Raw genomic sequence first — 81,023 nt, forward strand, 5'->3', positions numbered from 1 at the left:
GCAGTGCCGCGAGGTATTGCTCCGCCTCGAGGCGAAAAATCCGGGGCTATAGCTCAGCTGGGAGAGCGCTTGCATGGCATGCAAGAGGTCAACGGTTCGATCCCGTTTAGCTCCACCAAATTGTACAGTTCAAGGCTTGGCCACGCAGGCCTTGAATCGATCAGACTCAGTCTGATCACGTTGTATAGAAGGTTTTGCGTCCCCTTCGTCTAGTGGCCTAGGACACCGCCCTTTCACGGCGGTAACAGGGGTTCGAGTCCCCTAGGGGACGCCACGATTACCCGTTCTACGGGACCAGGGGTCATTCAATTATTGAATGGCCCTTTTGTTTTTGTGCTGCGTTTTATCCCTCCTGCCGTATGTTCCATCAATCCCTTCCTGCGCTGTAGCGCATTCATCCTGCCGACCGGCGGCATGACAATCTGCTTGCCAATAATTATTATGAGAATAATATTATTTCCATAATATTTGGAGGCGAGCATGAACGATAAAAAGGCGCAAACCCGCGAGCGTATTCTTCAGGCCGCCAGCTCTGCGCTGATCCAGCAGGGACCGGTTGAGCCGAGTGTCAGCGACGTAATGGGCGCCGCAGGCCTGACGGTGGGTGGTTTCTACGCGCACTTTGAAAGCAAGGACGCCTTGATGCTGGAGGCCTTCAGTCAATTGCTCAGCCAGCGCAGGGCGCTGATGGCGCAAATTGACGAGCACTTGGCTGGCGATGAGCGCCGAGCGCTGGTCGCCGCCTTCTATTTGTCGCGTAAGCATCGGGACGCTACTGAGCATGCCTGTCCGTTGCCATCAACCGTGGGTGAGCTGTCGCGTCTGCCTGACGGTTTTCGTGCGGTGTTGGCCGAGCATGTGGAATTGATGGTGGCGCAATTGGCGGACAGCCCTGAGGACGCCGACAAGGTCCTGGCGGACGTGGCATTGATGACCGGTGGTCTGGCCCTGGCGCGCGCTTTAGGCCCGTGCGAACTGTCTGATCGGGTGCTCCGGGCCGCAAAGTCGGCGGTACTGTGATGAACGCTGTTTGCAGTGCCAGGATTTAAAACACACAACGCAACGCAGTGAGTTTGCAGGAGAGAAGCGATGAGCAGTTTAGGCTGGGTTCGCGGAGTCAATGGCACCTTGGGTCGGCTGGCACCCAGGCTGGTGGCAGCAAAAATGCATCTGGCGTTCACTACCCCGCAGCATCGATTGCCGTCTGACTGGGAATTGCCAGTCCTGGCCCGTGCCGAGCGCGTGACCTTGCGCTTCGGTCTTTCCGCCTTGCGTTGGGGGGCGGGACCTACGGTGTTGCTCATGCATGGCTGGGAAGGGCGCCCAACTCAATTCGCCAGCCTGATAGAGGCCTTGGTCACTGCGGGTTATACCGTTGTGGCGCTTGACGGTCCGGGCCATGGGCAGTCCCCGGGTCGTGAGGCTCATGTGGTGTTGTTTGCCAGGGCGCTGCTGGAAGCCTCCGCAGAGCTTCCTCCGCTCAAAGCCGTGATTGGCCATTCCATGGGCGGCGCCAGCGTGCTATTGGCGACTCAGATGGGCCTGCGCAGCGAAACCCTGGTGAGCATTGCCGCGCCAAGCCGCCTATTGGGTGTGCTGCGTGGTTTTGCGCATCGGGTTGGATTGCCGCCTGTGGCGCGCTCTTCGTTCATCAGGCAGTTCGAACGCGAGGTGGGCATGGCGGCGTCTGCGCTGGATGTCAGCCGCTATGAGTTGAATGTGCCGGGCTTGATTGTGCATGCAGAGGATGACCTCATGGTGCCGGTGGACGAAGCGCAACGGATCCACGATGCCTGGTTTGACAGCCGCTTGTTGCGCCTCAAACAGGGCGGACACCAGCGGGTGCTGGCCGATCCAAAGGTGATCGAGGGCGTACTGGCGTTGCTGGCCGGCAGAGCACACCCGCAGCGCCAATCTGCCTGAGCTTCCGTTACACTGCTCGCGAGTTGCTCTCCACGTTGGGGCACGCATCAAGGAGCGAGCATGAGCTGGGATCTGGCAACGCCATTCGTCATTGACCTGAGTGTGGCGGCAGAAGACATCGATGGGCTGGGGCATGCCAATAATGCGGTGTACGTGACCTGGCTGGAGCGTTGCGCTTGGCGACATTCACAACGGCTTGGCCTGGATTTGAGCGAATACCGTCGAATCGATCGGGCCATGGCCGTGGTCCGGCATGAAATCGATTACCTGGCCAGCGCCTACGAAGACGACGAGCTGCAATTGGCAACCTGGATCGTCGATTGGGATCAACGCCTGAAGATGACCCGCCGTTTTCAGCTGAAGCGGCCCAGTGACGGTCTGACATTGCTGCGCGCGCAAACCACCTTCGTCTGCATCGAGCTGTCCAGCGGCAAACCCAAACGTATGCCCGCCGAGTTCATCGAAGGCTATGGTCCGGCGTTGGTCAACCCGCAAGCCTGAAACCAAACGGCGCATAAGCGTTTCCAATCTGGCGGACGCCCCGTAAACTGCCGGACTTTTTTTCGAGTGTGACCCATGCAAATTGCCTTGGCGCCCATGGAGGGGTTGGTCGACGACATCCTGCGCGATGTGCTGACTCAGGTTGGCGGCATCGATTGGTGCGTGACCGAATTCATTCGTGTGTCCGAGCGCCTGATGCCGGCCCACTACTTCTACAAATACGCCTCGGAGTTGCACCAGGGGGCGAAGACCGCCGCAGGCGTGCCTTTGCGCCTGCAATTGCTGGGTTCCGATCCGGTGTGCCTGGCCGAAAACGCAGCTTATGCCTGTGAACTGGGCGCCCCCGTGCTGGACCTGAACTTCGGTTGCCCGGCCAAGACCGTCAATCGTTCCCGTGGCGGTGCGATCCTGCTCAAAGAGCCGGAGTTGCTGCACAGCATCGTCAACCATGTGCGGCGCGCTGTGCCTGCACATATCCCGGTGACGGCGAAAATGCGTCTGGGTTATGAAAGCCCGGAGGGTGCTCTCGATTGCGCCCGTGCACTGGCCGACGGTGGCGCAGGGCAGATCGTGGTCCATGCCCGGACCAAGGTTGATGGCTACAAGCCGCCAGCGCACTGGGAATGGATCGCACGTATCCAGGAAGTGGTCAAGGTCCCGGTCGTGGCCAACGGCGAAATCTGGACCGTTGACGACTGGCGACGCTGCCGGGAAATATGTGGCGCCCGAGACATCATGATCGGTCGCGGGTTGGTCGCGCGCCCTGATCTGGCCCGGCAAATTGCGGCTGCCGAGGCGGGCGAAGACGTGGTCGAGATGACCTGGACGCAACTGCAGCCCTTCCTGCAAGACTTCTGGCAGCAGGCGTTGAACAAAATGACCCCGATTCAGGCACCCGGCCGTTTGAAGCAATGGCTGGCACTGCTGACCAAAAGCTATCCCGAGGCGACAACGCTGTTTAACACCCTGCGGCGTGAGACCGATTGCGAGCGCATCGGACAGTTGATTGGGTTTGTCCGCAGCGAGGCGGCTTGAAATCATTCTTGCTCAAGAAAAGGCGCCCTGATCGGCGCCTTCTTTGTTTATGGCCTCATGGGGCCAAACTCACAGCTCTTGTTCCTGACTCAGCATCTTTATAAAGGCCTCCAGCGGCAGCGCCTCGCTGAACAGGTAGCCTTGATACAGATGGCAGCCCAGTTGCTCTAGAAACCTCAGTTGTTCCGGTTTTTCCACGCCTTCGGCGATCACTGCCAGGTTCAGGCTTTGGGCCATGGCCACGATGGCGCGGATGATTTCGGCGTCGTTGGGGTCAGTGGTTGCGTCGCGTACGAACGATTGATCGATCTTGAGCGCGTCCACCGGCAAGCGCTTGAGATAGGTCAGCGACGAGTAACCCGTGCCGAAGTCATCCATCGCGAAGCTGACGCCCATTTTCTTCAAACGGCGCATTTTGGCGATGGTGTCGTCCAGGTTCTGGATCACGATGCCTTCGGTGATTTCCAGCTTGAGAAGCCGGCTGGGCAGGCGATGAACGCGCAGGCTACGTTCGACGCGTTCGACGAAGTCAGTCTGGCGAAACTGCCGGGGGCTGATGTTGACGCACATGCTGAAATCATCCGCGTCGATCAATGCTTCCCTTAATAGCTGCCCGCCGGCCTTGCACGCTTCATCAAGAATCCAGCTGCCGACTTCCAGAATCATTCCGCTTTCTTCCAGCACCTGAATGAAGTGACTCGGTGCCATTGCGCCTAATTGCGGATGATGCCAGCGCAGCAATGCTTCGGCACCGACGATGCGGTTGTCTCGTGCGTCCACCTGAGGCTGGTAGTGCAAGCTGAACTCGCCGCGCGGCAGAGCCAGGCGTAAATCGTTTTCCAGGCTCAGGCGCTCACTGGCGGCTTTCTGCATGGTGCTGTGGAACAGTTGTGTGGTGTTGCGCCCGGAATCCTTGGCCCGGTACAGGGCAATGTCCGCACGCTTGAGCAGGTCAGCCGGGGTTGAGCCGTGATCGGGGATCAAGGCCACGCCAATGCTCGGTGTCACCTGCAGACGTTGACCGTCGAGGAACATCGGCTCTGCCAGTAGCTCACGCAGGGTGTCAGCCAGGCCGCGCACCTGCTGGGTGACTTCGGCCCGCGTGCCTTCCAGTCCGGTGATCAGGACCACGAATTCATCGCCGCCCAGACGCGCCACGGTGTCTTCCGTGCGCACGCTGGCCTCCAGGCGTGCGGTGATGACCTTCAATACGCTGTCGCCGACCGGGTGACCGAGAGAGTCGTTGATGTGCTTGAAGTGGTCGAGGTCGAGAAACAATAGCGCGCCACGCAGGTTGTGGCGCTTGAGCAGGGCAATCTGCTGGCTTAGGCGATCCATCAGCAACGCGCGATTGGGCAGGTCGGTCAGCGGGTCGTGGTAGGCCAGGTGCTGGATCTGCGCCTGAGCGTTCTTCAGTTGGCTGACGTCGCGGGCAGTCATTAGCAGGCACGGCGTTTCATTCAGGGTGATGGGTTCCACCGACACGTCAACCGTCAGCATGTCTCCATTTTTATTGCGTGCCAGCATTTCCCGGTGATGGACACGGCCTTGCTCCTGTAAGTCACTGATTATCAGGCTGCGCTGCGTCGGTTCAGCCCAGATGCCCACCTCGTAGGCCGTGCGTCCTATCACCTCTTCGCAGGTGTAGCCGGTCAACCGGCAGAAACCGTCGTTGACCTCAAGGTAACGACCCGAATCGCGCTCGGTGATGGTGATGGCGTCGGGGCTGGAGTGGAACGCTTTGGCAAACTTCTCTTCGCTGGCCTTGAGCGCCGCTTCGGCACGTTGCTGCTGGGTGATGTCGCGCAGGGTGGTAACGATGCACGGTTGTTCGTCGACCACGATCAGGCGGCTGGAGATGATGCAGGTCAGCAGTTCGCTTTCCTTGTTCTTCAGCAGCACCTCGAGATTGTCCAGGCCCTTGTCGCGGATGATTTGCTGGTTGCGTTGCTGGCGTTTTAACGGGTCAGCCCAAAAACTGATGTCTGTAACGTTCAAGCCGATGATTTCATCGGCTTTCCAGCCAAATGTCTGGGTGAAGCTGGGGTTGATCTCGATGAATTGACCCGTCTCGAAATGGGTGACGCACACCGGGTCGGGGCTGGCTTGAAACAGGCTGGCGAATTTCTCCTCGGAGCTGGTCAGGCGTTGCTCGCGCTCGACCTGATCGGTGATGTCCAGCAACGTACCGGCCATGCGCAGCGGGTCGCCGTTTGCGTCACGGTAGAGGCGGGCGCGGCTTTCGAGAAAGCGCGAAGTGCCGTTCTCCAGCTGAATGCGGTAGGTGATCTGATAATTGCCCGCAGGGCCTTCGCGCAGGCTGCGATAGGCCTGACGCATGTGGTCTCGATCTTCGCCGGGCACACCCTCGAAAAAGGCATCGAATGATTCGTGGAAAGGCTCCGGCGCCAGGCCATGCAACTGCGCCGCGCGGGCTGACCCGTACAACATGCCGGTGGGGATGTGCCAGTCCCACGTACCCAATTGCGCCGAATCCAGTGCCAGGTCCAGGCGCTCCTGACTTTCTTTGAGGGCCAGTTCGGCACGCTTATGTTCGGTATTATCCAGAAAAGTGCTGAGAAGATAGGCGCAGTTGTCCAGTACGATCTTCTGTGCGCACAGCGTGCCATCGTGAACCCGGCCATTGCTGGCGTGCAACTGCACCTCAAGGGTGATCGGTTTGGGTTCGCCCTTGACCATGTCGTGAATCTGTTGACGTTGTGCCGGAACAGCCCACAGCCCGATTTCCACGCTGGTACGGCCCAGAATATCTTTGATTGGCCAGCCCAGCAGGCTTTCAAAATGTCGATTGGCCTCACAGATCATGCCGTCTTCCAGCCGGGTCAGAAGGACGACATTGGGACTGAGGTTATACAAAGTCTCAAAGCGTTTTTCCGACTCGCTAGAGTCAGTGACCGGGTCAAATGCCGGGATTAGGAGGCTGTCTGCTGTTTTTGGCATCGGTCAACAAGCCTTGAGGAAGTGGGCGAAGACGTTGATTTTTTTTAGCATTTTTAAGCTCGGAAACTACGCTATTTGCGCATCCAGTAATGCCATGAACGCTCGTGCGGCATTGGATAGCGTCCGTTCAGTGTGCACGATGTAGCCTAGCTGGCGAGTAAGCTGAATGCCCGGCAAAGGGATGCGCGCCACTTGATCATCAAGCATGGTGCGTGGCAAGACGCTCCAGGCCAGGCCAATGGATACCATCATTTTGATGGTCTCCATATAGTTGGTGCTCATGGCAATATTGGGTTTCAGGCCTTGAGCTTCGCACAGGCGGCTGACGATGTGATGGGTGAATGTATTTTCGCCGGGAAACACCGCTGGGTAGCGCGCTATATCCATCAGGCTTACAGCGCCGCTGTTGGCCAAAGGATGTTCGGGGGCTGCGACGAAATCCAGGGGGTCGTCCCAGACCACTACCGCCTTGACCAGCGTATGCGGTTGCGGAGCGAGGGTGATCACCGCCAGTTCGGCGCGCCCATGGAGGATTTCATCGTAGGCCACTTCCGAGTCGAGAAACTGGATGTCCAGCGCGACCTCGGGGTATCGCCGCGTGAATTCGCGCAATAAGGGCGGCAGGCGATGCAGGCCGATGTGGTGGCTGGTCGCCAGGGTCAGCCGTCCGCTGATCTCGCCGCTGAGATTAGTCAATGCCCGGCGAGTGTCGTCCAGCACGCTCAGAATTTGATAGGCCCTGGGCAGCAGTGCCCGACCCGCCTCGGTCAGGCTGACTTCACGGCCCAGTCGGTCGAACAGCCGAACCTTGAGTTGCTGCTCCAGACCGGCAATTCGTTTACTGATCGCTGGCTGGGTCAGATGCAAACGTTCCCCTGCCGCTGAGAAGCCTCCCGTCTCGGCAATGGCAATAAACGCGTTGAGATTGGCTAGATCCATTTTAGGATTCCAATTGGTTATCCAAAGCATAAAAAATATGAATTTGAGTTATTTAATCATACCCCATAGGATCGGCCTCACAAGCCAAAGGGTTATTGAGCCACGTCATCAATAACCGGCATAGAAACAAGCTGATGAGGAAACGTCTGATGGCCGGCAAAACGCTCTACGACAAGCTCTGGGATTCGCATTTGGTCAAACAGCGCGACGACGGTTCGGCGCTGATTTATATCGACCGTCACATCATTCACGAAGTGACCTCGCCGCAAGCCTTCGAAGGCCTGCGTCTGGCCGGGCGCAAGCCATGGCGGATCGATGCCAACATTGCCACCCCAGACCATAACGTGCCGACCACACCGGAGCGTAAAGGCGGGATCGAGGCCATCGTCGATCAAGTGTCTCGCCTGCAAGTGCAGACCCTTGACGACAACTGCGATGAATATGGCATTACCGAATTCAAGATGAATGACCCGCGTCAGGGCATCGTTCACGTCATTGGCCCGGAGCAAGGCGCTACTCTGCCGGGCATGACCGTGGTCTGCGGCGATTCGCACACCTCGACTCACGGCGCGTTTGGCGCGTTGGCCCATGGCATCGGTACGTCCGAGGTCGAGCATGTGCTCGCGACGCAGTGCCTGGTCGCCCAGAAAATGAAAAACATGTTGGTGTCGGTCGAAGGCACATTGCCGTTCGGCGTCACGGCCAAAGACATCGTTCTTGCTGTTATCGGCAAGATCGGCACGGCTGGCGGCAATGGTCATGCTATCGAGTTCGCAGGCAGCGCGATTCGCGACCTGTCCGTCGAAGGGCGCATGACCATCTGCAACATGTCCATCGAAGCCGGCGCTCGCGTGGGCCTGGTGGCGACCGATGAAAAAACGGTCGCTTACGTGAAGGGTCGTCCGTTTGCCCCTAAAGGTGCGGAGTGGGACTTGGCTGTTGAAGCCTGGAAAGACCTGGTGTCCGATGCCGACGCCACCTTCGATACCGTGATCAAGCTCGATGCCGCGCAGATCAAGCCGCAAGTCAGTTGGGGTACTTCACCGGAAATGGTGTTGGCCGTTGATCAAAACGTGCCGGACCCGGCCAAAGAAACCGACCTGGTCAAGCGTGGTTCTATCGAGCGCGCGTTGAAGTACATGGGCTTGCACGCCAATCAGGCGATTACTGACATTCAGCTGGATCGTGTGTTTATCGGCTCCTGCACCAACTCGCGGATCGAAGACTTGCGTGCCGCGGCGGAGATCGCCAAAGGCCGCAAAGTCGCTTCCACCATCAAGCAGGCTATCGTGGTGCCGGGCTCGGGTCTGGTGAAAGCGCAGGCGGAAAAAGAAGGGCTGGACAAGATTTTCATCGAGGCCGGTTTCGAATGGCGTGAACCGGGCTGCTCGATGTGCCTGGCGATGAACCCGGACCGTTTGGAGTCCGGCGAGCATTGCGCGTCCACGTCCAACCGTAACTTCGAAGGCCGTCAAGGCGCCGGTGGCCGTACTCACCTGGTCAGCCCTGCCATGGCGGCAGCGGCGGCGGTCAACGGTCGATTCGTCGATGTTCGTGACTTGATCCAACACTAAGGAGCCCAGCATGAAAGCATTTACTCAGCACACCGGCCTCGTCGCTCCTTTGGATCGTGCCAACGTCGACACCGACCAGATCATTCCAAAGCAGTTTCTCAAGTCGATCAAACGCACGGGCTTTGGTCCTAATCTGTTTGACGAGTGGCGCTATCTGGATGTGGGGCAGCCGTATCAGGACAACTCCAAGCGTCCGTTGAACAAGGATTTCGTGCTCAATAACGCGCGTTATCAAGGCGCCAGCGTTTTACTGGCTCGCGAGAACTTCGGCTGCGGTTCCAGCCGTGAACACGCACCTTGGGCGCTGGAAGAATATGGCTTTCGCAGCATCATCGCGCCGAGCTATGCCGACATCTTCTTCAACAACAGCTTCAAGAACGGTTTGCTGCCGATCATCCTCAGCGATGCGGAGGTCGATGAGCTGTTCGAACAGGTCGAGGCCACGCCGGGTTATCAATTGAATGTTGATCTAGTGGCGCAGACCGTGACCCGTCCTGACGGTAAAGTCTTGAGCTTTGAGATCGATGCGTTCCGCAAGCATTGCCTGCTCAATGGCCTGGACGACATTGGTCTGACGCTGATGGATGGCGAGGCGATTGCCCGCTTCGAAAGCATGCATCGCACCAGCCAGCCGTGGTTGTTTCGCGACTGATTAATAGACCGCGTCAAGCTGATCGCGGGCAAGCCCGCTCCTGCAGAATGCGTACCGTCCTTGTAGGAGCGGGCTTGCCCGCGATAGCGTCCTGACAGTCGAAACCGATTAAGGAACTCCATGATGACCCACACCGCGCACACCCAAGTCGTCCAGCGTCAATTCGGTGAACAGGCTGCGGCCTATCTGAGCAGTGCTGTGCATGCTCAAGGCACCGAGTTCGCGTTGCTACAGGCCGAAGTGGCCGGGCGTAGCGATGCGCGCGTGCTGGATCTGGGCTGTGGCGCCGGTCATGTGAGTTTTAACGTGGCGTCGTCGGTGGGCGAGGTGGTGGCTTACGACCTGTCGCAGCAGATGCTCGACGTGGTCGCCAGCGCAGCGGTTGAGCGTGGTCTGAGCAACGTGCAAACGGTATGCGGGGCCGCCGAGCGCCTGCCGTTCGAGGACGGCGAGTTCGATTTTGTGTTCAGCCGTTACTCGGCGCATCACTGGAGCGATCTGGGCCTGGCCCTGCGTGAAGTGCGACGTGTGCTGAAACCGGGCGGCGTTGCGGCGTTTATTGACGTCATGTCGCCGGGCAGCCCGCTGTTTGATACGTATCTGCAAAGTGTTGAAGTGCTGCGCGACACCAGCCACGTACGCGACTATTCTGCGGGTGAGTGGTTGCGCCACGTCAGCGAGGCCGGGTTATTCACCCGCAGTCACAGCCGCCAGCGCTTGCACCTGGAATACAGTTCATGGGTCGAGCGTATGCGTACGCCGCAGACGTTGCGGGTTGCGATTCGTGATTTGCAGCAGGCAATGGGCGCAGAAGTGCGCGATTATTTTGAAATCACTGATGACGGCTCCTTCAGCACCGATGTGCTGGTGTTGTGGGCGGAGCGTTAGTCTTGTTGCTTCTATAAAACAATTATAAAAGCGGCGATGGTTCTTTTGCAGGCGCACGATCACGCGCCGTTTAAATGGATTGAGGAAAGCATGAGCAAGCAGATTCTGATTCTCCCAGGTGATGGTATCGGTCCGGAAATCATGGCCGAAGCGGTCAAGGTGCTGGAATTGGCCAATGACAAGTTTCAGTTGGGCTTCGTGCTCAGCCATGACTTGATTGGTGGCGCGGCCATCGACAAGCATGGCGTGCCTTTGGCCGATGAAACCCTGGCCCGCGCCCGCGCTGCCGATGCTGTGCTGCTCGGTGCGGTTGGTGGCCCGAAATGGGACACGCTGGACCGTGCTATTCGTCCGGAAAAAGGCCTGCTGAAGATTCGCTCCGAGCTGAAACTGTTCGGCAACCTGCGGCCAGCCATTTTGTATCCGCAATTGGCCGAAGCGTCCACCTTGAAACCGGAAGTGGTGTCGGGCCTGGACATCCTGATCGTTCGTGAGCTGACCGGTGGTATCTACTTCGGTACGCCACGGGGCATTCGCACCCTCGACAATGGCGAGCGCGAGGGTTACAACACGCTCCCGTACAGCGAGAGCGAAATCCGCCGTATCGCCCGCGTGGGCTTTGACATGGCCCGGCTGCGCGGCAAGAAACTGTGCTCGGTGGACAAAGCCAACGTCATGGAATCCAGCCAGCTCTGGCGTGAAGTGGTCGAACAGGTCGCCAAGGATTATCCTGACGTCGAGCTGAGCCACATGTACGTCGACAACGCGGCGATGCAGCTGGTGCGTGCACCCAAGCAGTTCGATGTGATCGTCACCGATAACCTGTTCGGCGATATTCTGTCCGACGAGGCTTCGATGCTCACCGGTTCTATCGGCATGCTGCCTTCGGCGTCGCTGGATGCCAACAGTAAGGGCATGTACGAACCCTGCCACGGCTCGGCTCCAGACATCGCAGGGCAGGGCATTGCCAACCCGCTGGCAACGATTCTGTCGGTCGCGATGATGCTGCGTTACAGCTTCAATCAGCTGGCTGCTGCTGAGGCGATCGAACGGGCTGTGAGCCTGGTACTGGATCAAGGTTTGCGTACCGGCGACATCTGGTCGATCGGTAACGCCAAGGTAGGTACGCAGGAAATGGGCGAGGCCGTAGTCGCCGCGCTGCTCAATCTGTAATATCTCGGGCCCGCTCTTATTGGAGCGGCCCACTTTTTCGTTAAAGGTGCAGTTGCGATGAAACGTGTAGGTCTGATCGGTTGGCGCGGTATGGTCGGTTCCGTGCTCATGCAGCGGATGCTGGAAGAGCAGGATTTTGATCTGATCGAGCCGGTGTTCTTCACCACGTCCAACGTCGGTGGCCAAGGCCCGGCCGTGGGCAAGGATATTGCGCCCCTGAAGGACGCTTACAGCATCGAAGAACTCAAAACCCTCGACGTGGTTCTGACCTGTCAGGGTGGCGACTACACCAATGAGGTCTTCCCGAAACTGCGCGAAGCCGGCTGGCAGGGTTACTGGATCGATGCCGCTTCCAGCCTGCGTATGCAGGATGACGCGGTGATCGTGCTGGACCCGGTAAACCGCAAGGTTATCGACCAGCAGCTCGATGCGGGGACCAAGAACTTCATTGGCGGCAACTGCACGGTCAGCCTGATGCTGATGGGCCTGGGCGGTTTGTTCGAAGCCGGTCTGGTGGAGTGGATGAACGTCATGACGTATCAGGCGGCCTCCGGTGCCGGTGCGCAGAACATGCGTGAACTGATCAAGCAGATGGGCGCTACTCACGCTGCCGTGGCCGACGACCTGGCCAACCCGGCCAGCGCGATCCTCGACATCGACCGCAAGGTTGCCGAAGCCATGCGCAGCGAAGCTTTCCCGACTGAAAACTTCGGCGTGCCATTGGCCGGCAGTTTGATTCCGTGGATCGACAAAGAGTTGCCGAACGGTCAAAGCCGTGAAGAGTGGAAAGGCCAGGCCGAGACCAACAAGATCCTGGGTCGTTTCAAGAACCCGATCCCGGTCGATGGTATCTGCGTGCGCATAGGTTCCATGCGTTGCCACAGCCAGGCGCTGACCATCAAGCTGAACAAGGATGTGCCAATCGCCGACATCGAAGGCATGATCAGCCAGCACAACCCTTGGGTGAAGCTGGTACCGAACCACCGTGAAGCAAGCATTCAAGAGCTGAGCCCAACGGCGGTGACCGGGACAATGAGCATCCCGGTGGGTCGTCTGCGCAAGCTGAACATGGGCTCGCAATACCTGGGCGCGTTCACTGTTGGCGACCAGTTGCTCTGGGGCGCCGCCGAACCGCTGCGTCGCATGTTGCGGATTCTGCTGGAACGTTAATGCGTTAGCCGCTTCAAAAAAAACCGCTTCTCGTTTAGAGAAGCGGTTTTTTATTGCGCGCAGTGTGACAGCGTAGCGAGCTAATTCATTCGGGAAGGCGTGGTGCCAGGCTTGCCGAGGTCAAGCGGTCCTTGCTCCATCGCTTGCCAAGCGCGATGCCGCGCAATTCGATGTGACGATAGCTCAGCACCGAAACAGCCAGCACCGCCGCCACCTCAATGATTATCAGCAGGTTGTCGAGGGCCATGCTACCGGTATCGATGTAGCGGATAACCACGCCAACGATTTCGCTGGGGAGGTCTATGAGCAGCGGCAGGTGGGTAAGCTTGGCGACAATCATCACCCCGATCGACATCGCGAAAATCACCGCTGCGTGGGTCATGTAGATAGAAAACGACAGCATGCCGAGCCAGGTGAACAGGGATGTGCGCAGCAGCGTCGAGACCCAACCGGCTTCGAACGCAAACACCCAGATCGCTACGCAGAACAGCAGGCTCAGGAGAATATCCTGGGGCGTGTCGCTGTAAATCATGATCAGGTAAATCACACCCAGAACCAGCACCTCAAGCGCGCTGCCAAGCAGTGGGCTCAGGTGCAGGCTTTGCAGTTTTGCGTAAACCCGATAAGTGACGCCCCCCGCAAAAAAACAGCCCAGGCCTTTCAGCGCATTGTCCGTTACCAGCGTGCTTTTGAAGTAGAGCGCGAGGAAAGCGAGTACCGCGATGGCTGCGAAGACCTTGCGCGCCTGTGTCGGCAAGGCCAGGGCGATCAGGCCGAAGATCAGGTACAGGTAGTACTCGACGCTGATGCTCCACGACGGGTAGTTGAACGACAGCGCGTTGAAACTCGGCCACCAGGACTGAATCAACAGTAGGTTCGGCACAATCTCGTCGGGCGCCCGGGCGCCGGTGAAACTCGGGGCGTTGAAGGACATTCCGTAGCGCTCGACCACGACTTTCAATACTTCGAAGCCGATGAATACCGCCAGCATCACCACGTGCAGCGGGTACAAACGGCAGGTGCGAGTGATCACGAAGCGGCGCAACTGCTCGACCGAGCCCAACCGGTTCGCATAGGTGTGATAAAGCACAAAACCGCTGAGGACGAAGAAGAACTCGACGAGGTAGTTAGCGTTCTTGAAAAACGCCAGTTCAGTAAAGCTGCGCAGCGCGTGGGAGTGATGCATCACCACCGCCAAGGCACACAGCCCCCGAAAACTATCGAGCACCAAAAATCGCTTCATGGCAGTTGTCCTTGCAGATGAGGAGTGGGTCTGACGACTTTTTTGGCAACGCGACAATGGCCGCACAAACGCAGTGCGCACGGCACGACCACAACCCTGGAAACCTGTGCGCGACAAAGCGTCAACAGGCCAGAGAACACGCGGGGAGGGAGCGGACGAAGAATTTCAGGATAGTTACCACCCTCGGCGCAGGGGCCGATTGGCGGATGGATCAACGCGGGAAATGCCTAGGCAGTATGCCGTATTTGGCAGAAATGATGCCAGTGCTGACGTGCTGCGTACAGGCGCGTTTGTCGGCACTTTATTTGTGGTTTTCTTGTCCCTATATATGGGATGTGAATTTACATATTGAGATAGTCCAAACTTTGGGTCTATAGTCGTCGGGCACTCACTTATCTCGCAAAAAAATAAAACAGGTGAAGCGATGCACGCGCAATTAATCGCGCTCGATTGGGGGACAACCTCTCTGCGTGCCTATCGGCTCGGGGAACAGGGCCAGGTTCTGGAACAGCGCTCACTGAGCGCTGGCATCATGCAGTTGCCGACGGCCCCTCGGCTGATTGCTGGCGTGATGTGTGCCAACGGATTCGAACTTGCGTTTGATCAGGCGTGTGGTGATTGGCTCGACGCCCAGCCCGGGACGCCTGTCATCGCCTGCGGCATGGTTGGCAGCGCCCAGGGATGGAGTGAAGCGGTGTACCGGGAAACCCCTGCGGATGTCGCGGGTCTGAGTGCCGCCCTGCAAACCGTACGCAGTGTTCGCGGGACTGACATACACATTGTCCCCGGCGTGCTACAGCGCTCGGCCTTACCCAACGTGATGCGCGGTGAAGAAACCCAGGTCGTGGGTATTCTCGCCAGCTTGCCCGCCGAAAAAAATCACGACCCACTGTTGATCGGCCTGCCTGGCAGTCACTCGAAATGGGTGCAGGTCGCCGATGGCTGCATCGTGCATTTCGATACGTTCATGACGGGCGAGGTCTATGCCGCCCTGAGTGCACACACCATCCTCGGTCGAACCCTGCAGCACAGCGAGGCGTTCGACGCCGAGGCATTTGATCGCGGCGTCGCTGTCGCAGGGTCTGCCGACGGTGCAGCCGGGCTGCTGTCGACGATATTCAGCTGTCGGACCCTTGGCCTGACCGGCGAACTCAGCGCCACCGCTCAGTCCGACTATCTGTCTGGCCAGTTGATCGGTCACGAATTGGTCGCGCTTGTCGCCTTGCAGCGGCGGGCCCGCGAACACCTCCCTCCCATCATCCTGATCGGCAATAGCCAGCTGTGCGCGCGTTATTCACGTGCGCTGGCCGCCTGCGGTTTCGCTCAGGTGACCGTGGCCGAACAGGCCACCGAACGCGGTTTATGGCAATTGGCGGTACAGGCCAACTTGCTCAAGCCCACTCTTGCAGAGGTCTGACATGCTTAAACAAACACTGGCTAAAAACGGTTTGATCGCGATTCTTCGTGGTCTGCGTCCTGAAGAGGCGGCGTCCATCGGTGAGGTGTTGTATCAAGCTGGTTTTCGCGTCATCGAAGTGCCGCTTAACTCACCTGAGCCTTACGACAGCATCCGTATTCTGCGCGCGACGTTGCCCGCCGATTGCCTGATCGGCGCCGGCACGGTGTTGACGTCTGAGCAAGTGGGGCTGGTCAAAGAGGCGGGCGGTCAAGTGATCGTCATGCCGCACAGCGATCCCAAGGTGTTGCGTGCCGCCAAAGCAGCAGGCTTGTACTTGTCGCCGGGTGTTGCCACGCCGACCGAGGCCTTCGCCGCACTGGCTGAGGGCGCGGATGTACTCAAACTGTTCCCTGCCGAGCAAATGGGCCCGGCAGTGGTCAAGGCCTTCCTCGCTGTATTGCCGGCCGGTACCGCACTGATCCCGGTGGGCGGTATTACCCCGGACAACATGCAGGTCTTTATCGACGCCGGTGTGTCCGGTTTCGGTCTTGGCTCCGGGCTGTTCAAACCGGGGATGAGCGCCGCTGAGGTTGCCGAGCGCGCCGATGCCTACATGTCTGCATGGAATCAATTGAGCTGAGCTGATCGGCGCCCTGAGCGTCGCCTCCAATAAGAGAGCGCACACATGAAAATCACCAAACTCACGACGTTTATTGTTCCTCCACGCTGGTTGTTCCTGAAAATCGAGACCGACCAAGGCGTGACCGGTTGGGGCGAGCCAGTGGTCGAAGGCCGTGCGCACACGGTCGCTGCGGCGGTGGATGAATTGTCCGATTACCTGATTGGCAAGGACCCGCGCAACATCGAGGACATCTGGACCGTGCTCTATCGCGGCGGTTTTTATCGGGGTGGAGCGGTGCACATGAGCGCCTTGGCCGGGATTGATCAGGCGTTGTGGGACATCAAGGGCAAGGCCCTGGGGGTGTCGGTCAGCGATTTGCTTGGCGGTCAGGTGCGCGACAAGATCCGCGTATATTCCTGGATCGGCGGTGATCGCCCAGCCGACACCGCTCGCGCTGCCAAAGAGGCCGTGGACCGTGGTTTTACCGCCATCAAGATGAACGGCACCGAGGAGTTGCAGTTCCTCGACTCCTTCGAAAAAGTCGACCTGGCACTGGCCAACGTCGCCGCCGTGCGGGATGCCGTCGGGCCTAACGTCGGCATTGGCGTCGACTTCCATGGCCGGGTGCACAAACCCATGGCCAAAGTGCTGATGAAGGAACTCGATCCGTACAAGTTGATGTTCATCGAAGAGCCGGTGCTCAGCGAGAACTATGAAGCGCTCAAGGAGTTGGCGCCCCTGACCAGCACCCCGATTGCCTTGGGTGAGCGTTTGTTTTCGCGCTGGGACTTCAAGCGCGTCCTGAGCGAAGGCTACGTCGACATCATTCAGCCCGATGCCTCGCACGCAGGCGGGATTACCGAAACCCGCAAAATCGCCAACATGGCTGAAGCCTACGATGTCGCCCTCGCGCTGCATTGTCCGCTGGGGCCGATTGCCCTGGCTGCCTGTTTGCAACTGGATGCGGTTTGCTACAACGCGTTTATCCAGGAGCAGAGCCTGGGTATCCATTACAACGAAAGTAACGACCTGCTCGATTACATCAAAAACCCGGAAGTATTCGACTACGACAAAGGCTTCGTGAAGATCCCCAACGGCCCGGGTCTGGGCATCGAAATCAACGAAGAATACGTCAAGGAACGCGCCGCCATCGGTCATCGCTGGCGCAACCCGATCTGGCGCCATGCCGACGGCAGTTTTGCCGAGTGGTGATTCAGTAGCCCCCCCGTTCCGTGTTGTCCTCAAATAACCATAATAAGAGGCACCCCATGCAACCTCAGACCTTCGCAGGAAAGGCGTCGTTAGTGACGCCGACCCGTAAGCGTTTTTTCATCATGGTGCTGTTGTTCATTACGGTAGTGATCAACTACCTGGATCGCGCCAACCTGTCGATTGCCGCACCGGCCCTGACCACGGAGCTGGGGATCGATCCGATTCATGTCGGTTTGATCTTCTCTGCTTTCGGCTGGACCTACGCCGCCATGCAGATCCCCGGCGGCTGGCTGGTGGACCGCGTACCGCCGCGGATTCTCTATGCCGTCGCGCTGTTGCTGTGGTCACTGGCGACCATCATGCTCGGCTTCGCGGCCAGCTTTATCGCACTGTTTGTTCTGCGTATGGCGGTAGGCGCCCTGGAAGCGCCGGCTTATCCGATCAATAGCCGCGTGGTAACTACTTGGTTCCCGGAGCGTGAGCGGGCGACGGCGATTGGGTTTTATACGTCCGGGCAATTTGTCGGGTTGGCATTTCTAACGCCGGTTCTGGCCTGGTTGCAGGCGCAGTATGGCTGGCACATGGTTTTCGTCAGCACCGGTGCCGTGGGTGTCATCTGGGCACTGGTGTGGTTTCTGGTCTATCGCGAGCCGCGTGATTTCAAAGGCGTCAATCAGGCGGAAATCGAGTTGATTCGCGACGGGGGCGGGCTGGTGGATATCCAGACCAATGCCGAGAAAAACAAACGCGGCTTCAGTTGGCCAGATCTGGGGATCGTCCTGAGCAAGCGCAAGCTCTGGGGCATCTATCTGGGCCAGTTCTGTCTGAACTCGACGCTGTGGTTCTTCCTGACCTGGTTCCCGACGTACCTGGTGAAGTACCGTGGGATGGACTTCATCAAATCCGGTTTACTGGCCTCACTGCCTTTTCTTGCCGCGTTCATTGGTGTGCTTTGTTCGGGTTTCTTCTCCGATTGGTTGATCCGTCGCGGCAACAGTGTCGGTTTTGCCCGCAAGTTGCCGATTATTGGCGGGCTGTTGATTTCAACCTCAATCATTGGCGCCAACTACGTCGAGTCGACACCGCTGGTGATCGCCTTCCTCGCGCTGGCGTTCTTCGGTAACGGGCTGGCGTCGATCACTTGGTCGCTGGTGTCGACTCTGGCGCCCGCCCGATTGCTGGGATTGACCGGCGGCACCTTCAATTTCATCGGCAACCTGGCGGCGATCACCACGCCCATCGTGATCGGTTTTCTGGCAACAGGGGATTCCTTTGCCCCCGCGATCACCTACGTAGCCGTGTTGGCGCTGGTGGGCGCGCTGTCGTACATCCTGTTGGTGGGGAAGGTCGAGCGCATCGAGTTGTAACCGAGGCAAGCTGGCGACAATAATGCCGTCAGCTTTCTGACTGGATAAGGCGTGATATGCAGCACGATTCACTCAACCCTGCGATAAGCAACGCCACCAAGGACGTCGCGCCAACCGGTACCCAAACCCTGCTGCGTGGGCTTGGCGTGGTTCAGGCCGTGGCCAGCGGTGCCCGTGACCTCAAGGAAATTGCCCGGGTTATCGGCACCACGCGCAGCACGACCCATCGTCTGGTCAGTTGTCTGGTGGAGGAACGTTATCTGCGGGTCTTGCCACAGGTGGGTTACCTGCTCGGGCCAAAGCTGATCGAGCTGGGTTTTCAGGCCCGTGAGGAAGTGCCGCTGGCAATGTTGGCGCGTCCGTATCTCGACGAGTTGTCAGCGCTGACCGGGGATACCGTGCACTTGGCGATTCGTGAGGGTGATGACGTGTTGTATCTGCACAAAAACCCGGGCCGCAATGGTCCCGAAATGCGCTCGCGGGTCGGTCACCGTATGCCGTTGGCGCGCACCGGGATTGGCAAGGCGTTGATGATTGATTGCACGCAGGACGAGTGGCAGCGTCTGTATCAGATCAGCTTGCCAGTCGGCGGAAAATCTATGGTGTGGCCGCAGCATCAGGAGCAGTCCTGGGAACAGTTCTGGCAGCGAATGCTGGACTATGTCGCGGGCGGCTATGCGTTTGATCTGGAGGACAACGAACCGTCGATTCGCTGTGTTGCCGCGCCGGTACGTGATGCCAGCAACCGAATCGTTGCCGGCATCAGTATTGCCAGTACCGTGCCTTACATGCCCCTGGAGAAAATGGCCGAGCTGATCCCGCTGATCAAACAGACTGCAGCGCGACTCTCGGCCGAGTTAGGGGCCAAAGCCTGATTCAGGCTTTCAAACTCGCCATATCGATGACGAAACGGTACTTCACGTCGCCCGCGACCACTCGGGTAAAGGCGTCGTTGATGTTGCGGATGTCGAGCATCTCGATGTCGCAGGTGATGCCATGCTCGGCGCAGAAGTCCAGGACTTCCTGGGTTTCCGCCATGCCGCCGATCATCGAGCCTGCCAGCACCCGACGTTTCGTGACCAGGTTGGCCGAATGCACTGGGGGTTCCACCGGCTCGACCAGCCCGACCAGAATATGCACACCGTCGAAACGCAGGGTCTGCAGGTAGGGGTTGAGGTCGTGTTGCACCGGAATGGTGTCCAGCAGGAAGTCGAAATGGCCGGCTGCTGCTGCCATCTGTTTGGCGTCGGTTGAAACAATTACATGGTCGGCGCCCTGACGACGGCCTTCCTCAGCCTTGGCCTCGGAGCGGGTGAACAGGGTCACTTCGGCGCCCATGGCTTTGGCGAATTTGATGCCCATGTGACCCAGGCCGCCCATGCCGAGAATGCCGACCTTGTCGCCCGGTTTCACGTTGTAGTGCTTGAGTGGCGAGTACGTGGTGATCCCGGCGCACAGAATTGGCGCCGCGCTGGCCAGGTCCAGTTTCTCTGGAATGCGCACGACGAATCGCTCGCTGACCACGATGCTGTCGGAGTAACCACCCATGGTGATGCTGCCGTCGACGCGGTCTTTCGATGCGTAAGTCTGAGTCGGCCCTTCCAGGCAATACTGCTCCAGGTCAGCCTTGCAGGCTTCGCACTGGCGGCAGGAATCGACCATGCAACCGACCCCGACCTTATCGCCGACTTTGTAGCGGCTGACGTCTGCACCGACAGCGGTCACCTTGCCAACGATCTCGTGGCCTGGCATCAAGGGATAGACGGCGATCCCCCATTCGTTGCGCGCCTGGTGGATATCGGAGTGGCAGACGCCGCAGTAGAGAATCTCGATGGCCACGTCATCGGCCCGAGGGCTGCGGCGTTCGAAGTTCATGGGGGCGAGGGGGGCGGTGGCCGACTGGGCGGCGTAACCGATGGCTTTATACATAGTGAACCTCGCAAAACAATGACTGGGTGATGCGAACCATTGTCCCCGTGCATGGCATGACCGGCCATGGTCATTCCTCCGGCTATCTTGCCTATTCCTCCGGCATCAGCGCTGATTGGCTGTTTTGTTGGGCGGATCTGCGATGATGGCGCTGTCTATTCCTCTTGCGAAGCTGGATTCCCATGTTGTTGACCCGCCACGTTGATGCCAACGCAACACTGGTCTCGTTGATTCGGCCGCTCGCCACTCGTCCGGGATTTCTGCCGACGCTATTGCCTGAGGTGCAGATTGTCTCGGCCCGAAGCAATGTGGCGCGTTGCCCACAGATCTACGAGCCGAGCCTGATGATCATTGCCCAAGGCAGCAAACTGGCCTACCTGGGGCCGCGCACTCTGGAATATGGCGCTGGACGATATCTGGTTCAGGCGTTGTCGATGCCCTTCGAGTGCGAAACCTTTGCCACGCCCGAAGTGCCGTTGCTCGGCGTCGCGATTGGCATTGACCGGAGCATGCTGGGGGAGTTGGTGCTGGCCATGGGGCTAATGCCGGGGCGTGACACTCAACCCCAGACCCTGGAGTCCATGAGCTCCGCCGAGCTTGACGCGGGCATGCGCGAAAGTGTCGAGCGCTTGTTGCGGTGCCTGCATGATCCGATGGAATGTCAGATCATGGGCCGCACGCGTTTGCGTGAGGTGCTGTATGCCGCGCTGCGTGGCCCTCAGGCCAGTGTGTTGCGGGCGTTGGTCGAGCAGCAAGGGCCGTTCGCCCGTGTTGCTGCATCGTTGAGCCATTTGCATACGCACTATGCCGAGCCGCTCAGCGTCGAGACCCTGGCTCGCTGCGCAAACATGAGTGCCTCGACCTTCCATGAACACTTCAAGCGCGGCACCCTATTGTCCCCGGTGCAGTACCTGAAGCGCCTACGGCTGCTCAAGGCGCAACGGATGTTGATCGCCGAAGGCATCGGCGTGGCGCAGGTTGCCCTGCGCGTGGGGTATCAAAGCACGTCGCAATTCAGTCGGGAATATAAGCGCTACTTTGAACACAGCCCTGGAGACGAAGTGATTGGCGCGCATCCATGATGCTGATCGTTCAGGTGCGGACCGGAGGTTTTTCAGACTCAACAAAAAGGCTCCGAACAGGCTGTGTGAAAACGTAGCGAGCGAAGGCAAGACAAGGCAAAAACAGGCGAGGAAGCGGAGTCTACGTGTTGTAAATGAGCATTCCGAGCCTGTTTTTAACGCAGTATTGTCGAGCGCAGTAGTTTTCACACAGTCTGCAAAGGAGCCTTGATGTGTGATCGCCAGCCTTACATGTTCGGGTAAGTCGGACCACCACTGCCTTCAGGCGCTACCCAGGTGATGTTCTGGGAAGGGTCCTTGATGTCGCAGGTTTTGCAATGCACGCAGTTCTGCGCGTTGATCTGGAAGCGTTTTTCGCCGTCTTCCTTGGTGATCACTTCATACACGCCGGCAGGGCAGTAGCGCTGGGCCGGTTCGTCGTACAGCGGCAAGTTGGTGCCAATCGGGATGCTCGGATCGGCCAGCTTCAGGTGGCAGGGTTGTTCCTCTTCATGGTTGGTGTTGGAGAGAAATACCGAGCTGAGCTTGTCGAAGCTGAGCTTGCCATCGGGGCGTGGGTAATCGATCTTTTTCGAGTCGGCCGCGAGCTTCATGCACGCATAATCCGGCTTGGTGTCGTGCAGGGTGAACGGGATCTTGCCGCCAAAGAAGTTCTGATCGATGAAGTTGAATGCACCGCCGAGGATCGGACCGAACTTGTGCAGCGCCGGGCCGAAGTTACGGCTGGCGAACAGTTCGTCATAGAGCCAGCTGGCTTTGAAGGCCTCAACGTAAGTGTTCAGTTCGTCGCCGCCTTCCTTACCGGCGAAGAGGGCATCAGCCACCGAATCAGCCGCGAGCATGCCGGATTTCATGGCGGTATGGCTGCCCTTGATCTTGGCGAAGTTCAAGGTGCCGAGGTCGCAGCCGATCAGCGCGCCGCCCGGGAAGACCATTTTCGGCAGCGAATTCAGGCCGCCCTTGCAGATGGCGCGTGCGCCGTAGCTGATGCGCTTGCCGCCTTCCAGGTACTGCTTGATTACCGGGTGGTGCTTGAGGCGCTGGAATTCATCGAACGGTGACAGGAACGCATTGGAGTAGGACAGATCGACGATCAGGCCGACCACCACCTGATTGTTTTCCAGGTGATAAAGGAACGAACCGCCAGTGTTCTCGGTGCCCATTACGTCCAATGGCCAGCCAGCGGTGTGTACCACCAGACCTTGCTCGTGTTTGGCCGGGTCGACTTCCCAGATTTCTTTGAGGCCGATACCGTAATGCTGCGCATCGGCGTCGGTATCGAGGTTGAAGCGCTTGAGCAGTTGTTTACCGATATGCCCACGGCAACCTTCGGCGAACAGCGTGTACTTGCCGCGCAGTTCCATGCCGGGGGTGAAGTAACCCTCTTTAGGATGGCCTTCACGGTCAACGCCCAGGTCGCCGGTAATGATCCCGCGGACCACACCGTTCTCGTCGAACAATGCTTCCTGGGCGGCGAAGCCCGGGTAGATTTCGACACCCAGGTTTTCAGCCTGCTGAGCCAGCCAGCGGCACAGATTGCCCAGGGAAATGATGTAGTTACCTTCGTTGTGCATGGTTTTAGGCACAAAGAGGTTGGGTACTTTAGTTGCGCTGTCGGCACTTTTGAGTACGAAGATATCGTCGCGCTTGACCGGGGTGTTCAGCGGCGCGCCGAGTTCTTTCCAGTTCGGAAACAATTCGTTCAGGGCGCGAGGTTCGAACACGGCACCGGATAAAATGTGCGCACCCACTTCAGAGCCTTTTTCCACCACGCAGACGCTGATTTCCTTTCCGGCTTCGGCGGCCTTCTGTTTCAGTCGGCAAGCGGCGGAAAGACCCGCGGGGCCTGCGCCGACGATGACGACGTCGAATTCCATGTATTCGCGTTCCACAGGCTATCTCCTACTCAGGGCTCAACAGTTTTTTTTATATGAAGCAACTAGCGCGGGTCGCGAGTAACATTGGCTGACCTGCGCGCCGCAAAGGCACGCATTATATCTGGACCATCGCTCAGGTCCAATACAAACGTTTGTTTGAATTTGCTGGAAGCCAGATAAATCAAAGACGCGCTGCTCATATCTGACCATTTTGGCGTATTGACCAGAAAAGACGTTCCGGTCAAGATACGGGCGGTTTTGCGCTCGCCGTAGGCTGACCGCTGGTTTCAAGGGCACCTCTAAAAAGCGTTGTGAACGCAGTACAGTTGTTTTTAGAGGTGTCCTTTTTGCCGACGTGTATCAATCGCCAGGTCCGCCCGGGCGATTTTCTTTTCACCGGAGAGTAACGAGGAATCCATGAAGGTTCTTGTAGCTGTCAAACGAGTGGTCGACTACAACGTCAAGGTTCGCGTCAAAGCGGACAACTCCGGCGTCGATCTCGCTAACGTCAAAATGTCGATGAACCCCTTCTGCGAAATCGCTGTGGAAGAAGCCGTCCGCCTGAAAGAAAAAGGCGTTGCGACCGAGATCGTCGTCGTTTCCATTGGTCCGACCACCGCTCAGGAGCAACTGCGTACCGCATTGGCTCTGGGTGCTGATCGCGCCATCCTCGTTGAGTGTGCCGACGAGCTGAATTCCCTGGCGGTGGCCAAGCTGCTCAAGGCGGTGGTCGACAAAGAACAACCGCAGTTGGTGATCCTGGGTAAACAGGCCATCGACAGCGACAACAACCAGACTGGCCAGATGCTGGCTGCACTGAGCGGCTACGCCCAGGGCACCTTCGCCTCTAAAGTCGAAGTGTCTGGCGACAAAGTCAGCGTCACGCGTGAAGTCGACGCCGGCCTGCAGACTGTGTCCCTGAGCCTGCCAGCGATCGTGACCACAGACCTGCGTCTGAACGAGCCACGCTACGCCTCCTTGCCAAACATCATGAAAGCCAAGAAGAAGCCTCTTGAAGTGCTGACTCCGGACGCTTTGGGCGTTTCTACCGCCTCCACGACCAAAACCCTGAAAGTTGAAGCGCCGGCTACTCGCAGCGCAGGCATCAAGGTCAAGTCGGTGGCTGAACTGGTCGAGAAACTGAAAAACGAAGCGAAGGTAATCTAAATGACTATCTTGGTTATTGCTGAACATGAAAATGGTGTCGTTGCCCCGGCAACCCTGAACACCGTGGCTGCCGCTGTAAAAATCGGTGGTGATATTCACGTACTGGTGGCCGGTGCCAACGTTGGCGCTATCGCTGAAGCTGCCGCGAAAATCGCCGGTGTTTCGAAGGTGTTGGTTGCTGATAATGCGGCTTACGCCCATCAGTTGCCGGAAAACGTCGCACCGCTGGTTGCCGAGCTGGGCAAGGCTTACAGCCACATCCTGGCTGCTGCTACGTCCAACGGTAAAAACATCCTGCCGCGTGTTGCTGCGCAACTGGACGTTGACCAGATCTCCGAGATCATAGCCGTTGAAAGCGCTGACACCTTCAAGCGTCCGATCTATGCCGGTAACGCCATTGCGACAGTGCAGTCTTCGGCTGCTGTCAAAGTGATCACCGTGCGTGCTACGGGTTTTGATCCGGTTGCTGCTGAAGGCGGTTCCGCTGCAGTTGAAGCAGTTTCGGCTGCTCACGATGCTGGCAAGTCCACCTTCGTTAGCGAAGAACTGGCCAAGTCCGATCGTCCAGAACTGACCGCTGCCAAAATCGTCGTTTCCGGCGGTCGTGGCATGCAGAATGGCGAGAACTTCAAGCACCTGTACGCCTTGGCCGACAAGCTGGGCGCTGCGGTGGGTGCTTCGCGCGCCGCAGTCGACGCAGGTTTCGTACCGAACGACATGCAGGTCGGTCAGACCGGCAAAATCGTTGCGCCACAGCTGTACATTGCGGTCGGTATTTCCGGCGCGATCCAGCATTTGGCCGGTATGAAAGACTCCAAAGTGATCGTTGCGATCAACAAGGACGAAGAAGCGCCGATCTTCCAGGTGGCTGATTACGGCCTGGTTGCTGATTTGTTCGAAGCCATACCTGAGTTTGAGAAGCTGGTTTAATCCAGGCTCTTCACTTATAAAGAGAACCCGTTCATTTCGGGCTATGTGAAATTGCGCTACGCCGCAGATTCCCATGGCCTTCGATGAGCGGGTTTTTTATTGGATTCGATTAAGGATTGACCTATGAGCAGGCCTCGGCTGCTATTGCCATCGCTTCTTTTAGGCGTGTTCATGCTGCCATCACTGAGTTTCGCCGCCGGCAAATGTGAGCGTCTGATCGTGACAGGCAGCCCCGATGCGCCGCCTTATCTATGGCGTGACCCCCAGGATCCGAAGCACCTGATGGGCGCCAATGCCGACCTGCTCAAGCAAGCTGCGCAGGAATTGGGCCTGAAAGTAGAGTTGCTGTATGCAGGTAAGCGCAGTCAGGCGCTGGAAGAAGTGCGCAGTGGGCGCATGGACCTGTTGGCCGACGCACCGTTGAAGTCGTCGGAGCTTGAATCGCTCGATTACATTCATCCTTCGATCACCCAGAACGAAATCGTTGTCTGGACTCGACATGATCATGCGCAGCCGTTCAATGTGCTCGCCGACCTGCGCGATCACCCGGGCGCGGTATCGAACAAAATTCGCCTCACGCAACCCTTTGAGGCGCTAGTCAGTGAGCATCTGAAACTGGAGCGCACCGAGAGTCTGACCCAGGCGTTTCAAAAATTGATCCTGGGGCAGGTTGAATATGTACTGGCGGGGCGTTACGCCGGGCTGGCGATGGTCCAGGCGTTGGGGGTGTCGGCGGACCTGATTGCGCAGCCTTTGCCACTGGATAAACCGGGGCTGTACCTGGCGTTGTCATTCAATTCAGCCTGCAATGATCCTTGGTTGCGCGGACAGCTGGCTAAAAAGATGACAGAATCGGCCGCCTCCGGCCTGTCAGGCGAGGCGGTGAAGCGCAATCTGGAACTCTGGAAAGCGCAGTTGCTGCTGCCGGCCAGCGCCCCAAACAAGTAGGAATGTTTTCGTGAGTATTCGAGCTTTATTCGCCGCCACAGCCTTTGCTGCTCTGGTCGGCTGTGCCAACGATCCGGCACCGATCGAACAGTTACGACTGACCGAGCAAGCAGTGGAGCAAGCCAAAGCGGTGGGTGCCACCGAAGAAATACCAGAGCTGACACTGGCCCAATCAAAACTGATTCAGGCTCGCGCCGACATGGCCGACCAGTCATTCAAAGAGGCGCGCATGCAGGCCGAGCAGTCGGAACTCGATGCGCGGCTCGCCGAAGCGCGCGTCCTGACCCAGAAGAGTCAGGAGCAAATAACGCAGATGAACACTCGCCTCAATCGTTTGCGTAAGCAAGTGGGAGGCGTTCAGTGAGTCGCTCAGTGAGTCGTATCCCTCGTATCATCGGCGTAGCCATGCTGCTGGGTTCGGCAGGCCTTTACGGTTGTGCAGGGCATCAGGACAGCGAGCGTGCAGTGCAGCAAGCCAGTGTCGACTTCCAGAAAGTCAGGGAAGATACCAACGTTCTGCGCGGCGCCCCCAAGGATGTTATCCGTGCCGGCGAATTGTTAGGGCGTGCCGAGCGTTTGTCCGGCTATTGGGGCAGTGGCGCAGACGTCAGCCATTACGCTTACCTTAGCCGCCGCTACAGCGAAATTGCTCGCGAACACACGAACCTGATGCTCAATCAGGAACAGTTGGCCAAGTCGGAGCTAGACCGTCAACGCCTGCAACTTGCGTTGCGTGAAGCCAAATTATCCAGTGTGCAGCAGCAAGGCAAATGGCTGGAGGAGCAGATGGTTGCCTTGGCCACCATCCAGACCGATCGCGGTCTGGTCATGACCTTGGGCGACGTTCTATTTGATACGGGAAACGCAGAGCTAAAAAGTTCGGCCAATCGCACGGTGCTCAAGTTGGTGCAATTTCTCCAGCTTAATCCCAAGCGTGTCGTGCGGATCGAGGGCTATACCGACAGCACGGGCGGCAAGCAGGAAAACCTTCAGCTTTCCAGGGATCGGGCGCAGTCGGTGGCTGATTTGCTGATGGATCTGGGCATTGACGAGAAGCGTCTTCAGGTCGAAGGCTATGGGGATGAGTTCCCTGTCGACGCGAACGCTTCGGAGCGCGGAAGGGCGCAGAATCGTCGGGTTGAAATCGTATTCTCCGACGACAAAGGCCATTTGGGGGCGGCGCGCTAAGCGTTCTCGTTAAAAAACCCGGTAACCGCAAGGTGCCGGGTTTTTTTGAGTAAAAATTGGGATGGATAGCGGGTTTTTCGATGGAATTGTTCTATCACTACCCAGGAGGGCTATCATTTCTTGAAACTGTCCCCGTACACTTCCTGACTGTTACGGTAGTCACCCGTCTTGAACACTTTATAAAAATAAGTTGTCAGCAGCATCGAGGGCCGCGTCATGACCAATCTTCTACTTTATCAACGCATTGCTCAGCAACTGGCTGAGGATATTCGCCGGGGTGTCTATCAACCCGGTGAGCGCGTGCCCTCTGTTCGCAAAATGAGTTCGCAGCTCAATGTCAGCCATGCAACGGTGTTGCAGGCCTATGCAAACCTTGAAGATCAAGGTTTGATCCGGGCGCGTCCGCAGTCGGGTTATTACGTGCACCAGACGCCGGCGCTGACTGCGCCCACCCCGGACATCGCTCGCGTAGAACGTCCTGGTCTGGTCACTCGCAGTAGCATTATCCAGCAGGTTTTAGTCGAATCACGCCGCGAAGGTGTGTTTCCGTTAGGGGCTGCGGTGCCTCACGTAGACTATCTGCCAGTTCGGGCGCTGCACCAGCAGTTGGCAAAAGTGACGCGCTTTCAGAGCCCGCGCGCTTTCAGCTATATGTTCAGTCCCGGTTTCGAGCCGTTGCGTCGTCAGGTTGCCATTCGTATGCGCGATGCCGGGGTGGTGGTCGATCCGTCCGAGGTAGTGATTACCCACGGTTGTGTCGATGCGTTGCAAATGTCCTTGCGGGTACTGACCCGGCCCGGTGATCTGATCGCGACTGAGTCGCCCACCTATTATGGTTTGCTGCAAATGGCCGACCTTCTGGGGCTCAAGGTCATCGAGATTCCGAGTGATCCTGCCACCGGCATCAGCCTTGAAGCGTTGCAACTGGCGGCCAACCAGTGGTCGATCAAGGCGTTGGTGATGACATCGCGTCTGAGCAATCCATTGGGTGGGACCGTGCCTGAAGAGCGGCAGAAGCATCTGCTGCGACTCGCCTCGGATTTTGATATTCAGATTGTGGAAGACGACATTTATGGCGAGCTGATGTTTGAGCTCGGGCGAACCAAGGCGTTGAAGGCCTTTGACCGGCTGGGCAGGGTGATTTATTGCTCGAGTTTTTCCAAGACCTTGGCGCCCGGTGTGCGTATCGGCTGGACGATTGCCGGAAAGTATCAAGCGGAAATCCAGCGATTACAGACATTCAGTACCCATTCAGCCTGCAGCGTCACCCAAATGGGCGTTGCTGCTTATCTGGAAAACGGCGGTTATGACCGGCATTTAAGGTTCATTCGCCTGGAATACCGCAAAAACTTGAGCGCGTTCCAGTTGGCGGTGCAGCAATATTTCCCGGAAGGAACTCAAATGAGTCGGCCAACGGGAGGATTTATTCTGTGGGTGAGCTTGCCGGGGCGGGTTAACACCCAGGAATTGCATGTGCGAGCCCTGGAGCAGGGAATCAGCATTGCGCCGGGGCTTATTTTTAGCAATACAGAGCAGTTCAATCACTGTATTCGGCTCAACTGTGGTATCCCGTGGAACCGCGAAGCGGAGCGCGCACTGATGACTTTGGGCATGCTCGCCAAGCAACTGTGTCAAGAAACGGCGCAAGCTTACTGAGGTGTTACCTCAGGGGTGAATCCTGTACTCAGCGCTTTGCACTCGTCCGGTTTGAATCTGCTGGCTTGTCATGAACCCTTCAACAGGCCAGCATATGGCCCTCTGCCTTGCTGCCATTTATGTCTATGAATTTTCTTCGTTGTATCGGGTTGCTGTTAATTGTACTGGTGAGTGCCTGTGGTCCTGAAAAACCTTCTGCGCCGGTGCCTAAGGTCGTACCAGAAGCAGCGTCGGGTGTACCGGTGGACGCGGGGGGCAAGCCGGTCGTCGTGCCACCTGCGCCAATCGCAGCGCAGGTGCATGTCCATGAGTTGAAACCTAACATTCCGGTGGTCCCGGTAGTGGTGACTCCAGGCCTGGCGGCCTCGATGAAGAAAGCCGCTGCCGCCAAAGCACCTGTCACCCCGTCGGCGGCGGTGACTCCCTCAGCCAAGGCGTCCGTACAAAAGACTGTCTCCGGCAAAGCCATGCCCGAGTCGACCCCGGCAAAGCCTCGCGCGCCGATGGCCAGCAAGACCAAGCCCGCCAGTGAAGTGGTGCGGCAAACCCGTCTCTCCCAGCCGAATCTGGACTTGAGTCTGCCGACAGATATGGTCAAGGAGATGGCGCCCGTTGGTACGGTGGCGCCTATCGCTAACAAGTCTTTATTGCCACCCATGTTTGGCGAGAAAAAAACGGCTCCGGAAGGTCCTTTCCAGCTCAACGGCCGCTTGCTGAATAACGCAATGAAGCTGCAAATGCGCGACGAAAATCGGCGGGAAGTCGAAGGTGCCGCCCTCGATTTCGAGTTCAAGCAGTAACGCTAAAAAGCGGTCTGCCGTCAGACTGATTTCAAACGGCCGTTTTAGCGGGTAATATCCCTCGATACTTTAACCATTGCCGGTCGCGAGGATATTCGTTATGGACTGTCGTCCAGATTGCGGGGCCTGCTGCATCGCACCTTCTATCAGTTCGCCAATTCCTGGCATGCCCAATGGCAAGGCCGCAGGAGAGCGCTGCCTGCATCTTTCTGTCGAATCGTTGTGTGGTTTGTTCGGCAGGTCCGAGCGACCTGCCGTGTGCAGTGCGTTTTCGCCGGATGAGGAGGTCTGTGGGTCGAGCCAGGCGGAGGCTATTCGTCTGATTGGCTGGTGGGAGCAAGCGACCGCAGTGGCGTGATGGCCTTTACTCAAGCAGAACTGATTTCCCGCAAACCGGTTTACCGGAACTTTGACAACAAGGAATAAAATAATGAGTTCGCTGCATCGGATAGCTGTTGTGTGTGGTTTGACTGTATTGATGGCTGCTGCCGCTCAGGCTGAAGACTGGAAAGTCGCGAAGGATGAGGGGGGTATCAACATCTCTTTGAGCGAAGTGGCGGGCTCCAAGTACAAGGCTTATCGCGGTGTCACTACGATCAAGGCGAGTGTGGCCAAGCTGCGCGGCCTGCAGGAAGACGTTGTGGGTGCTTGTACCTGGATTCATGAATGCAAGTCGCAGAAGTTGCTCAAGTATGACGGTGCCAAGACGTGGACCTACACCCAGTTCAATACCCCTTGGCCTGTGACTCCGCGCGACTCGGTGTTGCTGGTGACTTCCGAGCAGGGCGCTGATGGCACTCTGACGCGCACGCTAAAGGGCGAGCCAACGTATATTCCAGAGGAAAAAGGCTTTGTGCGGGTCGCGCAGGTAGAGGGTTTCTGGAAATTTGTTCCCAAAGGTGCCGATCAAACCGAAGTGACGTACCAGGTTCATACCGAGCCGGGTGGTAGCGTGCCGTCCTGGCTGGCCAACAAGTTTGTGGTGGACGCTCCTTTCAATACCTTGAAGGCGTTGAAAGAGAAGGCGGAGAAGTAATCGATCCTGATCGTCGGGGGCTGATGACAGCTTTCCTGGCGCTACAAAAAAGGGCTGCCAATGGCAGCCCTTTTTTAATTCTCGACGGTTTAGGTCGAGAATGGTTTGCAGTCTTACTTGCGATCTTCCAGTGGCACGATGTCGCGAGACACGTAGCCAGTGTACAGCTGGCGAGGACGGCCAATCTTGTACGGGCTGGAGAGCATTTCTTTCCAATGCGAGATCCAGCCGACGGTCCGCGCCAAGGCGAAGATCACGGTGAACATGCTGGTTGGAATACCGATAGCTTTCAGGATGATGCCCGAATAGAAGTCTACGTTCGGGTACAGCGAGCGTTCGATGAAGTACGGGTCGGTCAGGGCGATCTCTTCGAGACGCATGGCCAGTTCCAGCTGTGGATCGTTGGTGATGCCCAGCTCTCTTAGTACTTCGTCGCAGGTCTGCTTCATCACGGTGGCGCGCGGATCGCGGTTTTTGTAAACCCGGTGACCGAAGCCCATCAACTTGAACGGATCGTTCTTGTCTTTGGCCTTGGCAATGAATTTGTCGATGTTCGAGACATCGCCAATTTCATCGAGCATAGCCAATACTGCTTCGTTGGCGCCGCCGTGTGCCGGGCCCCAAAGAGCTGCGATGCCGGCAGCGATGCAGGCGAACGGGTTGGCGCCCGAGGAACCGGCCATGCGCACAGTAGAGGTCGACGCATTCTGCTCGTGATCGGCGTGCAGGATAAAGATCTTATCCATTGCCTTGGCCAACACCGGGCTGATCGGTTTGATCTCGCAGGGGGTGTTGAACATCATGTGCAGGAAGTTTTCTGCGTAGTTCAGGTCGTTGCGCGGGTACATCATGGGTTGCCCCATGGAATATTTGTACACCATCGCTGCCAGGGTAGGCATTTTTGCAACCAGACGGATCGCGGAGATTTCACGATGCTGCGGGTTATTAATGTCCAGAGAGTCGTGATAGAACGCCGACAGGGCACCCACCACGCCGCACATAACGGCCATTGGGTGAGCGTCGCGACGGAAACCGTTGAAGAATGTCTTCAACTGCTCGTGCACCATCGTGTGGTTCTTCACGGTGATCACGAACTGGGCTTTCTGTTCGGTCGTCGGCAGTTCGCCGTTGAGCAACAGGTAGCAGGTTTCCAGGTAATCCGATTCTGCAGCAAGCTGTTCGATCGGGTAGCCGCGGTGCAACAGGATGCCTTTGTCACCGTCGATATAGGTAATCTTCGACTCGCAAGAGGCGGTCGACATGAAACCAGGGTCGAATGTGAAGTGGCCGGTGGCGGTTAGACCGCGAACGTCGATTACATCGGGACCCACGGTGCCGGTCAGAATTGGCAGCTCGACGGGGGCTGCGCCCTCGATGATCAACTGCGCTTTTTTGTCAGCCATGTGGCCTCCTATATATGCTTCAAATCATCAGACAGACCCCCCACGCAGGGCCCGCACCACTATAGTGAGATAAATCTTAAAGTCAATTTGCCTAAAGTCTTGCTGCAGAGGGCTTCGGGCGAGGTTTTTCCGTGAAGATTCGAGCCGTTTACGCCTTTTATAAGTCGGGCGCAATTGCCTATTAGCGTGAGGTCTGCGCGTTGTCATTAGTGACCTAACTGTCTATACTCTGGCTCCGACCGCCGGGGGCTTTAGGGCCTGTTTCATGGGGGTCGTCACTCTCTGGGTGGTGGGTACCTGACCAGTGCACTTCCCAACAACTTTGCCCTGATTGTTAGGGGCTCTTCAAGTGTGAAAAAAAGCCGTGAATAGCCAACGACCTGTAAACCTCGACCTAAGGACCATCAAACTCCCAGTCACTGCTTACACGTCCATTCTTCACCGTATTTCCGGTGTCATCCTCTTTGTCGGCCTTGCCATCATGCTTTATGCATTGGGCAAATCGCTGGGCTCCGAGGAAGGTTTCGGGGAAGTGAAGGCGTGTTTGACCAGTGTGCTAGCCAAGCTAGTAATTTGGAGCCTGCTGTCCGCCTTGCTGTATCACTTGGTGGCAGGTATTCGCCACTTGATCATGGACATGGGCATCGGTGAAACGCTGGAAGGCGGCAAACTGGGCTCGAAAATCGTTCTCGCCGTCTCCGCGGTGCTGATCGTTCTGGCGGGAGTATGGATATGGTAACCAACGTCACTAACCTGTCGCGTTCGGGCCTCTATGACTGGATGGCACAGCGCGTATCTGCGGTCGTGCTCGCGGCTTATTTCATATTCCTGATCGGGTACCTCATCGCGAACCCTGGCCTGGGGTACGCCCAATGGCACGCGCTGTTCGCTAACAACGCGATGCGTATCTTCAGTCTGCTGGCCTTTGTTGCTCTGGGCGCTCACGCCTGGGTTGGCATGTGGACCATCGCGACCGATTACCTGACGCCGATGGCGCTGGGCAAGTCCGCGACTGCAGTACGTTTCCTCTTCCAGGCTGTCTGCGGCATCGCGATGTTCGCTTACTTCGTCTGGGGTGTGCAGATTCTTTGGGGTATCTGATTCATGGCTAACATTAATACGCTTTCTTTTGACGCCATCATCATCGGTGGCGGCGGCGCTGGCATGCGCGCAGCATTGCAGCTGGCCCAAGGCGGTCACAAGACCGCTGTAGTTACAAAGGTATTCCCGACTCGTTCCCATACCGTTTCCGCTCAGGGTGGCATCACCTGTGCCATCGCCTCCGCAGATCCAAACGATGACTGGCGCTGGCACATGTACGATACCGTCAAGGGCTCCGATTACATCGGTGACCAGGACGCTATCGAATACATGTGTTCCGTAGGCCCGGAAGCGGTCTTCGAACTCGAGCACATGGGTCTGCCGTTCTCCCGTACCGAGCAAGGCCGTATCTATCAGCGTCCGTTCGGCGGTCAGTCGAAAGACTTTGGCAAGGGCGGTCAGGCTGCACGTACTTGCGCAGCTGCCGACCGTACCGGTCACGCGTTGCTGCACACCCTTTACCAAGCCAACCTGAAAGCCGGCACTGTATTCCTCAACGAATACTATGCAGTGGATCTGGTGAAGAACCAGGACGGCGTGTTCGTCGGCATCATCGCGATCTGCATCGAAACCGGTGAGACTTCGTACATCCGCGCAAACGCGACTGTACTGGCCACTGGCGGCGCTGGCCGTATCTACTCGTCGACCACCAACGCACTGATCAATACCGGTGACGGTATCGGCATGGCGCTGCGTGCAGGCGTGCCGGTTCAGGATATCGAGATGTGGCAGTTCCACCCAACCGGCATCGCCGGCGCAGGTGTACTGGTTACTGAAGGTTGCCGTGGTGAAGGTGGTTACCTGATCAACAAGCATGGCGAGCGTTTCATGGAGCGTTATGCTCCGAACGCCAAAGACCTTGCTGGTCGTGACGTAGTAGCACGCTCCATGGTTAAAGAGATCATCGCCGGTAACGGTTGTGGTCCGGATGGCGATCACGTAATGCTCAAGCTCGATCACCTGGGCGAAGAAGTGTTGCACAGCCGTCTGCCAGGTATCTGCGAATTGTCCAAGACATTCGCTCACGTCGATCCAGTGACCGATCCGGTTCCTGTGGTTCCGACATGCCACTACATGATGGGCGGCGTTGCCACCAACATTCATGGTCAGGCAATCACTCAGAACGCTGCTGGCGTGGACACCATCATCCCGGGTCTGTTCGCTGTCGGCGAAGTGGCTTGCGTATCGGTGCACGGCGCCAACCGTCTGGGCGGTAACTCGTTGCTCGACCTGGTGGTCTTCGGCCGCGCTGCCGGTATCCACCTGGAACAAAGCCTGCGTGAAGGTGTTGAATACCGCCGCGCGACTGAAACCGATGTTGACTTCGCACTCGAGCGCCTTGCTGGCTTGAACGCGCGGACCACCGGTGAAGACGTCGCTTCGCTGCGTAAAGAACTGCAAAGCTGCATGCAGAACTACTTTGGTGTGTTCCGTACTGGCGAATACATGCAGAAGGGTATTGCTCAGTTGGCAGGCCTGCGCGAGCGCATCGCCAACGTCAAGATCAACGACAAGAGCCAGGCGTTCAACACGGCTCGGATCGAAGCTCTGGAACTGCAAAACCTGCTGGAAGTTGCTGAAGCTACCGCGATTGCCGCAGAAAATCGTAAAGAGTCCCGCGGCGCTCACGCCCGTGAAGACTTTGAAGATCGCGATGACGTGAACTGGCTGTGCCACACCCTGTACTTCCCGGGTGAAAAACGCGTAGCCAAGCGTGCCGTGAACTTCTCGCCGAAGACTGTTCCGACTTTCCAACCCATGATCCGCACTTATTAAGGGTGGCCGATATGTTGCAAGTCAGTGTTTATCGCTACAACCCGGATCAGGACGCTGCACCGTTCATGCAGGAATTCAAGGTCAATACCAACGGTAAAGACTTGATGGTTCTGGACGTGCTGGCCCTGATCAAAGAGCAGGACGAGGGTTTCTCCTATCGTCGCTCTTGCCGTGAAGGCGTGTGTGGCTCAGACGGCATGAACATCAACGGTAAAAACGGCCTGGCATGTATCACGCCGCTGTCCGCCGTGGTCAAGGGCAACAAGCTGGTGGTACGTCCACTGCCTGGTTTGCCGGTTATTCGTGACCTGGTCGTCGATATGAGCATCTTCTATAAGCAGTACGAGAAGGTGAAGCCTTACCTGCTGAACGACACGCCGGCTCCGGCCATCGAGCGTCTGCAGTCGCCAGAAGAACGCGAGAAGCTGGACGGTTTGTACGAGTGCATTCTGTGCGCTTGCTGCTCGACTTCCTGCCCGTCCTTCTGGTGGAACCCTGACAAGTTCCTCGGTCCAGCTGCACTGCTGCAAGCCTACCGTTTCCTGGCTGACAGCCGTGACACTCATACCCAGGAACGTCTGGCTTCGCTGGATGACCCGTTCAGCGTTTTCCGCTGCCGCGGGATCATGAACTGCGTGAACGTGTGTCCGAAGGGCCTGAACCCAACCAAGGCTATCGGTCACGTTCGCAGCATGCTGCTGCAAAGCGGCGTCTGATTTGACTGTTGTACTCGTAACACCGTAACACCCGTAACTGATGTACCTGTACTAGCTGCGGCGCAGGCTTCAACCGGCGCCGTAGTTTTAACCTGAGCAGTAGCTCATAAAGCTGCGGCTCTTACTTTGAAGAAATGAGACCAGCAGGGGCATCCGGGCTGGTACCCGGACTATCTGCGTGAACCTTGGTGGCTTGTCTGAGTCGTTTCACATGGACTTTGTCAGGTTTACTGCGGTGTCTTCGCCGGTGGTGTCCCCTTACCGAGGGTGACCAAGCATGCAAGAAAGCGTGATGCAGCGCATGTGGAACAGTGCCCACCTTTCCGGTGGTAACGCTGCCTATGTGGAAGAGCTCTACGAGCTCTACCTGCACGACCCTAACGCTGTGCCAGAAGAATGGCGCACCTACTTTCAGAAGTTGCCAGCTGACGGCAGCACTGCCACCGATGTTTCGCACTCGACAATCCGCGATCATTTTGTGTTGCTGGCCAAAAACCAGCGCCGCGCCCAACCGGTTTCCGCCGGTAGCGTGAGCAGCGAACACGAGAAGAAGCAGGTTGAAGTTCTGCGACTGATCCAGGCTTATCGGATGCGGGGCCATCAGGGCGCCCAACTCGATCCGCTGGGATTGTGGCAACGTCCTGCGCCAGCCGACTTGTCGATCAATCATTACGGTCTGACGAACGCTGATCTTGATACAACTTTCCGCGCCGGCGATTTGTTCATCGGCAAAGAGGAAACTAGCCTACGCGAAATTCTCGAAGCGTTGCAGCAGACATATTGCCGCACCATTGGCTCTGAATTTACCCATATTGTCGATTCCGAGCAGCGTAACTGGTTTATGCAGCGCCTCGAAAGCGTGCGCGGGCGTCCAGCGTTCTCCGCTGACATCCAAAGCCACTTGCTCGAGCGCGTGACTGCCGCTGAAGGCCTGGAAAAATACCTGGGTACCAAATACCCCGGCACCAAGCGTTTCGGTCTGGAAGGCGGCGAAAGCCTGATTCCGATGCTGGATGAGTTGATCCAGCGTTCGGGCTCTTACGGCACCAAAGAAATCGTGATCGGCATGGCCCACCGGGGACGTCTGAACGTCCTGGTCAACACCTTCGGCAAGAACCCGCGCGATCTGTTCGACGAGTTCGAAGGCAAGAAAAAGGTCGAGCTCGGTTCCGGTGACGTTAAATATCACCAGGGTTTCTCGTCCAACGTGATGACAGCCGGTGGCGAAGTCCACTTGGCGATGGCATTCAACCCGTCTCACCTGGAGATCGTTTCTCCTGTGGTGGAAGGGTCGGTGCGTGCACGCCAGGATCGTCGTAACGATCCGACCGGTGATAAGGTTCTGCCAATTTCCATCCACGGTGACGCTGCGTTCGCAGGTCAGGGCGTGGTCCTGGAAACCTTCCAGATGTCGCAGACTCGCGGCTTCAAGACGGGCGGCACGATCCATATCGTCATCAACAACCAGGTTGGCTTCACCATCAGCAACCCGGAAGACGCGCGCTCCACCGAGTACGCGACCGACGTTGCCAAGATGATTCAGGCGCCGATTCTCCATGTGAATGGTGATGACCCTGAAGCCGTCGTGTTCGTGACCCAGTTGGCCATCGACTACCGCATGCAGTTCAAGCGTGACGTGGTGATCGATCTGGTCTGCTACCGTCGTCGTGGCCACAACGAAGCTGACGAACCAAGCGGTACCCAGCCGTTGATGTACCAGCAGATTGCCAAACAGCGCACCACTCGTGAGCTGTATGCCGAGCGCCTGACCCTGGCTGGTATTCTCGACGACGCGCGCGTGCAGGCAAAAATCGACGACTATCGCAATGCGCTGGACAACGGTCTGCATGTAGTAAAAAGCCTGGTCAAAGAGCCGAACAAAGAACTGTTCGTCGATTGGCGTCCGTATCTGGGCCATGCCTGGACTGCTCGTCACGACACCCGTTTCGACTTGAAGACCTTGCAAGAACTGTCCGCCAAACTGATGGAGCTGCCAGAAGGCTTCGTGGTTCAGCGTCAGGTGTCGAAGATCTACGAAGATCGTCAGAAAATGCAAGTTGGCGGCCTGCCGATCAACTGGGGTTACGCCGAAACCATGGCGTACGCGACTCTGGCATTCGAAGGTCATCCGATTCGCATGACCGGCCAGGACATCGGCCGCGGTACGTTCTCGCACCGCCATGCTGCGCTGCATAACCAGAAAGATGGCGCTACCTACATTCCTCTGCAGAATCTGTACAAAGGTCAGCCGCGTTTTGACCTGTACGATTCCCTGTTGTCGGAAGAAGCGGTATTGGCGTTCGAGTACGGTTATTCGACCACTGAGCCTAATGCACTGGTTATCTGGGAAGCCCAGTTCGGCGACTTCGCCAACGGTGCCCAAGTGGTTATTGACCAGTTCATCACCAGTGGCGAGCACAAGTGGGGCCGTCTGTGCGGTCTGACCATGTTGCTGCCGCACGGTTATGAAGGTCAGGGACCAGAGCACTCGTCTGCGCGTCTGGAGCGTTACCTGCAATTGTGCGCTGAGCACAATATTCAGGTGTGCGTACCAACGACCCCTGCTCAGATCTACCACTTGTTGCGTCGTCAGGTCATTCGTCCGCTGCGTAAACCGCTGATTGTGCTGACGCCGAAGTCCTTGCTGCGTCACAAACTGGCGATTTCGACCCTGGAAGATCTGGCTGAAGGTTCGTTCCAGACCGTTATTCCAGAAGTCGACGCGCAGGATCCGGAAAAAGTGGGTCGCCTCGTGCTGTGTAGCGGCAAGGTCTACTACGACCTCCTGGAAAAACGCCGTGCCGAAGGTCGTGATGACATCGCCATCGTGCGTCTTGAGCAACTGTACCCGTTCCCGGAAGACGACTTGATCGAAGTCCTGGGCCCGTACAAAAACCTCAAGCACATCGTTTGGTGTCAGGAAGAGCCAATGAACCAGGGTGCCTGGTACTGCAGCCAGCATCACATGCGTCGGATCATCAGCGGTCACAACAAGGCATTGTTCCTTGAGTACGCTGGTCGTGACGCGTCTGCAGCGCCTGCGTGTGGCTATGCATCGATGCACGCTGAGCAGCAGGAAAAACTGCTGCAAGATGCCTTCACTGTTTAACGCCTTCGCGCATTAGAAACCGAATTTAAGGAATTACAGATAATGGCTATCGAGATCAAAGCCCCCTCTTTCCCGGAATCAGTTGCCGATGGCACCATTTCCAAATGGCATAAACAGCCGGGCGAAGCGGTAAAGCGTGACGAGCTGCTGGTTGACATCGAGACTGACAAAGTTGTTCTCGAAGTGTTGGCTGAAGCTGACGGCGTGTTGGCATCGATCGTGAAGGGCGAGGGCGAAACTGTCCTGTCCAATGAACTGATCGCGACCCTGGATGCAGGCGCTACTGCCTCTGCCGCTCCAGTGGCTGCTGCTCCTGCTGCATCGGCCCAAGTGGCTGCTGCTCCAGCTGCTGCTGGCGACGAAGATGCAATCGGTGCTCCAGCTGCGCGCAAGCTGGCTGAAGAAAACGGCATCAACCTGAATAACGTCAAAGGCACCGGTAAAGACGGTCGTGTGACCAAGGAAGACGTGGTTGCTGCGATTGAAGCGAAGAAATCCGCTCCAGCCGCTGCGCCCGCGCCTGCCAAAGTCGCTGCCGCGGCTGCTCCAGTGTTCGCTGCCGGTGATCGCGTCGAGAAGCGCGTTCCAATGACTCGCCTGCGTGCCAAGGTTGCAGAGCGTCTGGTTGATGCTCAGTCGAACATGGCGATGCTGACCACGTTCAACGAAGTCAACATGAAGCCGGTCATGGACCTGCGTTCGAAGTACAAGGACCTGTTCGAGAAGTCGCACAACGGCGTACGTCTGGGCTTCATGTCGTTCTTCGTGAAAGCGGCCACCGAAGCGCTGAAACGCTACCCTGCGGTCAATGCCTCGATCGACGGTACTGACATCGTTTACCACGGTTACTCCGACGTCGGTGTTGCCGTGTCCAGCGACCGTGGTCTGGTTGTGCCGGTTCTGCGTAACGCCGAACTGATGAGCCTGGCAGAAATCGAAGGCGGCATTGCCAACTTCGGTAAAAAAGCCAAAGACGGCAAGCTGACCATGGACGACATGACTGGCGGTACCTTCACCATCTCCAACGGTGGTACCTTCGGTTCGTTGCTGTCGACCCCGATCGTCAACCCGCCACAAGCCGCCATCCTGGGCATGCACAAAATCCAGGAGCGTCCAATGGCGGTCAAGGGTGAGGTCGTGATCCTGCCGATGATGTATCTGGCACTTTCGTATGACCACCGTTTGATCGACGGTAAAGAAGCAGTGACCTTCCTGGTTACCATCAAGGACTTGCTGGAAGACCCAGCCCGTCTGCTGCTGGATATCTGATTTCGTCTGTCGGGCAGGGTCGTGGTTGATCACGATGTCCTGCCTGATTGTTGAATGAACCAGCTTCGTCCCACGACGGTCCTCACAAGGGGCCGTCCGGTTTGATTTGAAAAAAGGAATGACTCATGACCCAGAAATTCGATTTGGTAGTGATTGGTGCGGGCCCTGGCGGTTATGTTGCCGCTATCAAGGCAGCGCAACTTGGCCTCAAGACTGCCTGCATCGAGAAATATCAGGACAAGGAGGGCAAACTTGCCCTTGGCGGTACTTGCCTGAACGTCGGTTGCATTCCATCCAAGGCGCTGCTGGACAGCTCCTGGAAATTCTACGAAGCTAAAAACGGCTTCAAAGTCCACGGCATCTCGACGTCCGACGTGACCATGGATGTGCCAGCCATGGTTGGCCGTAAATCGACCATCGTCAAAGGCCTGACTGGCGGCGTAGCCAGCCTGTTCAAAGCCAATGGCGTGATTTCCCTGCAAGGCCACGGCAAGTTGCTGGCCGGCAAGAAAGTCGAACTGACTCACCCTGATGGCACGGTCGAAGTGATCGAAGCCGAGAACGTGATCCTTGCTTCTGGCTCGCGTCCGATCGACATTCCTCCTGCTCCGGTCGATAACAACGTTATCGTTGATTCCACTGGTGCCCTTGAGTTCCAGCAAGTTCCGAAACGCCTGGGCGTGATCGGCGCTGGCGTGATCGGCCTTGAACTGGGTTCGGTCTGGGCTCGTCTGGGTGCACAGGTCACTGTCCTCGAAGCTCTGGAAAAATTCATTCCAGCGGCTGATGAGCAGGTTTCCAAAGAAGCCTTGAAGACCTTCACCAAGCAAGGTCTGGACATCAAGCTCGGCGCGCGCGTGACCGGCTCCAAGGTCAGCGGCGAAGAAGTCGTGGTGACCTACACTGACGCCACTGGCGAACAGACCATTACTTTCGACAAGCTGATTGTTGCTGTTGGCCGTCGCCCGGTGACCACAGAGCTGTTGGCTTCCGACAGCGGCGTAACCATTGACGAACGCGGCTTTATCTTCGTTGATGATCAGTGCGCTACCAGCGTTCCAGGTGTTTACGCCATTGGTGACGTGGTTCGTGGTCTGATGCTGGCGCACAAGGCCTCGGAAGAGGGCATCATGGTCGTTGAACGCATCAAGGGTCACAAAGCCCAGATCAACTACGACCTGATTCCTTCGGTTATCTACACCCATCCGGAAATCGCATGGGTCGGTAAAACCGAGCAAACCTTGAAGGCTGAAGGCGTTGAAGTTAATGTGGGCACCTTCCCGTTTGCTGCCAGTGGCCGTGCCATGGCTGCAAACGATACCGGCGGCTTTGTAAAAGTCATCGCCGACGCCAAGTCTGACCGCGTATTGGGCGTCCACGTGATTGGTCCAGGCGCTGCAGAGTTGGTACAGCAGGGCGCAATCGCTATGGAATTCGGCAGCAGCGCTGAAGATATCGGGATGATGGTCTTCTCTCACCCGACGTTGTCCGAAGCGTTGCACGAAGCAGCACTGGCAGTGAATGGCGGCGCCATCCACATCCAGAATAAAAAGAAACGCTAAGACAATAAGAAACCACGACGGACTGCCCGTCGTGAGCCTTGCTAGCAAGTCTCACCGCGGAACGTCCGCCGGACTCGAACTTATGGGCGCCTTCAGGAACGTACAGAGCATTGTTTCGGCACATTCCTGAGGTCATCCGAGGTAGCGGTCACAGGTGGTGCGGCACTTCTCGAAGTGCAGCACCGAATGCGCAGCACTAACGAAGACGGTAATAAGCATGAATCTTCACGAATATCAGGGTAAGCAGCTCTTCGCTGAATACGGCCTGCCAGTATCCAAAGGCTACGCAGTCGACACCCCGGAAGCAGCAGCAGAAGCTTGCGATAAAATTGGCGGAACCGAATGGGTCGTCAAAGCCCAGGTTCACGCGGGTGGTCGCGGTAAGGCGGGCGGCGTAAAGCTGGTTCGTAGCAAAGAAGAAGCCAAGGCTTTCGCTCAACAGTGGTTGGGCAAGCGTCTGGTGACTTACCAGACTGATGCCACTGGTCAGCCAGTGACCAAGATCCTGGTTGAAACCTGCACCGACATCGCCAAAGAGCTGTACCTGGGCGCTGTAGTGGATCGTTCGAGCCGTCGTATCGTGTTCATGGCTTCCACCGAAGGTGGCGTGGACATTGAGAAAATCGCTAACGATACCCCTGAGAAGATTCTTAAGGCCACTATCGATCCGCTGGTAGGCGCTCAGCCTTTCCAGGGTCGTGACCTGGCTTTCCAACTGGGCCTTAAAGGCGACCAGATCAAGCAGTTCACCAACATCTTCGTTGGCTTGGCCAAGCTGTTCCAGGACTACGACCTGGCGCTGCTGGAAGTGAACCCGCTCGTTATCAAGGCTGACGGCAACCTGCATTGCCTCGATGCCAAGATCAACATCGATCCTAACGCTGTTTACCGCCAGCCAAAGCTGAAAGCTTTCCACGATCCATCGCAAGATGATCCGCGCGAAGCTCACGCTGCCAAGTTCGAACTGAACTACGTGGCGCTGGAAGGTAACATCGGTTGCATGGTCAATGGCGCTGGCCTGGCCATGGGCACCATGGACATCGTCAATCTGCATGGCGGCAAACCAGCCAACTTCCTCGACGTTGGCGGCGGCGCGACCAAAGAACGCGTAACTGAAGCGTTCAAGATCATTCTGTCCGACAGCAATGTCGCGGCAGTACTGGTCAACATCTTCGGCGGCATCGTTCGTTGCGACATGATTGCCGAAGGCATCATCGGCGCAGTGAAAGAAGTTGGCGTAAAAATCCCGGTTGTTGTTCGCCTTGAAGGTAACAACGCTGAACTGGGCGCTAAAGTACTGGCAGAAAGCGGTTTGAACATCATCGCGGCTACCAGCCTGACCGACGCTGCTCAACAAGTTGTCAAAGCTGCGGAGGGCAAGTAATGAGCGTCCTGATCAATAAAGATACCAAAGTCATCTGCCAGGGTTTCACGGGCGCACAAGGTACTTTCCACTCCGAGCAAGCCATTGCCTACGGCACCAAAATGGTTGGCGGCGTGACACCGGGCAAGGGCGGGACCACTCACCTGGACCTGCCAGTGTTCAACACTGTGCGCGAAGCTGTAGAAGCCACGGGCGCTACTGCCAGCGTGATCTACGTTCCAGCTCCGTTCTGCAAGGACTCCATCCTTGAAGCAGCCCTCAGCGGTATCAAGCTGATCGTCTGCATCACTGAAGGCATCCCGACCCTCGACATGCTTGATGCCAAGGTCAAGTGCGACGAGCTGGGCGTGGTCCTGATCGGGCCTAACTGCCCAGGCGTGATCACGCCAGGCGAATGCAAAATCGGCATCATGCCAGGTCACATTCACTTGCCAGGTAAAGTCGGTATCGTGTCGCGTTCCGGCACCCTGACTTACGAAGCTGTGAAGCAGACCACTGATGCCGGTTTCGGTCAGTCCACTTGCGTGGGCATCGGCGGTGACCCGATTCCGGGCGCAAGCTTCATCGACATCCTGAAGCTGTTCCAGGAAGACCCGAAGACTGAAGCGATCGTCATGATCGGTGAAATCGGCGGTTCGGCTGAAGAAGAAGCGGCTGCCTACATCAAGGCACACGTGACCAAGCCAGTTGTTTCCTACATCGCTGGTGTGACTGCCCCTGCGGGCAAGCGCATGGGCCATGCTGGCGCAATCATCTCTGGCGGCAAAGGCACTGCAGACGAGAAATTTGCTGCGCTGCAAGACGCGGGTGTAAAAACCGTGCGTTCGCTGGCAGACATCGGCAAGGCCCTGGCCGAGCTGACCGGTTGGGCTGTCAAGTAAGCTTCTGCTGACCTGACAACGCAATCAACAAAGGCCACCTTCGGGTGGCCTTTGTGCTTTCCGGGGTTTAGTGGTCGGGATGCAGCCACAGCCCTCACTGTCACAAATACGACACCGGAAGTCGTTAATGAGACAGTCCGCCCTATAACAGTGCGTTTTATGCCCTGATTCGTTAGGCTACTTGCCATTTTGCGTACCCGGGTCCCATAAGGAGCCGTTTCGCTTTACGTGCCTGTCTTATAAGGACCGGCAGCATTTCCCTAACCCTGCGGGAAATCCCCTCTAAATTCCGATTCAGTAGTGTGGTATTTCCGTAATGAAAGTGTTGAAAGGCCAGGACATTCTGGCACTTGGTTTTATGACGTTTGCCCTGTTTGTCGGGGCTGGCAATATCATCTTCCCTCCCATCGTGGGTTTGCAGGCCGGGCCGCATGTCTGGATGGCGGCGCTGGGTTTCCTGGTCACCGCAGTGGGCCTTCCGGTAGTCACGGTCATTGCCCTTGCCAAAGTCGGCGGTGCGATGGATGCGCTGAGCAGTCCTATTGGTAAAGTCGCTGGCGGTATTCTCGCGGCGGTCTGCTACCTCGCGGTGGGGCCGCTGTTCGCGACCCCACGCACGGCCACCGTGTCGTTCGAAGTGGGGCTGGCTCCACTGACAGGTGACAGCCCGCTGGCGCTGTTTCTGTATAGCCTGGTGTACTTCCTCGTTGTGTTCTGGGTGTCGCTGTATCCAGGCCGCTTGCTCGACACCGTGGGTCGCTTCCTTGCCCCGCTAAAAATCTTCGCGCTGGCTGTACTGGGCATTGCTGCATTCGCCTTGCCTGCTGGCGATATTGGTGTTGCCGAGCCGGCGTATGTGGCTGCGCCGTTTTCCCAAGGCTTTATCAATGGGTACCTGACCATGGATACCCTGGGGGCGCTGGTGTTCGGCATTGTCATCGTCAACGCTATTCGCTCGCGGGGCGTCGATTCGCCACAGCTGATCACCCGATACGCAATCATTGCCGGGCTGATCGCCGGCCTGGGTCTGGCGCTGGTCTATATCTGCCTGTTTCGCTTGGGGTCAGGCAGCCATGCAATCGCGGCGGGGGCGGGCAACGGTGCCGTCGTGCTGCACGCCTACGTGCAACACACCTTCGGTTCGTTGGGCAGTGGTTTTCTTGCGGTGCTGATCTCGTTGGCCTGTCTAGTGACGGCTGTCGGTCTGACCTGCGCCTGTGCCGAATATTTCAGCAATATCTTGCCGCTGTCTTACAAAACGCTGGTGATCTTGCTGGCCGGTTTTTCGTTGCTGGTGTCCAACCTGGGGCTGACCAAGCTGATTTTATTCTCCATCCCGGTGCTGACAGCGATCTACCCGCCGTGCATCGTCCTGGTGGCGTTGAGCTTCTGCAAGGACTTCTGGCACTCACAAAGTCGCATCGTCGCGCCAGTGATGTTGGTGTCGCTATTGTTCGGCATCATCGACGCCTGCAAGGGTGCGGGCCTGGCTGATTGGTTGCCGACTCGGCTGGCGCATTTGCCTTTGAGTGAGCAAGGCCTGGCGTGGCTGGTGCCCGCGGTGATCACGCTGGTTGGCGCATTCATCTGCGACCGGCTGCTGGGTAAACGCCGCGAAGCGCTGGCCTGAAGTGACTGCCAACAGGTCGCGATGCTAAATCGCGACCTGTTGGCAGCATGCTGCAACAATCAAAAAACCTGCATTTGCTGATGCGGGTTTTTTTTGCACAAACGATCAGTGCCTTTTTCCATGGGGTATCGTCGAAGCAGAGGGAATGCTCTTTACTGTTCTCAATCCTGCCCACGTGCTTCGGAATAATGCATGCCGTTCATTCAAGCCAATCTGATTCATCTCATGGCAGCACTCTGGTTCATCATCTGCTGGGGAGGTTACACCCGCTATGCCAGCCTGAAGGCCGCCGACACTGCTTGCCTGGCCAGTGTGTTGCACCTTTATCGGGAGGACTGGATGCGCCGAATGCTGCTGCGCGACAACCGTATCGCCGATGCCAGCGTGATCGGTAATCTGGAGCGCAACGCCTCTTTTTTTGCGTCGAGCACCTTGATCATCCTTGCCGGTATTCTCACCGTATTGGGCGCTTCCGAGCGGGCGGTGTCGCTGTTGGCGGACATTCCCATGGTCCAGCAGGTTTCGCAGGGCATGTCAGAAATCAAACTGTTGTGCCTGGCAACCGTCTTCGTCTACGCCTTTTTTACATTCAGTTGGTGCATGCGTCAGTACAACTTCGCGGCGGTGCTGATCGGCTCTGCGCCCATGGTCGGTGAGCGCCATGTCAGCGAGTTGGAGCGCAAGTCATTTGCCTTACGCGCTGCCCGGGTTATCTCCATGGCTGCCAACCAGTTCAACTTCGGGTTGCGCGCTTACTATTTCGGCATGACGATGCTCGCCTGGTTCGTCAGTCCCTGGTTATTCATGTTGATGAGCACAGGGGTAGTGTTGGTGTTGTACCGGCGAGAGTTTCATTCCGACGTGTTGCAAGTGATGGTCTACACCCAAACGGAGGCTCCGACTGCGGAGCCCATCAAGGAGACGACAGCGTTATGAGTATCCCTTTCTGGTGTTTGTTTATCAGTGCTGTGTTGATTTATGTAGCGCGGATACCGGTCGCCAAGGCGATGAAAGAGCAGGGCGGATACAACAACCATTTGCCGCGTGCCCAGCAGGCGCAATTGACCGGTTATGGCGCCCGCGCGTTGGCGGCGCATCAGAACAGTTTCGAAGCGTTCGTGTTGTTTTCGGCGGGAGTGTTTGTCGCCCATACCACGCAGACGCAAGGCTTTTTAATCGACGGGATCGCGGTGACTTTCGTGATTGCGCGTTTGATTTTTCTGGGGGCGTATCTGGCGGATATTCCGACCGTGCGTAGCCTGGCCTGGTTTGTCGGGCTGTTATGTTCGTTGGTGTTAATGCTCAGCCCGTTGCTGCGCTGAAACTAATGAAGCCCGCTACGCGCGGGCTTCATGGTCTGAAAGCGCCTCAGCTTACTTGGTAGTGGTTGGCGCTGGGGCCTGACCGTTGGCTTCTTTTGCGCGCTCTTGAGCGGCTTCAGCATTCTTCTGGGCGGCTTCCTGACTTTCTTTGGCGGCGTCGTTGACTTTGTCTTGGGCCTTATTCATCGACTCTTGGGATTCTTGCGCCGCTTTGTTGGCATCTTGCTGTTTGTTCTCGCTGGCTTTATCGCACGCGGCGAGACCCAGAGTGGCAGAAAGCATCAGGGCACAGGCTAAAGATTTACGCATGGGGTGTTTCTCCTTATAAAGATATCTACGAGCCTTTCGAGCGCCGGCCCATAAATTTAGTTCCACTTTGCCTACAGATATATAAAGGTTGATGTTTCAGAGGCTTTACGCCGAGGCTATGCTGGCCTCCAATAAAAATAATCAGAGTCAGCGTTCAATGAGCGACAACCCCATTTTTGAGCGCGCGGTGCGCTTTATTTCGGTGCTCCGGCATTGCCAGGTTCTGGGCATGCGCGTGCACAGCGCGGATACCGACGGCATGACCCTGGTCCTCCCCTATAGCCCGCACATCGTTGGTAACCCGCAAACCGGCGTTATCCACGGCGGCGCGCTGACGTCGCTGATGGACACCGCCTGCGGGATTGCCACGCTTTGCGTGCTGCCGGAGTTCGAAGTGTGCCCGACCCTCGATCTGCGCATCGACTATATGCATCCCGCTGAACCACACAAAGACGTCTTTGGTTTTGCCCAGTGTTATCGGGTGACCACCGACGTTATGTTTATCCGGGGTTTTGCTTATCAAGCCGACCCGCAACAGCCGATTGCCCATGTGGTCGGGACGTTCATGCGCATGGGCAAGGGTGCTGCTACAGGCAGTAAAGGGTTGAGCGGCTCGATCAATGGCGGTGCGTCATGACGATTGATTTCAAGGACCAGGTTCGCCAGGCCCGTGAGCAGGACAGCTATGAAACGTTGTTCGAGTTGATTCCCTACGCGAGGCTGATTGGTATTGAGTGTTCGCGTCAGGATGATGAGTTGCTGTTTCGCCTGCCCGCCAACAAGGACAATATTGGTAACCCCCTGTTACCGGCCATTCACGGTGGCGTGATCGCAGGCTTCATGGAGCTGGCGGCAGCCATGCATTTGCTGGTTACCACCGGATCGGGCTCGGTTCCCAAGATCATCGACTTCTCGGTCGACTACCTGCGAGCCGGTTATTTTCGTGACACCTATGCACAGTGTCAGGTCTGGCGGCAGGGGCGACGGGTGGCCAATGTCGCTGTTACCGCCTGGCAGAGCACCTCGGCGGAGCCCATTGCCACGGCGCGGGCGCATTTTAAAATCGAAGAATCGTAGATCGGCACGTATAAGCCCTTGAAAAATCGGACCCAGCCCCCACTTTGATGACATCCCGCCGCTGTGTATGCGGCTTGTGCCATCTGATTGGAGTTTGATAACCATGAGTGTGGAAACTCAAAAGGAAACCCTGGGCTTCCAGACCGAGGTAAAGCAACTGCTGCACCTCATGATCCATTCGCTGTATTCCAACAAGGAAATTTTCCTTCGCGAATTGATCTCGAACGCCTCTGACGCTGTCGACAAATTACGTTTCGAAGCGTTGTCCAAACCGGACTTGCTCGAAGGTGGCGCTGAGCTGAAAATCCGTGTGAGTTTCGACAAGGACGCGAAAACCGTCACGCTCGAAGACAACGGTATCGGCATGAGCCGTGAAGATGCGATTACCCACTTGGGCACTATCGCCAAGTCGGGCACTGCTGACTTCATGAAGAACCTGTCCGGCGATCAGAAGAAAGATTCGCACCTGATCGGCCAATTCGGTGTGGGCTTCTATTCAGCATTCATCGTTGCCGATAAGGTTGAAGTGTTCAGCCGCCGTGCCGGCGTACCTGCCAGCGAAGGCGTGCACTGGGCGTCCAAGGGTGAAGGCGAGTTCGAAATCGCGACTCTTGAGAAAGCTGATCGTGGTACCCGTATTGTTCTGCACCTGAAAAGCGCTGAAGGTGAGTTCGCCGACGGTTATCGTCTGCGCAATATCATCAAGAAGTACTCCGATCACATCGCTTTGCCGATCCAGTTGCCGAAAGAACAGGCCGCTGTCGAAGGTGAAGCTGCGCCTGAGCAGGAATGGGAAACCGTCAACCGCGCCAGCGCACTCTGGACCCGTCCGCGCACCGAGGTGACGGACGAGGAATACCAGGAGTTCTACAAACACGTTGCTCACGATTTCGAAAACCCACTGAGCTGGAGCCACAACAAGGTCGAAGGCAAGCTGGAATACAGCTCGTTGCTGTACGTTCCGGGCCGTGCGCCTTTCGACCTGTATCAGCGTGAAGCGCCGCGTGGGCTGAAGCTGTATGTCCAGCGCGTATTCGTCATGGACCAGGCTGAGTCGTTCCTGCCGTTGTACATGCGGTTCATCAAGGGCGTGGTCGACTCCAATGACCTGTCTTTGAACGTATCCCGTGAAATCCTGCAGAAAGACCCGATCATCGATTCGATGAAATCGGCGCTGACCAAGCGCGTGCTGGACATGCTGGAAAAACTGGCGAAGAACGAGCCTGAGCAATACAAAGGCTTCTGGAAAAACTTCGGTCAGGTCATGAAAGAAGGCCCGGCAGAAGATTTCGCCAACAAAGAAAAAATTGCCGGCTTGCTGCGCTTTGCGTCGACCCACGAAGACGGCGGTGAGCAAGTTGTGGCGCTTGCTGAATATCTGGCGCGTGCCAAGGAAGGTCAGGACAAGATCTATTACCTGACTGGCGAAACCTACGCTCAGGTCAAGAACAGCCCGCACCTGGAAGTCTTCCGCAAGAAAGGCATCGAAGTGCTGCTGTTGACCGACCGTATCGATGAGTGGCTGATGAGCTACCTCAGCGACTTCGACGGCAAGGGTTTTGTCGACGTGGCCCGTGGTGACCTGGATCTGGGCAAGCTTGATTCCGAAGAGGACAAGAAAGCCCAGGAAGAAGTCGCCAAGGATAAAGAAGGCTTGATCGAACGGCTGAAAGTCGCTCTGGGCGACGCTGTCAGTGAAGTGCGGGTTTCCCACCGTCTGACCGACTCTCCTGCGATTCTGGCAATTGGCGAGCAGGACCTCGGTCTGCAGATGCGTCAGATTCTCGAGGCCAGTGGCCAGAAGGTTCCGGACTCCAAGCCAATCTTCGAATTCAACCCGGCCCACCCATTGATTGCCAAGCTTGATACTGAGCAGAGTGAAGAGCGATTCGGCGACCTGTCGCACATTCTCTTCGATCAGGCGGCCCTGGCCGCTGGTGATAGCTTGAAAGACCCAGCCGCTTATGTGCGCCGTCTGAACAAGCTCTTGGTAGAGTTGTCGGTTTAAACACCCGGTATGAAAATCCCGCTTCGGCGGGATTTTTTTATGTCATTTTCTTTGGAGGTCAGCAATGAGCAACGTGACTGTTCGTTCAGTGGTTTATCAGATTGATGGCCAGCCCTACGAGAGCCGTTTGGTGTTTGATTCCGGTGATGCGTCCTCGCGTCCGGGTCTGGTGATGGCGCCCAACTGGATGGGCGTTAGCCAAGGCGCGGAAAAAATCGCTCAGGCAGTGGCCGAGCAAGGTTATGTCGTGCTGGTGGCCGACCTGTATGGTCAGGGCACGCGCCCGAAAAATGGCGATGAGGCGGGCGCAGCGATGATGCCGCTTAAAAACGATCGGGCATTGTTGCGCAAGCGCATGCAGGCTGCGCTCGACGCATTGAAGTCTCAGGTCGACGCGCCTGTAGACACCCTCAAGCTGGCGACTTTCGGGTTCTGTTTCGGCGGTTGCTGCTCGCTTGAACTGGCCCGTACCGGCGCTGAATTGAAAGCGGCGGTGTCCTTCCACGGCACGCTGGACACATCCAACCCGGCGGACGCAAAAAATATCCAGGGGTCGGTGCTGGTCATGCACGGCGCTTCCGACCCATTGGTGCCTAAAGAGCAACTGCCTGCATTCGAAGCGGAAATGAATGCGGCGGGCGTGGATTGGCAATTGCTGAGCTACGGCGGTGCGGTGCACTCGTTCACCGATCCGGAAGCGAACACGCCGGGCATGATGATGTACGACGCAAAAACCGCCAAGCGCGCGTTTGCATCGATGCATAACTTGCTGGATGAAGTGTTCAAGGGCTGATAACTGAGGCCCTGAAGGGCCTGTCGCTCCTACATGGGGTCAGCATCAACGTGTAGGAGCGGGTTTGCCCGCGATGGCGGAGTATCAGGCACCCGGATTCAAGCTAAGGCAATTCAATCCTTTCCGTTTCACCCGGCACCGTCGGCCAATCACCGGCCGCCCAGCGGGCGCGCGCCTGTTCGATCAGCGCCGGGTCGCTGGCCACGAAATTCCAGTTGATCCGTCGTGGTCCGTCCAGCGCGGCGCCTCCAATCAGCACGGCATGACATGCGCTGTCAGCGCATAACGTCACGCGCTCTCCAGCCGGCAGCACGATCAAACTGCGTGCCTCTATCGGCTCGCCATCCAGTTGCGCCTCACCGCTCACCACATACAGCGCCCGCTCTTCGTGGTCAGCAGGGATCGTCAGCGCAGTGGCGGTTTGCAGGCTGACTTCGGCATATAGCGTCGGCGACAGCACCGGCACCGGGGATGTCAGGCAAAACCCGCTGCCGGCAATCATCCGAATACAGACGCCGAGGTCATCGCTAACCGGCAGTGTCTGTGCGGGATGATGGCTATAGTGCCCTAGGCCTTGTTCGTGTGGTTTAGGCAAGGCCAGCCAGACCTGCAGTCCATGCAGGCGTGAGCCGCTGCTGCGCAGCTTTTCCGGTGTGCGTTCGATGTGGGCAACGGCGCTACCGGCTGTCATCCAGCTTACGTCACCGGGCAGGACCAATTGGTCGCTGCCAAGGCTGTCCTTGTGCAAGAGCTGGCCCTCGAACAAGTAGGTGAGGGTAGACAAGCCGATATGCGGATGTTGACGGATATTCATGCCGCTGCCGGCCGGGTAATCGGTCTCCAGCATGTGATCAAAAAAAACGAAAGGGCCGATGCTGCGACATTTGGCTGACGGCAGCGGGCGCAGAATCGGTTGGCCTTCGACATCTTCTGTGCGGGGCTTGATTACGATCATGAGCGTCATCTCGGCAAGCAGTGCGGGTCGATGCACACAGCATACCCCGCCCTGACGTGTACGGCGCTATTGGTCGACGGCGGCTTCGGTCAGGTGAGTTTCGATGCTGACTTCAGTCGTGGTCATCAGCTTGTGTACCGGGCAGCGATCGGCGATGCGATGCAGCAGGGTACGCTGCTCATTGCTCAGCATGCCCTCAAGGGTCAGCTCAACATGCAGATGATACTTGCCTTCCCGTTCCTGGCTGCTGTCGTGTTTGACCTCGACAGTGACACCCGTCAGCGGGATGTCGTGTTTTTCGGCATACAGTTTGAGCGTCAACGCCTTGCACGCGCCCAGGGCTGCATCGAAATAATCATGCGGATCAGGCGCGGAGTCTTCGCCGCCGAGGCTTACTGGAAGATCGGTGAGCAGCTTATGTTTGTGATTGATTTCAATGCTGTGGCGATAGCCGTTGCCGGACAGCGTGTGGACAGTGATGGTCATGGAAAACCTCTCAGGGATGAAGCGGCGCTTTGCGGTATGGGATCGGCGTATTACAGCATGAGCAGCTGTTCTATCTCTTGTGCCGAGACAGGCTTGCTGAACAGATAGCCTTGCATTTCATCGCAGCCGTTTTCGCGCAGGAAAACTTTCTGTTGTTCGGTTTCTACGCCCTCGGCGATCACCTTGAGATTCAGTTTGTGCCCCAATGAAATCACGGCCGTGGCGATGGCTCTGTCATTCTCGTTATCGGGAAGGTCGCGCACGAAAGACTGGTCAATTTTCAGTCGGGCAATGGGGAAGCTTTTCAGTGCGGCGAGGCTTGAGTAGCCGGTGCCGAAGTCATCGATCGAGAGGCTTATTCCCATCGCCTGCAGTTCCTTCATCTTGGTAATGGCTTGCTTGAGGTCTTGCATGATCAAGCTTTCGGTCAGTTCCAGCTCAAGGTACATGGGGTCCAGCCCGCTTTCCTGCAACGCGTGTTGCACCCGGCTGACCAAGTCCCTTTCGATGAATTGGCGTGCTGAAATATTGACTGAGATGGTGATCGTGGGCATGCCTGCATCCTGCCAGGCTTTGTTCTGTTTGCAGGCAGTGTGGATCACCCAATCGCCAATGGGCACGATTAATCCGGTTTCTTCGGCTGGCGGAATAAACTTGATGGGGGAAACCATGCCGAGTGTGGGGTGCTGCCAGCGGATCAGCGCTTCCACGCCGATGACCTGACCTGAGTGTAAATCCACCTGGGGCTGATACAGCAACAGGAACTCCTCACGGTCAATTGCATTTCGAAGCCCGTCCTGCATGGCAAGCTTGCCCTTATGCTTGCTGTTCATCTCGCTGGTGTAAAACTGGTAACTGTTGCGGCCCAGCTCCTTGGCGCGATACATGGCGGCGTCCGCGTTTCTGAGCAGGGTCTCGGTGTCGGTTCCGTCGGCAGGGTAGGTGGCCAGTCCCATGCTGCAGGTGACGTGGAGTGTGTGCCCGCTGAGCAGGATGGGTTGCAGGATGGCTTCCTGGATTTTTTGCAGGACCGGGGTGATACCGTCGACGTCAGAAGGCTGATCGAACAGGATGATCACGAACTCGTCGCCGCCCAGCCGAACGACCGTGTCGGTGCGGCGCACGCACTGCACCATTCGGCTGGCGACGGTTTTCAGCAGCTCATCCCCGGCGCTATGGCCCAGACTGTCATTGACCAGTTTGAATTTATCCAGGTCGATGAACACCACCGTTACCCGGCGAGCGCAACGTTGAGCGTAAAGGATGGCTTGTTTGAGACGGTCTTCCAGCAGCGTGCGATTTGGCAGTCCGGTCAATGCATCATGGTCTCCCATATAGCGGATGCGGTTTTCCGTGTGTTTGCGCTCAATCGCGATTCCGGCGAGGTGCGTCGCTATGCCAATCAGCTGCATCTCGATCTCGACGGGGCTGCGCACCGTACGGGAATACAAGGCAAAGGTTCCCAGGACCTTTCGATCATGGGACAGGATGGGTGTCGACCAGCAGGCGCGAAGGCCGTAGGGCGCTGCGATTGATCGATAATCTTCCCACAGTGGGTCGTGCTCGATATCAGCAACAATCACGGGTTCTCGTCGATACACGGCAGTGCCACACGAGCCGACCTTCGGGCCGATTGCAACCCCGTCGATGGCCTGGGTGTAGGTCTTCGGCAGGCTGGGTGCGGCTCCATGCAGGAGGTGCGTTCCCTCTTCGTCCAGCAGGAGGATGGACACCATCATGTCGTTCATCTGCGACTCAACCAGATGGGCCAGACTGTCGAGGACCTCCTGGAGTTCGGTACTTTTCGCGATCAGTTCAAGGACGTTACCTTGGCCGGTGCGTACAACAGCCTCCTGTTGCAATTGAGAGTTTTGTAAAGCGAGCCGTTCTTTGACGGTGCTCAATTCGGCTGTTTTTCTTTCAAGCTGCTGGCGATCTTTCAGAAACTGATTCACGGCACGTGCCATGTCGCCGATCTCGTCCTTCTCCTGCACCTCCATCACCAGCGGCGTATCGTCGATACGCTCCTGCCGTAGCTGGCGGCTTATCTCATTCAGGCGCTCGAGCACATGACGACCCATGAATATGCGCGTCACAAACCATGCAAGTATCAGGCTGCCGCCCAGCATGATCAGTATCCATTGCTGGCTGCGATTGGAGGCTTCGACCAATTCCTGCACGGCTTCCCGGTAGTCTTGGGTGTACGCGTCGGATTGCTCGCGTGCCACCGTCACCAAGGACTCGGCCTGGCTTTCCAGAGCATCATGAAAGTGCTGCAGAGCGTCGTGCTGACTGATCAGTTTCAGGCGGAGGGAAAACGGATCGTGCGCGTCAGGATCAATAAGGTCGGACTGCTGTGATTGCAGGGTGGCGACATCGTTTCGCACTGCATCGGGTAACTCGCGTGTCGCATCGGCCTTGCGCATGAAGCGCGTACGCAGCAGTTCCACCGCATTGCGGTCATTCACGACAGGCAGGTTGTACAGCAGAACCGCCAGCTCCGGGCTGCCTTGAGTTTGAGCGCCGATCAAGCGACCGGTACGATCCTTCAGGGTGTGTTCGAAGTCGACTTCGGTTTGCAGTACGCCTTCACGCAGTTGAGCCACAATGTTGGCGGTATTGCGAAATAGTTGACTCGACTGATGCACGTCAAGTATCGCGACAGCATTGCTCGCGGTTGTCAGCTGAACCACCAGGCGATCAAGTGCCTCAAGCTGTTTGACCGTCTCGGCATAGCTTGAGCGCAGGGTGTCAAAAGAGGCGGTGGTCAGTAGTTGATCCGTTTGGCGCTCGATCAGCAGTGTGCTTTGCAGCATGTCCTGTCCAGCTTGCATGCGGACCAATCGCTCTTTGGTCAGCTCTCGGGTGGCGTTGTTTGACGTACGCAAGGCGTAGACCGCTGTCGTGCCGCCCGCCAGGATCAACAGGGCCAGCGCTAGAAAAGCAAGGATGAATTGAGCGCGTAACGATTGCGGGAGCAGTAGGCGATACACGGCGGTGAGTCTGGAAGTCACATCCACGGTCAGCGGTTCCATAGGCGGCGGTACACATTCCGGTAGCCATTGTCAGGGTCGTACTGGAACTTCTCCCCGCCATCGAGGGTGACGTTGTCGGCATTGACCAGATGAACTGGCGCTACGAATCCGCTGACAGGGAGTCCTGCAAGGAGTCGGTTCAATTCATCCATCACCTGCCATCCGTGCAGATTCAGCGGCTCGGCCACTGTGACGGTCTGATAAGTCTTTGCCTGAATGCGCAAAAAAGCGGAAGCACTGCCATCCCCGGCAGACAGTAGATTGAGTCCGTTGCTCGGTATTCCGGCGCTGGCCAACGCTGCAGTCGCGTAGTCGAAATAGATATCGTTGATGGCCAGCGTATGCGTCCAGCGTTTGCCATACCGCAGGAGCAGTTCTTTAGTAATCGCGGGCATACGCTCGCCACTCTCAGAGATCGCAATGTCGCGCACTTCCAGCAGGGTGCACCCTTTGCAGGACTGGATGATGTCTTCCATGGCCTTGGCCTTGGCTGTGGCGATGCTGTACCTGGAGTCCGTCAGGATGACCACGCCAGCGTGACCCATTGATTGCGCCACTGCCGCCAATGCAGTGAGGCGTGCGACCTCCACCGGGTCGGTGGTGACGTTCATGGCGACAGGTGTGCCCGCAATCGGCCCCGGCTGTGCATCCGCGTGCCAGGCAACGACAGGCACGCCATGGCTGGCAAAGGTTTCCAGTGCCGCACGGTTCTCGTGTGCATCCGACCCGCACAGGATAAGGCCGTCGGGGTTTGCTGCCAGCGCATCGGCAAAGGCTTTCGCGCGTCCGGCTGACGATCCGCCGCCATCGAATATCTTGAGCGACCAGCCCATCACCGCAGCCGCCTCGCGTGCGCCTTGCGCGACACCGACAATTCCGCCATTGCGTAAATCTTCTGCCACAAAGGCAATGTTTTTGCCCCGAGGGGCAGGAGGGCCGGACTCGGGGCCGCTCCAGTGCGCTTTGAGGGTTGCCTTGGCAACGATCTGCTGTGCCTGGCTGACGAAGACCATGGCGTTTTTGCCATCGTCTCTGGCTAGCGGAGCTGGTAAATTCTGGGCATGCCCGGGAACTGCGGCTAAAAGACAGAAGGCTGTAATCGAAGCAATACCGAGAAAGTAGGATCTCTTCATTCGCTTGGGGTCGTTACCGCGTGAGATGCCAGGCCTTGCGCCGACATTGCGATCATATTCTTCCATGGCATTTGGCTACGTAGGGAGGTGCCACAAGGTGCTGTGGGTACGAAAAAGCGACGAAAAAAACGGCACCCGAAGGTGCCGTTTTTTATGCAGGTGTTACTTACCCTGCCAGCGTTTCAGCACCAGGGTGGCATTGGTGCCACCGAAGCCAAAGCTGTTGCTCATGACCTGATCGACCTTTGCGTTCTCACGGGTCTTGAGCAGGATCGGCATATCGGCCACAACCGGGTCGAGCTCTTCGATGTTGGCAGAGCCAGCGATGAAGTTGCCTTCCATCATCAGCATGCAATAGATCGCTTCGTGAACGCCGGCAGCGCCCAGAGAGTGACCCGACAAGCTTTTGGTCGAACTGATGGCAGGAGCATCTGTGCCGAAGACTTCACGTACACCTTCCATCTCTTTCGCGTCGCCGACCGGAGTCGAAGTCCCGTGAGTGTTGATGTAGTCGATAGGGCCTTCAACAGTGGACAGCGCCATTTGCATGCAGCGAATAGCGCCTTCGCCGCTTGGGGCGACCATGTCGTAGCCATCTGACGTTGCGCCGTAGCCTACGATTTCTGCGTAGATTTTTGCGCCACGAGCCAGAGCATGCTCCAGCTCTTCAACCACGACCATGCCACCGCCACCGGCAATGACGAAACCGTCACGTTTGGCATCGTAAGCGCGGGAGGCTTTCTCCGGCGTTTCGTTGTACTGGCTGGACAGAGCGCCCATCGCGTCGAACAGGAACGACTGGCTCCAGTGCTCCTCTTCACCGCCACCGGCGAAGACTACGTCCTGTTTACCCATCTGGATCTGTTCCATTGCGTTACCGATGCAGTGAGCACTGGTGGCGCAGGCAGACGCGATGGAGTAGTTCAGACCCTTGATTTTGAACGGGGTGGCCAAACAGGCGGAGACGGTGCTGCTCATGGTCCGCGTGACGCGGTATGGGCCAACGCGCTTGACGCCTTTTTCGCGAAGGATGTCCAACGCTTCCATCTGGTTAAGCGTCGACGCGCCGCCGCTGCCAGCGATCAGGCCTGTGCGCGGGTTGGACACCTGGTCTTCGGACAGTCCGGAGTCGACGATAGCGTCCTTCATGGCCAGGTAAGCGTAAGCCGCTGCATGGCCGACGAAGCGATAGATCTTGCGATCGATCAGCTCTTCGAGGTTGAGGTCAATGGAGCCGGAAACCTGGCTACGCAGACCCATTTCGGCATATTCCGGATTGAAACGGATGCCAGGGCGGCTTGCACGCAGGTTAGCGGAAACGGTGTCTTTGTCATTGCCCAAGCAGGAAACAATGCCCAGACCAGTGATAACGACGCGGCGCATGCGGATACCCTTAGAAATTTTCAGTGGAAGTGAACAGGCCGACCCGAAGGCCTTCGGCGCTGTAGATTTCGCGACCATCAACGCTCACGGTGCCGTCGGCGATTGCCAGGACCAGTTTGCCTTTCATGGTGCGTTTGATATGGATGTTGTAGGTGATTTTTTTTGCGGTCGGAAGAACCTGACCGTAAAATTTCACTTCGCCCGACCCCAAAGCACGGCCACGGCCAGGATTCCCCTGCCAGCCGAGATAGAAGCCGACGAGTTGCCACATGGCATCAAGGCCCAGGCAGCCTGGCATCACCGGGTCACCTTCGAAGTGACAGGCGAAGAACCACAGGTCCGGATTGATATCCAGCTCGGCGACCAATTCACCTTTACCGTACTTGCCACCCTCGGCGCTGATATGGGTGATGCGATCCACCATCAGCATGTTCGGGGCGGGCAGTTGCGCGTTACCTGGGCCGAACAGCTCACCGCGACTGCAGCGCAGCAGGTCTTCCCGGGTATAGGCGTTTTGTTGGGTCATGCGAGCTCCTCAATAATCCTGTGCGGCAGGGTAAGGCAAATTTTCCTGTCCGGCTGACGCGCCAGGTCTCTGCCGTCAGCCTACTCATAGACTATTGCGTTGTAGTGAAAGTCACAGCACAAGGGAAATGAAAGTACACTTGTGCACTGGAATTATTATCCAAGCAGCGTTTGCGAGCTGATTTGGTCACTAAGACTGCCGTAATTTAGCATTTATCGCCAGTCGCAGATGCTTGAAAGGGCAGCCAACGCTGAAGAACTTGCTGTAAATCAGTACGTTTGAAGGGTTTTGCCAGGTAATCGCTCATTCCGGCCTGCAAGCAGGCCTCCCGATCACCGTGCAATGCGTTGGCAGTCAGGGCGATGATGGGTACCTGAATGCAGTTTGTCAGTTGACGAATCTGCCGCGTCGCTTCGTAGCCGTCGATCACTGGCAGGCGACAGTCCATGAGAATCGCCGCGAAATCTCCAGTCTGAGCCGCGCTCACAGCCTGTGCCCCATCGCTGACCACGCTGATCTGGAAGCCCAGACTGCGCAGCATCGCCTCGACCACGGTCTGATTGACCGGGTTGTCCTCAACCAGCAACACATGCTGATTTTTGCCGTTGCTGTTACCCGCGAGGAAGGTCGGTACCTGTTCAGGGGCTTTTTCCCTGTGCAGCGCCAGCGGAATTTCAAGGGTGAAGATTGATCCGATGCCTTCTTCGCTCCGGGCCCGAAGTGTTCCGCCCATGCGCTCGGCCAGGGTTCTGGCGATAGGCAAGCCTAGCCCGGTACCGCCATACCGCCGGGAAATCGAGCTGTCCGCCTGTTCAAAGGCATTGAACATCAGTTCCAGTCGCTCGGCAGAGATACCGATGCCGCTGTCGCACACCGTGCAGGTGAACCAGACCGATTCCTGATCCAGAGGCTGCCACCGGGTCTCGATCTGTACGCTGCCCAGGTCAGTAAATTTCAACGCGTTGCCGATCAGATTGACCAGAATTTGCCGAATACGGGTCGGATCACCTTCGACCTCGAGGGACTCCAGTCCCGGAGGGGTTTTCAGCTCCAGGGAGATGCCGCGTTGTTGGGCGTTATGGTGGAAAGCCTGGGCCGAGGTGCTGATCAATTCAGCCAGATTGAACGGTATATGCTCCAGCGCCAGTGCTTCGCGCTCAATACGCGAGAAGTCGAGGATATCGTTGATCACACGCAGCAAGTGCTCGGTTGATTCGGTCGCCAACGCAGCATATTCAGCCTGCTCATCGGTCATTTTGGTGGTTTCCATCAACTGCAGCATCCCCAATACACCGTTCATGGGGGTGCGCAGTTCGTGGCTCATCATGGCCAAGAAGTTGGATTTGGCACTGTTGGCCCGTTCGGCTTCTTCGCGGGTCTGAATCAGTTGGTCAATGGTCTGTTGCTGTTCGCGGCTGGCGTGTTCCAGTCCGTAGGCGAGGTTGTTGATGTGTCGCGCCAGGTCACCCAGTTCGCCGTCGTCGGTCACCGGTAATGGCCTGTTGTAGTCACCTTGCTGGATCGCCTTGACCGCTTCGCCCATGTCGCTGATCGGTTGCGACAGGCTTAGCGCCAGACGACGGGCGAGGACATAGGTAAAAAGCAGGGCGAACAGCGCGAGAACCCCGGCTTTGAGCAGGATTTCCTGTTGGCGCTGACTGAATGCATCGTTGGACATGCCGACGATCACCCGCCCCAGGTAATCCTCATTCGGCGAGCTGGCCTGGGGGGCAGGGGCTTGCAGGAGGTCATTCCCCAACGGGATGTTCTGTGACCGGATAGGTGCCTGGAAGATCTCCACCTGAGCGGATCGTGTGTCGTTTTCGTTCGGTTGCTCGACGTACATCAGCACGTTGTTGGCGTTGTCCTGCACCTCCAGAAAGCGCACGTGGGGCGTGGCCAGCGTGGCGCGCATCAGGCCTTCGAGAACGTCATCGTTGCCCACGATCACGCCATATTCCGACGCTGGAGCCAACTGATTGGCGATCAATTGACCGGTATGAGTCAACTCTTGACGCAAGTCCTGAATCCGCACGAAGGTGAAGAAACTGATCAGCAATAAGGTCAGTAGCAGCGCCGGCCCCAGACTGATGATTTGGGTGCGGGTGTTGATGCCCCAGTTCAGGCGGAAAGTCATCGGACGCTTTCTCCTGCCGCCCGCGGTGGATCGCTCCCCTGCAGGCACGTGAACTGCGCGCACAGTTTTATGATCCATTGGTCATAAACACTGCTTATCCTTGACTGACAGGTCATCGCGAAACGCCATCAAAAGGGGGAGTCGGGCATGGTAACCGACGCTGCGGTAATTTCCATTGAACTTGTGGGGTATTGGTCGGCCTGAATTGAATCTCTTCAAGGCTGGTCGCGCAGGCTCTGCCCCGTATAATGCTGCCATCGCCAGATGTGATGGCTCTAAGTGGATTGGTTATGACTCAACAGCAACCTATTGCGGTTCTTGGAGGCGGCAGCTTCGGTACTGCTGTGGCGAATCTGCTGGCAGAGAACGGTTATCCGGTCAGGCAGTGGATGCGCGACCCGGCTCAGGCCGAGGCGATCCGTGTCAACCGCGAGAACCCACGGTACCTCAAAGGCATCAAGGTTCACCCTGCGGTTGAACCGGTCACGGACTTGCTGACCACGCTGAACGGCAGCGAGTTGATTTTTGTTGCCTTGCCCTCTAGCGCCTTGCGTTCTGTGCTGGCGCCTCATGCGGACCTGTTGACCGGCAAGATGTTGGTGAGCCTGACCAAAGGCATTGAGGCGCACACCTTCAAGCTGATGAGCGAAATCCTCGAAGAAATCGCCCCGAATGCGCGCATCGGTGTGTTGTCCGGACCGAATCTGGCCCGAGAAATCGCCGAGCACGCGTTGACCGCCACAGTGGTGGCCAGCGCGGATGAAGACCTCTGCCAGCAGGTGCAGGCCGCGCTGCACGGTCGGACGTTTCGCGTGTATGCCAGTGCCGATCGGTTTGGTGTCGAACTGGGCGGCGCGTTGAAGAATGTGTACGCGATTATCGCGGGCATGGCGGTCGCGTTGGGCATGGGCGAAAACACCAAGAGCATGCTGATCACCCGTGCCCTGGCGGAGATGACCCGGTTTGCCGTGAGCCAGGGCGCTAATCCAATGACCTTTCTCGGCCTGGCCGGGGTTGGCGATTTGATTGTCACCTGCTCATCGCCCAAGAGCCGTAACTATCAAGTGGGTTTCGCCCTCGGTCAGGGTTTGAGTCTTGAAGAGGCTGTCACCCGCTTGGGCGAAGTGGCGGAAGGGGTTAACACCCTGAAGGTGCTCAAGGCCAAATCGGATGAGTTGCAGGTGTATATGCCGCTGGTTGCGGGCTTGCATGCGATTCTTTTCGAAGGACGTACGCTCAATCAAGTCATCGAAGTATTGATGCGTGCCGAGCCGAAAACCGATGTCGACTTTATTTCCACCAGTGGTTTTTAACGGAACCACTGTTTAACTGAAGCCCTTAGAGATAGGTGAAGGTCTTGAACGAATCGAAACTCAAACAGAATGAGTCGGTCCTGCTGCGCATTCTATGGATGCTGCTGTTTGTATTGATCTGGCAACTGGCAGAAGTCGTCCTCGGGTGTGTGGTACTGGTGCAGGTCGGCTACCGCCTGATCTACGGCGCTCCGAGTGGCAGCTTGATGAATTTTGGCGACAGCGTGAGTCAGTACTTGGCGCAGATCGGCCGTTTCGGCACGTTCCACAGCGACCAGAAGCCCTGGCCTTTCACCGATTGGCCTATGCCACGGGCGCCTGAAGGCGAGGCGCCGCATAGCGTTGCCCCTGCGCCGCATCCCGTTCGAGATGAGGAGCCAAAACTGTGAAGTTGTGGATTTTGCGCCATGGTGAAGCTCACTCTCAGGCGCGCAACGATGCCGAGCGCGAGCTGACCGCTCACGGTCGCGAAGAAGTGCTGAAAAGTGCAGCGCACCTGTTGGGCAAGCCGCTGAACCGGATCATCGCCAGCCCCTATGTACGTGCACAGCAGACGGCCGAACTGGTCCATCAAGTCCTCGGGTTCAACGAGCCGATCATGACCGTTCCCTGGTTGACTCCGGACAGCGACCCGCAAAAGGTCCTGAGCGAACTGGATCTGTACTCGACGGACGATGTGCTCCTGGTCAGCCATCAACCGCTGGTGGGAGCACTGGTGGGGTTGCTTGTCGACGGTCATTATCGGCAGGCCCAACCCATGGGCACTGCCAGCCTGGCTGAGCTCGAAGGGGATTTCCCGCTGGCGGGTCTTATGGAGCTGTGCAGCATTCGGCATCCTTGATCCGGCCGCACAGGCACCGATTGTTTGACCGGGCTGATCTCGACACGTGACAGCCCCGCACTTGATTTTGAAATTACTCCCAAGCAAGTGCTTGGTCAGCTACGCTTCCGGGAAATAAAAAACCCAGGAGCAAGTCGCATGTCTGGCGCTATTCGTTTGCCTCTCGACGTATTCTATGAACGCGAAGCCCGTCATCCGAACAAGCGCTATATGGTCCAGCCATTGGCAGGCGGCCACGTGCAGACGTTGAGCTGGTCTGATGTCGGTGACCAGGCCCGTCGCGCTGCACACTGGCTGCGCCGACGCGAATTGCCCCAAGGCAGCCATATTGCGATCATTTCCAAGAACTGCGCCCACTGGATCATTGCCGACCTGGCGATCTGGATGGCCGGCCATGTCTCGGTGCCGTTGTATCCCAATCTGACATCTGAATCCGTTGCTCAAGTGCTGGAGCATTCCGAAGCGGCGCTGGTGTTTATCGGCAAGCTCGATGATTGGTCGGGCATGGCTGGCGGCGTCAGGCCCGGCTTACCCACCGTCGCCTTGCCTATTTGCCCGACTGCCGACTTCGATTTCAACTGGTCCGAGTTGCAGGCCTGCGCGCCAATTCAGGACAACCCGTCGCCCTCGTCAGAGCAATTGGCGACCATCATCTACACGTCCGGCACCACCGGGCTGCCCAAAGGGGTGATGCACACCTTCGGTGGCCTGGCGTTCGCCGCCAGCCACGGGGTCGGCCTATTCCAGTTAGGGGAGCAGGATCGGCTGCTGTCCTACTTGCCGTTATGCCATGTGGCAGAGCGGATGTTCGTCGAGATGGCGTCAATCTATACGGGGCAAACGGTGTTTTTCGCTGAGAGCCTGGACACCTTTCTGGTCGATCTCAAACGCGCCCGGCCCACTGCAATGTTCGGTGTGCCGCGTATCTGGACCAAGTTCCAGATGGGGGTCTACAACAAGATGCCCGCCGCGCGCCTCGACGCGCTTCTGCGCTTGCCGATCATCGGTAAAATCGTTGGCCGCAAAGTGCTGGCCGGGTTGGGGCTGGATGCGTTGCGCATCGCATTGTCCGGCGCCGCACCTATCCCCGAGGCGTTGATGAACTGGTACCGGCGCTTGGGCCTGGAGGTGCTGGAGGTCTACGGCATGACTGAAAACTGCGGTTATTCGCACATCAGCCTGCCGGGTAAGCAGAAAATTGGCTGGATTGGCCAGCCCTGCCCGCAGGTCGAGGTCCGGATTGATCCGAGCGGCGAAGTACAGGTGCGCAGCGGTGCGACCATGCAGGGTTATTTCAAGGAGCCGCTCAAGACTGCCGAAACCATCACCGAGGACGGCTTTTTGCGCACCGGTGACAAAGGCGAGCAGGACGCCGACGGCTATTTGCGCCTGACGGGCCGTCTCAAAGAGATTTTCAAGACCAGTAAAGGCAAGTACGTCGCGCCGGCACCCATAGAAAACCGTCTGGCCGTGCACACTCGCATCGAACAAGTGTGTGTGGTCGGGGACGGTTTAAGTGCGCCGCTGGTGTTATGCGTGTTATCCGCAACAGGTCTGCAAGATGCGGCCAGCGGAGCCCGTAGCGCATTGCACGAGAGCCTGGAAGTGCTGCTTGAAGAGGTCAATGCTGCCCTCGACAAACATGAACGCTTGCACAGGCTGATCGTCGTGAAAGATAGTTGGGCGGTCGAGAATGGTTTTCTTACGCCGACCTTGAAAATAAAACGTGCGGTCATCGAGTCGACCTATGGCGCCAGCTTCCAGAAATGGAGCGATCGATCCGGGGTTGTGCAGTGGCAAGAGTGACCCATTTATGTCTGGCGTTCGTCATGCGAGCGCCACTTAAAAGGATTGAACATGAGTGTATGGCTTAAAACCCCCGATATAGACCAACTCAACGCGCTGCAGAAAAATACCATTGGTGAAGTGCTGGACATTCGTTTCGAGGCTTTCGACGAGAATTCCCTGACCGCGAGCATGGTCATCGACCACCGTACCCATCAACCCTACGGCCTGTTACACGGTGGGGCGTCGGTGGTACTGGCTGAAACCGTAGGCTCCATGGCCAGTTACTTGTGTATTGACCCAAGAAAGTTCTTTTGCGTGGGGCTGGAGGTCAACGCTAACCACCTGCGTGGTTTGCGCAGTGGTCGCGTCACCGCCGTTGCGCGCCCGGTGCATATCGGCCGCACCACTCACGTCTGGGACATCCGTCTGACCAGCGATGAAGGCAAGGCCAGCTGTATTTCCCGCCTGACCATGGCTGTTGTGCCGGTAGGTGAGCAGCCGCCGGCACGCTGATAGCGAGCGGATCGTCATTCTGGCTCAAGTGTCACCCTTCCTGGCAGTTACAGTCATTGCTGTGTCGACGGCGGATGCGCACAATCGCCGTTGGCTTTTGTTTTTGGACGTATTCGCATGTCGCAACAGGTGTTTTTCGCTCACGCCAACGGGTTTCCGTCGGCTACGTATGGCAAATTGTTCGACGCACTGGCGCCGGATTACGCCGTCGCGCATCTGGAGCAGCACGCGCACGATCCACGCTTCCCGGTGAACGACAACTGGCTGAGTCTGGTCGACGAGCTGATTCATCACCTGCGCCAGCAACCTGAACCTGTGTGGGGTGTCGGGCACTCGTTGGGAGGCGTGCTGCACTTTCATGCCGCGTTGCGCTGTCCCGAGTTGTATCGCGGGGTGGTGATGCTCGATTCACCGGTGCTGACATGGGTTGATCAATGGATGATTCGCGCCGCCAAACGCTTTGGTTTCATTGATCGCATCACCCCGGCCGGTCGCACCCTTGGACGCCGGGAGGCTTTCGCTGATCTGAGCGCTGCCCGCACGTATTTCGCTGGCAAGACCTTGTTTCGCGGCTTCGATCCCGAATGCTTAGAGGCCTACCTTGAGCATGGTTTGCAACAGGACGGCGATCAGCTGCGCCTGCGCTTCGATCCGGCGACTGAAATAAGTATTTACCGCAGTGTGCCCCACACGAGTCCCGGTCGGGCGCAGCAGTTGAAAGTGCCACTGGCGGTGGTGCGCGGGCTACGCAGTCGGGTGGTCATGCGTCACCACGCCCATTCGGTGAAACGGATGCCGCAAGGCGAATACCTGTCCATGCCCGGCGGACATATGTTCCCGCTCGAACGTCCACAAGACACCGCTGCGCTGCTCAAGACCTTGTTCGCTCGCTGGGATGCGCGTTGCGCCGAGCAGGCGTGCGCATGAGCGTGCCCGTCGAAGAAGTCCGCCTGAGCCTGCCGCATATTGAATTGGCCGCGCACCTGTTCGGGCCTGAAGACGGTCAGCCAGTGATCGCTTTGCATGGTTGGCTGGACAATGCCAACAGCTTTGCCCGCTTGGCACCGCAGCTCAAAGGCTTGCGCATCGTCGCCCTGGATCTGGCCGGGCATGGTCACTCCGATCATCGTCCGTTGGGGGCCGGTTATACCCTGTGGGACTATGTGCATGACGTGCTGCACGTCGCCGAGCAACTGGGCTGGCAGCGCTTTTCCCTGCTTGGGCATTCATTGGGTGCGATCATTTCGGTGGTGTTGGCGGGTGCGCTGCCTGAGCGTGTGACCCGTCTGGCACTGATCGACGGAGTTATCCCGCCGACCGGCGAAGCCAGTCATGCGGCCGAGCGGTTGGGCATGGCCTTGCAAGCGCAACTGAACCTGTCGAATAAGCGCAAACCGGTCTACAGCGACATGGAGCGAGCCGTCGAGGCGCGGATGAAAGGTCTGGTTGCCGTCAGTCGTGAAGCGGCCGAGCTGCTGGCTCAACGAGGGTTGATGCCGGTGCCGGGGGGGTACACCTGGCGCAGTGACAGCCGGCTGACGTTGGCCTCTCCGATGCGCTTGACCCGCGAGCAGGCCATGGCGTTCGTCCAGCGCGTCAGTTGCCCAACCCATCTGGTGGTGGCTGGGCAGGGCATGTTGGCCCAGCACAGCGAACTGCTGTCACAGCTGACGTTCGAGACCACGACCTTGCCCGGCGGCCATCATTTGCATTTGAATGACGAGGAGGGCGCACGCGCTGTTGCAGACTGTTTCAATCGCTTTTATGCCGTTCCTTGACTTGCAGCAGGCAACTGCCGAGGCTGGGCAGATTGAAATGGGAGACAACGTTGATGGACCTACCTATCGCTGGCACATGCAAGACGATTAACTCCGCCCCAATTTTGGCGATCCGATGAGAATACGTATGCGCTTATCCCGTGTTCTCGGCGTGTCGATCTGCGGCTCGCTGCTCAGCGCGATAGCCTGCGCCGCCGACGTGCCTGGCAGCCACGATCTGGAGGGGGTGCCGCGTTTGGCAGATGCTGAAATCGTCGACTATCGGCCCGTCACGGAGCTGGAGCGAATCTACCCGTTGGGTTCGATCCGCAAGATCAGCGGCCAGTTACGCTTTGACGGCCAGATCGGCGCACGGGGCAATGTCACCTCGGTGACCTACCAGCTGCCTGCTGAACACACGTCTGACGAAGCCTTCACCGCAGCCCGTGAAGCCCTGCAGAAGCAGGGCGCCGAGCTGTTGTTCTGGTGCCAGGCCCGTGATTGTGGTGAAAGCAGTCTGTGGGCCAATGAAGTATTTGGTAACTCCAAGTTGTATGGCGCCGATGAGCAGCAGGCTTATTTGCTGTTGCGTCTGGCTGCGCCGAAAAACGATACGTTGGTGGCCTTGTACAGCATCACTCGCGGCAACCGTCGAGCGTACCTGCATGTTGAACAGTTCAGCGCAGCAGCACCTTTGGGCGACGTGTTGCCGACCTCGGCAACCCTGTTGCGTCAACTCAAAAGCACAGGTGTGCTGAGTTTGCCCAAGCTGACAGGTGCACCTCAGGATGTCTGGGCGACCCTGCTCTCGCGTGGGCTCAATCTGGATGGCAACCTGCGCGTGACTGTGTCCGGGGCAGATGCCGAGGCCTGGCGTCAGGCGCTGATCACCAAGGGCGTACGTGCCGCGCGGATCGAGGCTGGCAGCGGCGACAAGCCGGGGCTGTTCGTCGAGCTTATTCGCTAAAGCCCTGCGTTCACCAGGCGAGCACTGGCGTTGCGGGTGTTCGCCGTTATGCTCTTATCATTCGCTTTTTCGAGATAACCCATGCCCAATAATGATCGCCTGTTGGTGCAGCTCCTGCTCCTGACACTGTTCGGTGCCAGTCTGTGGGTGATGGCGCCGTTCTGGTCGGCGCTGTTCTGGGGCGCGGTGCTGGCCTTCGCCAGTTGGCCGTTGATGCGCCTGGTAACACGCTGGCTCAATGGCCGTGAAGCGTTGGCGGCGGGGCTGCTGACCTTGATCTGGATGTTATTGGTGGCATTGCCGTTGGTGTGGCTGGGTTTCAATCTCGCGGACCACATCCGTGACGTGACGCTCTTCATCAAGGACGTGCAGGTCGACGGCCTGCCCGCGCCGCCGGTATGGCTATCAGGCGTACCGTTCGTGGGCGAGCGGTTAGTGGGGTTCTGGAACACGATCGATGAGCAGGGCGCTGCGGCAATGGCCGCGATCAAGCCCTACCTGGGTCAAGTCGGCAACTGGTTGCTGGCACGTAGCGCACAGATTGGCGGCGGGATCCTCGAACTGACCCTGAGTCTGGTTTTCGTGTTCTTTTTCTACCGTGATGGCCCACGGCTGGCGGCGTTTGTCCTGAGCTTGCTGGAAAGGCTGATCGGTGACCGTGCCGGTTATTACCAGGATCTGGTGGCGGGTACCGTGCAGCGGGTGGTCAATGGGGTGATCGGCACCGCAGCGGCGCAGGCCGTGCTGGCCCTGATCGGCTTTTTGATCGCGGGCGTCCCGGGCGCGTTGGTGTTGGGGGTCGTTACGTTCCTCCTCAGTCTGGTGCCCATGGGCCCGCCGCTGGTGTGGATTCCCGCCACTGCCTGGCTGGCCTGGAAGGGCGAGTACGGCATGGCGATTTTCCTCGGTATCTGGGGCACTTTCATCATCAGTGGCGTCGACAACGTGCTCAAACCCTACTTGATCAGTCGGGGCGGTAACCTGCCGCTGGTGATCGTTCTGCTTGGGGTGTTTGGCGGTCTGTTGGCATTTGGTTTCATCGGCCTGTTCATTGGCCCGACCTTGCTGGCGGTGGCCTACAGCCTACTGATCGACTGGGCCGGCTCGAAAGCCAAGAGCCCGGACGTTCCAGGCAGCCCCTGAAACCACGCATCCGGCTGCCCGTTGGCACTTCGAAAAGCGGTCTGACATACCCGGATTTTAAGGGGGGACCTGTCATTTCTGACAGTATCCGAATGTTGTTCCTTGGCGCTAAATACCTTCCTGGCTGACACAGGAAGGACATTACCCTCTTCCTGCTATCAATGTTTGTTCAGGGAGAACCTATGATGCCAACCACCCGCACCACCGGGCCTGATGCGAACCCTTCGTCTCCCATCGTCGCAAGCCTGCTGCCAGACGATGCCCGATGGGATGAAACGGGACTGTTGCCCGCCGCTAATGCATCCTCGCCTCTGCCGATTGAAATTCCAATGTGGACACATAACTGGTTCCCGGGTTCATCCTCCTCCATTAGGGTGTACTGGGATAACACGCCCATATACGAAAAAGAATGGACTGATGAACACATCCCGCCAGTTGACCTGTTTTTTAATATGCCCAGTAACAATCTCACTCCCGGTCTTCATAAACTCTGGTATGAATTGACGTTAAGCAACGGAGATATACAGGACTCGGATCAGTTGAGCGTCACCATTGATCTCACGCCTCCGGTGTTGGGCGCCAATCAGGGGCAACTGATTTTCGACACGGCGACGGTCACCGAGCAATATTTGGAGGAACACGGTGATGAGTTGGTGGGTCGGGTGCCGCCTTATGGGTTGGGCCGCGCGGGCGACGTCATCACCTGGTACTGGAATAGGGATCCATTTACAGTGGCGGCGGCAGATGTCGTCACGTCAAGAACCCTGTACAGGGAGGATATCGGTCAGCCGTTGTCCGTGCTGTTTTCGGGCGACATGATCCGTAGGCGAGGCGACGGTGATCGTTACGCGTTCTATCAATTATTCGACCGGGCGGGGAATACAACGGCGTACTCATTGCCGGTCAGGTTGGCGACTCAAGCTCAGCCGGTGTCGCGTTTTTTACCCAGTCCCACGGTTGCGGAGGCCTTCGGTTCGTCGACGCAAAGCGTCTTGCAAGCTTACGATGCAAGAGCGGGGGCGACGGTGGTCATTCCGGACGACGCAGTGTTCAAACCGGGCGATGTGATCACGGTACAGTGGGCGGTTCCTGGCACTGAGGGTGCGTACCTGGCGATAACCCCACAATCCGGCGGGCTCAGGTTCAGTATTCCCGATACCCATATCGCCCAGCACATGGGCAAGGCCATACCGGTGTACTACCAGGTTGCCGGAGGGGAACCGGCACAGTCCGAAAACCATACGCTGACAGTCATGGCCTTGGAGTCAGCGCGGTTCAGGACCATTCAATGTACTCAGCCTGTGGGGGTCGTGAACCTTTTGAGCCTGAGCAGTGTTGTGGGTCAGGCGACCTTCAGGCTGGGGCGCTGGACGTTCATGGGGCCGGGTCAACTGGTTACGGTCACGCTAACCGGGGTAGGACCGGATCAGGTGGTCCTGGATAACTATCGGGTGGTCGAGGCCGACGTCACTACAGGGTGGGTCGAGGCCAATGTGCCAAAAGCCGTCCTGGAGTTTTTTCGGGTCAATGAGTCACTAACCGTGCGGGTCAAGGTAAGTTTTGATGGTGGGACGAGTCGTTTTGACTTTCCATCACTGTACCTGACTCTGGTGGCTTGACATCGGAGTGAGGAGACCCTGCCCCTGATTGCAGGGGCTGAGTCCGATTTACTGAAAGCTAATGGTAAAACTCAAGGAGCCTTTAGCGTCACCGGCGACGACATCGCGAGTGTCGCCTGTCTGGAATAAGCGTGCGCTCAGGTCCAGCACGGTGTTGCCGGAAGAAAGAGGCACCAAGGGAATGTCGCGTCCCAAAGGGACAGGCGTTATACCGTCGCTGCGTAATATTTGAATGGCTATGCCTTCGGCAGTGGAGTCAGTCGTTAGCGTGAACCCGCCTTCGACCCCGGCGATGGGGGTTGAGCCATTAACGCCATCGAGGCGTATGTGGGCCCAGGCGACATTGATGTCACCGGGATCGACCTCACAGTTACCAAGGGCAATATTGAAGTCGACTTTAGGTGTGCTATAGCCAGGGCCGGTAAAGGCCGAGGTACTCCATTCCCCCAGCTTGACCGGGTCATCGCTGACGGTCGAGACGTCGCACTGAGCTTGAATGACTGTCCCGGTCAGTTGGAAGTCAAACGCCTTGGGAATCATCGAAAAGCGGCTGTCGAACAATGTACGGTCTACTGTCTGCGGACCGGGAGCAATGGTTCCGGTTTTAACCAGCGTTACATTGCCCTCAAGAACATTGATTTGCAGCGGTAGAGGTGTCGCATTGAATAACCGCGCGTTGAAGGGGACCGTGGGGGGTGTCAGGGGAACGAATGAATCGCCGGCGATTCCGTCGAACGGATGCCTGAGTTTGATTCGGGCACCAATGCCGGGAATGCCCGTTTCGAATATCTTCCCCGTGACATTTTCGCCGTCAATGGGTGGCAGTGAACCACCGAAAATCGGTGCCACCGCTCGCGCATTGAATGTCAGGATCGAACCGTCGACGTTGTTACAAAATACATGGCGGCCCTCGGAGGTGACCGTAGAAAAGGGTCGGTCGAGTTGGCCTATGACACTCCCGACCGCTGCATCTCTAGGGACATAGACGGCGCCAATGTTGAGGTGGAAAGTAATGGGCCCGTCAGTGGGTCTGATCCAGCATTCACTCACCGCCAGGGCAAGGTCGGTTTGAAAACTGGCAGCCAGTGCCAGGATTCCCGAGCACCGTTTTAATGAAAAATTCATGTGGTGTGTCCTGAATGACAAGGGCGTGCGGAAGGCTTCATCGTTCCCTGAAAGAGTGGCTGTCGAGCGATGCTCAGCGGCACGTCAATGTCTGCAGTCGGTAACCCTGTGCTTGTTCCATAGCGTCGGGATTGATGGATAGCTGGCAGTGATGCTCGGCCTGCTCGCCCCAACGTACGTCCAGCGTCTGAGGTTCCGCACGGGTAGAGAGCATGACGCGCCCGGCCTGGCCCATAACGCCGATAACAGTGCCTTCGGCATCGCTTACCTGAGCGCCGAACGGCAGTGGCTGTCCCTTGGTCGTGTGTGCGGTGATCACCAAACGATTGACCGAGCGGGCGGCGAAGGTGGTCTTGACCACGGCACCGCGCCTTGGCACCACCTGAACGGAGCCGTTGTCGATTTCCACTTCGGGACCCAGCTGATCGGTTTGCAGCACCACATGGTTCACGCGATAGGGACGCAGGTAGGGCACCAGTGCATACCCGCGGTCATTGGTGCGCACACCTGTGGCGTTCACCACGCCGACCCCGCTAATGCCCGGCACTTCCACCAGCGCGGTGGTGTCGCTCAGGTACGGCCCCAACTCGACGCCACCGGCATGGAGCAGCACCGCGCCACTGGCATTGAGCGAAAGGTTGCGATAGTCGCTGCCTTGGGTCAGCCCGGCGCCGACGCTGGCGAAGGGTGCCTGATAACCGAGCGATAGCGATGCGGACTGTTGCTGGCTGTCACTGTTGGCCAGTGCGGCGCTGTAGCTAAGCCGATTCTGATCGGTGCTGCCGGTCAGACGGGCAGTCTGACTATAGCGACCGCCGCTTTCCCTGAAGTCCAGAGTCGCGGAGTTCGAATGGCCGAAATCCAGCGGGAATGACACGCTAAGCCCCATCTGCCGATCACTGTCGAGCCTGTCGTCATTCAGGGATTGAGAGGCGTACAGGTTGTAGCCCACGCCTTTGTATTGAGTGTTGAAGTTGAGCTGGAATTGGCGTTGCTGGTAGTCACTGTTCCAGTAGTCTTCCTGTGACAGTGTCAGGTTGATCGAGCTTGCATTACCCAGGTTTTGATACACCGCTGCCTCCATTCGACTGCGTCGACTGCCGCGGTATTTCGAGTCACGGCTGCGCTCTCGCACCGCCTCATCAAAATCACGATAGCCTTCGGTCGAGTAGCGATAGCCTGCGAAACGCAAGCTCGTATTCGTCTGAAACGACTTGCCGTATTTAACGGCATAGCTCATCCCGTCGACGCTCCGGGTGTCGGTGTTATTGATCTCGGTGCTGGAGCGGGTGACATCGAAGGCGATTGCGCCGATCGCGCCCAGGTCCCGGGCGATACCCAGATTGCCTGCACGGTAGTAATCACTGACCATCAAACCGCCGTACAGGGTTGAGTCCCAGACGGTGCCCATGGCCAAAGTCCCTTGCCAGAGCATCGGGTCATCCAGATGACTGGCGGCGTTGTAACGTCCGAGGGAGGCGCTGTAACGCCATACCCCCTCACGCAGCAAATTGCTCAGCGTGGCGTAGGGCTGGGTAAAGCGCCGGACCTGGCCGTCGGCTTCGGTCAGGACGATTTCCAGCTCGCCGCTGCCGCCGGCGGTACTGAGGTCATCAATCTCGTAGGGTCCGGGGCTGACGTAAGTGGAATAAATCGGATAGCCGTTCTGTAGCACCTCAAGCTTGGCGCGGGTCTGTGCGACGCCGCGAATGATCGGCGCATAACCCTGCAGGGCGTCGGGCAACATGCTCAGGTCCGTGGCAATAACCAGGCCCTTGATCGGCAGACTCCGGAACACGTCTCCTGAGGTAAATGTTTCGCCCAGGGTCAGGTTTGCCCGGGTACCGGGCAGGTCGCGTTGAGCATAGGTATAAGCACGGGCCCACTCGCGTTTGCCTTCCGGGCTTTGGCGCAGGGACTGGTTGCTGCGCAAGCGCCAGGCGCCGAGATTGACGCCGCTGTTCAGGTACAGGTCATCACTGGTGTTGGCGCCGCTGTAGCGACTCGTGCCTTGTTGCGCCGACAGTTGGTAATTAATGAACGCTGCATTGATACCCGCATCCCAGCGCGCAGGGTCGACATAACCGACGACGTCGCGACGCATGGCAATCTGCGGAATCGACAGTGCGAGCGAAAGCCTGCCGGTATCGAAATCGATTTCAGCGCTAGGAATCAGTGTGGGCAGATCGATGCACTCGGCCTGCAGGCCCTCGGGGTTGGCAATACTGTCGAGGCGCACGCCGATGTTTTCCAGCAGTTCGCGTGACAGGCACGGTAACAATTGCTCGCCATTGGGGCTGAGGTTGAAGTCTATTTCTCTCTGATCGAAAAAGCTCAGGTTGACCAGAATGTCCACTCGGTAGCGGCCGGCTACAAGGTTAAGGTCCTTGGCCAGGGTACCGAGGGCGAGCGCGCCAGCGTTGGCGTCCTGGACACCGTCCTGACGCATGAATCCTGACTGGAACTCAACCGATGGCGTCGCCAGCACGGCGGGGGCCTTTAACAGGACCACACCGCTGCTGCCGATCACAAACAAATGAGCCAGGCGCAGGCGGCCAGGCAGACGCCATTGTCTGGGTGAAAAAATCATGGGCATATTCCGGACAGTGCAGCTACAGAAGGGTTAGAGGGCTAGCTGGACGGGTGCGATGAGGGGAGGGGTGATCGCGCCGTAGTCATTGATCGTCGAGAAAGTCACCTGCAGGCCGGGGCTGGGTTTAATGCCGGTCAGTTCATACACCTGGCTGGAAAGCGGCGAGGCCATGGCCAGGCTTTGGAGTTGCACGCTTTGGCCGTTGCCGGAGACCTCTATTCGGGTAAAGGACACGTGGAAGGGGGTCGGATTGTCCACGTGCAGATGCGCTTTGCCGTTGATGTTCTTGATCGACCACTGCAGGTCTTTCAGGCGCACAACCGGGTTGTCCTTGAGCTGGCTAGGGCGATAAAACAACTTGAGCCGTGTGCGCAGGGCGATGTTCAGGACGTTGCTTTCTCTGGTTTCAACCTGTGGGATTTCCTGGACATTGAAATAGAAAAGCGATTCACGATCCGTCGGTAAATCATTCGGTAGCCCATTGATCTGCACCTGCTGTTCCTTGCCCGGGTTAAGCCGGAACAGGGGCGGGGAAGGGATAAATGGCACGGCAGTCGTGGTGTCATCACTGGCGGTGTTAACCCAGGTTTGTACTGCGTAGGTTTTGCTGCCGGGGTTGGTGACAATCAGCGAGACACTGCGTTTGTCGCTGTCGAACACTACCCGAGTGCCGCTGATAGTCAGGGCGGCGTGGCTGACCGGTATCTGAAGGGTCAGCAGCAACGTGGTCACGCAGGCGAGAAGGGCGGGCCGGAGAATGGCCGAAGGTCTGTTTAATCCGAACATGTACAAATACCTTTTACCGGCGCGCGAGCGTTCGCGCACCGGCTGTATCGAGGGTGCCCGTTGGGTCTGGCGCGGATCGCGTCGTGACCCAACGGGCGGGCTGATATCAGTTGATGGCGACGACGAAGGCCACGTCGGCTTCGGCTGGGCCTGGCGTGACGATCGCGGCGATGGACCTGTAGTAGACATCGAAGCGCAAATCGGTCGGGTCGATATCGCTCAGTGCGTACTCGGCGGACTCCGAACCATTGACAACGTTGGCACCGGTTTTGTCTTTGATGACGGCAACAACGCCTTTGGCCGCATCGGTGGTGGGTTTGAAGGCGTAATAGTCGCCGCTTGTGTCGGCTGTGCCAGTGAACGTCACTTTGGCGGTGTCGCCGGGCGCGATGGTGCAGCCCCCGACACCAGGGGTAACGCGCAATGCGAAGCCCTTGCCGCCATATTCTTGACCTGTTTCAGTGAAACGGCTGGCCTCAATGCTGCCCATGTTCACCGCACCGGTACCCGGAGCCCCTGTTACCGGATCAACAATTTCAATACCGCAGGTCACAGCAGTGATCTTGCCCTGAAAGTTGATGGTCCCGGTGGTGGCAAAAGCCGATGTGGCGCCAAGACCCAGAAGCAGGCCAAGAGGAAGGGCAAGTAAAGAGTTCTTCATGTAAGCAGTCCTTTTAATAAGAGGTATCGACACGGCCTGGAAGCAAGCAGTACCGATATTCACAGGTGTATCTGTTAGGGATTGTTGCTGTGGTATTGCGCTCTCTTGCTATAAGAGATATGCGATCGAGGAGTAAGATTGTTTCATTATGTTTGTAAGTTGCGTCCTACTCGACGCGGCAAATGGTAGTGATGTGTGCGCGTCGGTAATATAGGAAAAGTCATCAGGGGTGTAGGAAAAAAGCCACGTACGTCGTAAGGAATCATCCCTGGGTGAGAAGGAGTTATGCATGTTTGTATTGGGGGAACTCTCTGATATGGGCTGTAAGGTTGTGCGTCAGTGACTAGACGTTGTGTGGGGGGTAACAACTTCGGGATTTTCGAGGGGTGGGGCGGTTGTATCGAAGTATTTTCTAAAAAAACCAGCCCCTATAAGTACCAAAACTTATTGGTACCTATAGAGGCTGGGGTCGGTGCAAAACTACAGCTGTTAAGCTCGCCGTATGCCTGTGGCTGTAGCTCCGTAGCTGAAGGTTACGTCTCCAGCTGTTCCATGTGACGCGGCATATTTCATTCCACCACCGGTTTTAACGGCAGGCCATGGTGGCGTGGGATCGAAGTAAGTGGGTGCGCCTGTTCGTAGGTTTGTTTCTGTGGTGGCAGTGGTTGTAGTTGGTACGGACGTTCTCATGCCACTGCTGGGTGAGATCAGCAGATCTTCGTTACCAACGGGGCTTTTGTTGGGTAGCTTAGGGCTTGATGTTTTGAGGGCGCTTTTGGGCTCAAATAGATCGTAATCAATCCTGCGCGCCGGTCTTGCAATTGGCCTGGTTTCAGGGAGTGTAATATTTGGCGCCGTTAACGATTTAGCTGTTTGCGACGCACTACTTTTGCTTCCTATCGACTTCAACATTCCTTTCCCCATGGATCGGGCCGTTTGCGCAAGTCCGACGTACAGCGCTACCTTGTCAAAGGCATCACCAATTTGGTAAAGCCGTTGCTGTTCTTCAGGATCATGGTTCAGCAGCGCGGCTGTCTTGTATCCGGTCCCGGTAATCATGGCGCCTGTACCCAACACCGTCACGGCCATGATAAAGGGGGTGGCGGTTCCCAGACTGGCGACCGCCATACCCGTGAAAACCACTGTCAGCAGCAGTCCGGTCACCAGCGCCCCTTTATTGACGTTGAAGACGCGGTGTTCGAGTTTCCCGACGCTGTGCCCGGTCGGGTCCTGGAAGGCAATCGGATTACCTTGGCAATACCCGTACGGATTGACTCCGCCGGCCCCGAACGGGCTCAGAGAATCCGGGCTGTGAAAGCGCATCAGGGTCGGGTTGTAGGCTCGGTAACCCTGGCCCAGCAGGTACCAGCCGCTGGCTTGATCGCGGACTTCACCGTTGAAGGCCAGCAAGCATTGCAACTCGCCATCGTTATCGTCGTGGCTGCTGCGTTCGCCATAAGCGCTGTAGACCGCGGTGCGCAGTTTGGCTTGCTGGCTTTCGCCGAGGACACTGTTGCTGGCGTTGGTCATCAACAGCAGGGTCTTTGTGTCGTCGTCCACCTGCTGCTGACCCAACGGAGTGTCTCCATCGTAGAGGTACTGGATCTTCGTGCTCCCCTGAACCGTGTTGCTCAGGCGATCACCCTCATAGAAGCGCAACGTCTCGACGGCAGCGCCCTGTGTGGTTGAGACCAAATGATTGTGCCCGTCGTAACGGTATTGACGGGTCGGGTCACCGCTGGCCGTCTCGACATTGAGCAGACGACCCTGGCTGTCATAGTGCAGGCGCTGGCCCAACTCATCGTTGAGCATGTTGCCGTCGGCGTCATACGCAAAAGGTGTGCTGGGTGGATAGTGCTTATGACTGTGGGTGATCTTCAGCAGTTGGCAAGGATCATCGGGAATGTTGTACGTGAACATGCACCGGTCGGTTGTCTGGTCGGCGAAAGTGGTCAGGGTAAGGGTGACGTTATCCAGCGCATCGAATCGGAAGACCTGCTTGACGATTTCATTGCCGTAGCGATCCTTGGGGAGGGTCTCGCCCGAACAGTCGTACTGTATCAACCGTCCGCGGGAGTCATATTCGAAGTCTTCTTCAAGCAGACTTTTTTCCAATGCTTTCAACTGCCGACACTGCAACTGATCGTCCGTCCGCCAGCTCTGACTGAGGGTTCGAGTTGGCTGGTTGGTCAGGCTTAAGGTACGCAGGATTTCGCGGCTGTGTTCGTCATACGCCAGTCGGGTCTCCAGCGTGACAAGGGTTTTAAGGTCGGTGCTGTTGGTTAGGCTCAGTCGTCCCAAAAGGTCGTATTCAAATCGGGCATGAAGTTGTCCTTGGCTCACCAGCATCACCCGCCCGTATCGGTCGTGATCGTAGGTGGTGGTCAGCCCACTGACGTCCGTGCGCTGCAATTGTCGGCCTTGCAACGAGCTGACATAACCGGTAGTCCAGGTGTTACCCCCTGCGGCCCATTCATCCTTTTTGAGATGATTGGCGCCATCATAGGTGTATGTCCGGTGTCCCAGACTGTTTTGCGAACTGGTCATGCGGGCGCTTTTTACGTCATAACCGAAGCTGACGCTTTCGTCCGGCGCGACGGTGGTAACAGGCTCTTGAGTCAGGCCAAGCGCGTACTCATAGTGGATGCTGGCCTGCCGTGGCGTGACCCGTTCGCTGACCTGCAATTGACCACCTTTGTAGTGATACGTTTCGACACGGGGGCCGGTACGCAATTCAGTCAGACGCTCAAGGCCGTCGAATACCTGGCCACCCGCGTTTACTTCAGGAGATGACTGGTTCGATGGCTGAACGGTCAGCAGGGTCGCCAGTTCGGCGCGGCTATGGTCTGCATAGCTGCGCTTGACTTTGTCCCCGTTTGGCAAGGTACTTTCGACCATTCGGTCAAACGCATCGTAGCGGTACCCGGTGCTGTGGCCGAGCACATCGATTTTTTCGACCGTACGCCCCAGCCCGTCATAGTGATACTGCTGCTTGCCGATACTCTCGCCGATGAGGGTGAACCGTTCGACCGTCTCTGGTTTTTCAAACAGGTTGAGTTGAGTCACCGTGAGACCGTACCGCTCGGTGGACGAGCGATTGGTTTGTTGCCAACTGCTTTGGGTTGGCATGAATTGTCCGTCGGAGGTTGTCCAGCCGAAAGGGTCCATCAGGCTAAAGGTCACCACCCCCTCAGGCGCGGTCTCACTGTCCTGCTGCCCCCAATCGTCGTAACCAAAGGAGCGCTTGAGCGGCAAGTCTTCATCGCCCAGCCAGTCGTAATCGGTTTCGGCCAGCAACTGACCGCGCGCGTCATACTCGGCCTTGTACGTCTGACGAAACGCTCCGGCACTGGCGGGGTTGTCGGTGTCCTGACGTTCTTCCTTGATCACCCGATTGAGGCCATCCAGGTGGCTGCGCGTCTGTACACCCTTGACGTCGGTGACGGTCTGCGACGCCGTTTGGCCCCCTAGGCCAACCAGGCTGTACGCGTAACTGCGGGTGGCGGCGAAGTCGGTGTCCGGGGCTACCGTTTCACTCACTACCCGGCCCAGCGCATCGTAGACGTAGCGGATTTCCACGTCGCTGTCGTCGCGGTTGAGCAGCGGTTCACCGGTGAGCAGCGAGTGCTCCAGGGTGATGACCTTGTGCACGCTGTCAAAACTGCTGCTCAGGGTCTGCGTGGTCTCGAGCACGGTTTCGCCGGCACGGCCGGTGCCGGCGTTTTTTTCATAGGCGAAGTCGGTCGACGTACTGTGTTCGGCGTAGGTCAATGCGTCATGCAGGGTCAGCGTCACTTTGCGCTGACGCCCGTGTCGAAGTGCATCCCCCGGCACATCGAAATAGCTGTAAGCCGTCGTTTGCATCAGGTGCTCGTCGCTGCCCTCGAGCTGTTGCAGGGTTTCGTTCTTGATCACCAACCAGCTTTTCACGCCGCCAGTGACCGGCGCCATGGCCTGATAGTGATAGCGGGTGCACAACGTCGGTGCCGGGCTGCCGAAGCTCGAAGACGCCGGGGTTACGGTCTGCTCCTTCAACTGGCGCACAAACCCTTCCGGGTCGGCCGGGCACAGTCCTGGCTCGCCAGCCGCCGGGTAATAGCGGCTGGTTTCGGTGATGCCGTTGGCCTGGACCTCTTTGGCCAGGTTGCCATAAAGGTCGTATTCGCTGCTGACCGTTTCCCGGCGAACGAGGTTCGGGTTGTCGAGGTTTGACCAGCTGTTGGTGAGCGTTTTGGGCAGTTGGCAATAAATGGGCTGGTTGTCGAAGTCGACGCCGTCCTCGGCGTAATAAACCGTGACCACCCTTTTCACGTTTTTGTTCTGGGTCGTGGTTTCCTGGGTCAGCAGGTGGAAACGGTTGAAGGAGCGCTCAACCGTGCGCACCGCCTGGCCTCCCACGTACAGGCTTTCGGTGGTGCCATACGCATAGACACCGGTGATTTTGTAGAGGTTGTCCAGCCCGTCGTCTTCCCAAATCAGACCGGAGGCGTTGTAGCCCAGGAAGTTTTTGCCGAGGTCGGTGCCGTTGCCCCGGTAGGTATACCGCGCCTCGATTGTGGGCTGGCCGGCGCCGGGATCGGTGATGTGATGGGTCACCCGTCGCAGCGCCAGGCGTGCATCAAGGCCGGGGAATGCATGCCCGCCATCGTT

General features: G+C 57.6%; 68 protein-coding genes, 2 tRNA genes and 1 pseudogene. 52 read left to right on the forward strand and 19 right to left on the reverse strand.

Annotated features, from left to right (window positions below; all coding sequences use genetic code 11):
* Positions 1 to 42: 42 nt before the first annotated feature.
* The 6 genes from K0F75_RS05210 (at position 43) to K0F75_RS05235 (ending at position 3,459) form a co-directional block, all read left to right on the forward strand.
* A tRNA-Ala gene (locus K0F75_RS05210) sits at positions 43 to 118 on the forward strand.
* Between the two features lie 80 nt (positions 119 to 198).
* Positions 199 to 274: transfer RNA gene (locus K0F75_RS05215), tRNA-Glu, on the forward strand.
* Between the two features lie 206 nt (positions 275 to 480).
* Positions 481 to 1,020, forward strand: a complete 540-nt coding sequence (locus K0F75_RS05220) for a TetR/AcrR family transcriptional regulator (protein WP_219060774.1) — start codon at positions 481 to 483, stop codon at positions 1,018 to 1,020.
* A 69-nt stretch (positions 1,021 to 1,089) separates the two neighbouring features.
* Complete coding sequence (locus K0F75_RS05225; protein ID WP_219060775.1) at positions 1,090 to 1,923, forward strand: alpha/beta fold hydrolase; 834 nt, start codon at positions 1,090 to 1,092, stop codon at positions 1,921 to 1,923.
* A gap of 60 nt (positions 1,924 to 1,983) precedes the next feature.
* Complete coding sequence (locus tag K0F75_RS05230; protein ID WP_219060776.1) at positions 1,984 to 2,424, forward strand: thioesterase family protein; 441 nt, start codon at positions 1,984 to 1,986, stop codon at positions 2,422 to 2,424.
* A gap of 75 nt (positions 2,425 to 2,499) precedes the next feature.
* Positions 2,500 to 3,459 carry a tRNA-dihydrouridine synthase gene (locus K0F75_RS05235; RefSeq protein WP_219060777.1) on the forward strand — a complete coding sequence of 320 codons (960 nt, stop codon included), beginning with the start codon at positions 2,500 to 2,502 and terminating at the stop codon, positions 3,457 to 3,459.
* Positions 3,460 to 3,528: 69 nt separating this feature from the next.
* Here the strand turns inward: K0F75_RS05235 and K0F75_RS05240 are convergent.
* A pseudogene (locus K0F75_RS05240) lies at positions 3,529 to 6,357 on the reverse strand (EAL domain-containing protein); the annotation flags it as partial.
* A gap of 129 nt (positions 6,358 to 6,486) precedes the next feature.
* Positions 6,487 to 7,359 carry a LysR family transcriptional regulator gene (locus tag K0F75_RS05245; protein ID WP_219060779.1) on the reverse strand — a complete coding sequence of 291 codons (873 nt, stop codon included), beginning with the start codon at positions 7,357 to 7,359 and terminating at the stop codon, positions 6,487 to 6,489.
* A gap of 149 nt (positions 7,360 to 7,508) precedes the next feature.
* On the opposite strand from K0F75_RS05245, the gene leuC reads away from it, so the two are divergent.
* From leuC to asd, 5 genes are all read left to right on the forward strand, one after another.
* On the forward strand, positions 7,509 to 8,933 hold the full coding sequence (leuC, locus tag K0F75_RS05250; protein ID WP_219060862.1) for a 3-isopropylmalate dehydratase large subunit: 1,425 nt from the start codon (positions 7,509 to 7,511) through the stop codon (positions 8,931 to 8,933).
* Between the two features lie 10 nt (positions 8,934 to 8,943).
* The gene (gene leuD, locus K0F75_RS05255; RefSeq protein ID WP_219060780.1) at positions 8,944 to 9,585 is read left to right on the forward strand and encodes a 3-isopropylmalate dehydratase small subunit; all 642 of its coding nucleotides are present in this window, start codon (positions 8,944 to 8,946) and stop codon (positions 9,583 to 9,585) included.
* A gap of 123 nt (positions 9,586 to 9,708) precedes the next feature.
* Complete coding sequence (locus K0F75_RS05260; RefSeq protein ID WP_219060863.1) at positions 9,709 to 10,473, forward strand: class I SAM-dependent methyltransferase; 765 nt, start codon at positions 9,709 to 9,711, stop codon at positions 10,471 to 10,473.
* A gap of 90 nt (positions 10,474 to 10,563) precedes the next feature.
* Positions 10,564 to 11,646, forward strand: coding sequence for a 3-isopropylmalate dehydrogenase (gene leuB, locus K0F75_RS05265; protein WP_219060781.1), 1,083 nt, complete (start codon positions 10,564 to 10,566; stop codon positions 11,644 to 11,646).
* A 57-nt stretch (positions 11,647 to 11,703) separates the two neighbouring features.
* On the forward strand, positions 11,704 to 12,816 hold the full coding sequence (gene asd, locus K0F75_RS05270; RefSeq protein WP_219060782.1) for an aspartate-semialdehyde dehydrogenase: 1,113 nt from the start codon (positions 11,704 to 11,706) through the stop codon (positions 12,814 to 12,816).
* An 85-nt stretch (positions 12,817 to 12,901) separates the two neighbouring features.
* Here the strand turns inward: asd and K0F75_RS05275 are convergent, their stop codons facing one another.
* Positions 12,902 to 14,059: an acyltransferase gene (locus K0F75_RS05275; protein ID WP_219060783.1), complete on the reverse strand. Its 1,158-nt coding sequence runs from the start codon at positions 14,057 to 14,059 to the stop codon at positions 12,902 to 12,904.
* Positions 14,060 to 14,483: 424 nt separating this feature from the next.
* Between K0F75_RS05275 and K0F75_RS05280 the strand changes: the two genes are divergently transcribed.
* The 5 genes from K0F75_RS05280 to K0F75_RS05300 are packed head-to-tail and all read left to right on the forward strand — an operon-like array spanning position 14,484 to position 19,534.
* A complete protein-coding gene (locus tag K0F75_RS05280; protein ID WP_219060784.1) occupies positions 14,484 to 15,476 on the forward strand; it encodes a 2-dehydro-3-deoxygalactonokinase in 993 nt (330 codons plus the stop codon).
* Between the two features lies 1 nt (position 15,477).
* Positions 15,478 to 16,098, forward strand: coding sequence for a 2-dehydro-3-deoxy-6-phosphogalactonate aldolase (locus K0F75_RS05285; protein WP_219060785.1), 621 nt, complete (start codon positions 15,478 to 15,480; stop codon positions 16,096 to 16,098).
* A gap of 45 nt (positions 16,099 to 16,143) precedes the next feature.
* A complete protein-coding gene (gene dgoD, locus K0F75_RS05290; protein WP_219060786.1) occupies positions 16,144 to 17,292 on the forward strand; it encodes a galactonate dehydratase in 1,149 nt (382 codons plus the stop codon).
* A gap of 56 nt (positions 17,293 to 17,348) precedes the next feature.
* The gene (locus tag K0F75_RS05295) at positions 17,349 to 18,659 is read left to right on the forward strand and encodes an MFS transporter (RefSeq protein ID WP_219060787.1); all 1,311 of its coding nucleotides are present in this window, start codon (positions 17,349 to 17,351) and stop codon (positions 18,657 to 18,659) included.
* 56 nt (positions 18,660 to 18,715) lie between these two features.
* Positions 18,716 to 19,534 (forward strand): IclR family transcriptional regulator, encoded by an 819-nt coding sequence (locus K0F75_RS05300; RefSeq protein ID WP_219060788.1) that lies wholly within the window; start codon positions 18,716 to 18,718, stop codon positions 19,532 to 19,534.
* 1 nt (position 19,535) lies between these two features.
* On the opposite strand, the gene K0F75_RS05305 is transcribed toward K0F75_RS05300, so the two are convergent.
* Positions 19,536 to 20,588 (reverse strand): NAD(P)-dependent alcohol dehydrogenase, encoded by a 1,053-nt coding sequence (locus K0F75_RS05305; RefSeq protein WP_219060789.1) that lies wholly within the window; start codon positions 20,586 to 20,588, stop codon positions 19,536 to 19,538.
* Between the two features lie 182 nt (positions 20,589 to 20,770).
* Here K0F75_RS05305 and K0F75_RS05310 point away from each other — a divergent pair, with 182 nt between their 5' ends.
* Positions 20,771 to 21,670 (forward strand): AraC family transcriptional regulator, encoded by a 900-nt coding sequence (locus K0F75_RS05310; RefSeq protein WP_219060790.1) that lies wholly within the window; start codon positions 20,771 to 20,773, stop codon positions 21,668 to 21,670.
* Positions 21,671 to 21,897: 227 nt separating this feature from the next.
* On the opposite strand, the gene K0F75_RS05315 is transcribed toward K0F75_RS05310, so the two are convergent.
* A complete protein-coding gene (locus K0F75_RS05315; protein WP_219060791.1) occupies positions 21,898 to 23,562 on the reverse strand; it encodes an electron transfer flavoprotein-ubiquinone oxidoreductase in 1,665 nt (554 codons plus the stop codon).
* A gap of 402 nt (positions 23,563 to 23,964) precedes the next feature.
* On the opposite strand from K0F75_RS05315, the gene K0F75_RS05320 reads away from it, so the two are divergent.
* The 9 genes from K0F75_RS05320 (at position 23,965) to K0F75_RS05360 (ending at position 31,272) form a co-directional block, all read left to right on the forward strand.
* The gene (locus tag K0F75_RS05320) at positions 23,965 to 24,714 is read left to right on the forward strand and encodes an electron transfer flavoprotein subunit beta/FixA family protein (RefSeq protein WP_219060792.1); all 750 of its coding nucleotides are present in this window, start codon (positions 23,965 to 23,967) and stop codon (positions 24,712 to 24,714) included.
* Positions 24,715 to 25,644, forward strand: coding sequence for an electron transfer flavoprotein subunit alpha/FixB family protein (locus K0F75_RS05325; RefSeq protein ID WP_219060793.1), 930 nt, complete (start codon positions 24,715 to 24,717; stop codon positions 25,642 to 25,644).
* Between the two features lie 123 nt (positions 25,645 to 25,767).
* Positions 25,768 to 26,592 (forward strand): ABC transporter substrate-binding protein, encoded by an 825-nt coding sequence (locus K0F75_RS05330; RefSeq protein ID WP_219060794.1) that lies wholly within the window; start codon positions 25,768 to 25,770, stop codon positions 26,590 to 26,592.
* A 10-nt stretch (positions 26,593 to 26,602) separates the two neighbouring features.
* Complete coding sequence (locus K0F75_RS05335) at positions 26,603 to 26,956, forward strand: DUF4398 domain-containing protein (RefSeq protein ID WP_219060795.1); 354 nt, start codon at positions 26,603 to 26,605, stop codon at positions 26,954 to 26,956.
* A 41-nt stretch (positions 26,957 to 26,997) separates the two neighbouring features.
* Positions 26,998 to 27,780, forward strand: a complete 783-nt coding sequence (locus K0F75_RS05340; RefSeq protein WP_374028603.1) for an OmpA family protein — start codon at positions 26,998 to 27,000, stop codon at positions 27,778 to 27,780.
* A 216-nt stretch (positions 27,781 to 27,996) separates the two neighbouring features.
* The gene (locus K0F75_RS05345; RefSeq protein ID WP_219060797.1) at positions 27,997 to 29,436 is read left to right on the forward strand and encodes a PLP-dependent aminotransferase family protein; all 1,440 of its coding nucleotides are present in this window, start codon (positions 27,997 to 27,999) and stop codon (positions 29,434 to 29,436) included.
* A 119-nt stretch (positions 29,437 to 29,555) separates the two neighbouring features.
* A complete protein-coding gene (locus tag K0F75_RS05350; RefSeq protein ID WP_219060798.1) occupies positions 29,556 to 30,236 on the forward strand; it encodes a translation initiation factor 2 in 681 nt (226 codons plus the stop codon).
* 100 nt (positions 30,237 to 30,336) lie between these two features.
* Positions 30,337 to 30,594, forward strand: coding sequence for a YkgJ family cysteine cluster protein (locus K0F75_RS05355; protein WP_219060799.1), 258 nt, complete (start codon positions 30,337 to 30,339; stop codon positions 30,592 to 30,594).
* A gap of 72 nt (positions 30,595 to 30,666) precedes the next feature.
* On the forward strand, positions 30,667 to 31,272 hold the full coding sequence (locus K0F75_RS05360; RefSeq protein ID WP_219060800.1) for an START domain-containing protein: 606 nt from the start codon (positions 30,667 to 30,669) through the stop codon (positions 31,270 to 31,272).
* Between the two features lie 113 nt (positions 31,273 to 31,385).
* Here the strand turns inward: K0F75_RS05360 and gltA are convergent, their stop codons facing one another.
* Positions 31,386 to 32,675 carry a citrate synthase gene (gltA, locus tag K0F75_RS05365; protein WP_219060801.1) on the reverse strand — a complete coding sequence of 430 codons (1,290 nt, stop codon included), beginning with the start codon at positions 32,673 to 32,675 and terminating at the stop codon, positions 31,386 to 31,388.
* Between the two features lie 364 nt (positions 32,676 to 33,039).
* Here gltA and sdhC point away from each other — a divergent pair, with 364 nt between their 5' ends.
* From sdhC to K0F75_RS05425, 12 genes are all read left to right on the forward strand, one after another.
* Positions 33,040 to 33,414, forward strand: coding sequence for a succinate dehydrogenase, cytochrome b556 subunit (gene sdhC, locus K0F75_RS05370; RefSeq protein ID WP_219060802.1), 375 nt, complete (start codon positions 33,040 to 33,042; stop codon positions 33,412 to 33,414).
* Positions 33,408 to 33,776, forward strand: coding sequence for a succinate dehydrogenase, hydrophobic membrane anchor protein (gene sdhD / locus K0F75_RS05375; protein WP_219060803.1), 369 nt, complete (start codon positions 33,408 to 33,410; stop codon positions 33,774 to 33,776). Before sdhC ends, sdhD begins: the two co-directional genes overlap by 7 nt.
* Before the next feature lie 3 nt (positions 33,777 to 33,779).
* On the forward strand, positions 33,780 to 35,552 hold the full coding sequence (sdhA, locus tag K0F75_RS05380) for a succinate dehydrogenase flavoprotein subunit (RefSeq protein WP_219060804.1): 1,773 nt from the start codon (positions 33,780 to 33,782) through the stop codon (positions 35,550 to 35,552).
* Between the two features lie 11 nt (positions 35,553 to 35,563).
* The gene (locus tag K0F75_RS05385; protein ID WP_219060805.1) at positions 35,564 to 36,268 is read left to right on the forward strand and encodes a succinate dehydrogenase iron-sulfur subunit; all 705 of its coding nucleotides are present in this window, start codon (positions 35,564 to 35,566) and stop codon (positions 36,266 to 36,268) included.
* Positions 36,269 to 36,545: 277 nt separating this feature from the next.
* Positions 36,546 to 39,377: a 2-oxoglutarate dehydrogenase E1 component gene (locus tag K0F75_RS05390; protein WP_219060806.1), complete on the forward strand. Its 2,832-nt coding sequence runs from the start codon at positions 36,546 to 36,548 to the stop codon at positions 39,375 to 39,377.
* Positions 39,378 to 39,419: 42 nt separating this feature from the next.
* Positions 39,420 to 40,646 carry a 2-oxoglutarate dehydrogenase complex dihydrolipoyllysine-residue succinyltransferase gene (odhB, locus tag K0F75_RS05395; protein WP_219060807.1) on the forward strand — a complete coding sequence of 409 codons (1,227 nt, stop codon included), beginning with the start codon at positions 39,420 to 39,422 and terminating at the stop codon, positions 40,644 to 40,646.
* A 125-nt stretch (positions 40,647 to 40,771) separates the two neighbouring features.
* Complete coding sequence (gene lpdA / locus K0F75_RS05400; protein ID WP_219060808.1) at positions 40,772 to 42,208, forward strand: dihydrolipoyl dehydrogenase; 1,437 nt, start codon at positions 40,772 to 40,774, stop codon at positions 42,206 to 42,208.
* Positions 42,209 to 42,425: 217 nt separating this feature from the next.
* The gene (gene sucC, locus K0F75_RS05405) at positions 42,426 to 43,592 is read left to right on the forward strand and encodes an ADP-forming succinate--CoA ligase subunit beta (RefSeq protein ID WP_219060809.1); all 1,167 of its coding nucleotides are present in this window, start codon (positions 42,426 to 42,428) and stop codon (positions 43,590 to 43,592) included.
* Complete coding sequence (gene sucD, locus K0F75_RS05410; protein ID WP_219060810.1) at positions 43,592 to 44,473, forward strand: succinate--CoA ligase subunit alpha; 882 nt, start codon at positions 43,592 to 43,594, stop codon at positions 44,471 to 44,473. The genes sucC and sucD overlap by 1 nt, the downstream gene beginning before the upstream one ends.
* A 316-nt stretch (positions 44,474 to 44,789) precedes the next feature.
* Positions 44,790 to 46,103, forward strand: a complete 1,314-nt coding sequence (brnQ, locus tag K0F75_RS05415; protein ID WP_219060811.1) for a branched-chain amino acid transport system II carrier protein — start codon at positions 44,790 to 44,792, stop codon at positions 46,101 to 46,103.
* A gap of 192 nt (positions 46,104 to 46,295) precedes the next feature.
* Positions 46,296 to 47,039 (forward strand): DUF599 domain-containing protein, encoded by a 744-nt coding sequence (locus K0F75_RS05420; protein WP_219060812.1) that lies wholly within the window; start codon positions 46,296 to 46,298, stop codon positions 47,037 to 47,039.
* Entirely contained in the window at positions 47,036 to 47,425 is a 390-nt protein-coding gene (locus tag K0F75_RS05425; protein ID WP_219060813.1) for an MAPEG family protein, read from the forward strand. Before K0F75_RS05420 ends, K0F75_RS05425 begins: the two co-directional genes overlap by 4 nt.
* 51 nt (positions 47,426 to 47,476) lie before the next feature.
* On the opposite strand, the gene K0F75_RS05430 is transcribed toward K0F75_RS05425, so the two are convergent.
* Complete coding sequence (locus K0F75_RS05430) at positions 47,477 to 47,734, reverse strand: hypothetical protein (protein WP_219060814.1); 258 nt, start codon at positions 47,732 to 47,734, stop codon at positions 47,477 to 47,479.
* 157 nt (positions 47,735 to 47,891) lie between these two features.
* Here K0F75_RS05430 and K0F75_RS05435 point away from each other — a divergent pair, with 157 nt between their 5' ends.
* The 4 genes from K0F75_RS05435 to K0F75_RS05450 all read left to right on the forward strand — a co-directional run bounded on the left by K0F75_RS05435 (position 47,892) and on the right by K0F75_RS05450 (position 51,612).
* Entirely contained in the window at positions 47,892 to 48,371 is a 480-nt protein-coding gene (locus K0F75_RS05435; protein WP_219060815.1) for a PaaI family thioesterase, read from the forward strand.
* Positions 48,368 to 48,811: a PaaI family thioesterase gene (locus tag K0F75_RS05440; protein ID WP_219060816.1), complete on the forward strand. Its 444-nt coding sequence runs from the start codon at positions 48,368 to 48,370 to the stop codon at positions 48,809 to 48,811. Before K0F75_RS05435 ends, K0F75_RS05440 begins: the two co-directional genes overlap by 4 nt.
* 103 nt (positions 48,812 to 48,914) lie before the next feature.
* Positions 48,915 to 50,819 carry a molecular chaperone HtpG gene (htpG, locus tag K0F75_RS05445; RefSeq protein ID WP_219060817.1) on the forward strand — a complete coding sequence of 635 codons (1,905 nt, stop codon included), beginning with the start codon at positions 48,915 to 48,917 and terminating at the stop codon, positions 50,817 to 50,819.
* 64 nt (positions 50,820 to 50,883) lie between these two features.
* On the forward strand, positions 50,884 to 51,612 hold the full coding sequence (locus K0F75_RS05450; RefSeq protein WP_219060818.1) for a dienelactone hydrolase family protein: 729 nt from the start codon (positions 50,884 to 50,886) through the stop codon (positions 51,610 to 51,612).
* A 103-nt stretch (positions 51,613 to 51,715) separates the two neighbouring features.
* On the opposite strand, the gene K0F75_RS05455 is transcribed toward K0F75_RS05450, so the two are convergent.
* The 7 genes from K0F75_RS05455 to K0F75_RS05485 all read right to left on the reverse strand — a co-directional run bounded on the left by K0F75_RS05455 (position 51,716) and on the right by K0F75_RS05485 (position 61,267).
* The gene (locus K0F75_RS05455) at positions 51,716 to 52,576 is read right to left on the reverse strand and encodes a pirin family protein (protein ID WP_219060864.1); all 861 of its coding nucleotides are present in this window, start codon (positions 52,574 to 52,576) and stop codon (positions 51,716 to 51,718) included.
* 57 nt (positions 52,577 to 52,633) lie between these two features.
* The gene (locus K0F75_RS05460; RefSeq protein WP_219060819.1) at positions 52,634 to 53,053 is read right to left on the reverse strand and encodes an OsmC family protein; all 420 of its coding nucleotides are present in this window, start codon (positions 53,051 to 53,053) and stop codon (positions 52,634 to 52,636) included.
* Positions 53,054 to 53,103: 50 nt separating this feature from the next.
* Positions 53,104 to 56,088 (reverse strand): EAL domain-containing protein, encoded by a 2,985-nt coding sequence (locus K0F75_RS05465; protein WP_219060820.1) that lies wholly within the window; start codon positions 56,086 to 56,088, stop codon positions 53,104 to 53,106.
* Complete coding sequence (locus tag K0F75_RS05470) at positions 56,076 to 57,101, reverse strand: substrate-binding domain-containing protein (RefSeq protein WP_257604262.1); 1,026 nt, start codon at positions 57,099 to 57,101, stop codon at positions 56,076 to 56,078. Before K0F75_RS05470 ends, K0F75_RS05465 begins: the two co-directional genes overlap by 13 nt.
* Positions 57,102 to 57,383: 282 nt before the next feature.
* Positions 57,384 to 58,604 (reverse strand): beta-ketoacyl-ACP synthase I, encoded by a 1,221-nt coding sequence (gene fabB, locus K0F75_RS05475; protein ID WP_219060822.1) that lies wholly within the window; start codon positions 58,602 to 58,604, stop codon positions 57,384 to 57,386.
* Between the two features lie 10 nt (positions 58,605 to 58,614).
* The gene (gene fabA / locus K0F75_RS05480) at positions 58,615 to 59,130 is read right to left on the reverse strand and encodes a 3-hydroxyacyl-[acyl-carrier-protein] dehydratase FabA (RefSeq protein WP_219060823.1); all 516 of its coding nucleotides are present in this window, start codon (positions 59,128 to 59,130) and stop codon (positions 58,615 to 58,617) included.
* Positions 59,131 to 59,335: 205 nt separating this feature from the next.
* On the reverse strand, positions 59,336 to 61,267 hold the full coding sequence (locus K0F75_RS05485; protein WP_219060824.1) for an ATP-binding protein: 1,932 nt from the start codon (positions 61,265 to 61,267) through the stop codon (positions 59,336 to 59,338).
* 290 nt (positions 61,268 to 61,557) lie between these two features.
* On the opposite strand from K0F75_RS05485, the gene K0F75_RS05490 reads away from it, so the two are divergent.
* The 10 genes from K0F75_RS05490 (at position 61,558) to K0F75_RS05535 (ending at position 71,208) form a co-directional block, all read left to right on the forward strand.
* Positions 61,558 to 62,580 (forward strand): NAD(P)H-dependent glycerol-3-phosphate dehydrogenase, encoded by a 1,023-nt coding sequence (locus K0F75_RS05490; protein WP_219060825.1) that lies wholly within the window; start codon positions 61,558 to 61,560, stop codon positions 62,578 to 62,580.
* A gap of 44 nt (positions 62,581 to 62,624) precedes the next feature.
* Positions 62,625 to 62,969, forward strand: a complete 345-nt coding sequence (locus K0F75_RS05495; RefSeq protein ID WP_219060826.1) for a DUF4389 domain-containing protein — start codon at positions 62,625 to 62,627, stop codon at positions 62,967 to 62,969.
* Complete coding sequence (gene sixA, locus K0F75_RS05500) at positions 62,966 to 63,421, forward strand: phosphohistidine phosphatase SixA (protein ID WP_219060827.1); 456 nt, start codon at positions 62,966 to 62,968, stop codon at positions 63,419 to 63,421. Before K0F75_RS05495 ends, sixA begins: the two co-directional genes overlap by 4 nt.
* A gap of 138 nt (positions 63,422 to 63,559) precedes the next feature.
* Positions 63,560 to 65,227 (forward strand): AMP-binding protein, encoded by a 1,668-nt coding sequence (locus K0F75_RS05505; protein ID WP_219060828.1) that lies wholly within the window; start codon positions 63,560 to 63,562, stop codon positions 65,225 to 65,227.
* Between the two features lie 51 nt (positions 65,228 to 65,278).
* On the forward strand, positions 65,279 to 65,722 hold the full coding sequence (locus K0F75_RS05510) for a hotdog fold thioesterase (protein ID WP_219060829.1): 444 nt from the start codon (positions 65,279 to 65,281) through the stop codon (positions 65,720 to 65,722).
* Positions 65,723 to 65,839: 117 nt separating this feature from the next.
* Positions 65,840 to 66,649, forward strand: a complete 810-nt coding sequence (locus K0F75_RS05515; RefSeq protein ID WP_219060830.1) for an alpha/beta fold hydrolase — start codon at positions 65,840 to 65,842, stop codon at positions 66,647 to 66,649.
* Positions 66,646 to 67,500 carry an alpha/beta hydrolase gene (locus K0F75_RS05520; RefSeq protein ID WP_219060831.1) on the forward strand — a complete coding sequence of 285 codons (855 nt, stop codon included), beginning with the start codon at positions 66,646 to 66,648 and terminating at the stop codon, positions 67,498 to 67,500. The genes K0F75_RS05515 and K0F75_RS05520 overlap by 4 nt, the downstream gene beginning before the upstream one ends.
* 127 nt (positions 67,501 to 67,627) lie before the next feature.
* Positions 67,628 to 68,446, forward strand: a complete 819-nt coding sequence (locus K0F75_RS05525; RefSeq protein WP_219060832.1) for a DUF4892 domain-containing protein — start codon at positions 67,628 to 67,630, stop codon at positions 68,444 to 68,446.
* An 81-nt stretch (positions 68,447 to 68,527) separates the two neighbouring features.
* Positions 68,528 to 69,589, forward strand: a complete 1,062-nt coding sequence (locus tag K0F75_RS05530; protein ID WP_219060833.1) for an AI-2E family transporter — start codon at positions 68,528 to 68,530, stop codon at positions 69,587 to 69,589.
* A gap of 182 nt (positions 69,590 to 69,771) precedes the next feature.
* Positions 69,772 to 71,208: a hypothetical protein gene (locus tag K0F75_RS05535; RefSeq protein WP_219060834.1), complete on the forward strand. Its 1,437-nt coding sequence runs from the start codon at positions 69,772 to 69,774 to the stop codon at positions 71,206 to 71,208.
* 48 nt (positions 71,209 to 71,256) lie between these two features.
* Here K0F75_RS05535 and K0F75_RS05540 read toward each other — a convergent pair whose 3' ends face one another.
* The 5 genes from K0F75_RS05540 to K0F75_RS05560 all read right to left on the reverse strand — a co-directional run.
* Positions 71,257 to 72,333 (reverse strand): fimbrial protein, encoded by a 1,077-nt coding sequence (locus K0F75_RS05540; RefSeq protein WP_219060835.1) that lies wholly within the window; start codon positions 72,331 to 72,333, stop codon positions 71,257 to 71,259.
* A gap of 73 nt (positions 72,334 to 72,406) precedes the next feature.
* Positions 72,407 to 74,923 carry a fimbria/pilus outer membrane usher protein gene (locus K0F75_RS05545; RefSeq protein ID WP_219060836.1) on the reverse strand — a complete coding sequence of 839 codons (2,517 nt, stop codon included), beginning with the start codon at positions 74,921 to 74,923 and terminating at the stop codon, positions 72,407 to 72,409.
* Between the two features lie 33 nt (positions 74,924 to 74,956).
* The gene (locus K0F75_RS05550; protein WP_219060837.1) at positions 74,957 to 75,712 is read right to left on the reverse strand and encodes a molecular chaperone; all 756 of its coding nucleotides are present in this window, start codon (positions 75,710 to 75,712) and stop codon (positions 74,957 to 74,959) included.
* Between the two features lie 106 nt (positions 75,713 to 75,818).
* The gene (locus K0F75_RS05555; protein ID WP_219060838.1) at positions 75,819 to 76,373 is read right to left on the reverse strand and encodes a fimbrial protein; all 555 of its coding nucleotides are present in this window, start codon (positions 76,371 to 76,373) and stop codon (positions 75,819 to 75,821) included.
* Positions 76,374 to 76,862: 489 nt separating this feature from the next.
* Positions 76,863 to 81,023: RHS repeat-associated core domain-containing protein (locus K0F75_RS05560; RefSeq protein WP_219060839.1), on the reverse strand; the 4,161-nt coding region annotated here is incomplete at its 5' end.

This window comes from Pseudomonas sp. UMAB-08 (assembly GCF_900095225.1).
GTDB lineage: Bacteria > Pseudomonadota > Gammaproteobacteria > Pseudomonadales > Pseudomonadaceae > Aquipseudomonas.

Bases quoted from the DNA above. Each gene is read 5' to 3' on its own strand.
- K0F75_RS05220 (WP_219060774.1), top strand. From the start codon at position 481: ATGAACGATAAAAAGGCGCAAACCCGCGAGCGTATTCTTCAGGCCGCC.
- K0F75_RS05225 (WP_219060775.1), top strand. From the start codon at position 1,090: ATGAGCAGTTTAGGCTGGGTTCGCGGAGTCAATGGCACCTTGGGTCGG.
- K0F75_RS05230 (WP_219060776.1), top strand. From the start codon at position 1,984: ATGAGCTGGGATCTGGCAACGCCATTCGTCATTGACCTGAGTGTGGCG.
- K0F75_RS05235 (WP_219060777.1), top strand. From the start codon at position 2,500: ATGCAAATTGCCTTGGCGCCCATGGAGGGGTTGGTCGACGACATCCTG.
- K0F75_RS05245 (WP_219060779.1), bottom strand. From the start codon at position 7,359: ATGGATCTAGCCAATCTCAACGCGTTTATTGCCATTGCCGAGACGGGA.
- leuC (WP_219060862.1), top strand. From the start codon at position 7,509: ATGGCCGGCAAAACGCTCTACGACAAGCTCTGGGATTCGCATTTGGTC.
- leuD (WP_219060780.1), top strand. From the start codon at position 8,944: ATGAAAGCATTTACTCAGCACACCGGCCTCGTCGCTCCTTTGGATCGT.
- K0F75_RS05260 (WP_219060863.1), top strand. From the start codon at position 9,709: ATGACCCACACCGCGCACACCCAAGTCGTCCAGCGTCAATTCGGTGAA.
- leuB (WP_219060781.1), top strand. From the start codon at position 10,564: ATGAGCAAGCAGATTCTGATTCTCCCAGGTGATGGTATCGGTCCGGAA.
- asd (WP_219060782.1), top strand. From the start codon at position 11,704: ATGAAACGTGTAGGTCTGATCGGTTGGCGCGGTATGGTCGGTTCCGTG.
- K0F75_RS05275 (WP_219060783.1), bottom strand. From the start codon at position 14,059: ATGAAGCGATTTTTGGTGCTCGATAGTTTTCGGGGGCTGTGTGCCTTG.
- K0F75_RS05280 (WP_219060784.1), top strand. From the start codon at position 14,484: ATGCACGCGCAATTAATCGCGCTCGATTGGGGGACAACCTCTCTGCGT.
- K0F75_RS05285 (WP_219060785.1), top strand. From the start codon at position 15,478: ATGCTTAAACAAACACTGGCTAAAAACGGTTTGATCGCGATTCTTCGT.
- dgoD (WP_219060786.1), top strand. From the start codon at position 16,144: ATGAAAATCACCAAACTCACGACGTTTATTGTTCCTCCACGCTGGTTG.
- K0F75_RS05295 (WP_219060787.1), top strand. From the start codon at position 17,349: ATGCAACCTCAGACCTTCGCAGGAAAGGCGTCGTTAGTGACGCCGACC.
- K0F75_RS05300 (WP_219060788.1), top strand. From the start codon at position 18,716: ATGCAGCACGATTCACTCAACCCTGCGATAAGCAACGCCACCAAGGAC.
- K0F75_RS05305 (WP_219060789.1), bottom strand. From the start codon at position 20,588: ATGTATAAAGCCATCGGTTACGCCGCCCAGTCGGCCACCGCCCCCCTC.
- K0F75_RS05310 (WP_219060790.1), top strand. From the start codon at position 20,771: ATGTTGTTGACCCGCCACGTTGATGCCAACGCAACACTGGTCTCGTTG.
- K0F75_RS05320 (WP_219060792.1), top strand. From the start codon at position 23,965: ATGAAGGTTCTTGTAGCTGTCAAACGAGTGGTCGACTACAACGTCAAG.
- K0F75_RS05325 (WP_219060793.1), top strand. From the start codon at position 24,715: ATGACTATCTTGGTTATTGCTGAACATGAAAATGGTGTCGTTGCCCCG.
- K0F75_RS05330 (WP_219060794.1), top strand. From the start codon at position 25,768: ATGAGCAGGCCTCGGCTGCTATTGCCATCGCTTCTTTTAGGCGTGTTC.
- K0F75_RS05340 (WP_374028603.1), top strand. From the start codon at position 26,998: ATGCTGCTGGGTTCGGCAGGCCTTTACGGTTGTGCAGGGCATCAGGAC.
- K0F75_RS05345 (WP_219060797.1), top strand. From the start codon at position 27,997: ATGACCAATCTTCTACTTTATCAACGCATTGCTCAGCAACTGGCTGAG.
- K0F75_RS05350 (WP_219060798.1), top strand. From the start codon at position 29,556: ATGTCTATGAATTTTCTTCGTTGTATCGGGTTGCTGTTAATTGTACTG.
- K0F75_RS05355 (WP_219060799.1), top strand. From the start codon at position 30,337: ATGGACTGTCGTCCAGATTGCGGGGCCTGCTGCATCGCACCTTCTATC.
- K0F75_RS05360 (WP_219060800.1), top strand. From the start codon at position 30,667: ATGAGTTCGCTGCATCGGATAGCTGTTGTGTGTGGTTTGACTGTATTG.
- gltA (WP_219060801.1), bottom strand. From the start codon at position 32,675: ATGGCTGACAAAAAAGCGCAGTTGATCATCGAGGGCGCAGCCCCCGTC.
- sdhD (WP_219060803.1), top strand. From the start codon at position 33,408: ATGGTAACCAACGTCACTAACCTGTCGCGTTCGGGCCTCTATGACTGG.
- sdhA (WP_219060804.1), top strand. From the start codon at position 33,780: ATGGCTAACATTAATACGCTTTCTTTTGACGCCATCATCATCGGTGGC.
- K0F75_RS05385 (WP_219060805.1), top strand. From the start codon at position 35,564: ATGTTGCAAGTCAGTGTTTATCGCTACAACCCGGATCAGGACGCTGCA.
- K0F75_RS05390 (WP_219060806.1), top strand. From the start codon at position 36,546: ATGCAAGAAAGCGTGATGCAGCGCATGTGGAACAGTGCCCACCTTTCC.
- odhB (WP_219060807.1), top strand. From the start codon at position 39,420: ATGGCTATCGAGATCAAAGCCCCCTCTTTCCCGGAATCAGTTGCCGAT.
- lpdA (WP_219060808.1), top strand. From the start codon at position 40,772: ATGACCCAGAAATTCGATTTGGTAGTGATTGGTGCGGGCCCTGGCGGT.
- sucC (WP_219060809.1), top strand. From the start codon at position 42,426: ATGAATCTTCACGAATATCAGGGTAAGCAGCTCTTCGCTGAATACGGC.
- sucD (WP_219060810.1), top strand. From the start codon at position 43,592: ATGAGCGTCCTGATCAATAAAGATACCAAAGTCATCTGCCAGGGTTTC.
- brnQ (WP_219060811.1), top strand. From the start codon at position 44,790: ATGAAAGTGTTGAAAGGCCAGGACATTCTGGCACTTGGTTTTATGACG.
- K0F75_RS05420 (WP_219060812.1), top strand. From the start codon at position 46,296: ATGCCGTTCATTCAAGCCAATCTGATTCATCTCATGGCAGCACTCTGG.
- K0F75_RS05425 (WP_219060813.1), top strand. From the start codon at position 47,036: ATGAGTATCCCTTTCTGGTGTTTGTTTATCAGTGCTGTGTTGATTTAT.
- K0F75_RS05430 (WP_219060814.1), bottom strand. From the start codon at position 47,734: ATGCGTAAATCTTTAGCCTGTGCCCTGATGCTTTCTGCCACTCTGGGT.
- K0F75_RS05435 (WP_219060815.1), top strand. From the start codon at position 47,892: ATGAGCGACAACCCCATTTTTGAGCGCGCGGTGCGCTTTATTTCGGTG.
- K0F75_RS05440 (WP_219060816.1), top strand. From the start codon at position 48,368: ATGACGATTGATTTCAAGGACCAGGTTCGCCAGGCCCGTGAGCAGGAC.
- htpG (WP_219060817.1), top strand. From the start codon at position 48,915: ATGAGTGTGGAAACTCAAAAGGAAACCCTGGGCTTCCAGACCGAGGTA.
- K0F75_RS05450 (WP_219060818.1), top strand. From the start codon at position 50,884: ATGAGCAACGTGACTGTTCGTTCAGTGGTTTATCAGATTGATGGCCAG.
- K0F75_RS05455 (WP_219060864.1), bottom strand. From the start codon at position 52,576: ATGACGCTCATGATCGTAATCAAGCCCCGCACAGAAGATGTCGAAGGC.
- K0F75_RS05460 (WP_219060819.1), bottom strand. From the start codon at position 53,053: ATGACCATCACTGTCCACACGCTGTCCGGCAACGGCTATCGCCACAGC.
- K0F75_RS05465 (WP_219060820.1), bottom strand. From the start codon at position 56,088: ATGGAACCGCTGACCGTGGATGTGACTTCCAGACTCACCGCCGTGTAT.
- K0F75_RS05470 (WP_257604262.1), bottom strand. From the start codon at position 57,101: ATGGTCTTCGTCAGCCAGGCACAGCAGATCGTTGCCAAGGCAACCCTC.
- fabB (WP_219060822.1), bottom strand. From the start codon at position 58,604: ATGCGCCGCGTCGTTATCACTGGTCTGGGCATTGTTTCCTGCTTGGGC.
- fabA (WP_219060823.1), bottom strand. From the start codon at position 59,130: ATGACCCAACAAAACGCCTATACCCGGGAAGACCTGCTGCGCTGCAGT.
- K0F75_RS05485 (WP_219060824.1), bottom strand. From the start codon at position 61,267: ATGACTTTCCGCCTGAACTGGGGCATCAACACCCGCACCCAAATCATC.
- K0F75_RS05490 (WP_219060825.1), top strand. From the start codon at position 61,558: ATGACTCAACAGCAACCTATTGCGGTTCTTGGAGGCGGCAGCTTCGGT.
- K0F75_RS05505 (WP_219060828.1), top strand. From the start codon at position 63,560: ATGTCTGGCGCTATTCGTTTGCCTCTCGACGTATTCTATGAACGCGAA.
- K0F75_RS05510 (WP_219060829.1), top strand. From the start codon at position 65,279: ATGAGTGTATGGCTTAAAACCCCCGATATAGACCAACTCAACGCGCTG.
- K0F75_RS05515 (WP_219060830.1), top strand. From the start codon at position 65,840: ATGTCGCAACAGGTGTTTTTCGCTCACGCCAACGGGTTTCCGTCGGCT.
- K0F75_RS05520 (WP_219060831.1), top strand. From the start codon at position 66,646: ATGAGCGTGCCCGTCGAAGAAGTCCGCCTGAGCCTGCCGCATATTGAA.
- K0F75_RS05525 (WP_219060832.1), top strand. From the start codon at position 67,628: ATGCGCTTATCCCGTGTTCTCGGCGTGTCGATCTGCGGCTCGCTGCTC.
- K0F75_RS05530 (WP_219060833.1), top strand. From the start codon at position 68,528: ATGCCCAATAATGATCGCCTGTTGGTGCAGCTCCTGCTCCTGACACTG.
- K0F75_RS05535 (WP_219060834.1), top strand. From the start codon at position 69,772: ATGATGCCAACCACCCGCACCACCGGGCCTGATGCGAACCCTTCGTCT.
- K0F75_RS05540 (WP_219060835.1), bottom strand. From the start codon at position 72,333: ATGAATTTTTCATTAAAACGGTGCTCGGGAATCCTGGCACTGGCTGCC.
- K0F75_RS05545 (WP_219060836.1), bottom strand. From the start codon at position 74,923: ATGATTTTTTCACCCAGACAATGGCGTCTGCCTGGCCGCCTGCGCCTG.
- K0F75_RS05550 (WP_219060837.1), bottom strand. From the start codon at position 75,712: ATGTTCGGATTAAACAGACCTTCGGCCATTCTCCGGCCCGCCCTTCTC.
- K0F75_RS05555 (WP_219060838.1), bottom strand. From the start codon at position 76,373: ATGAAGAACTCTTTACTTGCCCTTCCTCTTGGCCTGCTTCTGGGTCTT.